Genomic DNA, 113,279 nt, shown 5'->3' with positions numbered 1-113,279 from the left:
CTGGGCGACATGCTGGCCGATAAGCCGCTGGCGAAGATCGACGACATCGAATTTGTCCGCACGGTCGCGGTGGCGCGCATCACCATGCCGCTGAGCATGGTGCGGCTGAGCGCCGGGCGCGAGTCAATGTCCGAGGCGACACAGGCGCTGTGCTTTATGGCCGGCGCGAATTCCATCTTCACCGGCGACAAGCTGCTGACGGCGGCGAACGCGGGCGATGATAAGGACGCGGCGCTGATGGCGAAGCTGGGGCTGCGGGCGATGGTGGCGGAAGAGCCGATGCGGGCTTGCCGGGTTGCGGAGGTTGTGGAGTAACTCATGGGGATGAGAAGTCTGGCAGTTGGGCGTGTGCCGGGTTTGCTCGCAACTGCGCTGCTGTTGGGGCTTGTACCTTCTGCTGCACTTGCCTGTGGTGACCCAACAGATGACTGGTATGAGAGAGTCAGCGATGTTGTTTTCGAGGCGACAGCGCACTGCTCGGTAGAGCGGCGTAGTTGTACCCTGCGGGTCCACCGGATCGTGAAGAATCCGCTCAATCTTCAATTGCGAAGCCGCCCGATCGAGGTCGATTATCAGAATTGGTACGATGACTTTTACGCTACCAACCCAGATGAAATCATCTTTGTTTGCGGGGTGCCGGTGTTCGAACCAGAACAAGAGCGCTTTCGTGCTCGATTTTATGCCAATCTAGACCCACGAACATCCGAATTGATCGTCCGGCGTGCTCGTTTGACAAACCAAAACAGAATTGAGGAAGAGTAACAATCGATGGTCAAAAAAATCCTCATTGCCAACCGTGGCGAAATCGCTGGCCGGGTTATAAAGACCGCGCGGCGCATGGGTATCGCCACCGTCGCGGTCTATTCCGATGAGGATGAGCCCTTTGTGACGTTAGCGACCGAGCAGCCGATGCGGGCGTGCCGGACATTGGAGGCGGCGGCGTGATAGCCGCCGCTGCCGCGCTATTGGGTGCCAGCCTGGTCGTGTTCTTGCGGTCGGCGGGGATATTCGGGAACGGAGGTATCCGCCCCCGCCTGATCGCAGCGACAGCTCTCTGGGTGGTCGCCGCTGGTGCCTGCTGGCTGGCTCTGCAACAGCAAGGCTTCGATGCGGCGAGGGCGGGCCTTTTCACCTTCGGCTGGGCGCAATTGGGCTACGGGCTGTTGTTCGGTGTGCTCGCCTTTCTGACTTTCCCCCTCTATGTCTTCATCACGAGCAAGCTGGGCGGCACGCCTCCTTCGACCGACACATTGGCGACCATCGCCTCGGCGTCCTTGCCCCAGAGGCTGTTCCTGCTGTGCACTGCCGCAGGTGCGGAAGAACTGATCTTCCGCTTCGCTGCAATCGGCGGGCTCATGGCGGCTGGCGTCAATCACGGCGCTGCCGTAGCGATCCCCCTTGTCGTGTTCGTCCTTGCACATCGTGCATCGTGGGGATTGGCGCATCTGGCTTTCGTCACCGTCGTCGGCATGCTGATGACAGCCGCGTTTCTGTCAGGCGGGCTGTGGGCTGCCGTTCTCGCGCACTTCATCGTCGATGCGCCCCTTATGTTGGCAGGAAAAGCAGTATCTGCCCGCGGCAACGGCAGACAGGTTGTGGAAACTGGAAAAGAATGATGTTCAAGAAAATCCTCATCGCCAACCGTGGTGAAATCGCTTGTCGGGTGATCAAGACGGCGCGGCGGATGGGCATTGCCACCGTCGCGGTCTATTCCGACGCCGACGCGCGTGCTCCGTTCGTAAAGATGGCTGATGAAGCGGTGCATATCGGGGCGTCTCCGGCGGCGCAGTCCTACCTGGTGGCCGAGAAGATCATCGAGGCGTGCAAGGCGACGGGCGCGGAGGCGGTGCATCCGGGCTACGGTTTCCTGTCCGAGCGCACCTCCTTTGCCGAGGCGCTGGCGGCGGAGGGGATTGCGTTCATCGGGCCGCCGGTCGGTGCGATTGCGGCGATGGGCGACAAGATCGAGTCCAAGAAGCTGGCCAAGGCGGCTGGGGTCAACGTCGTTCCGGGCTTCGTCGGCGAAATCGAGGATACCGAGCATGCGGTGCGCATTTCCGACGAGATCGGCTATCCGGTGATGATGAAGGCCAGCGCCGGCGGCGGTGGCAAGGGGATGCGGCTGGCCTATTCGGAAGCCGATGTCCGCGAGGGGTTCGAGGCGGTCAAGCGCGAGGGGCTGAACTCGTTCGGCGACGACCGCGTATTCATCGAGAAGTTCATCCTCAATCCCCGCCACATCGAAATCCAGATCCTCGGCGACCAGCACGGCACCATCCTCTACCTCAACGAGCGCGAATGCAGCATCCAGCGCCGCCACCAGAAGGTGGTGGAGGAAGCGCCATCGCCGTTCGTCACGCCCAAGATGAGGAAGGCCATGGGCGAGCAGTGCGTCGCGCTGGCGCGGGCGGTGGGCTATTACAGCGCGGGCACGGTCGAGCTGATTGTCTCGGGCGCCGACCCGAGCGGCGAGAGCTTTTACTTCCTCGAAATGAACACCCGCCTGCAGGTCGAGCACCCGGTGACCGAGGCGATCACCGGCATCGATCTGGTCGAGCAGATGATCCGCGTTGCCGCCGGCGAGAAGCTCGGCTTCACGCAGGACGATATCGGCATCGACGGATGGGCAATCGAGAACCGCGTCTATGCCGAAGATCCCTATCGCGGCTTCCTGCCCTCGACCGGGCGACTGGTGCGCTATCAGCCGCCGGTCGAGGGCTGGACCGACGATGGCAGCGCCAACGGGCGGCGCGGTGTCGATGGCGTGCGCGTCGATGACGGCGTCTATGAGGGCGGCGAGGTCAGCATTTTCTATGACCCGATGATCGCCAAGCTGGTGACCTGGGGGCCAACCAGAGACGACGCAGCGGACAAGCAGATCGCCGCGCTCGATGCCTTCGAGATCGAGGGGCTGGGCCACAACATCGATTTTGTCAGCGCGATCATGCAGCACCCGCGTTTCCGCTCGGGCGAACTGACGACGGGGTTCATTGCCGAGGAATATCCCGATGGCTTTACCGGCGCGCCCGCGTCACCGGAGCTGCTGCGCAATCTTGCCGCCATCGCCGGCTTTGCCTCGGCGGCAGAGGCGGATCGGGCGCGGCGGGTCGACGGGCAGCTCGGCAAGCGGCTGCACCCGCCCGCCGAATGGGCAGTGACGATCGGCGGGGCGACCCATCTGGTCGAGCTCGACGAGGACGAGATTGCCGTGGACGGCGAACCGCTCGACCTGGCGATGGAATATACGCCGGGTGACCGGCTGATCGAGGCCGAGGTGGATGGTGCGCCGCTGACCGTGCGCATCGCGCGCACCCGCAGCGGCTTCATGCTCACCGCGCGCGGGGCCAGCCACAAGGCGACGTGCCTGCCAGCGCATGTCGCGCCGCTCGCCGGCCACATGATCGAGAAGATTCCGCCCGATCTCTCCCGCTATCTGATCTGTCCGATGCCGGGGCTGCTGGTGGCGCTGCACGTCGGTGTCGGCGACAAGGTCGAGGCGGGTCAGCCGCTCGCCGTGGTCGAGGCGATGAAGATGGAGAATATCCTGCGCGCCGGCAAAAGCGGCGTGGTCAAGTCGGTCAACGCCGCGCAGGGCGAGAGCCTAGCGGTGGATGCCATCATCCTTGAAATGGAATGAGCGCGGTCAGGGATAGCTGACGGTCTTCGGTACCGCCGGAATCTCGATCCGCTCCGCATCGTCGCCGGGCACGACCGGGAAGCGGTGCGCATTCCAGTCCTCGCGCGCCTGCACGATCCGATCCCGGCTGGAGCTGACGAAGTTCCACCAGACGTGGCGCCGGGTGGTAAAGGCTTCTCCGCCGAGCAGCATGACGATGGCCCCATCCTCGCTCGCCAGCGTGGCGGCGTGGCCGGGCTTGAGGATGTGCAGCAATTGTGGTGCGAGTGGCTGGCCGTCGAGCGTGGCGCTGCCGCCGACGACGATCAGCGCGCGCTCGTCCGCCCCGGCGTCGATGGGGACGCTGCTGCCGCAGCCCAGCCGGATGTCGGCGTAGATGGTCGCGGCCTGCTGGGTCGTCGGTGCGGTCGCGCCCCACAGGCTGCCCATGATCACGCGGGCTTCGACGCCGCCGTCGCCGATCACCGGCAGATCGCCAGCCCCGACATGCTCGAAAGCCGGGGCAATTTCCTCCTTGCCGTCGGGCAGGGCGAGCCAGGTCTGCATGCCGTAGATGCGGCCCATGTGGCTGCCCGCCGCGCGCTGGCGCTCGGCCAGCGGCGAACGCTCGGAGTGGACGATGCCGCTGCCCGCCGTCATCAGATTGACCGCGCCTGGTTCGATCACCGCCACGGTGCCGAGGCTGTCGCGGTGGCCAATGGCGCCATCGAACAGATAGGTGACGGTCGACAGATTGATGTGCGGGTGCGGGCGCACGTCCATGCCCGTACCCAGATCGAATTGCGCCGGACCGAAGGCGTCGACGAAAATGAACGGGCCAACCATCGTCCGTCCGCGCGAGGGCAGGGTGCGACGGACTTCGAAGGCGCCGATGTCATGGCTGGATGGCGCGACGGTCTCGAGAATCGGGCCGGGCGCGCTCATTCGCCCGGCGCCTTCGCCTTGATGGCGAGCGCATGGATCGAGTCGCGCAGCAACGCGCCGAGGGCATGATTGACCATGCGCTGCCGCTCCACGCGCGATTTGCCTGCAAAAGCCTGCGCGACGATGGTCACGTTGAAATGCGACTCCCCGCTGCCGTCGTCTCCGGCATGGCCGTGGTGGCTGGCGCTGTCGTTGCTGACCAGCAGCTGGTCGGGCGACAGCGCGGCGGCGAGACGCTGGTTTATCTGTGTTTCGACGGGACCCATGCTGCATCTTTCTGCACTGGCCGCCTTGCAACCGGGGAGGCGGGTTTCCTAAATGTGCTAGGGAAAGGACGCTCCGGCGACAATCCCGTTTCAGCGACGGGCGGAGCTATCACGGCATTTGGCAGACCGATATTCCCCCCGCTTTCACGGCCGCGTGCCCGGCGACCGGCCCTGCGCGATCGCCGGCTGCCCGGAGACCGGCGAATTTCGCGCGCCCGGCGACCGTCGGCCGGGTTTCGACGGGCCGGGCGACTGGCGCTGGCTGTGCCTGGAGCATGTGCGCGAGTTCAACGCGCGCTATAATTTCTTCGACGGCATGAGCGCCGACGAAATTGCCGACGCGCAGGCGCCCTATGGCGGCTGGGAGCGGGAGACTCGCGCCTTCTCCTCGGTAGGGGCGGACGCACCGCCGAAATGGTCGGACTTCAGGGACCCGATGGATGCGATCGGCGCCCGCTATCGCAAGGTGCGTGCGGCGGCCGAGGATCGGGCGCAGGGGATAAGCGCGGAGATGCGATCGGCATATCGCGTGCTCGGGCTGACGCCGGGCGCCGACCTCATGGCGGTGCGCCGTGCCTATTCGACGCTGGTGCGCCGCTACCATCCGGATCGCAACGGCGGGGATCGCAGCCATGAAAAGCAGCTTCAGGCGGTCGTCGAGGCCTATCAGCTTGTCCGCAAGCAGGCCGCCCACCGATCGTGAGCGCACCGGCGATGCCGGGGATGTGATTTGCGCTTTTCGTCGCCGATGCTTTGCGGCATGGGGCTGCTTCACGTTAACGGAAAGCCGCCCATGTCCGATCTCCCCAATAGCCAGCCCGACAGTCGCAATGCCACGGTGCTCGCCGCGCCCGACAAGACTGTCGATGTGCGGGAAACGTTCGGGATCGATATCGACATGTCGGTGCCCGCCTTCAGCGAGGCGGATGAACGCGTGCCCGATTTCGACCCCGCCTATGTCTTCGATCCGGACACCACGCTGGCGATCCTCGCGGGCTTTGCCCACAACCGCCGGGTGATGGTGCAGGGCTATCACGGCACCGGCAAGTCGACGCACATCGAACAGGTCGCGGCGCGGCTGAGCTGGCCGTGCGTGCGCATCAACCTCGACAGCCATGTGTCGCGCATCGATCTGGTCGGGCGCGACGCCATCGTGCTGCGCGACGGCAAACAGGTGACCGAGTTCCGCGAAGGGCTGTTGCCGTGGGCGCTGCAAACGCCGACCGCGCTGGTGTTCGATGAATATGACGCGGGCCGGCCCGACGTGATGTTCGTGATCCAGCGGGTGCTCGAAGCCGACGGCAAGCTGACCCTGCTCGACCAGAATCGCGTCATCCGCGCCAACCCCTGGTTCCGGCTGTTCGCCACTGCCAACACCGTCGGCCTGGGCGACACCACCGGCCTCTATCATGGTACCCAGCAGATCAACCAGGGGCAGATGGACCGCTGGAACATCGTGGTTACGCTGAACTACCTGCCGGCGGAGACCGAGGCGCGCATCGTGCTGGCGAAGTCCGGCGAATATGACGATCCCAAGGGCAAGGCCATGGTGGAAAACATGGTCAAGGTGGCGGAATTGACCCGTTCCGGCTTCATGAACGGCGATATCTCGACCGTGATGAGTCCGCGCACCGTGATCAGCTGGGCGCAGAATACGACCATCTTCAAGGACGTCGGTTTCGCCTTCCGCCTTTCGTTCCTCAACAAGTGCGACGAGAATGAGCGGATGCTGGTTGCCGAATATTATCAGCGGGTGTTCGGCAAGGATTTGCCCGAGAGCGTGGTCGGCACATCCTGACCATAGTTGGCGGATAATTAACCGGTTCATTGCTAGCACCTGGGCGTCAGACCGCTCGGGACCGCAAGAATGACCAGATACCTTGCCATCGTCGTCGTGAATTTCGTGATCGCGTTGCTCATCGCGGTCAACGCCGCCTGGACCATGGCAAGAGGCTATAGCGGGGCTGCCCAGTATCAGCCCGATGCCGGCAGCGTGGCATTGCTGGGCGGTGCTTTGCTGGCCGTTCTCGGTTGCGTTGTGGTCGCCGTCTACATCTGGCGGACGCGCCCGCGCGAGACCGTGCAGCGCATCGTCATCCCCAAGGCAGCGCAGAGCGAAAGGCAGCCGAGAGGCCCGGAACCGGATACGGTGGCCGATGCATCGATGTCTGCCCGGCTGGCGCGCATGACGACAGCAGCGCATGTCGCTCCCGACGAGGAGCCGGAGGCACCTGAGCCCGAGCAGGAGTGGACCGACGAGGCCGCCCTCGAACCAGCCCCCGAACCGGCGATTGCCGGGAGTGACGCCGCGCAAGACGATGGCGCTGCGGCGGAGGAGGATCCGGCACCAGCGGCAGCGTCTCAGCCTGCCATGGACGAAACGCCTGCCATGGACATCGCTCTGCCCACGGACTTTGTGCCGACAGCATCGCTGCCCGCTGAGGCGGCGCCACTGCAGTCGCACAACCCCGAAGTGGACCAGCAGCCCGTCGATTCGCCAGAAAGCCCCATCGCTGCAGCGCATGCTCCGGACAATGTCTGGATGCCTGCCGGGGGCAGAGTGGTGCCGTTGCGGTTTGCCGAACCCGAGCCTGAGACCGAGCCCGAAGCTGATGCCCTGCGCGACTGGCTGTTCGACGATTCGGTGCCGGGGGCGCCGGCGCGCTTGCGTGCCGGATCGGGCTTCCCTTGGGCTGTCGCGGGAATCGACCATATGTGCATCGGCGTCTCCCGGCTGGGCCACCGCCTTGTCGGGACCGATTATCCGGCCGAGGCGGCGGCGTGGCGCCAGGTTGTTTCTTCCTTGCCGCGCCAGCAGCGCCTCGCTGGCGACGATGCCGCTGCCTTTGCCGACTGGATCAACGGCATGATCGACGTCGCGGGCCAGGACGGCGCGGACAGCGTGGTCGATTGCATCCACGAACTGGGTGCGGAAGCCGCGATCGACCCCGCGGTGGCAGCAAGCCTGCCCGCAGAGTTGATCGCCGCGTCGATGCTGCACCAGCCAATGGTACAGACTCGCTTTTTCAAATAGGCGCGTTTCGCTGTCGGCGCATTTGCGCCTTGCGTGCCGCTGACGCCTGCCTAATGCAGGGGCATGGCCAAGGACAATCCTCTCGATGACCTGAAATCCGTCCTGTCCGGTGCAGCGCGTGCGCTGACGGGCGAACCGGAGATCGAGGTCGGGTTCACGGCAGACGCGCCGCACGCGGTGGGCCGCGCTTTCAAGATCGGTTCGCCCTCGCGCGCGCTGCCCGCCGGGCAGGTGGCGATCGCGCGTGGGCAGGCGGATGCGCTGGCGCTGCGCCTCAAGCATCATAATGCCGCAACGCACGGACGACACCGACCCGTCGATGCCACCGCCGCGGCGGTGTTCGATGCGGTGGAGCAGGCGCGCGTCGCCGCTTTGGGCGCGCGGCGTATGGCAGGACTGCACGCCAATCTGTCGGCGGAGACCACCGCGCGGCTCGCCAGCGACCCCATTGCGCGCGCGCGCACAGCGGCAGACGTCCCGATGGCAACCGCGGTCGAATTGCTGGTCAGGGAGCATCTTGCCGCCTTGCCCGCTCCCGAGTCGGCGGTGGCCGGGCTCGCGCTGGTGCGCGAAGGCATCACTGCCAAGGCGGCGGCAGACCTCGATGCGCTTGCCTTGCTGATCGACGATCAGGCAGCGTTTGCCGAACAGACGCGGCAGATGCTGCAGCATCTCGACCTGCTGGCACCGGACAACCCGCTCGAACCGAGCGAGCCGGACGAGGAAGGCGAAAGCAACGCCGAGCAGCCCGACGAACAGCAACAGGACGGCGAAGAGGACCAGTCGGGCGGCGCGGCGGAGACCGAAGCGCGCATGGAGTGGCGCGAGGGCGAAGCCGGAGACACGCAGGACGGCGATGTGGACCTCGAGGCGCTGGACGGCGATGAAGAGGATGAGATGGGCGGGGAGGGCGACGATGCACCGATGCCGACCCGGCCCAATCGCCCGCATCACGACATCCCCGATTTTGCCTACCGCGTCTTCACCGACAAGCATGACGAGACCATCGCCGCGACCGAATTGTGCGATGCCGAGGAACTGGCGCGCCTGCGCGGGTTCCTCGACCAGCAGTTGATCCCGCTGCAATCGGCGGTCACCCGCCTTGCCAACCGCCTGCAGCGCCGCCTGATGGCGCAACAGAACCGGGCGTGGGATTTCGATCAGGATGAGGGCACGCTCGACGCCGCGCGGCTGGCGCGCGTCGTCGCCAACCCGACCCTGTCATTGTCCTACAAGGTGGAGCGGGATACCGAGTTCCGCGATACGGTGGTGACGCTGCTGATCGACAATTCGGGCTCGATGCGCGGCCGGCCGATCAGCATAGCCGCGATCAGCGCCGATATCCTTGCCCGCACGCTCGAGCGGGTGGGCGTCAAGACCGAGATCCTCGGCTTCACCACCCGCACCTGGAAGGGCGGGCAGGCGCGCGAGGACTGGCTCACCGCCGGCCGTCCGCCCAATCCGGGACGCCTCAACGACGTCCGTCACATCGTCTACAAGCCCGCCGACGAACCCTATCGCCGCGCCCGCAACTCGCTCGGCCTGATGATGCGCGAAGGGCTGCTGAAGGAGAATATCGACGGCGAGGCGCTGGTCTGGGCGCACAGCCGCATCATCGGCCGCCCTGAGGACCGCCGCATCCTGATGGTGATCTCCGATGGCTCGCCGGTCGACGATTCCACGCTCAGCGTGAACTCGGGTGGCTATCTCGACCAGCATCTCAGGCAGGTGATCAACTGGATCGAGACCAAATCGCCGGTGGAACTTGTCGCCATCGGCATCGGCCATGACGTGACGCGCTGGTACAGTAAAGCGGTGACGATCATGGATGCCGAGCAGCTGGGCGGCGCGATTATTGATCAACTTGCTGGATTGTTCGACATCCAGAAATAGCAGCCGTGACTCCGACCGCCGCCTTCGCTACACCTCGAGACGCAGGTGGAATCGACGGCCGGGGCACGCAATTCTGGCTCGCGCCAGCCGCACGGGTTGCCCTTGATCATGGCTGCGCCGCAATGACGCGGGCGCGAGTCTAATGCGCGGTAGGGGGAACATATGTCCGGTGCGGGGAAAAAAGCGTCCGATCTGTTCATCGAATGCCTGGAGGCCGAAGGTGTCGAATATATTTTTGGCGTGCCGGGTGAGGAAAATCTCGACTTTCTCGACTCGCTGTCGCGCTCGAAGCAGATCAAGCTGATCCTGACACGGCACGAGCAGGGCGCCGGCTTCATGGCCGCGACCTATGGCCGGCACACCGGCAAGACTGGCGTGTGCATCGCCACGCTGGGGCCGGGCGCGACCAATTTCGTCACGGCAGCCGCCTATGCAACGCTGGGCGGCATGCCGATGATGATGATCACCGGGCAGAAGCCGATCAAGAAATCCAAGCAGGGTCGCTTCCAGATCCTCGATGTGGTGACGATGATGTCGCCCATCACCAAATTCACGCACCAGATGGCGTCATCCGACAATATCCCCAGCCGCGTGCGCGAAGCGATCCGCCTGGCCGAGGAGGAGAAGCCCGGCGCGACGCATATCGAGCTGCCCGAGGATATCGCCGACGAGCATACCGACAGCGTGCCGATTCCGCGCAGCCTCACCCGCCGCCCGAGCGCCGACCCCAAGGCGGTGCGCGCGGCGGTGACGGCGCTCGAAAAGGCCAAGAACCCGATCCTCGTCATCGGCGCGGGCGCCAACCGGACCATGACCAGCAGGATGCTGCTGCAGTTCGTCGAGAAGACCGGCATTCCCTTCCTCACCACCCAGCTCGGCAAGGGCGTCATCGACGAGCGGCACCCGCGTTTCCTCGGCTGCGCCGCACTCTCCGCCGGCGACTTCGTTCACCGCGCGGTCGAGGCGTCGGACTGCATCGTCAACATCGGCCATGACGTGATCGAAAAACCGCCCTTCTTCATGCGCGCTGGCGGGCCGACCGTGATCCACGTCTCGACCAAGACCGCCGAGGTCGACCCGGTCTATTTCCCCGGCATTGAGGTGATCGGCGACATCGCCAACGCCATCTGGCAGATGAAGGAAGACATCGTCCCCAACGTCGACTGGAAATGCGACGACCTGCTGCGCTTCCGCAAGGCCGAGGTCGAGCATACCGAGAGGCTTGCCGCCGACGAACGTTTCCCGATCTTCCCGCCGCATCTGGTGCGCGCCGTGCGCGAGGCGATGCCGAATGACGGCATCATCTGCCTCGACAACGGCGTCTATAAAATCTGGTTCGCACGCGGCTATTGCGCCTACCACCCCAACACTGTGCTGCTCGACAATGCGCTGGCGACGATGGGCGCGGGGCTGCCCAGCGCGATGATGTCCGCCATGCTCTACCCCGAGCGCAAGGTGATGGCGATCTGTGGCGATGGCGGGTTCATGATGAACAGCCAGGAAATGGAAACCGCCGTCCGCCTCGGCCTCAACCTCACCGTCCTGATCCTGCGCGACGATGCCTATGGCATGATCCGCTGGAAACAGGCGAACATGGGCTTCGTCGATTTCGGTCTGACCTATGGCAACCCCGATTTCGTCAAATATGCCGAAAGCTATGGCGCGCACGGGCATCGGGTGGAGAGCGCGGCGCACTTGAAGGAACTGCTCGCCCATTGCCGCGATACGCCGGGTGTGCATCTGATCGACTGTCCGGTGGATTACACCGAGAACGACCAGATTTTGAACAAGGACATCAAGGAGTTGAGCAAGGCGTTGTGAGCAAAGGGTTTCACAAACTTGTCATTCCCGCGAAAGCGGGAATCCAGAGGTGGTCGCAGCGCCACCCCGACAGGCCCACCCCCGACCCCTCCCGCAAGCGGGAGGGGGGAGAAGCGCAATGAAACTTAACGACACCTACCCGCTGTACCTCAATAACAAGGCCGCGCAGCCGAACACCGATCTCAAGGTGACCGACAAGTTCACGGGCGAGGTCGCCTTCCGTACCGCGCTGGCGACGCCCGATGTCATCGACGAGGCGATTGCCGGTGCCGTGCGCGCTGCCGAGCCGATGGCAGAGATGGCGAGTTATGAGCGGCAGGCGGTGCTCGATCATTGCGTGGTCCGCTTCCGCGAGCGGTTCGACGAACTCGCCTATGCGCTGTGCGTCGAGGCGGGCAAGCCGATCAAGGATGCCGAAGGTGAGGTCACCCGGCTGATCGACACCTTCCGCATCGCCGCCGAGGAAGCGACCCGCAACTATGGCGAGGTCCAGCCTCTCGACATCAGTCCTCGCGCCAAGGGCTATATGGGCATGTGGCGCCGCGTACCGATCGGCCCGTGCAGCTTCATTTCGCCGTTCAACTTCCCGCTCAACCTTGCTGCGCACAAGATCGCCCCGGCCATCGCGGTCGGCTGCCCGTTCGTGATGAAGCCGGCGTCGCTGACCCCGCTCGGCGCGATCATCATGGGTGAGGTGCTGGCCGAGACCGACCTGCCCGAGGGCGCGTTCAGCATCCTTCCCGCCAGCCGCAACGGGGCTGACCTGTTCACCACCGACGAGCGGCTGAAACTGCTGAGCTTCACCGGTTCGCCGGGTGTCGGCTGGGATCTCAAGGCCAAGGCGGGCAAGAAGAAGGTGGTGCTCGAACTCGGCGGCAATGCCGCGGTGGTGGTCGACAAGGATGCCGACCTCGATCATGCGCTCGAACGCATCATCTTCGGCGCCTTCTACCAGTCTGGGCAGAGCTGCATCGGGGTGCAGCGGATCATCATCCACGCCGACATCTACGATCGCTTCCGCGACATGCTGGTGGCGAAAACCAAGACGCTGATTGCAGGCGATCCCAAGGACCGCAACACCTTCATCGGCCCGATGATCTCCGAGAAGGAAGCGAGCCGGCTGAAGGGCTGGATCGATGGCGCGGTGGCGGGCGGTGCCACGCTGCTGGTGGGCGGCGGCTGCACCGGCAATATGCTCGAAGCCACGCTGCTCGAAGGCGTGGACCGCAGCGCCGATGCCTATCGCGAGGAAGCCTTCGGCCCGCTCGCCATCCTCTCGAGCTTCACCGAATGGGATGCGGCGCTGGCGGAGGTCAACGACAGCAAGTTCGGCCTGCAGGCGGGCTTGTTCACCAACGACATCCACAAGGTGCTGAAGGCGTGGGACAAGCTCGACGTCGGCGGCGTCTGCGTCAACGATGTGTCGAGCTTCCGCGTCGACAACATGCCCTATGGCGGGGTCAAGGACTCGGGGCTTGGCCGCGAAGGCGTGCGCTTCGCCATGGAAGACATGAGCGAGATCAGGAACCTGCTGATCCGGCGGGCGTAGCCTGACGAGATATAGGTCCTCATTGCGAGCGTAGCGAAGCAATCCAGGGCAGTGGACGTTTGCTCTGGATTGCTTCGCTACGCTCGCAATGACGTTTCAGGGTGAGGCTGTCCTACCCCGTCGCGCGCTCTCGGTTAACCCGCTCGAGCTTGTCGCGCAGCGCCGATACGGTCGCGGCATTGAGCTCGGCGGCAATCGCGGGCTGCACCGCGAGGAAGGCCGTAAGCCGGTCCTTGGCAATGAACCACAGCCGGTTGCGCTCTGCCGCGAGGCGGACGGTGGCGCTGGCGCGGCCTTCGCCGAGCAGGGCCGCTTCGCCGATGAGGTCGCCCGGCCCGAGCCGACCGACGATCGCATCGTCGACCAGCACCGCAGCTACGCCATCCACCAGGAAATGCAGGCTCTCGACCGGCTCGCCTTCGCGGGTGAGGATTTCTCCCGCCCGACCTTCGATGAAATTGCCCTGCGCGATCAGCAGGCTGGCCTGTGCCGGGGTCAGGCGGGAAAGATGGCGCTGGTAAAAGGCCTGCGCATCGTCGCCGTCCAGCCGGTTGCCGCCTGCCATGCGCAGGACGGCCAATCCATTGGCGACCAGCACGATGGCGGCAAGGGCAGGGGCGGCGATACCCGCCGGACGCAGCAGCGCATCGACGATTACCACGGCCGCCGCTAGCGCCAGCCCGACCCGCAGCCAGCGCCCGCCGCTGACTGCAGAGGCGGCAGCGACGAGACCGCCGGCGAGCAGCAGCAGGCCTCCGGTGTCGATCCATGCGGTCATCGGCGCGATCCTCCATCAGGGAAACCTGCGCCAGACTGACGGTGGCTTGGCCAGGCGTCAAGCAGGCCACCCGGCCGCCGCACCGGTCAGAACCGCTTCTGGATGGACAATTCGATGTACCGGCCCTGCGGGTCGAGATAGCCTTGCTGGTAGCGCAGCGGGATGACGCCGCTGTCGTCGCGCACCGTCTGCCGATCATTGAAGATGTTGTCGACCGCCAGCCGGACGCGCATGTTGCGGAACAGCGGATTGTCGCTGATCCGGCTCACGTCGGCAAAGGCGCGCAGGTTGACCGTCATCCGGTCGGAAAAGCGGAGGTCGCTCGCCGTCCCGCCGCCGGCGACCGGGCCGCCAATCACGGTCGAGCCTTGCCGCCAGGTGCCGTTGAGCCGGAAACCGATGCCGTTGTTGAACCAGCCGCCGTCGAACTCGACGCTGTGGCGGGACGACCCGCCATTGCCGCCCGTCGCCGATCCGTTGAGCAGATCCAGCACCGGCACCCCCGTGCGGATCAGAACTTCGTCTTCAAACAACACGGTGTGGTAGGCTGCGACGCTCCAGCGGCCGCCGCCGCCGGGCCCGCCGAACCCGCCCGGACCGCGCGGCCCGAAACCGCCTCCGCCAACGGGCCCGCCACCGGGGCCGCGCCCGGCGCCCGGCGGAGGGCCGCCGCCGCCGCCCGGCCCGCGACCGCCACCGGGAATTGCGAGGCCGCCCGGCCCGCGTTGCGGCTGACCGAAGCTTTTCGAATAGCTGATGCCGCTGCGCAGTTGCCGCCCGGAGGTTGCCTCGAAATTGACCGGGCGCTGATCGACGCTGACGATCTGGCCACTGCCGTCGCGCACCACCCGGCCCGGGAAGGCGGCTTCGATTTCCGGGGTGAGCAGCGGGAAATCGGCGGTGGTGTTGCGGCTGCGCGTGCGGGCATAGCTGGTGGTCAGCAGCAGGTCAGTGTCCGCAATCGGACGCCAGTTGATCTGCGCGCGGAAATCGCGCCGCCGCTCGGCCTGCAAGTCCGGATTGCCGCCGGTGATCACGTCCGCGAGCACGGTTTCGCCGCGGGTGAAGTCAAAGATGGTGCGCAGCGGCGTGGTCAGCGCCGGCGCGCCGAGTTGCGATACGCCCGGCGCATTCTCCTCACCCACCCAGCTGATCACCATGTCGAGCCGTTCGAGCGGTGACCAGTTAAGGCCGATGGTCCAGCTCTTGAGCAGGCGAAAATCGCTGACATCGCGCAGCGCGTAGCGGGCGTTGAGCGCAAGATCGCCGACCGGTGCCAGCACGTCCTCTCTGCGGCTGGCGATAGGCAGGTCGAGCGTGGCGCTGCCGGTCCATGCCGTGCGCCCCAGGTCGGTTTCGACGATGCTGGCGCCGCGCTGGCTGACGCTCTCGAAGTCGATATTGCGCCAGCCGGCCTGCAGCGAGCTGCGGATCGGCCCGGCGGGGAGATCGAACAGGCTGCCCGACAGCACGGCATCGGCATCCGCGGTGTTGGAGAGGGAGCGGGTGCGGTCGACCAAGAGCGGGCCGCCCGCAGGATCGTCCCGCTCGCTCGCTACGCGCGCTTCGGCCCGGTCGTAATTGCCGGTCAGCGTCCAGCGCCAGCGGCCGAGGCGGCCGTTGCTGCTGGCACCGGCGTGGAAGGTGTTGCTGTCGGAATCGGCCTGCAGCGGTTCGCCCGGGTTCAGCGCCTGCGGCCCTTGCAGGCTCAGCGTCTGCGAGAGATCGTAGCGCAGGTTGAGCGAGGCATCGATGGTCGAGGTCAATGGCCGCGCGATCGTGCCGTCGACGCTGAAGCTGTCGCTGCCGCCGAGCAGCGTGCGCAGCGCGCCTTCGCTGGCGATGCCGCTCGCCTGGATTATGTCCCGCTCCGCCTCGGTCAGCGGCGTTGCCCGGTTGTATTCGGCGTTGATGTTGATGCGGCCGTCACCGGAAATGCGGAACACGCCGGCCTCGACTTCCTGCGACCAGCGGCCGCCGTCGGTCACCGTGCCGCCTTCCAGCTCGACGGTGATGGCGTTGAACTGCCTTTTGAGGATGAAGTTGATAACGCGCTGATCGGCCGAATAGCCGTAATCGAGCGCGACTTCGGGCGGGAAGATTTCCAGCCGCTCGATCGCCTCGGGCGGCAGGTTGCGGATCTCGCCGAAGCCGGACACGCGCCGGCCGTTGACGAGCACCACCGGCGGGCCGCTGCCGCGCCCGCGCCCCGAGCCGGTCTGGGCCGAGAGCGCCGTGACCAGATCGCCGATGTTGCTCGCGCCGTACGCTGCCACCGCTTGGGCATCGAGGATTTCATCGGCAGGAATATCGGAGATGACCGAATTGTGGCTGCGCGTGGCTGTGACGATGATGTCGCCCGAACTGTCCTCGCCTTCCTCGCCACCTTCCGCGGCGGCGGCGTCCGGTGCTTCGACCGGCTGTTCGGCGTCGAGCATGGTCCGCTCGCTGGCGAGTGCAGCGGGAGCGACCGTACTGCAGGCGATGCCCGACAGGAGCAGGGCGGGGAGGGAGAGACGAGGCATGGGGGGAGCGCCTTTTGGTTATGAACTGTGCGTCCTTGGACTGCGGGTGACAGCCTGTGACGGTCTATTGTCGCAAAAATATGGTGCAGCGACCGTGATTTGGTCTCAACGCCAAGTGGGATTGCTGCGCAAGAAAACAATCCTGTTTTGTGTGATCGATGAGGCCGTGAACTCATAAATTGCACGTTCGAGGTTCGAGGCCATTTTGTTCAGGGCGAGGCGGCAAGGCGCAGGGATAGTGGTTCTATCTCCAGCCTTGCCAACGCAGCCATGGACAAAATGGGTCGAACCCCTGCGGGGCGGTGAAATGGCTTCGATCTCGGCTCCACGCGGCCTTGCAGGTGGAACCACCACCCGCAGCGGCCGCCTGAACCCGATATGTTCAGCTACGCTGGCCTTCGGCTCCGCCATTTCACCGCCTCGATCGTGCAATTTATGAGTTCACGGCCTAATTGGGGCTAGGCAAAAGCCACAAAGGGGGCCATTGCGCGACCCCCTGAGACATGAACGCAAAGTGAAAGGAACGTCGCGTGGCCGCGAACTGGGCCCCCGATAGCTGGAAACAGGCCGATGCACGGCAGATGCCGCATTGGCCGGACGCCGATGCGCTGGCGCGCGTCGAGGGCGAGCTCGCCAACTTCCCGCCGCTGGTGTTTGCAGGGGAAGCACGCAACCTGACCGCCGAGCTGGGCAAGGTCGCCGCAGGCCGCGCCTTCCTGTTGCAGGGCGGCGACTGCGCCGAGAGCTTTGCCGAATTCCACCCCAACAATATCCGCGATACCTTCCGCGTCATCCTGCAGATGGCCGTGGTGCTGACCTTCGCCTCCAAGCTGCCGGTGATAAAGGTCGGGCGCATGGCCGGGCAGTTTGCCAAGCCGCGCTCGGCAGACATGGAGACGGTCGGCGGGGTAGAGCTGCCCAGCTACCGTGGCGACATCATCAACGACATCGCCTTCACCCCCGAAGGCCGCGTGCCCGATCCCAGCCGGATGATCCGCGCCTATTCGCAGTCGGCGGCAACGCTCAACCTGCTGCGCGCCTTTTCCTCGGGCGGCTATGCCAACCTGCAACAGGTCCACGCCTGGACGCATGATTTCATGGGCCGCAGCCCATGGGCGGCGCAATATCGCGATGTCGCCAACCGCATCGGCGAGGCGCTCGACTTCATGGCCGCCTGCGGCATCGACGCCGACAGCGTGCCGCAGCTCAAGACCGCGAGCTTTTACACCAGCCATGAGGCGCTGCTGCTGCCCTATGAGCAGGCGCTGACCCGGCAGGACAGCCTGACCGGCGACTGGTACGACACCAGCGCGCACATGCTGTGGATCGGCGACCGCACCCGCTTCGAAGGGTCGGCGCATGTCGAATATCTGCGCGGCGTCGGCAACCCGCTGGGTATGAAGATCGGCCCGAGCACCGAGCCGGACAGCCTGCTGCGCCTGCTCGACACGCTCAACCCCGCGCGCACGCCGGGCCGGATGACGCTGATCAGCCGCTTCGGCTATGACAAGATCGAGAGCGGCCTGCCGCGCCTCGTCGCCGCGGTCGAGCGGGAAGGGCATCCGGTGGTGTGGTCATGCGACCCGATGCACGGCAATGTCATCAAGACCGACAATGGCTACAAGACGCGGCCGTTCGAGCGCATCCTCGCCGAAGTGCGCGGCTTCTTCGCCGTCCATCGCGCGGCCGGCACGCACGCCGGCGGCATCCATATCGAGATGACTGGCCAGAATGTCACCGAATGCACCGGCGGCGCGGTGGACGTGACGCAGATGGATCTGGCGGATCGTTATCACACGCACTGCGACCCGCGATTGAATGCGGCGCAGAGCATCGAGCTGGCGTTTCTGCTGGCGGAGATGCTGAATCAGGAAATGCAGGAGCGGCGGAGGGCGGCGGCTTAGCAATAATCCCTCTCCCGCATGCGGGAGAGGGAAAGACGCCGGAGGCGGCGAGGGTGAGGGTGTGTCAGGGCACCGCTGCTCTCGTTACACACCCTCACCTTGGAGCTTCGCGCCTGTCCCTCTCCCGCACAGCAGGAGAGGGGTGTGGCCTATCCACCTTCACTAATTGAACTATCATGTCATTCCCGCGAAAGCGGGAATCTAGAGCGGTACAGCACGGCTTTTGCCGTTCCTGGATTCCCGCTTTCGCGGGAATGACAAACATCACCAGCTTGCTCTATGATGGCGTCCGATGCAGAAATTTGACCCCGATGTTCACGACGACAATCCGCCGATGGATGCCGCGTTCATGTCTAAAATGCAGCCATCCCGGCGCGGCCGCCCGAAATCGGATGCGCCAAAGGTCGAAGTGAAGATCAGGCTCTACGCCAAGACCGTTGAGCATCTGCGAGGCAGCGGCCCCGGCTGGCCAACGCGCGTCAATGCCGCTTTGGGCGATCTTGTGGCTAATGGTCGGATTTGAAGCAAATGGCCCCTGCCGATCGCTACCACACCCACTGCGACCCGCGTTTAAATGCGGCGGGGAGCATCGAGCTGGCGTTTCTGCTGGCGGAGATGCTGAATCAGAAGATGCAGGAGCGGCGACGGGCGGCGGCGTAGCGGGATGCGACCCAGTTGGGGTCGTTAAGCGCGACTATATATCTGCAAATCTGACGATGTCGCAATGACAAGCGATTTGCCGGTTGGAGAAAAGCCGTATGCTGTCAATGATGAAGCTAGCGGCCGCATTTTGAACAATGCTGGCTCCGTCGCAGAAGAGTTCCACAACATCGTCTGACCCGGAGGGCACAAAAAAAGCTCTTCTTGTGGCCACGATAGTGGATGCAGCTCGATGAGCCAGCCGTCCTCAGTGGTGCGGGGTAAACCGCCCCCGTAGATTCCGGCCATACGTATATGCTGCCCGTCCAACGGGCTTATGCCTTCGGCTTCTAGAGACCCACAATCGGGGTAATACTCAACTTCATCTCTTCCGATTTTACAGCCAGTGGCGCAGTCAACAACGCCGCGTCCGCTCGTTGAAATAACCAAAAGTAGGTCGGAATTCGGCGCAAACCCAATATGCTCGAGGCCCCCGATAGCGACCATCGCCAATTCACACCATGGCCCCAAAGCTGTGGCCGGCGCAAGCCCGTCCAAATAGCGAAATCGATCTTTTAGATGATCAGGAACGACGCCTTTGCCGTTTGGTTTCGGTCTTTTGAACATTGCCTCTTTGTATAGAAACTTTGTTCGCCTTCCACCCATAAACAGCCGCATTTTGGCTGCTCAATGCGCCCCCACACTCCCGAACATCAGCGCCCGCAGCCCAGTCCGCTCGAACGGCTTCCACGCCCCCTCGCGCTGCGCCAGCCGATCCGCAATCGCCACCATCACTGACGGATTGACGCCCAAGCCGCAGTGGCTGGCGAGGACTTCGATATTTTCGGTCTGGCCGCCGCCCTTTTGCACCGATCCGCGCCAGGCGACGATGCCGTCGGTCTTGGTCAGGATCGAAGTGGTCGGCACCGGCGGCGCGGTTTCTAGGTCGCGGTAGCGGCCTTCGCGCACGGGCTCGGGTTCCTTGCCGTTGAGATATTCGAACAGCCGGCTGGCGTTGGTGGCGCTGCGGTCATTGCTGATCGGGCTGCCGAGCGAGATGACGAGGCGGACATTGTCCGGCTGCACCTTGGCGATCTCCCGCGCGAAGACGCCGCCCAGGCTCCAGCCGACGATCGAGACCTTGCGCCCGGCCTTGTCGGCGATGCGCTTGAGCACATCGTTCATCTCGCGCTCGCGCATACTGTCGATGCGGACGTTGCGGCCGAGGCCCCAGCCGTGCGTTTCATAACCCAGATCGTCGAGCAGACCGCGCATCGGCTTGGTCGAGGTGTCACCGGCCATGAAGCCGGGCAGCACCAGCACCGGGTGGCCGTCACCCTTGGGCAAGCGCCCGAGCAGGCCGCGCAGCGCGTAGAAGGAGCCAAGCTCGAAGATCGCGCGCCCTTCGGCCAGCATCAGCAGGCGGTGCGGCGGGGCGAGGCGGGATGCGGTGGCAGTGGTCATAGGGACAATGGTCCTTGCGTGGCACTATGGCACGGGGTGAACGAACCGGCGCTCAGGCCTGTTCCAGCTTCTTCTTTCGCGGTGTCGCTTTGCGTTTCGCGGGCGCCGCGGTTTTGGTGACAGGCGCAGCAGCAGCGGCAGCATGTGCCGCCATCAACGCGTCGAAACTGTCCTGGATGCACTGCGCGTAAAATTCGGGATCGGGCATCAGCTTGCGGTCGGCGGTGAAGCCGACGGTCGCCTGCGTGCAATAGCTCTGCACGACATGGCCGATGCCCATGCCGTCGGTCAGGCACAGCAAACCCTGCATGTGCAAGAGCTTGGCTCCCGCCGAATAGATCGGCACCGGCGGGCCGGGGACGTTGGTGACGACGGTGTTCATCACCGGCTTCATCACATCGGCGATGCCCAGGCTGGTGTAGAGCCGCGCGCCCAAGGCCATGAACAGGGCAGGGGAGACCTTGCTCATCTCTGTCATCTGCCGCGCGCCGATCGCCTCGGTCATCGCCTTGGACTTGCCGGTCTGGGCATGGACATAGCGCAGCCGCTCCGCCGGATCGGCGATATGGCTGCCGAGCGGCACCAGCATCGCCGACACCTGATTGCCCATGCTGTTCTTCTCGCCCTCCGAGCGGACGGAGATGGGGGCCATCGCCGTCATGCTTTCGGCGGGCAGGTCGTTCTTGGCCGACAGATATTGCCGCAGCGCCCCGCCGATGATGGCGAGAAACACGTCATTGACCTTGGCACCGGGCGACAGGTCGCGCAGCGCCTTGATGTCCTTGAGGTCGAAGGCGCGGCCCTCGACCACGCGGTTCGGCGACAGCTTGGTGTTGAAGCGGGTGCGCGGCGTCTGCACTGCGGGGTCGAGATCGAAATCGCGGTTGGCAAGGCCCTTCACCGCGCGGAACAGCCCCGGCATCGCCTTGCGCGCGACGTCGATCTGGCGGATGGGGTTGAGCCAGGCGTTGGCATAGCCCTTGAGGAACAGGCCGAGCGGGTTGGGGGGCGCATCGGCGCGCCATGTATCCGGCCCCGGCGGCGGCGGCTCGTCCGGCGTCAGCGTGTGCAGCGCCTCCATCAGGTCGATGCCGCTCATCCCGTCGATCGCGGCATGGTGCACCTTGGTGACCATCGCGAAACAGCCCTTGGGCACGCCGGGGATGTTATCCAGCCCCTCGACCACGGTGAATTCCCATGGGGGACGGGTGAGGTCGAGCGGGCGGGCGAAGATGCGCGCGGCCTGGATGCACAATTGCCGCCAGTCGCCGGGCTTGGGCAGCGCGACATGGCGGACATGATATTCGAGGTCGAATTCCGGGTCCTCGATCCAATAGGGGTAGTCGATGGAGAGCGGTACCTTCACCAGCCGCTGCCGCATCGTCTTGGAGAGCTTCATCCGGCTCTCATAGAAGGCGAGAATATCCTTGAAGCGGACGAAACCGCCGGGAGCGGTGGAGGGATCGTAGATCAGCAGAGAGCCGATATGCATCGGCGAGTTGCGTGTTTCCATCGCAACAAAGGATGCGTCCATCCCCTGGAGCTGTTCCATGCCTGCTCTCCCCTCGCGAGCCGCTCGATCATGCGCGCGGCTTCTGCCAGAGGGGAAGGTTAGCAGGGATTAAGGGGATGGCAAGGCGGCTGGTCCTCCCCGGAACGGGGAGGGGGACCACGAAGTGGTGGAGGGGCAGCTGGGTGTTCGGTGACATAAGGCAAAGACGCGCCAGCCCATCCACCATCCTTCGGATGGTCCCCCTCCCCCGTTGGGGGAGGAACGGCTGCTTACTTCCCCGTCCAGTTGCCCGGCCGCTTCTCGACGAACGCCGCCATGCCTTCCTTCTGGTCCGCCGTGCCGAACAGGCCATGGAACAGGCGGCGTTCGAAGGTCACGCCCTGCTGCAGCGTGGTTTCGAACGCGGCATTGACCATTTCCTTGGCGGCGAGCGCGGCGAGCGGGGCCATGCCGGCAATCGCCTCCGCGGCCTTGATCGCTTCTGCAACCAGATCTGCCGCAGGTACGACGCGGGCGACGAGGCCGCTGCTTTCGGCCTCTGCGGCATCCATCATCCGCCCGGTCAGGCACATGTCCATCGCCTTGGCTTTGCCCACCGCGCGCGTCAGCCGCTGCGAGCCGCCCATGCCGGGGGTGACCGCCAGCTTGATCTCGGGTTGGCCGAACTTGGCGCTGTCGGCGGCGATGATGAAATCGGCCATCATCGCCAACTCGCACCCGCCGCCCAGCGCATAGCCCGCCACCGCCGCGATCCACGGCTTGCGGGTGGCGGTGATGCGGTCGTAGCCGGCGAAAAAGTTGCTGCCATACATGTCGGCGAAGGACTGGCTCGACATCTCCTTGATGTCTGCACCCGCGGCAAAGGCCTTTTCGGAGCCGGTCAGCACCAGGCAGCGCTGGCTGGCGTCTGCGTCATAGGCAGCGAAAGCGGCGATCAGATCGGCCAAAACTTGGCTGTTGAGCGCATTGAGCGCCTGCGGCCGGTTGAGCGTCACCAGCGTGACCGCGCCACGCGTTTCGGCGAGGATGGTTTCGTAGGTCATGGTTCAATTCCTCCGTCGCCCCGGGCTTGACCCGGGGCCGCTATCGATGCTGCGCTACGCTGCCAGCGGCCCCGGCTCAAGGCCGGGGTGACGGTCAGGGTAGCGGCGTCCACTCCTCATCGGCAGGCAAGGGCGCGAAAATGCTGTCGATCAGGGCATCGGTAACGCGTTCCGGCGTCGCCGGGTCCCACTGCGGGGCGTTATCCTTGTCGACGATCACCGCGCGCACCCCTTCTGCGAAATCGGGGCGGGTGAGAACGCGGGCGCCGATGCGATACTCCATCGCCATGTTCGCGGCGAAATCGGCGCAGTGCAGGCTGTCAGCCAATTGGCGCAACGCGACTTTGCATGTCTGCGGCGATTTGGTGGCGAGCGTTGCCAGCGTAGCTTGCGCCCAGTCGCCATCGTCGGCGGCGAGACTGGCGAGAATGTCCTCATAGCGATCGCTGGCGAAATGGCGGGCGATGGCATCGGCGTGGGCGGTCAGCTTCGGCTCGGGTGCGCCTGTCGAGAGGGCATCGAGCACCGCGCCGGGCTCTTCACCGGCAGCGATGCGGTCCTTGGCGTCGGCAAGGCTGTCGCTGCCGAGATAATGCGTCGCCAGCCCGGCCCACAGGCACTCGGCCCCGTCGAGCCGCGCCCCGGTCAGCGCCAGATATTGGCCCAGCCGTCCTTCCAACTGGGACAGATACCAGCCGCCGCCGACATCGGGGAACAGGCCGATCCCGGTCTCCGGCATCGCCAGCCGCGTATTCTCGGTTGCCACGCGGAACAGTGCCGGCTGCGAAATTCCGACCCCGCCGCCCATGGTGATGCCATCCATGAAGGCGATCACCGGCTTGGGATAGGTGAAGAGCAGGTGGTTGAGCCGATATTCGTCGTGAAAGAATTTCCGGCCTGACGCGCCGTTGTCGGTAAGCGCGCTGTTGCGCAGGAAGGCGATATCGCCGCCCGCGCAGAAACCACGGGAGAGTTTGGGATCGCCATCAGGCGCGGCCGCATGATCGATGATCACTGCATCCACTGCGTCATCGTCGCGCCACGCAAGCAGCGGTGCGGTCATGGCTTGGACCATGTCGAGCGTCAGCGCGTGAATAGCCTTGGGGCGGTTGAGGCTGATGCGGGCAGCGGTGCCGGTGGTGGAGGTGAGGATTTCGCTCATCGCAATTCGCCTTTTTGCGCTTCGATAAAATCCCAGCGGTTGCCATATTTGTCGGCCAGCACCACGATCCTCCCGTACGCTTCGATACGCTCTTCCTCGAGAACGGCGATGCCCCTCGACCTGAGTTGACTCACGTCGGCGTCAAAGGACGAGCTGCGGAGAAAGAAAGCAACACGTCCACCCGCCTGGCACCCGATCACCGCTCGCTGGCGATCATCCGCCGCCTCGGCCAACCGCAATCGCATGCCTCCACTGACGCCAACTTCGACCCAGCGATGGCCGGACTCATGACGATCATTGGTAACCAGAGAAAAGCCCCAGTCGTCGATGTAATGTCCGATGGCGTCTTCCATGTCGGGAACGACCAGCGTAACCATGAACAGCTCGGTGGTGGTCACTGCCGCAGCAAATCCCGCCCGACGATCATCCGCATCACCTGGTTGGTGCCTTCCAAAATCGAATGCACCCGCAAATCGCGCCAGAACCGCTCGATCGGATAGTCCTTGAGATAGCCGTAACCGCCGAACAATTGCAGCGCGTCATTGACGATCTTGCTGCCATTGTCGGTCGCCAACCGCTTGGCCATCGCCGAAAAACGCGACTTGTCCGGTGCATTTGCATTGACCTTGGCCGCCGCCAGATAAAGCAGCGCGCGCGCCGCCTCGAGGTCGGTCGCCATGTCGGCGAGCATGAACTGGGTGTTCTGGAAATCGGCGACGGGCTGGCCGAACTGCTGGCGTTCCTTGGTGTAGGCGATCGCCTCATCAAGGCAGCGCTGCGCCCCGCCGAGCGAGCAGGCGCCGATGTTGAGCCGCCCGCCATCGAGGCCCGCCATGGCAAAACGGAAACCATCGCCCTCCGCGCCGACGCGGTTGGCAACCGGCACGCGGCAATCCTCGAAAATCACCTGCGCGGTCGGGCTGGCGTTCCAGCCCAGCTTCTTCTCGGGCGCGCCGAAAGAGAGGCCAGGCGTGCCCTTTTCGACCACCAGGCAGCTGATGCCCTTGGACTTTTCCTCTGACGTGCGCACCATCACCACATAGATGTCGTTGACGCCCGCGCCCGAAATGAACTGCTTGGTGCCGTTCAGCACATAATGGTCGCCGTCCAGCCGCGCGCTGGTCTTGAGCGCAGCGGCGTCCGAACCCGATCCCGGCTCGGTCAGGCAATAGCTGGCGATTTTCTCCATGCCGACAAGATCGGGGAGGAATCGCGCCTTTAGGTCCGCGCTACCGAACCGGTCGATCATCCACGCAGCCATATTGTGGATGGAAATATAGGCGGAGGTGGCCGGGCAGCCATAGGCCATCGCCTCCATGATCAGCGCCGCATCCAGCCGGCCTAGCCCGATGCCACCACTCTCTTCCGAGACGTAAATGGCGCCGAACCCCAGCTCGCCGGCGGCCTTCCACACATCCACCGGATAGTGCGACTCCTCGTCCCATTGCGCGGCAAAGGGGGTGATGCGGTCGGCCGTAAACTTGCGGGCCATATCCTGAATGGCAAGCTGATCTTCGGTGAGTGCGAACTGATCGGTCATTCAAACCTCAAACTAATCGTCATTGCGAGCGTAGCGCGGCAATCCAGGGCGGTTTACGCGACTCTGGATTGCCGCGCTACGCTCGCAATGACGCGTGGCAATGTCATCGGAAAACCACCGTCCGCGCACCATTGAGCAGCACCCGCCGTTCCGCGATCCAGCCGACAGCGCGCGCCAGCACTTGTGCCTCTATGTCGCGGCCGATGGCGATCAGCTGTTCGGCGCTGGCGCGATGGTCGACCCGTTCGGCCGCCTGCTCGATGATCGGTCCTTCATCGAGGTCGCCGGTCACGAAATGGGCGGTGGCGCCGATCAGCTTGACGCCGCGGGCATGCGCCTGGTGGTAGGGCTTGGCGCCCTTGAAGCTGGGCAGGAAGCTGTGGTGGATGTTGATGCATCGGCCCGCCAGCGCTGCCACTGTGGTTTCGGAAAGGATCTGCATGTAGCGCGCCAGCACCAGCAGTTCCGCGCCGCAGCGCTCGAACAGCGCGAGCAGCTCGGCCTCCTGCGCCGCCTTTGTCTCGCGCGTCACCGGCAGATGGAAATAGGGCAGGCCGTGCCATTCGGTCATGGTGCGCAGCGTTTCATGGTTGGAAACGACCCCGGCGATGTCCACCGGCAGGCTGCCGATCGACCAGCGATGCAGCAGGTCGTTGAGGCAATGCGACGTGTTGGAAACCGCGATCAGGATGCGCGGACGGTCGACCGAGCTGGTCAGGCTCCAGTCGAAGCCGAAATGCGTCGCGATGGGCGCGAAGCGCTCGATCAGTCCGCTGGTGTCGTCGATGAAACGCGGTCCGCCGCGCTTGAACACCAGCCGCATGAAGAAACGGCCCGATTCCAGATCGGCATATTGCTGGCTGTCGAGGATGAACCCGTCGCACTCGGCCAGCGCCCCGGTCACCGCGGCGACGATGCCGACCTGGTCGGTGCAGGTGAATGTCAGGGTGTAAGCGGTATCGGCTTGCATCGGCTGTGCCCTAGGGTCAGGACCCATTAAATGCGCGTTCGAGGTTCGAGGCCATTTTGTTCAGGGCTAGGAGGCAAGTGGCAGGAATATGTCGATATTTCAACGCTTGCCGACGCGGCCATGGACAAAATGGGTCGAACCCCTGCGGGGCGGCGAAATGGCTTCGATCTCGGGCCCACGCGGCCTTGCGGGTGGAACCACCACCCGCGGCGGCCGCCTGAACCCGACATCTTCGCCATTTCGCAGCCTCGAACGCGCATTTGATGGGTTCTGACCCTAGCAAGCCGTCGGCCAAGAGCAATAGGTGAGCAAGGCGCGAAGGGTTTGCCGATGTGCAACGTTTGGCCATCATATCGTGGCCGGCGCGATGTAAGGGGATATACAGACTGAATGACGGGGCAGCCGTCCATACAGCCGCAATCGTCTGACGATGACGCCATGATGGCGCGCGTCGCCGCACGCGATGCGTCGGCGTTCCGGGCCATCGTCGATGGCCATGCGCCCCGCGTCCATGCGCTTGCCTGGCGGATGACCGGGGATGCGACGGCGGCGGAGGATATCGCGCAGGAGGCAATGATGCGGCTGTGGAGCCATGCCGATCGCTGGCAGCCTGGCGGAGCCGGCATCGCCGCGTGGCTGCGGCGCGTCACCACCAATCTGGTGTTCGACCGCAGCCGCCGGTCCCGCTTCCTGTCGGGCGAGGCACCCCCTGACCGCACCGACGAGGCGCCGCTGGCCGACGAGCAGATGGCCGCAGACCAGTTGCGCAGCGCGGCCCGTGCGGCGGTGATGGCACTGCCGGACCGGCAGCGCGCTGCGATAGTGCTGACCTATTATGAGGAACTGCCCAACGCCGATGCTGCCGAGCTGCTCGGTCTGCACATCAAGGCCTTCGAATCATTGCTGCTGCGTGCCCGCACCGCGCTCAAGCAGCGCTGCGCCGCCCTTACGGACTTGCCATCATGACCAACCGTCCCGATCCCGACCTCGATCGCCTGCTCGCCGCATGGACGGCACCGTCCTTGCCCGCAGGTTTTGCCGAGCGGCTGGAGCAGCGCCTGGCTGCGGCCGATGCACGCACAACACTTCCCCCGGCGTCCCCGCCCCGCCATCGCCCGCGTCGCTGGGGCTCGCCCATGCGCCTCGGCGGGGCTGCTGTCGGCATCGCACTGATGGCCGCCTCTGCGACCGCAGGCGTTTTCGGCAATGTCGGCGTGACCATCCCGGTCTGGCAGCGCACAGTGGAGCGCGCGACCGGGCTGCAACTGGCCGAACGCGCGCCGCCCCGGCGTGTCGCTGCTGCGCCGTCTGGTGCGTCTCGGCCAGCCGCTGCTCCGGACGCATCTGAGCCGGCACCTTCGCTGCGGGAGATCGTTGCCGACGGCAAAATCGAAACCCGCGAGGAACTGGACGCCGCCGCCGCCGCACTCGACGAGCAGGCGAGGCTGCGGCGGGCTCTGGCACGGGAGCGTCGCAACCAGCGGATCGATGCCGCGATCGCCGCACGCCGCGACGCGGGATTGCCCGTCCCCAGCGACGCGCAGCTCGATCGCATGCGCGCGGCGCGCGAAGCGCGGATCGATCGCCGCGAACAGGCCATCGACCGGCGCCGCGAGGCGGTTCGTCAAGAGGCGCAGCGGCGTATCGACAGCGGCGAGACGATCACCTTGCCGCCCCCCGCCGCCGGGCCGGAAACCCGCGCCGAGCGGCGTGAGCGCCTGCGCCAGTGGCGCGTGCAGCGCCTGCAGGAACGGCGCGTCCAGCCGGACGGAAACCAGCCGCAGGCAGCGGGCGAGGCCGAGCCGTCACCGGCCACCGATCAATGAAAATTTGCAAACGCCGCGAAGGGTAGCGGCAGCACGGGCGTTTTTCCGATTGTCTCTGGCGCGCCATGCCGCGGCCAGGACCTGGACAAGACAAGGAGATGCCCGATGCGCTCGCTTTCCCTTCCCCTGTTTGCCGTCATCCTTGCCTGCGCCGGCACCGTCGCCGCGCATGCGCAGACCCGCACCGCCGAAGGGCCGCGCGGTACCGTCAGCCAGACCGTCACCCGCGGCGACGGCAGCCGCACAGTCGAGACCAGCGCGACCCGTGCGCGGGACGGCGCAACCGCGAACTCCAGCCGCACCCGCAGCCGCACCGAGACCGGATCGACCTTGTCGGTCGACCAGACCGGCTTCGGCGGACGCAGCCGTAGCCTCGATGCCGAGCGCGTGTGTACCGACAACGGCTCGACGGCGACCGGCCGCTACACCAGCCGCAGCGGAGAGACTTATGGCCTGTCCGGGGTGCGCCAGCGTACCGACACCGGTGCGACCGTCGAACAGCGGGTGACGGACAGCGCCGGCAGCACCGTATTCAGCCGCTCGGTCGCGCGCAGCCGCAGCGACGGCCAGGTCAGCCGTTCGGTCCAGACCTCGCGCCGCGAAGGTACCCGTCGCCCACCTCGCGCCAACCCGCGCCGCCGCTGATCGTCTTTTCCGGCACCGGCGAGCCGCCCCGCCCGCCGGTACGGGAAAACCGTCGGCACCGCTCTGTTGGCTGACGGTGACCTGGCGGGAGCGCGCACCCTTGCCCCCAAGGCGCCGGCGCGCTCCCGCTCTTCACCATACCGATATTTGAAAAAGGCATTGGTCCCGCGTCGCTGCGCTGGTAGCAGCATGGTCACAAGATTTCGAACCATGATGGGAGAGATGCCATGAGCGACCTGCCGACCGACGGCCTTGCGCTGTTTTCCACCGCCACCGCCGACGGCAAGATCCGCGTCAGCCTGGAGCCGCAGCAGCTTGCGCCGCTCGCAGATGACGAACTGCTGGTGCGGATCGAGGCAACGCCGATCAATCCGTCCGACCTCGGCCTGCTGTTCGGCCCCGCTGACATTTCGACCGCGCGTCGCGATGGCGATCATGCCCTGCTGATCGACATAACCGAGCGCTTCCAGCGTGCCGTCGCAGCTCGCACCGGGCAGCCGATGCCGGTCGGCAACGAAGGGGCCGGCACGGTGGTCGCCGCTGGTGCGTCCGATGCCGCGCAGGCGCTGGTCGGGCGCGTCATCGCCACCTTCGGCGGTGCCATGTACCGCAGCTATCGCGTGGTGCGCGTTTCCGATGCGCTGGTCCTGCCCGAAGGGTCTACGGCACGCGAAGGCGCGTCGCTGACCGTCAATCCGCTCACCGCGCTGGCGATGGTCGGCACCATGCGGCGCGAAGGCTATTCGGCGCTGGTGCACACCGCCGCCGCCTCCAACCTTGGCCAGATGCTGGTGCGGCTGTGCCAGGCCGAGGGCATCGGCCTGGTCAACATCGTCCGCTCCCAGGCGCAGGTCGATCTGCTCAAGGGGCTCGGCGCCGAACATGTCGTCGACAGCTCGCAGCCCGATTTCTTCGACCGCCTGGTCGATGCGCTGGTGGCGACCGGTGCGACGCTGGCCTTCGACGCCATCGGCGGCGGCAAGCTTGCCGGCCAGATCCTCACCGCCATGGAAGCCGCTGCGGCGCGCACCGGCGCAGGCTTCTCTGTCTATGGATCGACGGTGTGGAAGCAGGTCTACATCTACGGCGGGCTCGACATGGGACCGACGGAGTTCAACCGCAGCTTCGGCCTCTACTGGGGCATCAGCGGCTTCCTGCTGACGCCCTATCTGATGAAGGTCGGTGTCGAAGAAGTGGGCAAGATGCGTGCCCGCGTCATCGCCGACCGGGGCACGGTGTTCGCCAGCAACTACACCAGCGAAGTGTCGCTGACCGGCATGCTCGATCCGGAAACGGCCAAGGCCTATCAGGCCAAGGCCACCGGCAGCAAATATCTGCTGAATCCCTCGCTGTGAGCGTCGCCCCGGACCTGATCCGGGGCCGCTAGCAGGTCACACTATGCTGCCAGCGGCCCCGGCTCGGAGGCCGGGGCGACGAAAGGATGTTCGATGCAATCGCTCTTCGATCTCAGCGGCAAGACCGCGATCATCACCGGGTCGACCCGCGGCATCGGCAAGGCGATTGCCGAGCATTATGCGCTGCACGGCGCCAATGTCGTAATCTCGTCGCGCACTGCCGAGGCGTGCGACGCGGTGGCAGCCGAAATCAACGCCCGCGACGGCGGCCGCGCCATCGCGCTCCCCGCCAGCATATCCTCCAAAGCCTCGCTTGAGGAGATGGTCGGCAAGGCGCGGGAGGCGTTCGGTCCCATCGACATCCTTGTCGCCAACGCCGCGTCCAACCCCTATTACGGCCCGGCCGGCGGCATCAGCGACGAACAATATCGCAAGATTCTCGACAACAATATCCTGTCGAACCACTGGCTGGCGCAGATGGTGCTGCCCGACATGATCGCCCGCAAGGATGGCGCGATCATCATTGTCAGCTCTATCGGCGGACTGAAGGGCTCCGAAACCATCGGCGCCTATTGCGTGTCCAAGGCCGCCGACATGCAGATCGCGCGCAACTATGCGGTCGAATATGGCCGACACAACATCCGCACCAACTGCATCGCGCCGGGCCTGATCCGCACCGATTTCGCCAAGGCGCTGTGGGACAATCCGGCCGCGGAGGAACGGTTCAACACCCAGCACCCGATGCGCCGCATGGGTGTGTCGGAGGATCTGGCGGGTGCCGCGCTGCTGCTCGGCAGCCGGGCGGGGGCCTATATCAACGGCCAGACCATCGTGGTGGACGGCGGATCGACGATCTCGGGGTAGCCGTCATTGCGAGCGCAGCGAAGCAATCCAGAGCGGTTTGGGCCGACCCTGGATTGCTTCGCTGCGCTCGCAATGACGACCTACGCTTTCGGCGCCCGATAGCGGATCAGTCCCTCCTGCGCGACGCTCGCCACCAGCCGTCCGTCGCGTGTGAAGAAGCGGCCGCGGTTGAAACCGCGCGCGCGGCCCGCCCACGGGCTGTCCATGGCATAGAGCAGCCAGTCATCGGCGCGGAAGTCGTCGTGGAACCAGACGGCATGATCGAGGCTCGCCGTCATCATGCCCGGCGTGGTCCAGTTGACCGCGTGTGGCAGCACGCAGGTGCCCAGCAGCATCATGTCAGACGCATAGGCCAGGATGGCGCGGTGCAGGTTGGCATCGTCGCCGATCGGCGCGCCGAGCCGCAGCCAGCAGTGGGTAATCGGCTGCTGCGCCACCGGTTTCGCCATCGACCGTCGCTCGACCGGGCGGACTTCGATGGGGCGCATGCGCTGGAAATGGGTCAGCAGCCGCGCGGTCTTGGGGTCCGCCTCCTGCTCGATCCGCTCGCGCTCGGTCAGCAGCGCCTCGGGCTCGGGCACGTTGGGCATCGGTTCCTGATGCTCGAAACCGGCTTCCAGCTTGTGGAATGACGCGGTCATGGTCAGGATCGGCCGCTCCGATTGGGTGGCGATAATGCGCCGGGTCGAGAAACTGCCGCCGTCGAAGTCGGTCCGCACCTGATAGCCGATTTCTTGCGATTCATCGCCCGCGCGCATGAAATAGCAATGCAACGAATGCAGCAGCTTGGCCGGATCGACCGTCTGCATCGCCGCGATCAGCCCCTGCGCGATAACCTGCCCGCCGAACACGCGGCCGACGCCGCCGGGCTGGCGTGAGCCAGTGAAGGCGAGGTCGCCATCGGCCTTGAGGTCGAGCAGGCGCAGCAGTTGCTCGACGCGTCCTTCGATGGTTTCGGCTGGCTGTTCCTCGGTCATGCCTATCCCTCCTGATCGCACCGCCGCGCCTATCGCGTCCTACCGCCAATCACCATACTGCGATTAAGAATTTTCTCGCATCCTGCCGAACTTTGGCGCTACACTGCGCGGACAATAATTGAAGCCCCGGATACAGGGGCACGGTGGAGAGGCAAGGATGGCAGATGGCAACCCGGCTGTAGCCGGGCACGATGGCGTGGTGTGGCCCGTCATGGGTCTCAAGCAGATCGAAACCTTGCTGTGTGCGCCGGGCGCCCGCTTCGAAATGGAGACGCTGCCGATCCGCGGGGTGCCGACCCGCGTCTGGAAGAATGCGCCGCCGCACCTGGTCGCTCTGCTGGCGCATGGGCGCACGCATGGCGACCGGCTGTTCTGCATCTATGAGGATCAGCGGGTAAGCTATGAAGGCTTTTTCCGCGCCACCGCAACTTTGGCCGCGGAATTTTCAAGGCGCGGCATTGCCAAGGGGGACCGGATTGCGCTGGCGATGCGCAATCTGCCTGAATGGCCGGTGGTATTCTTTGCCGCGGCGGCGTGCGGCGCCATCGTCGTGCCGCTCAATGCCTGGTGGACCGGTGCCGAGCTCGAATATGCGCTTGCCGATTCCGGGTGCCGGCTGATGGTCTGCGATGGCGAGCGCTACGACCGGATCGCGCCGCATCTCGCCGCGCTGCCGCAACTGGCCGACATCCTTGTGACCGGCGGTCGGGACGGACAGGGCGAGCCGCTGGCCGCGATCATCGGCGATCCCAACAACTGGGCACAATTGCCCGAATGCGCCTTGCCGCAGGTCCCTGTCGCGTCGGACGACGATGCGACGATCTTCTACACCAGCGGCACGACTGGCCACCCCAAGGGCGCGCTGGGCACGCATCGCAACTTGATGACCAACATCATGTCGACGGCCTATGTCGGCGCGCGCACCGTGCTGCGGCGCGGGGAACCGATACCCGAGCCGCAGCCGCGGACCATGCTGACGGTCATCCCGCTGTTCCATGTCACCGCGTGCAGCGCCGCGCTGATGGGCCTGATCGCCGGTGGCTCGACCATGGTGCTGATGCGCAAATGGGATGTGGTGCAGGCGATGCAGTTGATCGAGAAGGAAAAGATCAACGCAACCGGCGGCGTGCCGACCATCGCCTGGCAGCTCATCGAGCACCCTGATCGCGACAAATATGATCTCTCCAGCCTCGAGGCTGTCTCTTATGGCGGCGCACCCTCCGCACCGGAGCTGGTGCGCCGCATCCAGTCCGATCTGAAGGCGATGCCCGGCAACGGCTGGGGCATGACCGAGACGATGGCCACGGTGACGTCGCACTCGGCGGAAGACTATCTGCACCGGCCGGACAGTTGCGGGCCGCCGCTGCCCGTTGCCGATCTCAAGATCATGGATGTCGACGGTGAGACCGAATTGCCCGTTGGCGCGGTCGGGGAATTGTGGGCGCGCGGCCCGATGATCGTGAAAGGCTATTGGAACAAGCCTGAAGCCACAGCCCAGACCTTCATCGACGGATGGGTGCGCACCGGCGATCTCGCCAAGCTCGACGAGGAAGGCTTCTGCTTCATCGTCGATCGCGCCAAGGACATCATCATCCGCGGCGGCGAAAATATCTATTCGTCGGAAGTCGAGAATATTCTCTACGACCATCCGGCGGTGACCGACGCGGCGCTGGTCGGCATCCCCCATCGCACGCTGGGCGAGGAGCCGGCTGCGGTGGTCCATCTCGCCCCGGGCATGAGCGCCAGCGCAGAGGAACTGCAGGCATGGGTGCGTGAACGGCTCGCGGCCTTCAAGGTGCCGGTTCGGATCGTGTTCTGCACCGAGACGCTGCCGCGCAATGCCAATGGCAAGATATTGAAGCGCGATCTCAAGGCGTTGTTCGACTGATGGCGAGCACGCTCGACGAAACAGGGGCGTCGGGCCGCGAGACACGGCGCTTCCAGGAAAAGAAGGCGCTGGTGCTCGATGCCGCATCGGCGCTGATCAACGAGAAAGGGGCGGCCGGCATGACGCTCGCCGCGGTGGCGGAGGCCGTCGGTCTCAACACCGCCAGCGTCACTTATTATTTCAAGCGGCGCGACGATCTCGCCGTTGCCTGCTACCATCGCGCGCTCGAACGCATCGAGGAGATGGTGGATATCGCGGCGGCGGAACCTGATGCGCGCGCCCGCGTTCGCCGCTATCTCGATCTCAATATCGATCTGCTGCGGCAGGTGCGGGCAGGGGAGGCGCGGCCGATTACCGTCCTTTCCGACATCCGCACCATGGACGATCCGGTGCGCGTCGGCCTGTCCGACCGATACCGCACCATCATGCGGCGGGTGCGCGGGTTCTTCGGGCCGGACAGCGACGCCGCGACCAAGAACCGCCACGTCGCCCGCGCGCATCTGCTGCTGGAAAATGTCTATTGGCTGCCAGCCTGGCTCAACCGCTATTCCAGCCACGATTTTCCCCGAGTGCTGGCACGAATGATGGAGATTTTGGAGCATGGGCTGGTGCCGACCAAAGCATCGGTGCAGCCAATGCACATTCTCGACGTCACCGCGGCCGCCGATCAGGCCGGGGCGGCGCAGCAGCGGTTCCTGCAAGCCGCCACCCGGCTGATCAACGAGCGCGGCTATCGCGGAGCGTCTGTCGAGCGCATCGCCTCTGAACTCAACGTCACCAAGGGCAGCTTCTACCACCATCTCGAGGCCAAGGACGATCTCGTTCTGGCCTGCTTCCGGCGCAGTTTCGAGACGGTGACACGGGCGCAACGTCAGGCCGACGTCGCAGGCGGCGATCATCTCCGGCGGTTGATGACGAGTTTCGCGACCCTGCTCGACGTCCAGTTTTCGGAACGCGGCCCATTGTTGCGCACAACGGCGCTGCAGGCGCTGCCGACCGAGTTCCGCGAAGGTGTCATCGACAGCAGCAACCGCATGGCCCGCCGCTTCGCCGGCACGATCATCGACGGCATCAGCGAAGGCTCGATCCGTGCGGTCGATCCGCTGATCGCCTCGCAAATGCTGATGCCTGCGATCAACTCTGCCTATGAGCTGCGCAAATGGGCGGCGGGCATGGACGCCGGCGAAGCCATCCGGGTTTACGCGTCGACACTGGCAACCGGGTTGTTTGATAGCTAAGCACATCTCCCCTTGCGGGCGAGGTGCATTCAATCTTCCACCATCGCCACCGCCCGTATCCATCCCGCGCTCGCCCGTTCGATCTTCACCGGAAAGCAGCAGAAGGTGAAGCCGGTGGCCGGCACTGCGTCCAGATTGGTCAGCTTTTCGATCTGGTAATAGGGCCTGATCCGCCCGGCCTTATGCCCTTCCCAGATGATCGAGGGATCGCGCGTCTCGGCCCAGCGGCGGGCAGTATGGCTGAACGGTGCGTCCCAGCTCCAGGCATCGGTGCCCACCACTTTCACGCCGCGCCCGGTCAGGTACAGCGTCGCTTCCGCCCCCATGCCGCAGCCCTGATCGGTGAAATTGTCGGTCCCATAGACTGCGCCCGATTTGACCAGCACGATGTCGAGCGGCTGCAGGTCGTGGCCGATCCGCGCCAGCTCGGCCTCAACCTCGGCCGCGCTGACCAGCGAGCCGTGCGGCTTATGGCTGAAATCGAGCTTCACGCCCGGCCGCATGAACAGGTCGAGCGGCGCCTCGTCGATGCTGGGAGCAGGGCAGGCGCCTTCGTCGGTGGTCGAATGATAATGCCAAGGCGCATCCATGTGAGTGCCATTGTGCGTGCTCAACGTCAGACTTTCGACGGCCCAGCCTTCACCGTCGGGCAGGTCGTCGCGGGTCAGTCCCGGGAAGAACATCGCGATCTGTTCCCAGGTGCTGTCGTGCGTCATGTACTGGACCTGCGGCCGCATGACCGGCGGATCGGAGATGACGCTGCTGGTGATGGGAATGCTGAGATCGATGAAGCGCATGCCCGTGATGCTGCTGCAATTTCCTGTCGATGTCGAGTGGCTGCACCGCGCCGCGCCCGCTCGACACGGCACGGTAATTTTCATACGCAAGGCAAAATGATATTGGGGATCAGAGCCAGATGACAGAAGCCGCCGCACCGGGCGCAACCACGCAACCGGAACCGACTCCTGCCGACATCCGCATGGTCATTGGCGCATCCGCGCTGGGCACCGTGTTCGAATGGTATGACTTCTTCATCTATGGCATATTGGCGGCGCTGCTCGGCGCGCTGTTCTTCCCGGCTGACAATCCCACCGCGGCTACGCTTGCCAGCCTTGCGACCTTCGGGGCGGGTTTCGGCGTGCGCCCGCTCGGCGCGCTGCTGTTCGGCTATTTCGGCGACAAGATCGGCCGGAAATACACCTTCCTTGTCACCATCACGCTGATGGGGGCGGCGACGGCGCTGATCGGCGTGCTGCCGACCTATGCCGCTGCCGGCATCGTCGCGCCGGCGCTGCTCGTGCTGCTGCGCCTGCTGCAGGGTCTGGCGCTCGGCGGCGAATATGGCGGTGCGGCCATCTATGTCGCGGAGCATGCGCCGCCCGGAAAACGCGGCCAGTACACCAGCTGGATCCAGGTATCGGTGGTCGGCGGTTTCCTGCTCGCGGTGATCATGGTGCTGGTCTGCCATATGGCGTTGACCGACGAGCAGTTCAGGAGCTGGGGCTGGCGCATCCCCTTCCTCGCCAGCACGATCATGCTTGCCATCTCCATCTACATCCGTCTGCAATTGTCCGAGAGCCCGGTGTTCAAGGCGATGAAGGAGGCGGGCACCACCTCCAAGAACCCGATCGCCGATTCCCTGCGCGAACCCGGCAATTTCGGGCGGGTTGCCGTCGCGCTGTTCGGCGTCGCGGCTGGTCTCACGGTCATCTATTACACCAGCCAGTTCGGCACGCTCTACTTCCTCCAGGGCACGGCGCGGGTAAGCGAGACCGAAGCGCTGCTCTACATGGCGGTCGGCGCCTTGCTGGCGGCACCGCTTTACGTCGGCTTCGGCTGGCTGTCCGACCGCATCGGGCGCAAGAAGCTGCTGCTTGCCGGTTATGCGCTCGCCATGCTGCTGGTGTTCCCGCTGTTCCACATGATGGCGGACGGTGCCAATCCTGCGCTCGCGCGCGCCACTGCGGCCTCGCCGGTGCGGATCGAGCTGCCCGCGTGCGATTACAGTGTGTTCGGCAAGCCCGAGACCGAGTGCCAGAAGGCGCTCGCCTTCCTGACCAAGCGCGGCATCAGCTACACCAAGGTCGATGCCGAGGCGGTGACCTTGCGCGTCGGCACCACCAGCGTCGCCGGCTTCGACGAGGCGGCCTATCTCGCCGCGCTCACGGCATCGGGCTATCCCGACAAGGCCGATCCCGCCGAGAAGCAGAGCTGGAAGATCATCCTCGCCATCGCCATCATGGTGGCGCTTTCGGCGATGACCTACGGCCAGGTCGCCGCGATTCTGGTCGAGATGTTCCCGGCGCGCATCCGCTACACTTCCATGTCCGTGCCCTATCATATCGGCACCGGCTATTTCGGCGGCTTCCTGCCGTTCATTTCGCAATATATCGTCGTGTCGACCGGCAATGCCTATTCGGGGCTGTGGTACACCGTGGCGGTGGTGGGCATGGCGTTCGTCGTCAGCGCGATCTGGTTGCCGGAGACCTACCGCAAGGAGCTTGAATAGCGCCGGGGCGCGGGGCAGGGGGCGGTGATGACCCACTATAGTCCGCCGCTGCGCCTTGCCCTCTCGACCGACGCGCTCGTCGCCAACTGGCGCTGGCTTGCGGCGCGCAGCGGGCCGGCGGCGTGCGGTGCGGCCGTCAAGGCCAACGGCTATGGGCTCGGCGCGCGCGAGGTGGTGAGCCGGTTGCGGGCCGTCGGCTGCGACGATTTCTTCGTTGCGACCTGGGCCGAGGCCGCCGAGCTCGCCGATGTCATCGGCACCGCGTCCTTGTCGGTGCTGCACGGTCTGCGAGAGGCCGATCTCGACCTTGCCGCGACCCTGCCTGCCCGGCCTGTCCTCAATTCGTTACAGCAGGTCGCGCGCTGGCGGGCGGTGGGCGGCGGTGTGTGCGACGTCATGGTCGACACCGGCATGAACCGCCTCGGCCTGACGCCACAGGAGGCGCTGTCCGGCGCGCTCGAGGGGCTGGCGATCGACACGCTGATGAGCCACCTCGCCTGCGCTGACGAAGATGTGCCGATGAACGCGGCGCAGCTTGCAACCTTCCGCAACGTCGCCGCATCGGTTCCGGCACGGCGCCTCAGCCTCGCCAACAGTGCCGGCATATGCCTGGGCAGCGACTATGCATTCGGGCTGACCCGGCCTGGGTTGGCACTATACGGCGGCATTCCCCGCGCAGAAGCAACCGGTGGCATCCGGCAGGTCGTGGTCCCGCAGGCCGAAATCCTGCAGCTGCGCACCGTCCCAAGCGGCCAGAGCGTCGGCTATGCCGCCAGCTGGGCGGCCGAGCGGGATACGCGTGTCGCCATCGTCAATCTTGGCTATGCCGACGGTTATCTGCGCAGCTTTTCGGGCCGCGGCTCCGCGCATGTGGGCGGACAGCAGTTGCCGGTCATCGGCCGCGTATCGATGGATCTGATCGCCCTGGCTGTTCCGGATGGTGTCGACGCCAGCGAAGGGGACTGGGTCGCCATCGATTATGACCTCGCTACCGCAGCCGCGACCAGCGGGCTCTCGGCCTATGAGCTGCTGACTGGGCTGGGCAACCGCTACCAGCGGATCTGGAATTAGTCTCTGGCCGGGTCGCTCTGCGGCGGTGTCTGATCGCTCTCTCATCTGCGAAAATGAAAAGGGCCGCTCCCGGATGGGGAGCGGCCCTTTTCATTGTCTATGCGTCAGGCCTCAGAAGCCGAACCGCGCGCTGACAGCGAAGCGGCGACCAAGCAGGTCGTTGTAGCTCGCGGGCAGCAGCTCGCCGAAGTACTTCTGACCTTGACGGTTGAACAGGTTCGTTACCGAGAAGGTCAGACGGAAATCGTCGGTCGGATCGATGAAGAAACCGCCGCTCACGACGACATAATCGTCGAGCTTGTCGATTTCGCGCGCATCGAAACCCTGACCTGGCTGACCCACCTGACGGTTGAGCCTGCTAAACAGCTGCTCACCGGTATAGGTGATCGTTGTGGTGAAACCGAAATTCTCGTTGGAGTAGCGGAACCGCACTTGGCCGGAGAATTCCGGATCGCCGATGGCGCCATCGCTGCGCGTCGGCGCGACGCCGGTGATGTCGACCAGTCGACGACGAACATAGAGCAGGTCGCCAGCCACCGTGAATGTCCCGTCCGCAACCGGGAAATCGTAGTTCAGCGTACCCTGGATACCGCGGAACCTGATCTGGTTGCCGTTCACGAAACCGCTGCGGACAGCCGGGTTCTGGGTGTCGCCAACGACGCGGCCATTTGGACCGTAATTGATCTGCGAGCAGAAGCTGTTGCCGTTGCGCGGATCCGCCGTGTTGAAGTTCGGGTTGTCGAAACAGCCCGAAGCAATCTGAGCGACCGAGAGGTTCGCAATCGGGTCGTTCAGCGTGATGCTGATATAGTCGGCGGTCAGCGAGAAACGCGGCAAGAAGCGAGGACGGATGATGACGCCATAGCTGAAGCTGTCAGCCTGCTCGTTGTTGAGGTTGGGGTTACCACCCGACTGTGCGGGCACGCTGGCCGTGGACGCCGGATCCGGCACGCTGAAGTCCGTGCCAGGGAACGCAGCGATGAACGCGGCGCAGTTTGCTGCACGGATCGCTGGTGCCGGGCCCAGGTTGCGCTGGGCAGGCTGACAAAGGTCAGGCACGAATGCGAAGGTGTTGACCACCGGGAGGAACAATTCGGTGATCGCCGGCGCGCGGAAAGAGCGTGTGATGTTGCCGCGGAACTCGATGTCCTCGATCGGCGCAAAATTGCCTCCGAACGTGTAAGACCAGAAGCCGCCATTGACGGTGTTGTCCGTGTAGCGTCCGCGCGCGGTAACCGACGCATTGTGCACAAACGGGATGTCCGTTTCCGGCGTGGCTAAAGGAACAACGAGTTCACCAAAGACTTCGTCAAGGTTATACTCGCCAGCCAGTGCCGTGATGGCAACCGAGCGGCCACGGCCGGCCTGCTGGAAATCGCTGGGCGTAAAGCTGGCTGACTCGTCGCGGTGCTCGTAACCCAAGTTGAACCCGATCGGTCCGGCCCAAAGATCGAACAAAACGCCACCGATGTTGGCGTTGAATACCGTCTGCTCCTGCTCGCTGACCGTCACGAAATCTTCGATGATGTAATCACGTGCGGCCTGCGACGCCCGTCCCTCGCCGAACACATCGAGCGGCACGCAATTCGGATCGGCAATCGGCGTGCCGCCAGGCGCTGCGAAACCAGTCAGGGCACTTCCCACCAGCCGCGTCGGAGACGTGGTACATACAATCTGGCCAGCGGCATTGCGCGTGACATTGACGGCGTTGATGAAGTTCTGCGCGTTCAGGTCCTGCCCGAAATCGCGGCTGCGGGTGTTGCCGTGCGTGATGTATGTTTCGAACTTCAATTCGCGACCGAACGCCTCGAACTCGGTCCGCAGCCCACCGACGACGTTGTAAAGGCGGGTCTTGTTGTAGCCGGTAAGGTCGGCGTAATCGTCCGATGCACGCGAGATCGAGAACGTTGTGACGCCGCGTGACACGAGCTCGTTGCGGGCCTGCGCAGTCAGGAACGGGTTGTCGACCGAGAAGGTCAGGGCACCGCTCAATCCACCGAACAGCGAGCTGTTGAACGTCGGCTGCTGCGTCAGTTCGTCTGCGCGCGACCGGAAATAGGTGCCTTCAAAGAACAATTCGACGTTATCGACGACTTCATAGTTGATGAAGGCATTACCCGTGAAACGATTGAGATCGGAGGTGATCTGGGTGAAGTCCGAGAACACGAAGCCGTCGCCGCCAGAACCTGACGTACCCGGGAACACGATGCCCTGATTGAAAGGTACGAGGTTGCCGTTGGTGTCGAACTGCAAGCCGTTCCGCGTCCGCACGCCGAAGGGCACTGCGGGGTTGAGCGGGTTGGTTCCGGCACCGGTCAGGTTGGTGCCGGTGATCAGTCCGCCCCGGGTCAGGAACGGGATGTTGACGGCGCGGATCAAGACGGTGCCCGGATTGCCATCCGAAGTGCTGTTGTTGAATCCGAAGCCGGTATTCAGACGGCCGTCATTGGTGTTGTCGACGCCTGGAAAGCGCAAGGTTCCGTTCTGCGCGGTGGAGGGGTTGGTCGCACCACCAATCCGCCGACGCAAAAACTCGCGCGAATTAAATTCGGCGCCGTCGAGTTCGTCGTACGAGAATGCAAGGGTGATGTTCAGCCGGTCTTCCAGAAAGGAATGCCCGACGATACCGGAGAAGTTATAGTTGGCGTTATCGCCCTGCTCCGTAACGCCTGCCTGAACAGAAAATTCCGCGCCCTCGAAACGCGTGCGCAGGAACGTGTTCACGACGCCGGAAATGGCATCCGAACCATAAACCGGCGCACCGCCGACGCTCAGGGTATCGATGCGATCGGTCAGGATGCTTGGCAGGACGTTGAGGTCGACCTGCGTTCCAGCCCCGGCATTGGTGAAGATGGTGGCGACGTTGGAGCTGACAAAGCGCCGGCCATTGACCAGCGTCAGGGTCCGGTTCGAACCAAGGCCATAGCTGTTGACGAAATTGACGCCCTGTCCGAACCCTTGACCGCCCTGGGGCGTAACGCTCCCGCGGAAGTTCGGCAGTTCGTTAAGCGCATCGGCGACGTTCGTGAAGTTGCGCTCGCGAAGTTGGCGATTGTCGAGCGTCGTGATGGGCTCGATCGACTCAAGATTTGGCAGCCGGATACGCGAGCCAGTGACAAAAATGTCTTCGCCTGAATCGCGACTTTCCTGTGCATCGCATACGGAATTGTCGTTTTCATCGACGCAATCGTCTGCCGGCGCCGTGTCCTGTGCCATTGCCGGCATGGCCGACGCGATCGCTAACGCAAAAAATGTGGTGCTGACCAGAAGGCTGCTTTTACGCATGGGGGGTCTCCGCTTTTGCCCGTCTCGGTTGATCCGGCGGGCGGTTAATCGGAGGTTCAACCGCATGCGCGTGGCCATCGCAACCGTTGAGCATCCGTTTTGTGCCCGACGTGGCAATTTTGTGTCGTCAGTGTTGCAGTTCGGCAACGTGGTTCCTTGCGCCAGGCCTTGGGCTTGAGAGCCGCCGAAATTTTATAACGGCTGGGCGGCGTTCTACCGCCCTAATGTTGTTTCAGCCAGCGTAGCAGCGGCAGATGCAGCGTCTCCACCGCGCGGCTGCCGACGATCATTCCTACATGTCCGGCATGGCATTCGCGCGTGCGAATCGCATCGGGGGCGGTGGTCACCGGGACGATCCGGTCATTGCTCGCGGTGAAATGCAGCGCCGGGCAGGCGAGCGACGCCGGATCGATGCGCCGCCCGACGATGCACCATGCTCCGGCGCCGGGCCGGTCCTGCTGCATCATATGCTCGAAAATGTCCTGTGCCGCAGCCCGCGTCAGCGGCGCACCGCCATTGGCCCAGTCTTCGACCGTCGCGAATGCCGCGACCGAGGGATCGTCGACCGGGCGCGCCGACAGCGCCGCGAACTTGGCGACGGTGCGGTGCTGGTCGAGGCTCCAGAAAGCGGTTTGCAGCAGCTCGATCGGTGCCAGCCCCATCGCTTCGACCGACGGTCTATGCCGATCCCAGAGCGCACCGAGACTGGTCCGGGCATCGTTAGGGTAGCCCGTGAACCGCCATGGTGCCGCCATCAGGGTAAGCGATCGTGGCGGTGCAGCTATTGCATGGGCGAGCGCGATCGTGCCGCCCAGACAATAGCCGACCAGATGCACCGGCGCGCCGACCGCGGCAATCAGCGGTGCCAGCAAGTCGGTGACATGGGCACCGATGTCCTCATCGGCATTGACGGGCGTCGGCCTGCCCCAGTCGACCAGCAGGGCGTGAAAGCCGCCGTCGGCGATGCGCGAGAGCAATGAGCGCTGCGGATCGATGTCGAGCACCTCAGAACCGTTGATCAGCGATGGCACCAGGACGACCGGAGGGCCGTCGCCGCCGCCGTCGAGCAGGCGCGCGCGCCCCGCCGTGGCTACAACTGTCCGGGCGGCGCGCTCGGCGCGCGGCGCTGCGGCATAGACGGAAAGGCCTGCCAGAGCATCGGCCGCCATCGCCGGATCGGTGCGGGCAATGTCGCCCACCATCTGCAGGAACAGCGGCAGTGGCCGCGGTGTCCGGGCATGGCCGCCGTGTTGCAGTGCACTATGCTTTGCTGCTACCTGTGGCTCAGCCGACATTGGCAGGTTCAGCAGGCAAAGCAGCTATCATGGCCAGCAAGACGCATTCTCCCCGTGGTGCTGCAGCTTCGGCTGACAGCATAGTCACGATCAAGAAATACGCCAACCGTCGCCTCTATGACACCAGCCGCTCTTCCTACATCACGCTCGACGATCTGGCGTCGATGGTCAGGGCAGGGCAGGAGTTCCGCGTCGTCGATGCCAAGAGCGACGAGGATCTGACCCATCAGGTGCTGACGCAGATCATCATGGAGGCCGAGCAGAAGGGACAGACCATGCTGCCGGTCAGTTTTCTGCGCCAATTGATCACGCTCTATGGCGATTCCATGCAGTCGCTGGTGCCGGGCTATCTCGAAGCGTCGATGGACAGTTTCCGCACCAACCAGCAGAAATTCCGCAGCGCGATCGAAGGCGCGCTGGCCGGCAATCCGCTTGCCGAAATCGCCAAGCGCAACATGGCCATGTTCGAAGCCGCCACCGCCGCCTTCCGCCCCGCGCCGTCGACGGCCAAGGAAGACGAGATCGCCGCATTGAAGGCCGAACTGGCTGCGCTGAAAGCGGAAATGCGCAAGCGCGACTGAGCTTTGGGCAGCCTTTCGGGCAATGTGGTTGACCTTTCATTTGCCATCGTCCCGTAGCGTTCATTAAGTCCCGCTATCTATTGTCGGGCCAATTGCACGACAGGGACCGCTGCGATGCTGGACATTCTGACGTTTGATCTGGACGATATGGGTGCCGGGGGCGCAAAGCTCTTGGCCATCCTCGCCGTTGTACTGGTTGCCATCTTGGTCGTCATGCTGCGCGACCTGTTCCTCTGGTTCGAAGCACTCGGCCAGCAGGAGGACGAAGCGGCGGAAAGCGATGCGGTGGTCGAGGATAGTGCCGATCTGCCGGACAGCGCGGCGTCTTCCGCCGTCGAACCGGCCAAACCCTTTGTCGATCGCCGCAACCCGGCCAATCCGGTCACTGGCTTCGGTCGGCGCAAGGGCGATGTCGAGATGGCGCCGAGGCAGCACGCGGCCTGAAACCAGGGCGGCTTGAGGCGGCGCTTGCCGCCGCCCGTCCGGCTCGGCTAGGGGCGGCGGCATGACGATCAAGCACGCCCTCTCCACATCCCGCGCCGCCGACTTTGCCGGCTGGTATCAGGAAGTCATCGCCGCCGCCGACATGGCCGAGGAATCGGGCGTGCGCGGCTGCATGGTCATCCGCCCGTGGGGCTATGGAATCTGGGAGCGGATCCAGCGCCTGATGGACGACCGCATCAAGGCGGCCGGTGTCGATAACTGCTATTTCCCGCTGTTCATCCCCTTGAGCTATTTTGCCAAGGAGGCCGAGCATGTCGACGGTTTTGCCAAGGAAATGGCGGTCGTCACGCACCACCGGCTGATCGCGGACGGCAAGGGCGGGCTGATGCCCGATCCCGACGCGCGGCTGGAAGAGCCGCTGATCGTGCGCCCCACCTCTGAAACCGTGATCGGTGCGGCAATGGCGCGCTGGGTGCAAAGCTGGCGCGATCTGCCTCTGATGGTAAACCAGTGGGCCAATGTCGTGCGCTGGGAAATGCGCACCCGCATGTTCCTGCGCACCAGCGAATTCCTCTGGCAGGAGGGCCATACCGCCCACGCCACCCGCGAACATGCGATGGACGAGACGCTGCGCGCGCTCGAAATGTATCGCGAATTTGCCGAAACCGTGCTGGCAATGCCGGTCGTTGCCGGCGAAAAGCCAGAACATGAGCGTTTCCCTGGCGCCACTGCGACCTACAGCATCGAAGCGATGATGCAGGATGGCAAGGCGCTGCAGGCCGGCACCTCGCACTATCTGGGCACCAGTTTCGCCGAGGCGGCGGGCATCCGCTACCAGACCAGCGAGGGCGGCCATGCGCTCGCCCACACCACGAGCTGGGGCACCTCGACCCGCATGGTCGGCGGGGTCATCATGACGCATGGCGACGACGATGGCCTGCGCGTGCCCCCTGCAATCGCACCGCACCAGATCGTCATCATCCCCATGCTGCGGGAGGATGAGGGAGATGCTGCCATCCTCGACTATTGCCGCAGCCTCGCGGCCGAGCTTGGCGCACAGAGCGCGCTCGGCGAGCGCATCCGCGTGCATCTCGACAAGCGCCCCGGCAAGAGCGGTCCCAAGCGCTGGGAGTGGCTCAAGAAAGGCGCGCCCATTGTCGTCGAGATCGGCGGGCGCGACGTCGCCGCCGGCAAGCTCGCGGCAATCACCCGTACCCGCCTCTATCGCGAGGACGGCAAGCTCGACACCGATTTCCCGGAGCGCGCGGACTTCGTCGCCTCGGCCAGCGCCGCGCTCGAGGGAATCCAGGCGCAATTGTTTGCCGAAGCCAAGACAAGGCTGGACGCCAACATCCGCCGCGACCTTGGCGATTGGGACAGCATTGCCGCCTATTTCACCGACACCGACGTTCCCGGATGGGTAGAGATCGGCTGGTCGCGCCCGACCGGGGCCGCGCTCGATGCTGTGGTCGAACGGGTCAAGGCACTGAAGCTGACCATGCGCAACGTGCCGCTTGGCAGCAGCGCGCCCGATGGCCTATGCCCGCTCACCGGCGGACCCGCGGTCGAAAGGATATTGATCGGCCGCGCTTACTGACGCGACAGCGCGTTACAGGCCGAGGCCGCGCAGGCTGGTCTGGTCGAACTTCAGGCGGAAGGTCGCATAAACGCCCGAGCGGCTGAACCGGTTTTCCTCGAAATCGCGATCGCGGAAACCGGCGAAATTGTATCCGACGACCAGGTTGGCGTTCTCGAACGGAACGACCACGATCTGCGGGCCGCCGCTCCACGCGGTGGTGCGCGCATCGGTGCCGACACGCACATTGCCCGAGACACCGACGCCGACATGCGCGCTGAGGTCAAAGCGGAAGTCGCCGCCGACCACCGCCGACCAGCCTTTGACATCGTCCTCGCCGAACCGGTCCGACGTGTGGCGCACGCCGACGAACAGCGCATGCTCGCCGGCCTCGTACCAGCGCGGGGTGCTGTCATCCTGGTCGACCGGTGTATAATTGATGGTGAGGCTGTTGATGATGCGGCGAGAACGGGCATCGCCAGTGATGCCCAGCGCAGGGCCGCCTATCGGGCCGGGCTGGCCGGCAATGGCATTGTCGACGGCATCGTAGCGCAGTTCGAGCTTGTCGAGGATGCTCCAGCGGCTGTGAGCCGGGCGGTGCGCCCAGCTGATTTCGGCCGACACTGTTTCGGTCGAGGCTGCGACATCGCTGTCGGCGCGGGTCCAGGTCAAGAGACCGCCGAAGGCGCGACCGTCGCCGATGCGGCGGATGCCACCGAGCGTGATGCCGGTGCGATCCGCAATCTCGCCATCGCGATATTCGGCGCGGCCGCTGATCGACCAGTCTTCGTTGCGCCATGTCGCGCCTGCCGTCACCGCGGTGAAATCCTCGGTGATCGAATCATAGCCGTCGAGCAGCCCGCCCGAAGCCACCGGCTGTGCCGGATCGAGGATGTCGGTGGCGGAGATGCCGCCCAGCGTCTTCTGCCCGTCGATGGTCGCATCGATGGTCAGATTCTCGCTGATCTGGAAGCTCTGGGTCAGGCCATAGGCGGCGAAGCTGCGCGGGCCGAACTCGCCGAGATTCTGCTGGTTGCCGCTCAGCACGACGCGTCCACCGTCCCACGGCCTGACATCGAAACCCAGCCGTGCGGTACGCGCATCGACCGTGCCGCCATCGGCAATCTCGTAGGTGCCAACCAGGCCGACCGACTGGCTCAGCGCATAGCGCGCGCCGAAGCGGTGGCGCGCCGGGAAGTCGACGCTGGCGTCGTCTCCGCCGAGCGCGAACTCGGTCTGGGCGTCCAGCTCCAGCTTCTGGTTGAACAGGCGCTGTGTGGCGCCGAGCTGGACCAGCGTAGACCGGTTGCTGGTGCCATCGCCCAGATCGTCGTCGGCATAGGTCAGGCCGGCGCGCAGCGTGGTGTCGAGCGTGCGCCATTCGGCCTGCAGCCGCCCAGCCCGCCGCCGCGCATCGCGATCAACATAATCTTCCTGCCAGGCGCTGGCGAGCAGCGAGATGTCGCGGCCGAGTTTCAACCGGCCATCGAAGCCGAAGCGCCGGCTGCCGGCCCCCGCGCCGGTCAGTTGGCCGACGCCGAAGCCCGCATCACGTTCCCGTGCATAGGCGAGCAGGTCGAAGTTGGCGCCATGGTGCTCGACCTCCACCAGCCAGGCGCTGGCCATGCCAGGGTCGGCCGCCGCTGCGCTCGCAGGATCGCTGTCGCTGGCCGCATATTCCGCGCGCACCTCGGTCGAGGCGTCGGGGCGATAGCGCACGTCGACACCGCCGAGGTTGGTGCGCAGGCTGTCGGTCTCGTCATGGATGCCGGTCAGGCCGATGCGCAGGCTCTCGTCATCGTTGCGCCAGCTCGCCCGAGCACCGCCATTGGTAACGCGCTGGCCGACGCCGTCGACCTCGTAATCGGCGACGATGAATTGCGGATTGAGGCTCTCGTCACGGCTCAGGATCGGTTCACGGAAGCGAAGCGTTCCGGCGAAATAGTCGATGTCATAGTCGATGTGGCGGGTCAGCACGCGGCTGTCGATGACGATGTTCGAGCGCAGCCGGTCGCGCACCTCGATGGTGACGCGCTCGGAATTGGCGAGGATGTCCCGCGCGCCAAGCTGGTAGGGGCCGCTCAGGCCGTTGCCCTGCAGCTCGTCGCGCCGATAGCGGTAGGGTGTGTCGGCCACGAACGCGGTAGCGGCCAGGTTCTCGCCCCGATATTCGGCCTTCACACCGTTCATCGCGCGCTGGTACCGCGCCAGTTCCGGCTCGTTGATGCCGGTCTCGAAATCGCCGAACAGCGCATAGAATTGCGGCCGTTCAAGGCGCAGATAAAGGTTGCGCACTGACGCCGCGTCGAAGCCGCGGTCGGCGCGGTCGGCGTAGATGGTGTAATAGGCGCGCGGATCGATGACACCGCCGAAGCGCGATTCATCCTGCTCGCGGTCGCTGTCGTAAGACAGGGTCATCAGCCACTGGCCGAGGATCCGGCCCTTTGCGTAGAGCGCGATCCGGCCGTCGATATTCTCACTGTCCAGCGTTTCGGCAACCGGCTCCATGCGGTCGTCGAGCGTGTTGAAGCCAGCCGTGCCGGCAGCAAAGCCGACCACGGTCCACGGCCGTTCGCCGGGATTCAGCCACACGTCGAGCTGCTGGTTGCGGACGACATCATCGTCCCGGAAGGTAAAATCGATCCGTGCCGAACCGGATGCCGTGGTCGGTTCCAGTTCGATATAGGCCAGGCCATCGTCGCCTTCGACCCGCCAGGTGGTGCGGACCTGCTCCAGCCCCGACAATTGCCGCGCCTGTTCGGCATCGACCGACTGGGCGGCCCGGTGCGGCGGCGCGACCGAGAAATCGCCGACCACGCCATGCTTGATCGGACGGCCGTCGCGGTCGGTCAGCCGTACCGCGATCACCGGGCGATTGAGACCGTCGGCGAGCAGCAGCGACTGGTCGCGCACCAGTTCCGCGCGCAGCGCGCCACCCGAATAATGGACGGTGCGGCTCAGTTCCTCGACCAGCGCGCCGCTAGCGTCACGCACACGCGCCACGAAGCGGTTGTCGCGTGGCAACAGCTCGATGCCGCGCCAGCTCGAAATCTGGAAGCTGCGATCCGGCGATGTCGTGGCACCATCTGCGTTCAGCGAGTCGACAGCGCGGCCGTTGAGCAGCAGCTCTACCGTCTGGCCCGGCAGATGCTTGATGGCGATGCGGATCGACGGCGCTCGGGGATTGTGGTTTTCCTCAGGGAACACCCAGCCGATGCCCGCCGTCTGGCCGGCAAAGAAATCGGCGTCGCCGCCGGCATGCGTGCTGTCATCGACCACGGTCGGACGCGCCGGCGCCTCGACGCGCGGCACCTGGGTCATCTCCGCTTCGATAGGTGCCTCTTCAGAAGCGATTGAAACTGCATGAAAATCCGCACGCTTCAGCTCACCGCCACGGCCTTCGACGAAGCGGGAGATCGCGCTGCCGGCGCTGCGGCCATTGCGCGCGCAGTCGACCGGGGTCTGCGAGGAGGGCAGGGTGGAGGGATCGATCTGCACGACGCTGAGACCGGGCCGGACGCCCTCGAAATGGTAGCGCCCGTCGCTGTCCGTTACCGTGAAACTGCCGTCCTGCAGCATCACGCGCACCCCGGCGATACCTTCCGCCGTGTCCGGATCGACGCTGCAGCCGCCGGTGGTGACCCGGCCGATGATGACGATGCGATCGCCCAGCGTATCGCGCCGGATGCGCACATTGGCATCGGCGACATTGCTGACCGTGCCGCGATTGTCGCGTGCGGAAGCGATGTTGTTGGCATCGCCCGGCCGCGCATCGGTGCGGACCTCGCCGATATAGGTCAGCACGCCGCTGCCGCCACCGGGCAGCGCGGGCAGGGTGACCGTGAAACGCCGCCCGCCGGCGTCGGTCTGGGCAGTGATGGCGGTGCCATTATATCTTATCGTTCCGGGCCTCAGCCGGACTGCGGCGGGCAGATCGTCGGTCACGACAATCGGCCCGGTCGGCCTTCGCGCGTCGCTGTTCAGCACGTCGATCCGGTACTGCAGCGCCTCGCCCGGCAGGGCGATGGTGGTACTGGCCTGCTTGCGCAGTTGCAGGCCGGCCCCGGGCCGGTCGATGGGGATGTCGACGCGCACCGGTTCCGGGGTCGATAGCGTGAATATCTGCCCGTAACTGGCGCCGAACACGGTGTAGGGCGCGCCATTGTCGGGGCGGCGGAACCCTGCAAGCTCGGCTGCCGTGGCCAGCGACGCCCAGCTATAGGGGCTCGGCGGCTCGACCAGCAGTCGATACCGGCCCGGCGCGACGAACGGGAAGCGGTAGTCGCCAGGCGGGAAGGAATAGGTCGCGCCGCTGGCATCGGTGACCGTGGAGCCGGTGATCAAGCTGTTGGGGAAGGCCGACGTCCCGTCATCGCCGAAAACCTGCGCCGGCTGGCCGGTATCGGCGTTGATCAAGGTCACCCGGACGCCGCCGACGGGCTGGCCGTCGCCGCTGTCGAAGACGATTCCGAAGGGATCGACCAGAAAACTGACCGTCGCGCTCGCCAGTTCCTCGCTCGAACCGTCGCGGCTGAGCGTCAGGCGGATCGCTTCGCCGGCATCGACGGACAAGCGACAATCGAGGCTGACCGGCGCCGGTGGCGTGCGGATGGTGGCAATATAGCCCACGAAAAATCCGCTGTCGGGCGCATCTTCGCGCAGACGCACGCGCTCCAGGTCGCCATTGGCGGTGCGGATGACGACTTCAAAGCTGTCCCGGGTCAGCGGATCGCGATTATCCGCGGCGGAGCGAACGCCGAAGGCGACCGACTGTCCGGCGGAAAACTGGCTGGCGGGGACCAGCGACACCGGCGATGGCCCGGTGGAAACGGCCGGGCCGCCGGGGTCGCTCGACGCAACCGGCCCGATGACACCGCAGCCGCTGCCGTCGATGCGGGACGGAATGCCGCTACCCAGCGGCTCGATGCGATAGATTTCAGCCTGGATCGGACCGGGAGGCGCGGTGACGCGCACGTCGACCTGGTTGGATCGCTGGCGGATGGGCCCGGATGGGCTGGTCCAGTCGATGGTCGCTATGTTGCTCACCACGCGCGCATGCCCCGGGGACCCGAAAAGGGTCGCCGCCGCGGCAAGCGAAGCGAAAGTGAGGGAGCGCCACAAGGACATGGTTAATTCGGTCAGACACCAAAGGGCCGAATTGCCTGACGCTGGTCCACGTCGGCAAATCGGCCCCTAGGAGATCAGTTGACGGTGGCGCGGAAGACGAGCGTGCGCGTATCGCCCGCGGCCACAGTGGTGATCGTGCCCGACACGGTCCCCGACGCGAAGCTGCCGCCCGCCGAACCATCGGCGTTGCAGGTCAGACCGGTCACGGTGCCGTTGAGGCGGATCGAGCTCGCGACATAGGTCAATGTTGCCGGCAGGATATCGCTGACGGCGATATTGTTGGCCGCAGCGCCGCCCGAGGCGTTGCTCACGGCGATGCAATATTCGACCGTCGCACCAGGGATCAGCTTGGGATTGGTCGTGCCGTTGACCGGATCGCTGATCACGGTGCTGCGCTTGTCGAGCGTCAGCGTCGCGGTGACGACGGTGTAATCGTCATCGTCGCTGTGCGCTGCGTCGCGCAAGGCATCGGCGACACCGGCGGCATCGGCGAACACCGTATCCATGCCGGCAGTGTTGGCGCCGGTGGTCTGAGTCAGCGCTGCGCCCTGCGTGCCGCTGGCACCGGCTTCGCGGCCGGTTGCGGTCAGGCGGACGTTGGCGACGTCGTTGGTGGCGCGGCTCAGCGGCACGTTGGCCACGGCAAACACCGTCACGCTGGCGTCGGCAGCCACTTCGTCGAGGAAGGTGACTGCGACGTCGGTGCCGGCGTCATAGCTGTTGTTGCCGTTGGTGTCGCGATAGAGCGTCAGCGCGGTGACATCGAAATTGTCGGTGCCGCCGTGCGACGCCGTTCCGCCCGTGGTCTGGGTGGCCGTCAACAGGAAGTCGAGCGGCGCGTTCGAGGTGTTGGTGACCGTGAAGGTGGTCACGGCCGCCGACTGGCCAGGCACGACAACGGTCGTGGCATTGCCGAGCTCGGCGACGGTCAGGTCGATGCGACGGTCGACGACGAACACGTCGCTGTCGTTGATCGACGGCTGAGCCACGCCACCAACCTGGTAGTTGATGGTCGCGGTGTTGGTGATGGAGGATCCGGCAGTCGTGCCCGCTGCCATCGCCGGTGCGGAACCGACAATGGCAATGGCCAACAGGCTGCCCGACCCGAGATGCAACAGCTTACTGGTCATTGCTGTATCCTTTTTGGGTGCAGGGGTGCGACCCGGCACCGCCGGGTGACGTAAGTCCGCGATATCAATGGGTTATCGAACGATGCCGCGGAACATCAGTCGTCCGGCTTCTCCGGCCGGGATCGGCTGGGCAAAGGCCCAGCGAATATGGGTCACGTCGCTCGCCTGCGCGGGGCGCTGGCTGCCGTCGGCTTCGCGGATGGTGAGCGATGCGAGCCGCCCCCAGTTGCGACCGCCATCGACCGACACTTCGGCGCGCTCGTCGCCGGCTGCCTGGAAGGCGACCGCTTCGGGCAACGGGTTGGTCACGACGAAGTCGGTCGCCGGCTGCGCGCCATTGTTCCGGTAGCGTAACACGAACACCAGCTTGTCGCCCGGGACGACCGTGGTCGGCTCCTCCAGCGTGGTCTGGGTGCGGCCGTTGGCATCGGTGGTGCTGCGCTCGACCAGCACGTCGCTGACGAGCGAGACGGCATTGCCGCTCTGGGCAGCGGCCGGCGCGGCGATCAACGCGGCGATGAGCAAGGCGAAACGATAGATCATGGTCCGATCCTTCAGTTGATGGTCACCTGGAACGTCACGGTGCGGGTTTGCCCGCCTGCGACCGTTCCGAGCGCAACGGAAATGCTGTTCGATGCGAAGCGACCGGCGTCGGCATCGCTGGCGTCGGTAAGGGTGCTGCCGCCCAGCGTGATCGAGCCCGGCACATAGGTGGTGCCGGCCGGGATGGCGTCGTTGATCGCAAGGTTGGGCAGGCTGCCCGACCCGGAGGTCGTCGCGACGATCTGGTAGGTGATGGTCGATCCCGGCACGGCATTGCTGCCCCCGAACGGATCGACGACCGTCGCCGACTTGACCAGCGAAACGGTGGCCGCGGCCACCTGGAAATAGCCATCGTCGGTGCCGTCGGCGCCGGTGGTGCCGACAACGGCATCGCCACCGCCTTCGCCCTGGCCAGCAAAGGTCGTGCCGGGCGCGCCGGTGCCGGTCACGGCAGCAGCCGTCAGGCGGATGCCGCCGCGATCGCCGTCGGAAAGACCGCCAGGCGTGTTGGCGACGACAAAGACGGTGATCGTCTGGTCGGGATTGAGGACAGGGTTGCCGGCGCCGGCGACATAGACGGTGTCGATTCCCGGCTCATAGACGCCATCGCCATCGTCGATGACGATCGACACCGAGGTCGGGTCATAATCGTCGCCGCCGAGGGTGTTGACGGTGGAGAGCAGGAACGCTTCCTGGCCGTTGCCGGTGTTGGTGACCGTAAAGGTCAGCGCCCCGCCGGTCGCGCCGGGCGTGGTCGGCACGTCGGCACCATTGTCCCACGCCACGACGGTGTCGAGCAGTTCGTCGACGGTCAGGCTGTTGAGATTCGAGTTGACCTGGACCGGCGTGCCGCCTTCGTCATAGGTGGCCGTCGCCGTGTTATCGATGACCGTGCCGGCACGTGTGCCGGTCGCTTGGGCCGTCGAAGCCACGGAAAAAGCGGCCATCAGGGCTATGGCTGCAGTCGCGGTGCGCGCGTTGAAACGGCGCGCGCCGGTGTTGTAATCGGTTGGCATAGCTGGTCCTCTTGCCATCTGGTGGCATTGGCTATGCCGAAAAAAGACAAACGACCGGTTAATGGCGGATGCATTGGCGGCGTGACGTCAGCACCTTCTCCTGTCATAACCCGGCGGTTATGACGTCATCTCCTCCGGCACTTCCCCCCACGCCGCCGCCACCCAATCCGCTGACCCTGGGTTATATCCGCATGGCGGCCTATGCGGTGGTGACCGCCGTCGCGCTCGGCACACCGTTTGCGCTTCAGGCCGGCGCCGAATTCTTCCTGCCGATCACCGCTGCGATCGTCATTGCCATAGCGCTGGTGCCGGCGCTCGAATGGCTCGAGCGGCGCGGCGTGCCGTCGGGCCTTGCCGCGCTGGCCTGTGTCCTTGCCTTCCTTCTGCTCATCAACGGCGGACTGGCGCTGATCGTGGTGCCAGCGAGCGGCTGGTTCGTGCGGCTGCCCGAGAGCCTGCCGCGCATTCAGGCCAATCTGGCGCCGCTGATCGATTTCTACGCCAGCCTGCAGCGCTATGTGGATGAAGCCTTGACGGCATTTGCGGACAATACCGCCGCGCAGATGCAGCAGGTCGCCGTTCAGACGCCGACGTCATTGCTCGACTATCTGACCGGGTCTGCCCCTGCGGCGGCAATCCAGACGCTGTTTGCCATCCTGCTGATCTATTTCTTCCTCGCCGGCTGGACGCGCCTGCGCGGCCGCACCATCCGCAGCCGGGGCAGCTTCGACGATGCGATGAACACCGCGCGCGTCATCCAGAATGTGGTCGACGCCACTTCGGCCTATCTGTCGACCATCGTCTTCATCAATGCGATGCTGGGCCTCTCGGTCGCGCTGCTGCTGTGGGCGCTCGGCATGCCGTCTCCCTTCATGTGGGGCGGCATCGTCACGCTGTGCAACTTCATTCCCTATGTTGGGCCGATCGTCGCGGCCGGGCTGCTCGGCATCGGCGGGCTGATGACCTTCGATTCGGTGGGCCTCGCGCTCTTGCCGGCGATGATCCAGATCGGGCTGCACACGGTGGAGGCCAATATCGTCACGCCGCTGGTGCTGGGGCGCCGGCTCACCATCAATCCCATGCTGATCCTGATATCGTTGAGCTTCTGGGGCTGGGTATGGGGAACGCCTGGCGCACTGCTTGCGGTGCCGATCCTGATCATCGCGCAGACCCTGTTCCTCTCCTTCCGCGGCGAGCGGCCGGAGTGGGCACCGCCGGTTTCGCGGGTCGAACCGGGCGAAGAAGAAAATGTTGCGAATGCCGGCGCGAGCGGTTGACTTGTCCGTCGCTCGCGCATAATCGCGCCGCTCCACACCGAACGCGGGTGTAGCTCAGTTGGTTAGAGCGCCGGCCTGTCACGCCGGAGGTCGCGGGTTCGAGCCCCGTCACTCGCGCCATTTCCTGCCCGTCCGGCGCAGGAAATCAGCGCCACCGCCCGGTTTCCATCCACAGCAGTATCGGCCGCAGCGGCAGGATCCACACGATTCCGGCAACGGCATAGACCAGGATCGCGGCCAGCGTCGGCAGCGGGCTCATCCATTCGATGACCGTCACCACCAATGCCGCCCACACGGCAATGATCAGCAGGATCAGGCCTGCGCCCGCCGGCTTGCGCCAGCTAGGGTCGGGTTGCGGTTCGATCACGGTAGGATCCACTCCTGTTCGGTCAGTATCGCATCGAGCGGAATGTCCCACTCGGCGACCGGTACCTCGTCGATTTCCTGCACCGACCAGGCAATGCCCAGCCGGTAGGCGTCGGGCAGCCGGGCCAGCGCGCGGTCGTAATAGCCGCCGCCCTGACCGAGTCGGTGCCCCCGCCGGTCGAACGCCAGCAGCGGCACGATGACCAGCGCAGGCTCGGCCTCGGCACAATGGCCGCGCGGCTGGATGACACCATAGGGGCCTTCTTCCCAGTCGGCATGGGCCAACGGTAACAGGAAGCGCATCAGCCCGGCGCCTTCGACGCGGGGGTAGCAGAGCTGGCCGCCCTGGGCGCGGATCAGCGTCTCGAGCGGCGCGGGGTCGATTTCCGAGCCGATCGGTCGATAGGAGGCAATCGTGCCGCCGAGACGGGCGTGCAGCGCCTCCGGCGGAACCACCGGGGCCGTGCACTGCGCCGCATAGGCCGCGCGGGTGCGCCGCAAGGCATCGCGAATCTGGGGCTTGCTGCCGCTCATTGCCGGCAATCCAGGTCATAGGCTGGGTGACGGGACCGCATTGGCCGGTGGCTGGAATATCCTCTGACGCCAGTAACGTCAGGTGGGGACCATATACGTCGGGCCAGGACCCGGGCAGGGACAGCCCCCATGGATGATTTTATCGCCTCAGGGATTTTCGCTAAGCCTCGCACCAGGCAGTACCCGTCGAGGCACAAGCTAAGCATTGTCACCCGCTTTCTCAACCCCTCGCGAGGGCGGTGGCGAGCGTCTCTATCCGTGCCGCAAGCGCGTCGATTTTGTCGGCAAGCGCGGCATCGTCGCCGCTGGAGTCGGGCAGCTTGTCGGCCAGGAACAGCGCCGCGAACAGCAATTGCCGGCTTTCGCTGAGTCCGCCGACCGATCCGCGCGCGGCGCGCACCTCGGCATCGACCAGGCCGCCGAGCCGCTGCAGATGCGCCTCCTCGCCGTCGGCGCAGGTGACCATATAGCTGTGGCCGCCGATGCTGAGCTGCACCTCAGCCATGCCGGACGGCGATCATGCGGTCGAGCTCGTCGATCACCGCGCGCACCTCGGCCCGCAATTCCTCGTCTCTGGGCGCGGCTACGTCACGGTCATGCTGCGTGCCGATGCCGCTTTCCAGCGCCGCGACGGCACGTTCCAGACGCTCGATCGATTGCACTAGACGCGGGTCGGCCATGCGCCGGACATAGCCTTTGCGTTGCGTCGCTGTAAACCATCGGCCGGCACGCAGGCGAAACCGCTGCGGTTGACGCTTGGGGCAGGGGACAGCAAAGGGGCGTCGCGCCGAATCGGAAGCCGGAACCTGCTCCGGCACCGTTGGCCGAAGGCGCGTCACGCAAGGGAAACAGCATGTCCGTCGATGACCGTCGCCTCGCCAATGCCATCCGTGCGCTGGCGATGGATGGGGTGCAGGCGGCCAACAGCGGCCACCCCGGCATGCCGATGGGCATGGCCGATGTCGCGACCGTGCTGTTCCGCGATTATCTGAAGTTCGACGCCGCCGCCCCGCACTGGCCGGACCGCGACCGCTTCGTGCTGTCGGCGGGCCATGGATCGATGCTGATCTACGCGCTGCTGCACCTCTCCGGCTATGCGCACCCGACGCTCGACGACCTTCGCAACTTCCGTCAACTTGGCAGTCCATGTGCCGGACATCCCGAGAATTTCGAACTGGCGGGTGTCGAGACGACGACCGGTCCGCTGGGGCAGGGGCTTGCCACTGCCGTCGGCATGGCGCTGGCCGAGCGGCATCTCAATGCGGTGCATGGCGACGATCTGGTCGACCACCGCACGTTCGTGATCGCAGGCGATGGCTGCCTGATGGAAGGTATCAACCACGAAGCGGTCGGGCTTGCCGGGCATCTTGGCCTCGGTCGGCTGATCGTGCTGTGGGATGACAATCGCATCACCATCGATGGCGCGACATCGCTGTCGACCAGCGAGGACATCGCGGCGCGCCATGCGGCCGCCGGATGGCATACCGTGGCCTGCGACGGGCATGACGTGGCCGACATCCGCCGCGCCATCGATGCGGCGATTGCAGATCCGCGGCCCAGCCTCGTCGCCTGCCGCACTGTCATCGGTTATGGCGCTCCCAACAAGCAGGGCACGTCGGCCACGCACGGTTCGCCGCTCGGCGCCGACGAGGTCGCTGCCGCCCGCACCGAGCTGGGCTGGGACCATGCGCCGTTCGAGCTGCCCGGCGATATCGTTGCCGAATGGCGCGCCATCGGCGCCCGCGGCGCGATCGCGCATCACGCATGGTCGGCCCGGCTGGCGGCGAGCGGCAAGGATGGCGCGCTGTTCGGCGCGCCGGTGCTCGACGTGGCCGGCAATCCGGCGTGGCAGGCCTACAAGGCCGGGCTTGCCAGCGATGGCCCGAAGATGGCGACCCGCAAGGCCTCCGAAAAGGCGCTGGGTGCGCTCACCGAGCAGTTCGTGCCGCTGGTCGGCGGTTCGGCCGACCTGACCGGCTCCAACAACACCAAAACGTCCGCGACCCGGCCGATCAGCCGAGAGGATTATGCCGGGCGCTATGTCTATTACGGCATCCGCGAATTCGGCATGGCGGCGGCGATGAACGGCATGGCGCTGCACGGCGGCGTGGTGCCCTATGGCGGCACCTTCCTGGTCTTTGCCGACTATTGCCGGGCTGCGATCCGCCTCTCCGCATTGCAGCAGGCGCGCGTCGTCTATGTGATGACGCACGACAGCATCGGCCTTGGTGAGGACGGGCCGACGCACCAGCCGATCGAGCATCTGCAGAGCCTCAGGGCGATGCCGGGGCTCGACGTCTATCGCCCCGCCGATGCGCTCGAGACCGCCGAATGCTGGGAACTGGCGCTCGAGCAGGCCGCCGGTCCTTCGCTGCTGGCGCTGACCCGGCAGGATCTGCCGGCGCTGCGCGACGATGCATCGGACAATCTGTGCGCGCGCGGCGCCTATCGCCTGCGCGGCGCGACCGCTGCCCGCAAGGTGGTGCTGATCGCGACGGGATCCGAAGTCGCGATTGCCGTCGGCGTGGCAGAGGCGCTGGAAGGGCAGGGGATCGGCGCTGACGTCGTCTCCATGCCCTGTACCAGCCGCTTCGACCGCCAGGATGCCGACTATCGGGCCACGCTGCTGGGTACGCCCGATCTGCTGCGCGTCACAATAGAGGCCGGCACGACCTTTGGCTGGGAGCGCTACGCCGGGCTCGACGGCCTGCGCATCGGCATCGACAGCTTCGGCGCGTCCGCACCGATTGCCGCGCTCTACGACCATTTCGGACTGACCGTTGACAAGATCGTCCCGCAAATCGTTCAGAAACTGTCCCAACCCACGGAGTAAAGTCATGGCCGTCAAGGTAGCCATCAACGGATTCGGCCGCATCGGCCGCCTCGTCGCCCGCGCCATCCTCGAGCGCCCCGATTGCGGGTTGGATCTGGTCGCGATCAACGATCTGGCCGACGCCAAGGCCAACGCCCTGCTGTTCAAGCGCGACAGCGTGCACGGTGCCTTTCCCGGCGAGGTCAGCACCGATGGCGACACGATGATCGTCAACGGCAAGCGCATCCGCGTCACCAAGGAGCGCGATCCCGCCAATCTGCCGCACGCCGAGATGGGCATCGACATCGCGCTCGAGTGCACCGGCTTCTTCACCGACCGCGATTCCGCCGGCAAGCACATCACAGCCGGTGCCAAGCGTGTGCTGGTGTCCGCCCCGGCCAAGGGCGTCGATCTGACGGTCGTCTATGGCGTCAACCACGACAAGCTGACCGGCGATCACACCATCGTGTCGAACGCAAGCTGCACCACCAACTGCCTGGCGCCGGTCGCCAAGGTGCTGAACGATGCGCTGGGCATCGAGCGTGGCCTGATGACGACGGTCCACGCCTATACCAACGACCAGAAGATCCTCGACCAGATCCACAGCGATCCGCGCCGCTCGCGCGCGGCCGCGATGTCGATGATCCCGACCACCACCGGCGCCGCGCGCGCGGTGGGCGAGGTGCTGCCCGAGCTCAAGGGCAAGCTCGACGGTTCGGCGATCCGCGTGCCGACGCCCAACGTCAGCCTGGTCGACCTGACCTTCACCCCCAAGCGCGACACCAGCAAGGAAGAGGTCAACGCGCTGCTCAAGGCCGCTGCTGAAGGCGCGTTCAAGGGCGTGCTCGCCTTTTCCGACGAGCCGCTGGTGTCGATCGACTACAACCATTGCCCGGCGAGCTCGACCATCGACAGCCTGGAAACCGCGGTGATCGACGGCAAGCTGGTGCGCGTCGTCAGCTGGTACGACAATGAGTGGGGCTTCTCCAACCGCATGGTCGACACCGCCGGCGTGATGGCAGGGCTGATCTAGGCAAGGGCGTCGCTGGCCGCCAGACATGGGCGGCGCGGTGCGATGAGGGGAACAAGGAACCGCTATGAGCTTCAAGACCCTCGACGACATCGGCGATGTCCATGGCCAGCGTGTGCTGGTCCGCGTCGATCTCAACGTGCCGATGCAGGATGGCGCGGTCAGCGACGCCACCCGCCTTGCGGCGATGGCGCCGACGGTGCTCGAACTCGCCGACAAGGGCGCGATCGTGCTGCTGCTGTCGCATTTCGGCCGTCCCAAGGGCGCAAAGAATCCGGCGATGTCGCTGAGCCTGGTCATCGACGCAGTCGCCGACACGCTCGGCCGCAGCGTGATGTTCATCTCCGATTGTGTCGGCGAAGGCGCGAAGGCCGGGCTGACGGTGCTGGCGCCGGGGGACATCGCGGTGCTGGAGAACACCCGTTTCCATGCCGGAGAGGAAAAGAACGACCCGGCACTGGTCGCCGCGATGGCCGAAATCGGCGACATCTATGTCAATGATGCCTTTTCCGCCGCGCACCGCGCGCATGCCTCGACCGAAGGGCTGGCGCATGTGCTGCCGGCCTTTGCCGGCCGGGCGATGGAGGCCGAACTGAAGGCGCTGGAACGCGCGCTCGGCAGCCCCGAACGCCCGGTTGCTGCCGTGGTCGGCGGGGCCAAGGTGTCAAGCAAGATCGACGTGCTGCGCCATCTGGTCGGCCGGGTCGATCATCTGATCATCGGCGGCGGCATGGCCAACACCTTCCTCGCGGCGCGTGGCATCGACGTTGGCAAGTCGTTGTGCGAGCATGATCTTGCCGGAACCGCGGAGGACATATTGTCGGCGGCCGACGCGGCGAACTGCACCGTGCACTTGCCATACGATGTCGTCGTCGCCACCGAATTCGGTGCCAATCCGCCGAGCTTGCGCACCTCCAATGTGCATGAAGTGGCGGCCGACGAGATGATTCTCGATGTCGGCCCGGCCGCGACAGAGGCGTTGGCCGATGTCCTCAAGACATGCCGCACACTGGTGTGGAACGGCCCGCTCGGTGCGTTCGAAACGCCGCCCTTCGATGCCGCCACCGTCGCGCTGGCGCGCACCGCCGGGGCGCTGACGCGCGAAGGCTCGCTGGTGTCGGTCGCTGGCGGCGGCGATACGGTGGCCGCACTCAACCACGCGGGCGTGGCCGGCGATTTCAGCTTTGTGTCGACCGCCGGCGGCGCCTTCCTCGAATGGATGGAAGGTAAGGACCTGCCCGGTGTTGCCGCTCTGCTGCGATAACAGCTTTTTCATGCCCGCTTGCTAATAGGCGGGCATGGCGACCCGCGTTTTCCTGACTGTCGATACCGAGCTGGCCTGGCGACACCATGTCGCCGGCCATGCGCCGGAGGAAATCTACCGCCGGTCGATCGAACCGGCCGGCGTCGGCCTGAGCTGGCAACTGGCGCGTCTGAACGAGCATGGCCTCAAGGCCTGCTTCTTCGTCGATCCCGCACCGGCTCATGTCTACGGCCTGGAGCTGATCGAGCGGATCGTCTCGACCATCGTCGGGGCGGGGCAGGATGTGCAGCTCCACCTGCACCCGGGCTGGTATGGCGCCAGTGCCACCCGTCGGGCACAGGCCGCACCCGGCAATCTCATCGATTATGGCGCCGATGAACAGGGCACTCTGCTGGCGCAAGCCAAGGCACTGCTCATGGCCGCCGGCGCACCGGCGCCGCGCGCTTTTCGCGCCGGCAGCTATGCCGCCGATGACGCCACACTCGCGGCTCTGGCTCGGATCGGCATCCGCCACGACAGCAGCTTCAACGCCGCCTGGCCCGATGTCAGCCGCATCGGTGCCCCGCCGCGCAGCCTGGCGCCGCTGCGCCATCAGGGCATGAACCTGTTCCCGGTCGGCTTTCTCGAAGACCGAGGCCAGACCGCGCGCACGCTGCAGATTTGCGCGCTCAGCGCGGAGGAAATGGCCGCTGCCCTGACGCACGCCGCCGCCAACGATCATGCGCTGGTCACCATCGTCAGCCACAGTTTCGAGCTGGCGACCCGCTCGGGGCTGCGTCGCAACGGCGGGCATGTCCGCCGTTTCGAGTGGCTGTGCCGCCATCTCGCCGACCACCGCGACACGCTGCCCACCATCGATTCCGCCGCGCTCGACGCCATTCCGCTGGACCGGGCCGACGAGCCGCTTGCTTACCAGCCGCAGCGCTGGCTGCGTCGTCAGGGCGAACAGTTGTGGATCAACGAGATGATCGAATCGCGGCGCGGCGCGGTCGCCGCCGCTGCGGCTGCCGCAAGCATGGCCGCGGGTATCGAGGCGCTTTGACCGCGTAGCTCCGGGTCACGTACCAGGGCGGAGAGGCGCCCCCGCGCTGCCCACCTGCCAAAACCGGCGAAACAGCCGTTGCCCGAAACGTACCTCGCCGCTAACGGCGCATCACATACGTATGCGTAACCCCCGGAGTTTCAGATGACCGCGCTTTCCACCTTCGCCGAAATGCACGCCAAAATCGCCGCAGGGCAAGGCTTTATCGCAGCGCTCGACCAGTCCGGCGGCTCCACGCCCAAGGCGCTGAAGGGTTATGGCATAGAGGCCGATGCCTTCTCGACCGACGAGGAGATGTTCGCGCTGATCCACGCCATGCGCAGCCGCATCATCACCTCGCCCTGCTTCACCGGGGACAAGGTGATCGGCGCGATTCTGTTCGAGCGCACCATGGACGGCGAGGTCGACGGCAAGCCGACGCCCGCCGCGCTGCTGGAGCGCGGCATCGTCCCCTTCATCAAGATCGACAAGGGTCTGGAGGACGAGGCCAACGGCGTCCAGCTGATGAAACCGATGCCCGATCTCGATGCGCTGCTTACCAAGGCCAAGGCGCTGAACGTGTTCGGTACCAAGGAACGTTCGGTCATCAATTCCGCCAACCGCGACGGCATCGCTGCCGTGGTCCGGCAGCAGTTCGCCGTCGGCGCGCAGGTGCTGGCGCACGGGATGATGCCGATCATCGAGCCTGAGGTGAATATCAAGTCCGCCACCCGCGCCGATTGCGACTCCATGCTGCTCGAGGAGATTCTCGCCAACCTCGACGAGCTGCCGGAGGGTCAGCAGGTGATGCTGAAGCTGTCTCTGCCCGTCGTTCCGGGCACATTCGATCCGCTGGTCGATCATCCCAAGGTGCTGCGCGTGGTGGCGCTGTCGGGTGGTTTCAATCGCCCCGATGCCTGTGCCGAGCTGGCCAGGAACCGCGGCATCATCGCCAGCTTCAGCCGCGCATTGCTCGAGGATCTCCGCCACCAGATGAGCGATGAGGCGTTCGACGCGGCACTCGGTTCGGCTATCGACGCCATCCATGGGGCCTCGGTCCGCAAGGCCTGACCATCGCGGCTGTTCATTGCCGGTCTGCAACAGTAGAGTCAGGCAGTGACGCGGTCGGTGCCGCGTTTCTGTCTGGAGCGCGGGCGCATGATACGGTTTGGAACGATTTTTGTGGTGGCGGGACTATTGTCGGCGGCACCCGCTGCCGCGCAAACGGCCAGCGACGGCAAGCAGGCCGCAGTCGAGAACGCGACAATTGCCGAGGCCAGCCGCCAGTCGGAGGCGTTCGGCCAATGGCTGCTCGGCGTCAACCAGGCAGTGTCGCCGGCGCTTGAGTCGGTGCGGGAATTGCAAGGGGCTTGGGGACAGACCATGTCCAGCCCCAATGTCCGTGCCGCTGCCGCCAGCTTCATGGGCGTGATCGATCGCACACGGGCAGACATCGCCCGGTCGCGCACCGCGGTCGAGGGTATCGCAACGCCCGCTTTCAACGCGATCGACCTGCCGGCCGACTTGCAGCCGACCGCCGTAAAGCAGCAGATGCTGACCATGCTGACACAGATCGACGCGACCGTGGCTGGCTTCCCCGCGCTGCTCGATGCCATGCTCGCCAACGACGAGGCGGCAGGGCGGACGGCTGCGGCCAATCTGTTCCGCTCGGCTGCGGCATTGTATGACAGTCAGCGGCTGTTTGCCCGCGCGGCGCTGGCGACATCGCAGCCGGACACCAGCGATTACCACGCGGCGCGGTTCGAGGTGCTGTTCTTCGAGGCTGGCGGGCGCATGATCGACACCGCTAGCCGCCTCGTCGCCGGCCGCACCGACCCCGCCTTGCCGGCGGATTTGCTGCGCTACGCCGATCAGATCGATGCGATTGCCGAGGAGGCGACCGTCACCGCACGCGCGGCGAAGCAGGCCGCCGAAGCGGACGCGGCAACAGCAGGCGGGCAGCGCCCGATCCTGTTCGAACGCGCCCAGCGCATCGAGGCGCTGTCGATCGAGAATATCGGTATCTGGCGGCGCTACTCGGCCGCGCTGCGGACCGGTGCCAACCAGATGGCCAACGGGCAGGTGACGTTCAATCGGCTGCAGCCCATCATCCAGATCATCACCCCGACCCGCGCCGCGCTCGACGACGTCGGGATGCGGCAGATAGAGATACTGGCGGGCAATCGCTGATCTTTGCCTGATGCACGGCCATCGCGGATGCCATGCATCCGATCGCGGCCAGCGTCCCCCATCCATCCGTGATTGCACTTCGCAGCGTCGCGCCTATCGGCTAGAGCCACGCCATGAACGATCTCAACCATGACGACGATGGCGATGCCCTTGCGCTCGACCCCGATTTTGCTGCCCGCTTCGGTGGCCAGGCCCGACCCCCCTGCCAGCTTTACCTGATTTCGCCGCTCGAAGTCGGCGGTGCCTTTCCCGATCGGCTGGCGGAGGCGGTCGCCAGCGGGCAGGTCGCGGCCTTCCAGTTTCGCGTCAAGGGCGTCGATCAGCATCAGGCGGCGCGCCTCGCCGCGCCGCTGCAGGCGATCTGCGCCGCGCATGACGTCGCCTTCATCGTCAATGACGATATGGCGCTGGCCAAACGGATTGCCGCCGATGGCGTGCATCTGGGACAGGGCGATGGCGACCCGCGCGAGGCGCGGCAGTTGCTCGGCCCGGATGCCCAGATCGGCGTGACCTGCCATGCCAGCCGCCATCTGGCGATGGACGCGGGGGAGGCGGGTGCAGACTATGTCGCCTTCGGTGCCTATTTCCCGACCACCACCAAGCAGGTCGAGCATCGTGCCGATCCGGCCCTGCTCGGCTGGTGGACCACCGTTTCGGAAATTCCGTGCGTCGCGATCGGCGGAATCACCCCCGACAATTGCGCGCCGCTGGTGGCGGCCGGAGCGGATTTCTTGGCGGTTTCGGCTGCGGTCTGGACCCATCCGCAAGGACCGGCGGCCGCAGTGACGGCCCTTGCAAAGGCCATGGCTGGCACCGCCCGGGCCTGAACCCGGCCGCCAGCGTACACGGCCTAGCCCCGGTCGCGGGCGGCGGGCTGCTCCCACAGCGGGTGGGCGTGGGTGCCGGAGAGATAATCCTCGACGAATTCCTCGGTGCTGGGCTCGCCCGCGTCGCGCGCAGCCGGGGGAGGCTGCCGGAACGTCATGGCGCCGAACAGGCCCGCCGCGGGGGCGGCCTTGCGCGCTGTCGGCTCGATGGTTGCTGTCCTGCTCATGGTTCTCAACTTATGACTATCGGATGCCCGCGTCTTGGACCGAAGCGACATCCATGCCGCGTGAGCGCTGTCACGGCGATGAACGGCTCGTCGCAAATCGCGCTCCGGCATGCCAATCTTGCCTTTGGCGTGCCGCTTCGCTAAGCGCCCGCCTCCGGTGCCGGTCAGACTGGCGCCTCGGCTCTTTTCCCCTGTCAACCCCGGCGCAGCGCGCCCATCCAAGGTGCAATTCCCATGAAGATCAGCGGCGTGGACATCCGTCCCGGCAACATCCTCGAATATGAAGGCGGCATCTGGAAGGTCGCGAAGATCCAGCACACCCAGCCGGGCAAGGGCGGCGCCTTCATGCAGGTCGAAATGAAGAATCTGGTCGATGGTCGCAAGACCAACGTCCGTTTCCGCAGCGCCGACACGGTCGAAAAGGTCCGCCTCGACACCAAGGATTTCCAGTATCTCTATGCCGAGGGCGAGGATCTCGTCTTCATGGACAAGGACAGCTACGAGCAGATCACCCTGCCGCGCGACCTGCTGGGCGATGCCGCCGACTTCCTGCAGGACGGCATGGATGTCGTGCTCGAACTGTGGGACGAGCGCCCGATCTCGGTCGAGCTGCCCGAATTTGCCGAAGCAACCATCGTCGAGGCCGACGCCGTGGTGAAGGGTCAGACCGCGTCGTCCAGCTACAAGCCTGCCAAGCTCGACAATGGCGTGCGCGTGATGGTGCCGCCGCACATCGAAAGCGGCACCCGCATCGTCGTCAACGTCTACGACCGCGAATATGTGAGGCGCGCGGACTGAAATACCCTCTCCCCGCCGGGGAGAGTACCAGGGGGAGGGGCAGTCTCTCTACTCAAGACCAATGGCCGGAGGATCAGGACTGCCCCTCTCCCCGGCCCTCTCCCCAGCGGGGAGAGGGAGACAATATCATGGCCGCACAATCCGGCGTCATCACCGTCATGGAACGCGCCGCGCGCAAGGCGGGCAACAAGCTGCGCCGCGATTTCGGCGAGGTCGAGCATCTGCAGGTGTCCCGCAAGGGGCCGGCCGATTTCGTCAGCCGCGCCGACAAGGCGGCCGAGGCAACGCTGTTCGAGGAATTGCAGCGCGCCCGCCCCGACTGGGGCTTCCTGATGGAAGAGGGCGGCGTTGTCGAAGGTGCACCGGGCAAGCCGCGCTGGGTGGTCGATCCGCTCGATGGCACCAGCAACTTCCTGCACGGCATCCCCCATTTCGCCATTTCGATCGCCGTGCAGGATGCGCGGCCCGACGGCGGCTGGGGGGACATCGTCGCCGGTCTTGTCTATCAGCCGGTCACCGACGAAAGCTTCTGGGCCGAGCGGGGCAGGGGGGCATGGCGCCATGACCAACGCCTGCGCGTGTCCGCCCGTCGCGACCTTGCCGATGCGCTGATCGCCACCGGTATCCCCTATTTCGGCCATGGCGACATGGGCCAGTGGACCCGCATCTTCGGCGCGGTAGCCCCCGAAGTCGCCGGCATCCGCCGATTCGGCGCCGCCGCGCTCGATCTTGCCTGGGTCGCTGCCGGCCGTTTCGACGGTTTCTGGGAATCGGACCTGTCGCCGTGGGATGTCGCTGCGGGCATGCTGCTGGTCAAGGAAGCGGGCGGTTTCGTCACCGACTTCCGCGGTGGCGAGCGCAGCCTCGAACGCAGCGAGTTTCTCGCCGCCAACGACGGGCTGCACAGCAAGCTGCACAAGCTGGTTGCGGGGGCGCTGCGCAACGCCTGACGTTACGGAATCGAGCGGCGTACGCCGCGCGATTGCAAACGCTTCGCAGCGCAGCAAAAAGGCGGTTGCGAGCCTTGCGACTGCGGATTTTCGGGCCTAGAAGCGCCCCGTTCGGTGCCTCTCCCGGCACCTTTGAGCCAAGAGAGAAGCCCGCGTGGTCGACCTGTCGCAATATGCCCCGATCCTGCTGTTCCTGTTTGTGGCAGTCGGGATTTCGACACTGTTCGTGTTCCTGCCGATGGGTGTCTCGCGCCTGACCGGCAGCCACAAGCCGGACACCAACAAGCTCACCGAATATGAATGTGGCTTCCCCGCGTTCGAGGACAGTCGCGGCCAGTTCGACGTGCGTTTCTATCTTGTTGCTATTCTTTTCATCATTTTCGATCTCGAAGCCGCCTTCCTCTTCCCTTGGGCGGTCAGCTTGGAGGAAATCGGCTGGGCAGGCTGGGCGACGATGATGGTCTTCCTCGGCGAACTGGTCCTTGGGCTGGTCTATGCGTGGAAGAAGGGCGCTCTGGATTGGGAATGAGCAGCATGGCCACCTCTCCTTCGATCATCCTGCCGCAGGGCGCACAGATTCCCGCCGACGGCACCGGCCCCGACGAGGCCTTTTTCCGCGATCTCTCGTCGGAGGTCGACGACAAGGGCTTCCTCGTCACCAGCACCGAGGACCTGTTCAACTGGGCGCGCACCGGCAGCCTGTGGTGGATGACCTTTGGCCTCGCCTGCTGCGCGGTCGAGATGATCCATGTGAACATGCCGCGCTACGACATGGAGCGCTTCGGCGTCGCCCCGCGCGCGTCCCCGCGTCAGTCGGACGTGATGATCGTTGCCGGCACGCTGTGCAACAAGATGGCCCCGGCGCTGCGCCGCGTTTATGACCAGATGTCCGAGCCGAAATATGTGATTTCGATGGGCAGCTGCGCCAATGGCGGCGGCTATTATCACTATAGCTACAGCGTCGTGCGTGGCTGCGATCGCATCGTGCCGGTCGATATCTACGTCCCCGGCTGCCCGCCGACCGCCGAGGCGTTGCTCTACGGCGTGATGCAGTTGCAGCGGAAGATCCGCCGCACCGGGACGGTGGAGCGCTGAGATGGCCTCTCCTGCCCCCCTCGTCCGCAATCCCGAAGGACTGCTCGATACGCTCCGGGCCGCGCTCGGCAGCGTGGTCGTCGACAGTGCCGATCTGGTCGGCGAACTCAGCATCACCGTGGCGCGTGACAGCGTCGCCGATGTTCTGAAGACGCTGCGCGACGATCACCAGTATCAGCAGCTGATGGAAATCGCCGGCGTCGATTACCCCGACCGGCCTGAGCGGTTCGAGGTGGTCTACCACCTGCTCAGCGTCACCAAGAACCACCGCCTGCGCATCCGCGTCTGCACGGACGAGGCGACGCCGGTGCCGACCGTCACCACCGTCTATCCGAGCGCCGGCTGGCTCGAACGCGAAGTGTTCGACATGTATGGCGTGATCTTCGCCGGGCACCCGGACCTGCGTCGCATCCTCACCGACTATGGCTTTGCCGGCCATCCCTTCCGCAAGGATTTCCCGCTGACCGGCTATGTCGAGCTGCGCTATTCGGAAGCCGAGAAGCGGGTGGTCTATGAGCCCGTCTCCCTCGCGCAGGATTTCCGCAGCTTCGATTTCATGAGCCCGTGGGAAGGCGCCGACTATATTCTGCCCGGCGACGAGAAGGTCGGCGGGCAGGGCGAGGCCAAGGGCGCGCCGACGCCCGCGACCGCCGATCAGTTCAAGAAGTCGGACGAAGCCAAAGCCGCCCCGCCGCCGCCGACCCCCAAGACCACCGAAAACAAGGGGCAGACCGGCGCCGGCGAGCCCGCCTCGACCGAGGCCGCCAAGCCCAAGGCGCGCAAACCGCGTGCGGCCAAGGCCGATCCGGCCGCAACGCCGGCGGCTGAGAAGAAACCCCGCGCCCCGCGCAAGCCGAAGACGGAGGGCTAAGCCATGGCTGAAACCTACGATATCCCCACCGGCTATGCCGAGCTGACCCCCGACGACGCCAACACGGCGGGCGATCGCGAGATCACCAACTACACGATCAACTTCGGCCCGCAGCATCCTGCCGCGCACGGCGTGCTGCGCATGGTGATGGAGCTCGACGGCGAAATCATCGAGCGGATCGATCCGCACGTCGGCCTGCTCCACCGCGGCACCGAAAAGCTGATCGAGTACAAGACCTACCTGCAGGCGCTGCCCTATTTCGACCGGCTCGACTATTGCTCTCCCCTGGGCATGGAGCACAGCTATGTGCTCGCCATCGAAAAGCTGCTCGATCTCGAGGTGCCGCTGCGCGCCCAATACTTACGCGTGCTGTTCGCCGAGTTGACCCGCATCTGCAACCATATGCTCAACATCGGCAGCCACGTCATGGACGTCGGCGCGATGACCCCCAACCTGTGGGTGTTCGAATTGCGCGAGGACTGCCTCAACTTCTTCGAACGCGCCAGCGGCGCCCGCATGCACAGCGCATATTTCCGCCCCGGCGGCGTGCATCAGGATGTGCCGCTCAAACTGCTGACTGACATCGGCGAATGGTGCGAGACGCGCCTGCCCAAGCTGTTCGGCGACGCGATGAGCCTGGTCATCGACAACCGCATTTTCAAGCAGCGCAATGTCGATATCGCCACCGTCAGCAAGCAAGACGCGCTCGCATGGGGCTTCTCCGGCCCGATGATCCGCGGCTCCGGCATCGCCTGGGATCTGCGCAGGTCGCAGCCCTATGACGTCTATGACCGGATGCAGTTCGAGATCCCGGTCGGCACGCGCGGCGATTGCTATGACCGTTTCATGGTCCGCGTCGAGGAAGTCTACCAGTCGGCGCGCATCATCAAGCAGTGCCTCAACGAGATGCCCGAAGGCCCGATCGCCAGCCTCGACCGCAAGGTGGTGCCGCCCAAGCGCGGTGAGATGAAGATGTCGATGGAGGCGCTGATCCATCACTTCAAACTCTACACCGAAGGCTTCCACGTCCCCGCCGGCGAAGTCTATGTCGCGACCGAAAGCCCCAAGGGCGAATTCGGCGTCTATCTGGTGTCGGACGGCTCGAACAAACCCTACCGCTGCAAGATCCGCCCGACCGCGTTCAGCCACCTGCAGGCGATGGATTTCATGTCACGCGGGCACATGCTGGCGGACGCGACCGCGATTCTGGGCGCGATGGATATCGTGTTCGGGGAGTGCGACCGGTGATTGCTTTGCTTACCCGATATAATTGGTCATTGCCTAGAGCGCTTACATTGCTTGCGCTGGTAGGAATGCTTGCCGCAACCAAGTTCGGTTTGTTGCCAGAAGGCGGCTGGCTAAACGACATTGCCATGGTGGGCATCACGATCATTTCGATCATGAATCTATGGCTCATGCGGCATCTTCTCAGCGCGGGAAATCCGGGAAAGCACCATGGCTGACATAACCCTCCCCGACGAAGCCGAAACCCGCGCGCGCTGGGGCGCTTTTGCGTGGACGGCGGAGAATGCCGCGCAGGCAGAACGCATCATCGCCCGCTATCCCGCCGGCCGTCAGCGCTCGGCGATCATGCCGCTGCTCGACCTTGCCCAGCGGCAGGTGGGGGCGGAGACACAGACCCAAGGGTGGCTGCCGGTGCCGGTGATCGAATATGTCGCGGCCCAGCTCGACATGCCCTACATCCGCGCGCTCGAGGTCGCGACCTTCTACACCATGTACAATATGGTGCCGGTCGGCCGCTATCATGTGCAGGTGTGCGGGACGACGCCGTGCATGCTGCGCGGGTCGGACGATGTCATGGCCGCCTGCAAGAACAAGGGTTTGGTCAAAGGCAAGACCACGCCCGACGGCCTGTTCACTCTGACCGAGGTCGAATGCATGGGCAATTGCGCCTCCGCGCCGATGGTCCAGATCAACGACGACAATTACGAAGACCTAGATTACGACCGCACCATCGCCATCCTCGACGCGCTGGCCGCGGGCGAAACGCCCAAGACCGGCACGCAGGAGCCGGGCCGGCATACGGTCGAACCGCTCGGTGCGCCGACCAATCTGGCGGCGATGGTCAGCGAAAATCACGATTATCGGGGGGAGTGGTGATGAACTTTTCCCATTCCGTCATTGCGAGCATCGCGAAGCAATCCAGGGCGGCGCTGCGCAACACTGGATTGCTTCGCTGCGCTCGCAATGACGTGGAGAGAGCAGCATGAGCCTCGCTGACAAAGACCGCATTTTCACCAACGTTTACGGCTATCAGGACTGGGGCCTGAAAGCCGCGCAGGCGCGTGGCGACTGGGACAATACTGCCGCCCTCATGCAGCGTGGGCAGGACCAGATCATCGAGGATATCAAGGCATCGGGCCTGCGCGGGCGCGGCGGGGCAGGGTTCCCCACCGGCCTCAAGTGGAGCTTCATGCCCAAGGCGCCGACGCCAGAGCGCCCCAGCTTCCTCGTCATCAACGCCGACGAATCCGAGCCGGGCAGTTGCAAGGACCGCGAAATCATCCGCCACGATCCGCACAAGCTGATCGAAGGCGCGCTGATAGCCGGTTTCGCGATGCGCGCACGCGCCGCCTATATCTACATCCGCGGCGAATATATCCGGGAGGCGGAGACATTGTTCGCCGCTGTGCAGCAGGCCTATGACGCCGGCCTGCTGGGCAAGAATGCTGCCAAGTCGGGCTATGATTTCGACGTCTTCGTCCATCGCGGCGCGGGTGCCTATATCTGCGGTGAAGAAACCGCGATGATCGAAAGCCTGGAAGGCAAGAAGGGCCAGCCGCGGCTCAAGCCGCCGTTCCCGGCAGGTGCTGGCCTGTACGGCTGCCCGACCACGGTCAACAATGTCGAGAGCATTGCTGTGGTGCCCACCATATTGCGGCGTGGCAGCACCTGGTTCTCCAGCTTCGGGCGGGAGAATAACAAGGGCACCAAGCTGTTCCAGATCAGCGGCCATGTCGAAAAGCCGTGCGTGGTCGAGGAGGAGATGAGCATCTCTTTCCGCGAGCTGATCGAGCGGCATTGCGGCGGCATCCGTGGCGGCTGGGACAATCTGCTCGCGGTTATCCCCGGCGGCTCCTCGGTGCCGCTGGTTCCCGCCGAGCAGATCATTGATGCGCCGATGGATTTCGACGGGCTGAAAGCGGTCGGCTCCGGCCTCGGCACCGCGGCGATCATCGTCATGGACAAATCCACCGACATCGTCCGCGCGATCAGCCGCATCAGCTATTTCTACAAGCATGAAAGCTGCGGCCAGTGCACCCCCTGCCGTGAGGGGACGGGCTGGATGTGGCGCGTGATGGAGCGGCTGCGCACCGGCGACGCCGATATTTCCGAGATCGATCTGCTCCAGCAGGTCACCAAGCAGGTTGAAGGCCACACCATCTGCGCGCTGGGCGACGCCGCTGCCTGGCCAATCCAAGGGCTGATCAGGCATTTCCGCCCCGAACTCGAACGCCGCATCGTTGCGCGCAAGGGCGATGGCCCCGCGATGCTGGAGGCGGCGGAGTGAGGCTTGCCGCCGCCTTGATTGCGGTTGCGTGTCTCGCATCGTTGGATGCGGCTCCGACGCGTGCCCAGTTCAGCGTCGAAGACCGCGTTGCCTCTGAGCGGGACGCCTTGCGTGTCGCCGATGATTTCGGCGCGTGCGTTGTAAGCCAGTTCCGTGCAACGGCCCGCCGGATCGTGACCGAGCCCGTCGCTCATGATCGCCTGTTCGAGGATTTCCGCACGGAGATCAACGGACGGTGCGTGAACGAAAGCGACGTGTCCGGGCCTCCGTCGCAGATGTGGTTCCCCTACCCGACGGTTCATGCGGTCCTGGCTGACAATCTGATCAAGCGGGACTTCCGCCGCGGCGGCCCCGCCGACCTTTCTGCGGCTCCGGCAATCCAGCCGATCGACGAGCCGGTGCTCCCCGACGTTCTGGCGATGGCAGATATGAATGCGGATCAACGTGCCGCCGTCGTCGCCGAACACGCCAGCCACGACGCATGGCAGGTGTTGCAGCGCGTCGGCATATGTACCGCTAGGAGAGCGCCCGAAGCGGTGCGTCAGCTTGCCCTGACGCGCATCGGCTCTGACGAGGAGCGCGTTGCGCTGCGGATGCTGTCCCCTGAAATCGGCGGGTGCGTGCCAACCGGCGCCACCGTCCGCTTGCGTCCGGTCGAGGTCCGTTGGGCCTCGGTGCTGGGCTACTATCGACTTGCTGCGGCGATGAATATGGGCGCGAACAGCGCCGAAGGATCAGAATAATGCCTAAACTCACCGTAGACGGCATCGAAGTAGAAGTCCTCGCTGGCGCCACCGTGCTTCAGGCGTGCGAGGCTGCGGGCAAGGAAATTCCGCGCTTCTGCTATCATGAGCGCCTGTCCATCGCCGGCAACTGCCGCATGTGCCTGGTCGAGGTGTCCCCCGGCCCGCCCAAGCCGCAGGCGTCGTGCGCGCTGCCCGCCGCCGACAATCAGGTGATCCGCACCGACACGCCGATGGTCAAGCACGCCCGCGAAGGCGTGATGGAATTCCTGCTGATCAACCACCCGCTCGATTGCCCGATCTGCGACCAAGGCGGCGAGTGCGACCTGCAGGACCAGTCCATCGCCTATGGCAAGGGCCACAGCCGCTACGACGAGAACAAGCGCGCGGTGACCGAGAAATATATGGGCCCCATCGTCAAGACGGTGATGACCCGCTGCATCCACTGCACCCGCTGCGTCCGCTTTGCCGAGGAAGTCGCCGGGGTCGAGAGCATCGGCGCGCTCTATCGCGGCGAGAATATGCAGATCACCTCCTATCTCGAAGAAGCTGTGAACAGCGAGCTTTCGGGCAATGTCGTCGATCTCTGCCCGGTCGGCGCGCTCACCGCCAAGCCCTATGCCTTCGAGGCGCGCCCATGGGAGCTGAGCAAGACCCCGGGCATCGACGTGATGGACGCGGTCGGCACCAACATCCGCATCGACGCGCGCGGGCGGCAGGTGCTGCGCGTGCTCCCGCGCATCAATGATGACGTCAACGAGGAATGGGCGCACGACAAGACCCGCCACCATATCGACGGCTTGATGGCCCGCCGCCTCGACCGCCCGTGGGTGCGCCGCGACGGCAAGCTGCAACCGGCGACCTGGGGCGAAGCCTTCGAGGCAATCCGCGCCATCGACGCTGGTCCCTCGGTCGCTGCCATTGCGGGCGATCTGGTCGATTGCGAGACGATGTTCGCCGCCAAGGCGCTGGTCAATGCGCTCGGCTCGACCATGCTGGAGGGCCGCCAGACCGGCCTCAGTTATGATGTCTCCAGCCTGTCGGCGGTCAATTTCAACACCGGCATCGCCCGTGCGGAAGAGGCCGACGTCATCCTCCTCGTCGGCACCAACCTGCGCTGGGAAGCGCCGCTGATCAACACCCGCATCCGCAAGGCGGTGTGGCGGCGCAAGGCGCGAGTCTTCGCTATCGGGCCAGAGGTCGACCTGACCTATCGCGCCGAATGGCTGGGCGATGACGCTGCGCTGCTCGCCAACTTGCCCAAGGCGGTGACCGAAGCCTTTGCCAAAGCCGAACGCCCGATGGTCATCGTCGGCGGCGGCGCGCTCGCCGTCCCCGGCGCACAGGGCGCGGCGCAGGCGCTGGTCGAGAGGCTGGGCCTGGTCAAGGACGGCTGGAACGGCTTCAACATCGTCCACATGGCTGCCGCCCGCATGGGCGGGCTGATGCTTGGCTATGCCCAGCCCGGCGGCATCGCCGACATTGTCGCGGCACAACCCAAGCTGGCCTTCTTCCTCGGTGCCGACGAGGTCGATTTCACCAAGTTCGACAGCAGCTTCAAGGTGTTCGTCGGCCATCACGGCGACAAGGGCGCGGCTGCTGCCGACGTCATCCTCCCCGCCGCCGCCTGGCCCGAAAAGCCGGGAACCTATGTGAATACCGAGGGCAGGGTGCAGATGTCCGAACGCGCCACCTTCCCGCCCGGAGACGCGCGCGAGGACTGGAGCATCTTCCGCGCCCTCGCCGACGTGCTCGGCGTCACCTTGGGCTTCGACAGCTTTGCGCAGGTCCGCGCCGCAATGATCGCCGCCGTCCCCGCGTTCGGGCGCGAGAGCGAGATCGCCGACTATGGCTGGAGCCTTCCGATACTCGACGCCAAACCGTCGGGCCCCATCCCCAGCCCGGTCAAGGATTTCTACCTGACCAACGCCATTGCCCGCGCCAGCGAGACGATGCAGCGCTGCTCCGCGGAGCTGGTGCATGGGCAGAGCTTTGCAGAGGCTGCGGAATGACCGCCTATCTCCAATCCACCTTCCTCGGCGTTGAGCTCGGTTGGTTTGTCGCCACCCTCGCGCTCATCCTCATGATCGCTCTGCCGGTCATGGCCGCCGTCGCCATGATCATCTATGCCGACCGCAAGATCTGGGCGGCGATGGCGCTGCGGCGCGGGCCCAACGTCATCGGCCCGTGGGGCCTCCTCCAGTCCTTTGCCGACGGGCTCAAGGTCTTCCTTCAGGAAACCATCATCCCGTCGAGCGCCAACAAGGGGCTGTTCCTGCTCGCGCCGATCATCACCTTCACGGTCGCGCTGATGGCCTGGGCGGTGATCCCGTTCAATTCGGGCGCGGTGCTGGCGGATATCAATATCGGCCTGCTCTACATCCTCGCGATCAGCTCATTGGGCGTCTATGGCGTCATCATCTCGGGCTGGGCCTCCAACTCCAAATATCCATTCTTCTCCGCGCTGCGCGCCGCCGCGCAGATGATCAGCTATGAAGTGTCGATCGGCTTCGTACTGATCTCAGTCGTGCTGATGGCCGACAGCTTCAACCTGCAGACCATCATCCGCGAACAGACCGGACATATCCTAGGGCTGTTCAACGGCTTCGGCTTCAACCCGCTGCTGTTCCCGATGGCGGTGGTGTTCCTCATCTCGTCGATGGCCGAAACCGCGCGCGCGCCTTTCGACCTGACCGAGGCGGAGAGCGAGCTCGTCGCCGGTTACCAGACCGAATATAGCTCGATGGCCTTCGCTCTGTTCTGGCTGGGCGAATATGCCAATGTCATCCTGATGTGCGCGCTGAACGCCATCCTGTTCTGGGGCGGCTGGCTGCCGCCGATCGACTGGGCGCCGCTGTATGTCGTCCCCGGCTGGGCATGGCTGTTCCTCAAGATCTGGATTTTCTTCTTCATCTTCAGCTGGGTCAAGGCCACCGTCCCGCGCTACCGCTACGACCAGTTGATGCGTCTGGGCTGGAAAGTGTTCCTGCCGCTGTCGCTGTTCTGGGTGTTCCTGGTCAGCGGCTTCCTCATGCTGACGAGGTATGGGTGATGCGTTATTTCGCTGGATTCTTGGCTTTTGTGATCTTGCCCCTAACGACGGTAAGCGCACAATCTGAGCAATCGGAGACGGGCACTCCGGCCAAACTGATAAATTGCGAACTCGGTCGACCATCGGCGGCTTCGTTTTACATGCGATCTGCGGGACCAGTGCACCCATTTTCGTTGTTGGTTGGCCCTCATGAAGTGGGTCAGCGAACAGATCAGGTGCGCTTTTTCGATCCAGCTAACTTTTTGTCAGGCGCGTCACTTCAAAACGCAGTCATCGAAAACAATGGCGACGTTATCGTTGCCGAGACCGATCGGGCCGCGCCTGTGCGCTTTAAGTTGATCGTAATCGTCGGCAGCGGTCAAGGCGCGTTAGCTCGGTACGGCGAGGGCGCACAAAGCGGTCAGTTGGCCATACAATTTGTAGGGCCTTGCTCGATCAATGAGTCGGCCAATGCTGCCGAGTTGTTCGAAGAAATGAGTAACCCTCAATGACCCTCTCCCAAACCATCAAAGCCTTCACCCTGTGGGAATTCGTCAAGGCGCATGCCCTGACGCTGCGTTATTTCTTCAAGCCCAAGGCGACGCTCAACTATCCGTTCGAGAAGAACCCGCTGTCCCCGCGCTTCCGCGGCGAACATGCGCTGCGCCGCTATCCCAATGGCGAGGAACGCTGCATCGCCTGCAAGCTGTGCGAGGCGGTGTGCCCGGCGCAGGCGATCACCATCGAGGCAGAACCCCGCGAGGACGGCAGCCGCCGCACCACGCGCTACGACATCGACATGACCAAGTGCATCTATTGCGGCTTCTGTCAGGAAGCCTGCCCGGTCGACGCCATCGTCGAAGGCCCCAATTTCGAATTCGCCACGGAAACGCGCGAGGAATTGCTCTACGACAAGGCCAAGCTGATCGCCAACGGTGACAAATGGGAACGCGCCATCGCCGCGAACCTTGCCGCCGATGCGCCGTATCGGTAGGGGCGCGGGCGACATGATTCAGAGCATCGAACAGCAGGTCCTCCCCGGCACGGGGAGGGGGACCAGCGAAGCTGGTGGAGGGGCACGCGGTTATCCGGTGACCTCCCGAAACCCCGCGCTTGCCCCTCTGCCATCCTGTGGATGGTCCACCTCCCCGCGCCGGGGAGGAGCTGGGCAATGATCCAGACCATCGCCTTCTACCTGTTCGCGAGCATCCTGATCGCATCGGGCGCGCTGACCATCCTGTCGCGCAACCCGGTGCACAGCGTGCTGTGGCTCATCCTCGCCTTTTTCAACGCCGCCGGGCTGATGCTGATCCTAGGCGCGGAGTTCATCGCAGCGCTGCTCGTCATCGTCTATGTCGGTGCGGTCGCGGTGCTGTTCCTGTTCGTGGTGATGATGCTCGACATCGATTTTGCCGAGATGCGCGCGGGTTTCGTGCGCTATCTGCCGTTCGGCGCGCTGATCGCGGTGGTGCTCGCCGCCGAGCTGATCTTCGCGCTGGGCGCTTGGCAAGCCGGCTCGATCCAGCTGGCGCAGCGGATCGCCCCGGCCGATCCTACCATCAGCAACATCCAGGCGATCGGTGAGCTGCTCTACACCCGCTACATCTTCCTGTTCGAAGCCGCGGGCATCATCCTGCTCGTCGCGATGATCGGCGCGATCGTGCTGACCAACCGTCCGCGTAGCGGCGTGCGCCGTCAGAATGTCGACGCTCAGAACGCCCGCCGCCCGCAGGATGCAACGCGGCTCGTCGATGCGCCGGTGGGTGAGGGGGTAACGCTATGATCGTCGGCATCCAGGTCCTCCCCGGAACGGGGAGGGGGACCATCCGCAGGATGGTGGAGGGGCAGCGTTTTGCCGCTCATTCCGTGACAGGCCCCAGCCCCTCCACCACTTCGTGGTCCCCCTCCCCGTGCCGGGGAGGACCGGCAGCATGATCGGTCTCGCCCATTACCTGACCGTCGCCGCGATCCTGTTCGTGCTCGGCGTGCTCGGCATCTTCATCAACCGCAAGAATATCATCATCATCCTGATGGCGATCGAGCTGATCTTGCTGTCGGTGAACATCAATCTGGTCGCGTTCAGCGCCTATCTCGGCGATCTGGCGGGACAGGTGTTCGCGATGTTCGTGCTGACGGTGGCAGCGGGTGAGGCCGCGATCGGTCTTGCCATTCTCGTCATCTATTTCCGCGGTCGCGGCACCATCGCCGTCGATGACGCCAACCGGATGAGGGGCTGATCCGGACATGATTACCGCAATCGTCTTCCTGCCCCTGCTGGCAGCGATCATTGCCGGGCTCGGCGGTCGCTGGCTCGGTAATGTCCCCAGCAAGGTCATCACCACCGGCGCGCTGTTCATCTCCTGCGCCTTGAGCTGGCCGATCTTTCTGGGTTTCCTATCGGGCGATCTGACCGCCAGCGTCACTCCGGTGTTGACCTGGGTGCAGTCGGGCGACCTCAGTTTCGACTGGTCCCTGCGTGTCGACACGCTGACCGCGGTCATGCTGGTGGTGATCACCAGCGTCTCCGCGCTCGTCCACCTCTACAGCTGGGGCTATATGGCCGAAGACCCCAGCCAGCCGCGCTTCTTCGCTTATCTCTCGCTGTTCACCTTCGCCATGCTGATGCTGGTGACCGCCGACAATATCGTCCAGATGTTCTTCGGCTGGGAAGGCGTCGGCCTCGCTTCCTATCTGCTGATTGGCTTCTGGTACCACAAGCCATCCGCCAACGCCGCCGCGATCAAGGCGTTCGTCGTCAACCGCGTCGGCGACCTCGGCTTCATGCTCGGCATCTTCGCGCTGTTTCTGGTCTTCGGGACGGTCTCGATCCCGGAAATTCTCGACGCAGCGCCCGGCATGGCCGGCTCCAGCATCACCTTCCTTTCGATGCGGCTCGACACGCTGACCATCGTCTGCCTGCTGCTGTTCATCGGCGCGATGGGCAAGTCCGCCCAGCTCGGCCTGCACACCTGGCTGCCTGACGCGATGGAGGGGCCGACCCCGGTGTCGGCGCTGATCCACGCCGCAACCATGGTCACCGCCGGCGTGTTCATGGTCTGCCGCCTGTCGCCGCTGTTCGAAGCCGCGCCGATGGCGCTCGGCTTCGTCACCTTCATCGGTGCCGCGACCTGCCTGTTCGCCGCCACCATCGCGCTGACCCAGCACGACATCAAGCGGGTCATCGCCTATTCGACCTGCAGCCAGCTCGGCTACATGTTCTTTGCCGCGGGCGTCGGCGCCTATGGCGCGGCGATGTTCCACCTGTTCACCCACGCCTTCTTCAAGGCGCTGCTGTTCCTCGGCGCGGGCAGCGTGATCCACGCGATGCACCATGAGCAGGACATGCGCTATTATGGCGGCCTGCGCAAAAGCATCCCGCTGACCTATGCGGCGATGATGATCGGCACGCTGGCGATCACCGGTGTCGGCCTCATCCAGATGGGCCCCGTCCCGGCGCTGGGTTTTGCCGGTTTCTTCTCAAAGGACATCATCCTCGAATCCGCCTTCGCCAGCGGGCCCTACGGGCAGATCGCCTTTGTCGTCGGCTCCTTCACCGCGCTGCTCACCAGCTTCTACAGCTGGCGGCTCATCTTCCTGACTTTCCACGGAAAACCGCGTTGGGAGCAGTCCGAGCACATCCAGCATGCGGTGCATCATGACCATGATCATCATGCGCATGACGGGCACGATATGCGTGATGATGGCGACGTTCATCACGGCGACGGCACGCTTGGCTACCACCCGCACGAAAGCCCGTGGCCGATGCTGGTGCCGCTGGCGCTGCTGTCTATCGGGGCCGTGCTCGCCGGACAGATTTTCCACCACGCCTTCGTCGACGCAGAGCATGGCGCGCACTTCTGGGCCGGCAGCCTCGCCTTCGACGCGCATCTGATGCACGCCGCGCATGAGGTGCCCTTGCTGGTCAAGCTGACGCCAGCCATCGTCATGCTGCTCGGCCTCGCCATCGCCTGGCAGAACTATATCCGCGATCCAGGCGCGCCTGCGCGGATCGTTGCCACCGTGCCCGATCTGCACCGCTTCCTGCAGCGCAAATGGTATATCGACGAGCTGTACGACCTGCTGTTCGTCCGCCCGTCGCTCGCGCTCGGCCGCATCTTCTGGCATCGCGGCGACGAGCAGACCATCGACCGCTTCGGCCCCAATGGCGCTGCGGCGGCTGTGGCGGGCGGCAGTGTGCTGACCGGTCGCCTGCAGTCCGGCTTCCTCTATTCCTATGCCTTCGTCATGCTGCTCGGCCTCGCCGCGCTGGTGACCTGGGCGATGGCGACCTTCGCATGAACCAGCTTGGCTTTCCCATTCTCACCCTGATGCTGCTGCTGCCGACAGCGGCCGCCGCCCTGTGCCTGTTCCTCAGTGCCAACGCCGCGCGCTGGACGGCTTTGCTCACTTCGCTGGTGCTGCTGGCGCTCGGCATCGTGCTGTGGGCCAATTTCGACGTCGGCGGCGCGCAGTGGCAGTTCACCGAGCGTCTGCCTGTTGTGGGCTGGTTCAACTGGTCGCTGGGTATCGACGGCATCGCGCTGATGCTGATCATGCTCTCGGTTTTCCTGATGCCGATCTGCATCGGCGCTAGCTGGAACACGATCACCGACCGCGTCGGCCTCTACATGGCCTGCTTCCTGTTCATGGAAGCGCTGATGATCGGCGTGTTCGTGGCGCAGGATCTGATCCTGTTTTACATCTTCTTCGAAGCCGGCCTGATCCCGATGTACCTCATCATCGGCATCTGGGGCGGCGCCAACCGCATCTACGCCAGCTATAAATTCTTCCTCTACACGCTGCTCGGCTCGCTGCTGATGCTGGTGGCGATGATCTGGATGATCGCGACCAGCGGCACCGCCGATATCCCGACGCTGATGGTGACGGATTTCGCCCCGGCGGCGCAGACCTGGCTATGGCTGGCCTTCTTCGCCAGCTTTGCCGTGAAGATGCCGATGTGGCCGCTGCACACGTGGTTGCCCGACGCGCATGTGCAGGCACCGACCGCAGGCTCGGTAATCCTCGCCGGGGTGCTGCTGAAGCTGGGTGGGTATGGTTTCATCCGTTTCAGCCTGCCGATGTTCCCCGATGCGTCCGCGCAGCTTGCCTGGCTGGTCTTCGCCCTGTCGATGGTCGCGGTGGTCTACACCAGTCTCGTCGCGCTGGTGCAAAGCGACATGAAGAAGCTGATCGCCTATTCCTCGGTCGCGCACATGGCGATCGTCACCGCCGGCTTGTTCGCGATGAACCAGCAGGGCCTCGAAGGCGCGATGATCGTCATGCTCAGCCACGGCCTCGTCTCTGGCGCGCTGTTCCTGTGCGTTGGCGTCATCTATGACCGTTTGCACACCCGGGAAATCGCGCGCTACGGTGGCCTGTCCAACAACATGCCCGGCTATGCGCTGCTGTTCCTGCTGTTCACTATGGCCTCGATCGGCCTGCCGGGGACCAGCGGTTTCGTCGGCGAATTCCTGAGCCTGCTCGGGGTCTATGCCGCATCGAGCTGGGTCGCCTTCATCTGCACCACGGGCATTATCCTTGGCGCCGGCTACATGCTGTGGCTATATCGTCGCATCGCCTTCGGCCAGGCTGCCGGCGAGGATACCGCCAGTCTGCCGGATCTGAGCCGTCGCGAATGGGCCTTGCTCGCCCCGCTGGCGGCGGTGGTGCTGTGGATGGGTGTCTATCCGGAACCGTTCATCGCCCCGATGCGCGCCGACGTGACCACGCTGGTCGCGCGGCTCGCGGAGTCCCGTCCGGCTGGTGACGCCATGCTGACCGCGGGCAACGCCACCGCTGCCCACAGCCCTGCAACCGCCCACGGGGCAGGGGAGGCCCACTGATGTCTGCCACCGAATTTCTTCTCATCGCCCCGGAGCTGGTGCTCACGGTCGGCGGATTGCTGCTGTTGATGATCGCCGCTTTCGCCGGCGATCGCCAGGCCGCTCTGGTCAATGCGCTGGCGGCTGTCGTGCTGGCCGGCGCGATCATCGCTGTCGCTTCGCTCACCGGCGTGCGCGATAGCGCCTTCTTCGGCACGGTCCGCGTCGATGCCTTCGGCTCCTTCGCCAAGTATCTCATCTATGGCGCGGCGATTGTCGCGCTGCTGATGGCGCCGCGTTTCTTTGCGGCGCAGGGCTATCGCGCCGAATATCCGGTGCTGATCGTGTTCGCATCGATGGGCATGGGCATCATGGTGAGTGCGCACGACCTGCTGGGCCTGTATCTCGGGCTCGAGCTCAACAGTCTCGCTGCCTATGTGCTCGCCAGCTTCATGCGCACTGACGCGCGATCAAGCGAGGCGGGGCTCAAATATTTCGTTCTCGGCGCCCTCGCATCGGGCATGCTGCTCTATGGCCTGTCGCTGCTCTACGGCTTCAGCGGCACGCTTGCCTATCGTGGCATCGCTCTCGCCTTTCTCGACGTCAGCAACATCGGCCTGCTGATCGGCCTCGTCTTCACGCTGGTCGGCATCGCCTTCAAAATCAGCGCGGTGCCGTTCCACATGTGGACGCCCGACGTCTATGAAGGTGCTCCCACGCCGGTGACGGCCTTTTTCGCCAGCGCACCGAAGGTCGCGGCGATGGCGATGCTGGTGCGCCTGTGCGTGGAAGCGATGCCCGGCGCGGACAGTGCCTGGCAGCAGATCATCACCTTCATGGCGATTGCCTCGATGCTGCTCGGCGCCGTGGGGGCGATCGGCCAGCGCAACATCAAGCGACTGCTCGCCTACTCCTCCATCGCCAATGTCGGCTTCATCCTGATCGGCCTGGCTGCGGGGTCGATACAGGGCGTTTCGGCGGTGCTCTTCTACCTCGTCGTCTATGTCGTGATGACGCTGGGCAGCTTCCTGGCGGTACTGCAACTGCGCACCGCGGATGGCGAAATGGTCGAGGACATGGCGGCGCTTTCCGGCCTGTGGAAAACGCGGCCCGGGCTTGCTGCGGCCATTGCCATCTTCATGTTCAGTCTGGCCGGCATTCCGCCGCTGTTCGGTTTCTGGCCCAAGCTGCTGGTGTTCCAGGCGGCAATTTCTGCCGGACTGGTGCCGCTGGTGGTGATCGGCGCAATCGCCTCTGCCATCAGCGCCTTCTATTATCTGCGCGTGATCAAGGTGATGATGTTCGATCCGCCCTCGGACGTCACCTTCCCAGTACATGGCGGCATTGCCGAGCGGGGCCTGATCGCGGTATCCGCAGGCTATGTCAGCGTCATCGGCTTCCTTGCCATTGTGCCGCTCAGTGCAGTGACTTCGGCCGCAGCAGGATCGCTGCTCTGAACATCGCGTTCGTCGCCGAAACAGGCTCGACCAATGCCGATCTGCTCGCGCGCATATCCGCTGGCGAGCAGACTGACGGGCAATGGCTGGTCGCAGAGCGGCAGACCGCCGGGCGCGGCCGTCTTGGTCGGCAATGGACCAGCCCGAAGGGCAATTTCCACGGGTCGGCCGGGCTTGCTCTGCGTCCGGGCGACCCGCCCGCGCCGACGCTGGCGCTCGTCGCCGGCGTGGCCTTGCACGACGCGCTGATCGACGCCAGTCGCGGTACGGTCCGTCCGGTCATCAAATGGCCCAATGATCTGCTGGTGGGGCAGGCGAAGCTAGCCGGAATCCTGCTGGAGCGCAGCGGAGAGCAGATCGTCGTCGGCATCGGCGTCAATCTGACCTATGCGCCCGAGATTGCCGGACGCGAGACAGTCGCGCTGGCGGCGCTCGGTCCGCTCGTCCCTCCGCCGGCTTTTGCGGAGATACTCGCCGCAGCGCTGGCGCGGGAGGTGGATCGCTGGCGCAGCAACGGCTTGGCGCCGCTGATCGCGCGCTGGATGGAGCGCGCGCATCCGCAAGGCACGATGCTGACCATGACCGAGGGCGGCGATGCCGGGCTGACCGGAGCATTTGCCGGTCTAGACCCCAGTGGTGCCCTGCGGCTGCGCCTCGATAACGGCAGCTTGCATCTCGTCACCGCAGGCGAAGTGCGCTACGCGCTGTAAAAGCTTCTCGGAGACAGACATGCTTCTCGCCGTCGATGCGGGCAATACCAATATCAAGTTCGCGCTGGTCAATGCCGATGGCAGCCCGCGCACGCGCTGGCGCATTGCCACCGATGCGCGCCGGACGGCCGATGAATATGCCGTCTGGCTGATCCGTCTGATCGAGCTCGAAGGCTTGAAGCGTGAGGATGTGACCGCGGTCGCCATCTCCACGGTGGTGCCGCGCGCGCTCTACAATCTGCAGGCACTGGCCACCAAATATTTCGGCGTCGAAGCCCTGGTCGCCGGCCGCGCCCCGCTCGATTATGGCATCGCGCTCGACGTCGATGAGCCGCATGCCGTCGGTGCGGATCGCGCCTGCAATGCCATCGCCGCCCATGCCGCGCATGAAGGGGACCTGATCGTCATCAGTTTCGGCACGGCCACCACCATCGACCATGTCGACTATCGCGGCGCCTACAAGGGCGGCATCATCGCCCCAGGCCTGAACCTCTCGCTCGATGCCCTGGTCGCAGCGGCGGCCAAGCTGCCGCGCATCGCTATCGAAGCGCCGGGCAGTGACAGCGTCATCGGGCGCACGACCGAAAGCCAGATGCTGATCGGCATCTATTGGGGCTATGTCGCGATGGTCGAAGGACTGATCGCGCGCATGCGCACGCAGATCGGTCGCCCGGTCAAGGTTGTCGCCACGGGCGGCCTCGCCATATTGTTTGCCGAGCAGGAGGGCCTGTTCGACGCTGTCGACCCCGATCTTGCCCTCAAGGGCCTCTCTCTACTGTGGCGGCGCAACGCCGCGTGACCTGCCTGTTTTCCTTTAGAAAGACATCATGACCAAACCTGGCAAGGAACTTCTTTTCGTCTCGCTCGGCGGTTCGGCCGAAATAGGCATGAACCTCAATCTCTATGGCTGCGATGGCAAATGGCTGATCGTCGACATGGGGGTCACCTTCGGCAACGCAGATTACCCCGGCATCGACATCATCATGCCCGATACCGCGTTCATCGAGGAGCGGTCGAAGGACCTGGTCGGCATATTGCTGACCCACGCGCATGAGGATCATATCGGCGCGGTCGCCTATCTTGCCGCCGATCTCGGCGTCACCGTCTATGCCAACAAATTCACCGCCGGGCTCGTCGCACGCAAGCTTGCCGAGGAGAAGCTGGAGCGTGAGGTCAAGCTCAAGATCGTCGACAATCAGGCCAGTTTCGCGCTTGGCCCGTTCGGCATCCGCCTGATTCCGCTGGCGCATTCCATTCCCGATATGTGTGCGGCGGTCATCGACACGCCCTATGGCCGAGTCTTCCACACCGGCGACTGGAAGCTCGATGACGATCCCAAGCTGGGATACCCGCAGGCCGAAGCCTCCGTTCGCCCGGTGGGCGACGAAGGCGTGCTGGCGCTCGTCTGCGATTCGACCAATGTCTTCAATCCTGAACCGTCGGGTAGCGAAGGCAGCGTGGTCGACGGGCTGAAGCAGGTCGTTGGCGAAGCCAAGGGCAGGGTGGTGGTCACCACCTTTGCCAGCAATGCAGGACGGTTGCACACGCTCGGTGAGGTCGCCAAGGCGACCGGCCGTCAGTTGGCCGTGGCCGGTCGCTCGCTCGATCGCATCATCGAGGTGGCGCAGAGCTGCGGCTATCTCAAGGACATGCCCGCGCTGATCGATTGGGACACGGCGATGCGGCTGCCGCGCAACAAGGTGATGATCATCGCCACCGGCGGCCAGGGCGAGCCGCGCGCCGCGCTGGCCCGCATCGCCGAAGGCGGACACCCGATCAAGCTCGAGAGGGGCGATCGCGTCGTCTATTCGTCCAAGCAGATCCCCGGCAACGAGATCGCCATCGGTCGTATCATGAACCAGCTCGCGGAACGCGGCATCGAGACGGTGACCGAGAAGCAGGCGCATATCCACGTCTCGGGCCACCCGGGTCGCCCGGAATTGAAGGCGATGTATGATTGGGTCCGCCCCGATGTGCTGATTCCGGTGCATGGCGAGATGCGCCACATGCTCGAGCAGGCCCGCTTCGGGCGCGAATGCGGCATCCCCAATGCGCTGGTACAGAAGAACGGCCAGCTTGTCCGGCTTGCCCCCGGTGAGCCCGCGATCATCGAAACGGTGCGGTCGGGACGGTTGATTCTGGATGGCGACATGATCGTTCCGGCGGACGGCGGGGTCATCAACGAACGCCGCCGCCTCAGCCAGACCGGCCATGTCGTCGTGGCCGTGCACGGCAAGGATGCGGATGTCGTGGCGCGCGGCCTTCCGATCGAGCCCGAGGATATGGACAAGTTCGTCGAAGAAGCGTCCGGGGCTGCAGCACGCGCCGCAGGCGAACCCGCTGCTACCGACGACAAACGCCGCGAGGCCATCCGCCTTGCCGTCCGCCGTGCCGCCACCGACTGGACGGGCAAGAAGCCGCTGGTCGATGTGCTGCTGTTCGACAGGTGACCTGAAATGTACTGGACCTCGGCTCTCGCCATCTATTTCATCATTTGGTTCTTCTGCCTGTTCCTGGTGCTGCCGTTCCACGCGCGTCGCGGCGCCGAAAGCGAGGGCGTTACTGTGCCGGGGGAAGACAACGGCGCGCCCCCGCGCTTCAATGCGGGACGGGCGGCCCTGCAGGTGACGCTGCTTTCAGCGCTGGTCTTTGGCCTATATTACGGCAACTACACGCAGGGCTGGATCACGCGCGACAGCTTCACTTTCCTGCCGCAACCGCCAGACCGGTAAGCGCCCGCAGGCGCTAGCGCAGAATGACCGGCATCGGCCAGCCGTGCGCGCTGTCGACTTCTGCTTCGACGCCGAACAGCGTCTGGATCCAAGCCGGCGAAATCACCTCGGTCGGCGGACCATCGACCAGCACGCGCCCCTGCTTCATCCCGACGATGCGATCGGCAAAGCGCGCGGCAAGCGCCAGGTCGTGCAATACCACGACCAGGGCTTTTCCGGCATCGGCTTGCGCGCGCAGCAGGCGCATGATGCCCAGCCGGTGTCGTGGGTCGAGCGCTGCGACGGGCTCGTCTGCAATCACCAGGCCGCTTTCGCCGACCAACGTCCGCGCAAGGTGGACACGGCCGAGCTCGCCACCCGAAAGATGCGCCATGCTGCGTTCGGCCAACTCGGTCAGATCGCAGGCCTGCATCGCCTGCTCGAGCGCAGCCGCGTCGGCGGGGCTGAGCCGCTCGGGCAAGCCGCCATGCGCAAAGCGACCGATGGCGACGGCGTTCCGTACCTTGACCGGCCAGGCGAGCGGCATGGCTTGCGGCAGCCAGCCGATCGCCCGCGCGCGCACGCGCGAGGTCATGGCCATGACGTCATGCCCGTCCACCGTCACGACGCCTGCCGATGGGCGCACATAGCCGGCGATCGCGCGCAACAGGCTCGATTTGCCCGCGCCATTTTCACCGACGATGGCCACCAGCTCGCCACCACGGGCGTCGAGCGACACTGTGTCGACAAGCCGCTTGGGGCCGGCGTTAACGGTCAGCGATCGGACGATCAGCTCAGCCATTGCGCACCGTCCCCAGTCGCAGCGCAATGATGACGAACAGGGGCGCACCGATGAGGGCGGCAAGCGTGCCGAGATGCAGCTCATTCCCCCATGGAAACAGACGGATAAAGATATCTGCTGTAACCAGCAGGCAAGCGCCTGCCAATGCCGCAGGCAGCATGGCCCGACCGGGATCGTGACCGACAGCACCGCGCACCATGTGCGGCGCGACCAGGCCGACAAAACCGATCATCCCGGCGAGAGCGACCGCGCCACCGGTGGCGAGGCCAGTGCCCAGAATGACGAGCATCCGGCTGCGCTTCAGATCGACGCCCAGGCCATGCGCGACTTCCTCCCCGAAACCGAGCGCACTCAGCGCGCTGCGCGCAAGCAGCAGCACCGCCAGCCCGCTGCCGATGAAAGGCAGGGCAAGGGCGATATCGGCCCAGTCGCGGTTGGCCACCGAGCCGGCGGTCCAATTGATGAGATCGGACAGTGAGAAGGGGTTGGGCGCCAGATTGACGAACAACGCCATCACCGCCCCTGCCAGAGATGACAACGCGACACCCACAAGGATCAGCGTTGCGACGCCGCGCAGGCGCAGGCTCGCTCCGGCGATCAGCGCGGTTGCGCCGAGCGCGCCCGCCAGCGATGCGAGTGGCACCACCCATGGCCAGACGGTCGCCAACCCGAAATAGATGGCTCCTGTTGCGGTCGTCGCTGCCGATGCGCTGACCCCCATCACTCCCGGCTCTGCGAGCGGGTTACGCAGCAGACCCTGCATCGCCGCACCGCTCGCGCCCAGCGCAAGCCCCGCCAGCGCTGCCGCCAACGTGCGTGGCAGGCGGACTTCGTAAAGGATGGTTGCCGCCATGACGTCATTGCCGGATAGCCCGTTCAACAGCGCTTGCGGGCCAAGTGCGACTGGGCCGATAGCCGTTGCAGCAAGCATGGCCAGCAGCAGCACGCTGCAGAGCGCGATGGTTGCCCGATCCGGCCTCATGACGGGCGCCGTCCATTGGCGATGCGCTCAGCAGCGCGGCCGACCAGCCAGTTGCCACAAGACAATTCGCTCCCCGGCACGGTGACCGTCGGTACCCCCGCCAGACGATCGCGCAAGGCGGCATGGGCGGACGAGGCCCACCGGTCCTGCTGATGGGCGGTCGTTTCGAAGAAGCCGCGCACCACCAGATCGGGAGGCTGAACCACCAGACGCTCCACCGGCAGGCGGTGCCAGCCGGGGCGCTGCTCATAGGACAGATAGGCTGCGGCCGCGAACAACTCGCTGATCATCGATCCCGGTCCGGTAGTGACGTCGCCCGGGGTCATGTAGAGCGCGCTGCCGCCGGCACCCTGCCGACGTGCCCGTGCCAATGCCTCCGCCAGAGCTTCACGCCGCCGTGACGCCATCGTCTGAGCGCCGAGCGCTTCGCCCGCTGCCGCCATGACGTCATCAACGTCGGCCAAGGTCGCGGCATAGGGCAGGGTGAAGACGGGCACACCCGCCGCCTCCATCGCCTCCGCAAACCGGCCGCCGCCGCCATAGCTGCGCACCACCAGCGTGGGGCGCAACGCCAGCACGCGCTCTACTTCAGGCCGGACGCGCGGAAGGCCGGCTGAGCGCGGCAGGGAAAATCCGGGATCGCTCGCGACATCGATCGATACGGCAGCAATGCGATCACGTTCGACCAGCCCCAGCACCATCTGATCAGCGCAATAATCAATGCTGACGATGCGGTCGGCCTGGGTCTGCGGGGCAACGGGAACGCAACCCGCAAGCAGCAACGCTGCAAGCAATGACAGGGCCCTGCCGCCACCACGGCGTCGGCGCCGCACCCAGCGACCCGTCCCGGCCGTTTTGGGCTGTTGCGCGTCGACCGCGGTGGCGGCGAAGTCCGTCATGATGTCAGAACTGCCCTCTAACGCCGGCATAGACCGACCGGCCATAGGTCGAAAAGCCGTTGACGACCCGGTATCCTGCGTCGAAAAGATTATCGACGCGACCATAGAGTTCGACGCCGTCGGCCAACGGCAGGCTCGCGCGCAGGCCGACCAGCTGGTAGCCGTCCAGCCGTCGGCTGTTGAAGGCATTATCGAAGCTGTCACCCACCAGCAGCAAGCTCGCACCGACGCTCAGGCGCCACAGCGTCTGCCAATCGGCGGTCAGGCTGGCGAGGTGTTCCGGCCGCAGGGCGAGGCGGTTGCCGAAATTTGCCCCGGGCGAACGGTTGATGGCATCGGTCAGCGTATAGCTGGCCTGGATGTCGACCCGGTCGGTCGGGCGCAGCGCCAGCGCCGCCTCGATACCCTCGGTGTTTACGCGATCGATGTTCTCAGACCGGAAAGTGACGGTGGAAAAGGCGATAAGATCGGTGCTTCTCCGGTTGAAATAGGTGACGGCAATCTGTGCGCGTCGGTCGAGCAGAAACTGTTCTACACCGACATCGAAATTACGCGCCGTCTCCGGGCGGAGCGCTGGATTGCCGAATGGCGGCTGCCCCTCGCTCAGCGTTGGCGCGCGAAACCCCTCGGCATATGTCGCGCGCAGCACCGTCATGCCGCCATTCGGCGTGTAGGCCGCGTTGCCGCCAAGCGTCGTTTGCCCGCCATAATCGCTATAATCATCGTGCCTGACGCCGCCCGTCAACGTCAGTCCTGCAATCGGCCGGACGATCGCCTGGAAGAAACCGCTGGTCACGTGATTGCGCGCCACATCCGGGTCTGCACCCTCGAACGAGGTCGAGGCGAATGTGCGCTCATGCTCGATGCCACCGACCAGCGTGATCGTCTCGTTCAACGCGAACTGGCTGTGAATCTCATACCGATCGACGGCAGCTTCAATGTCGAAGTTATTGAAGCTGAAGAGAACCGGATCGGTGCCGATCCGCTGGAGATCGGTGCGCGCATAGGAAATGCGATTGCGCCAACGTCCGCCCGCCAGATCGATATTTGCGCCGATGTAGCCCAAGAATTGCCGGTTGTCGGAAACCGGCAAGGCATTGGCGCCAATGCCGAAGGGCGAATCATATTCGACCCGGCCATCATTGTAATAGCCACGGAAATCGAGCGCGACGCCGGGGGCGAGATTGATCTTCAGCCTGCCGTTTGCCGACCAATTGCGATAGCCATCGCGTTCGCTGCCGCCCACCAGCGACGAAATGCCGTCACTGCGATAATAGCCGCCGCCCAAACTGCCTTCGAAAGCACCGGTGGTGCCCGAAAGATTGACGCTCGACCGCACCGTGTCCGCATAGCCGTAGTCCGCACTGCCCTGGACGACTAGCGCTTCGGTCGGCGCCAACGACTGGATGTTGATGACGCCGCCGATTGCCTGGCTGCCCCAGATCACCGAATTCGGCCCGCGCAACAGTTCGACCCGGCCGATGTTGCCCGTCAGCAACGCGCCGAAGTCGAAAGCGCCATTCGGGCTCGACGGGTCGTTGATGCGGACGCCATCGATGAGCACCAGTGTCTGCGAGCTGTTGCCACCACGGATGAAAGCGCTCGTCTGGCTGCCCACCGGCCCCCGCTGGGCGATGCGCACCCCTGGCAGCGTCTGCAAGGCATCGGCGATCGTGGCGACCTGTAGCGTCTCCAGCCGGTCGCGATCCACCACTGCAACCGCTTGGCCGGTCTCCTCGCGGTTCTGCTCGAAACCGCTGGCGGTGACGACAATGTCCCCGTCAGTGCGCTCTGCCAGGGCCGGGGCGGCAGGCACGACAGACAATGCAGCCACGGCTGCGCTCAGTTTGCGGAAATTCACCTGTAGATTCCTTTCATAACGACCACACTCAGCCGTCATGAGAGGACTTGTCCCCGCTCGCATCGGTACACCCCGCCCGCGCGAATAACGGCAACGCAGGGCAGGTCTCCTGGCTTGCCGGGTCACCATCTCCGTGCTGGCCTTCCCAAAGTCCGATCCGGATGGACCATCGCATCAGTGGCACGTCATGCACGGTGACTCGCCGGTCACAGTTGCGGGGGCAGCGCCGGATCCACACCGGCTTCCCTTTTCGTCCCCGGCTAAGGGGAACCTTGCGTTACATACCTGCAGATATCGACATAGGCCGTTCGCCGCAAGCCACATGACCCGCTCGGCGAGCGAGACACGCTTGTCGGCTTTTCCCTGTTGACTTTCGCTGCCCGTTAGCGCTTCGCGGCTGTTGCGCTGTTTACGGGGTACCGATGCTCTACGATGTCGAAGTAATTGCGGCGATCCTGTTGGTGATCAGTGGTTTACTGCTGATCGGACGGGTCTGGTGGAGCCGCAACCAAAAGCGCGAGCCCGAACGGATCCGCATCGCGCTCCCTGAAGAAGCCAAGCTCGACGAGAGCAACGCGCCGCCGGCCTGAGGGCCTCAAGGAAAAACGGTTCTGGTGGAAACAGACGCTTGGCGGACAGGGTGGGATTCGAACCCACGGTGAGCTTCCACCCACGGCGGTTTTCAAGACCGCTGCCTTAAACCACTCGGCCACCTGTCCGCGCGTCTTGCGCTGCGCATAGCCGCAGCCTGTCCGCCCTGCCAAGCAGCAAGTTGTGCAAATCCTCTTCCGTGTCAGAGGCAAAGCTGGCAGGAACGGGTCATGGCCATGCTCGATATGTTTCGCTCCACGACCAGCCGGCTTGCTTCGGCGGCACTCGGGTTGCTGGTTGCCGCAAGCACGGCAACTGCGCAGCCCGCTGGCGAATCGCGCAGTTTCGATGCTTACTTGTCCGATCTTTGGCCACAGGCCGAGGCAATGGGGATCAGCCGCGCGACATTCGACCGTGTCATTCCGACATTGACGTTCAATCCGCGCGTCGTTCAGCTCGACCGCAACCAGCGCGATGAGGTGCGGGTGGATCCCAACGCCCCCATTTCGCCGTTTGCGCCCTATCGTGCGCGCCACGTCGATGCCAACCGCATTGCCGGCGGCCGGGCCGTCTATGCCCGCGAGCGGATACATCTGGCCGAAATCGAACGGGCGACGGGAGTGCCGCCCGGGGTGGTTCTCGGCATCTATGGCCATGAGACCAACTATGGCCAGATTACCGGCAATTTCGATCTGCTGCGATCGCTGGCCACGCTGGCCTATGATGGACGCCGCCGCAGCTTGTTCGAGGGCGAATTTCTTGCCGCGCTGAAGATGGTCGAGCAAGGTGCGCCGCCCGAGGCGCTGCGTGGCAGCTGGGCAGGGGCCTTCGGGCATCCGCAGTTTCTGCCGTCGGTGTATCTGCGACTGGCGCGGGATGGCGATGGCGACGGTGTCTCGGCGATCTGGAACAATCAGGCCGATGCGCTGGCGTCGATCGCCCATTATCTGCAGGTCGCAGGCTACAAGCGTGGCGAACATTGGGGCTACGCTGTCAGTGTGCCGGACGGCTTGTCGCGAGCGTCAATCGCGTCGACGACCGTATCGCCACGTTGTCCACGGGTTTTCCAACGGCACAGCCGTTTTCTGACGGCGTCGGAGTGGCGCGCGCGGGGGCTGGTGTTTCAGGGGCAGCAACCGGCAGAGGATGCGCTGCTCAGCCTGATCGAGCCGGATGGCCCGGGACAGACGGCTTATTTGCTGTCGGGCAGCTATCGCGCCATTCTCGATTACAATTGTTCGAACTTCTATGCTTTGTCGGTGGGGCTGCTGGCTGATGAGATTACCAATTAGATCGGCAGGCGCAGCGCTATGCCTGGCGGCGCTCAGCGGATGTGTCGGCGGTGGAGGGCAGGGCGATGCCCCTGTCAGCAGGCCACAGCCGCCAGCACAGAGCGCGGTCAGCGACACACCGGTGCGGATTGGCGCACCCTATCAGATTGGCGGGCGCACCTATACGCCGGTCGACCAGACGGACTATGACGAAGTCGGCTATGCCAGCTGGTATGGCAGCGAGCTGGGCGGACAGCCGACCGCCAATGGCGAGGCATTTGCGCCTGCCGCGGTTTCTGCGGCGCATCGCACGCTGCCCTTGCCGAGCTATGTCGAGGTGACACGGCTCGACACCGGCCGGACGATCCTGGTGCGCATCAACGACCGGGGCCCGGCCGACCCCAACCGCCTGATCGATTTGTCGGCAGGCGCTGCAGAGCAATTGGGTATTACCGACGTCGGCATGGTCCAGGTGCGCGTGCGCCGGACCAATCCGGTCGAAAGCGAGCGGCTGGCGCTGCGGCAAGGGGTGGCAGTGCCAGCGCGGCTGGACACGCCGGACTCCTTGCTCGAAATCTTGCGTGAGCGGGCGGCGCGGCTGCCGCGCCCCGCTGCGTGGCGACCCCCGGCAGCACCGCAGCCGGCCACCGCGCCTGCACGTCCGGCAAGCACGGATGCGGGGTTCGTGGTGCAGGTCGGCGCCTACGGCAGCCGGGCGCGAGCCGAAGAAGTCGCGCGCCGCACAGGCGCGAATGTGGTGCAGGCCGGCTCCGTCTATCGTGTGCGCTACGCCCCCTTCGCGACCGAGGCCGAGGCACGCGCCGCCATTGCGCGGGCGGCAGCGGCCGGTCAGCCCGGAGCCGTGATCATCCGCGAACCATGAGTGCGTCCGCCCCCGGCCGGTTCATCACGCTCGAGGGCGGCGAAGGCGTTGGCAAGTCGACCCAGCTTGGCGCGCTTTCCGCCGCTTTGCGTACGCGTGGGCTAGACGTGCTCGAAACACGCGAACCGGGGGGCAGCCCCGGCGCCGAGGCGATCCGCGAACTTCTGCTGCATCGCCAAGACACCAATTGGGCGCCGCGCGCGGAGGCGCTGCTGTTCGCTGCCGCAAGATCGGACCATATCCGCTTGCGCATCGCGCCGGCGCTGGCGCGCGGCCAATGGGTGTTGTGCGACCGTTTCATCGACTCCACCCGAGCCTATCAGGGCGGCACCGACGGCTTGACCGACGCCGACATATTGGCGCTGCACGCCATTGGCAGTGGAGGATTGATGCCGGATCGTACCTTGCTGCTGGCTCTTCCCGCCGACGTGCGGCGACAACGGCGCGAGGAGCGCCGTCTGGGCTGGGCCGACCGGTTCGAGGAACGACCGATCGCCTATCATGAGGCGGTCGCCGCCGCCTTCGACCGCCTTGCCGAAGCCGACCCCGTACGTATCCGCCGGGTCGATGCGTCCGGTGCGCCCGACGCTGTCACCGCGCGCCTGTTAAACGAATTGCAGGATCTGCTGCCGTGACCCCGCTGCACGGGCAGGATCAACAGGAACGTGACTTCCTGGAGGCCTATGCATCGGGCAGAGCGGCGCATGCCTGGCTGCTGGCGGGCCCAAAGGGCATCGGCAAGGCCGGCTTTGCCCGTCGCGCAGCCCGGTGGGTCGTTGCGCATGGCGACGCGGCGGCAGCGCATGCCGCGAGCCTGGAGGTTGCCGATGGTCACCCTGCCATTCCGCTGATCGATAATGGTGCGCACCCCGAGTTTTTGTGGGTCAAGCGGGACATTGCGCCTTCCAAAGCGAAAAAGGCCGATGCTGCCGAACCGGCCGAAGAGGACCTGGCCCGCAACATCACCGTCGATCAGGTGCGCGCGCTGTTAGGACGGATGCGCACCTTGCCCGCGGTGTCGGCGCGCCGTGCCGTCGTGATCGACAGCATCGACGATCTCGAGCGCGGTGCGGCCAATGCCTTGCTCAAGACACTCGAGGAGCCGCCGGGGCACACGCTGTTTCTGCTGATCAGCCACAATCCGGGGCGGTTGCTGCCGACCATCCGATCCCGTTGCCGCATAATGCGATTCTCGCCGCTCGACGATGCTGCCATGCGCGCCACTCTTTTGGCGCAGCGGCCCCATCTCGCGCCCGATGCGCTGGCCGCGCTGGTGGCGCTGGGCGAGGGCAGCCCGGGCAGGGCACTGGGCTATGCGGCGATAGACGGCTTCGATTCGCTGAGCGCGCAATTACAGGCCATCGCCACAAGCGGCGATCGGGATAATCGGATGCGGACCGATCTGGCGCGGCAGTTCGCCACCACCAGCGCTCGACCGAGATTCGAACCGATGCTGGCACAGGCGCTCGCGTTGGCCGCGGATGCGGCTCGCAGCGGCGGCGAGCGCGGGCAAGAGGCGCTGCGCATCCGCAGCCGCCTGCTCGAAACTGCAGGGACTGCGATCAGGATGTCCGAAGATCTGTCGACCGTTGCCTTTGCGATTGGCAACTGCCTGGCGGCGCTGGCGCCAGCAGGCGCACCGCATCGCTGAACGCTAGGCAATCGGCAGGCCGCCCGCTAAAGCCGCGCCATGTCCGAACCCTTCTATATCACCACCGCGATCAGCTATCCCAACGGCCGTCCCCACATCGGCCATGCTTATGAAGCCATCGCTGCCGACGCCATCGCACGATTTCAGCGGTTGCAGGGCAGGGATGTGCGATTCCAGACCGGTACCGACGAGCATGGCCTGAAAATGGCGCAGAAGGCGCGCGAACTCGGTGTTACTCCGCGCGAACTTGCCGATGAAATGTCCGGCTATTTCGCGGCGATGTGCGAGACGCTCAACATTTCGCATGACCGCTTCATCCGGACGACGGAAGCCGGCCACCACGCCGCCAGCCAGGCGATATGGACTGCGATGGCCGAGCGTGGCGACTTGTATCTCGACCGCTATGAGGGCTGGTATTCGGTGCGCGACGAGGCCTTCTACGACGAGAAGGAGCTGGTGGGCGAGGGTGACCAGCGCCTGTCTCCGCAGGGGACGCCCGTTGAGTGGACCGTTGAAGAAAGCTGGTTCTTCCGCCTTTCCGCCTACCAGCAGCCTCTGCTGGATCATATCGCGGCCAACCCGGACTTCATCCAGCCAGACAGCCGGCGCAACGAGGTGCTGCGGTTCATCGAGGGGGGCCTCAATGATTTGTCCGTGTCACGCACCAGTTTCGACTGGGGTGTCGCCGTGCCCGACAGCCCCGGCCATGTCATGTATGTGTGGCTGGACGCGCTGACCTGCTATATTTCAGGGCTCGGCTATCCTGAGCGGGACGGCGACTTTGCGCGCTACTGGCCTGCAGATGTGCAGCTGATCGGCAAGGATATCGTGCGGTTTCACACCGTGTACTGGCCGGCCTTCCTGATGAGCGCCGGCCTGCCGCTGCCGCGTACGGTGTTCGGCCACGGCTTTCTGCTGCACAAGGGCGAGAAGATGTCAAAGTCTCTCGGCAATGTGGTTGATCCAATTGAGTTAGCTTCCTATTTTGGTGTCGACCAGTTGCGTTATTTTCTGCTGCGCGAGGTCAGCTTCGGCCAGGACGGCAGCTATAGCGAAGATGCGATCGTTACCCGCTGCAACGCCGATCTCGCCAACAGCTTCGGCAATCTGGCGCAGCGTACGCTCAGCCAGATTTTCAAGAACTGCAACGGCTACCTTCCAGCAATTCATGGCCATACGCCTGAGGACGAGGCGCTGTTCGCAGCGGTGGGCGCTGCTGTCCATAGCGACATGCCGGCCGCCTATCAGCGCCTTGCGCTGTCACAAGCGGTGGAGGCGTGGATGAGCGCGGTTTTTGCGTGCAACGCCTATGTCGATGCACAAGCGCCGTGGGGGCTAAAGAAGACTGACCCCGAGCGAATGGAGACCGTGCTGGCGACCCTCTACATCTGCATCGCGCAGCTCGCAGTGGCAATTTCCCCGGTCATACCGGCGAGCGCCGCGGCGCTGCTCGACCAGATGGGTATCGATCCAGCACTGCGCGATTTTCGTGGAATTGCCAGCCATTGGTACTCGCCGTTGGCGGAGAGCGATTTCCAGCTTGCCCAGCCAAAGGGACTGTTCCCGCGGCTAGACCCGGTGGATGCGGGCTGATGTTTGTCGATAGCCACTGCCATCTCAATTATAAGGGGCTCGTCGAGGAGCAGGACGCTGTCGTGGCGCGCGCCCGCGCGGCTGGTGTCGGCCCGATGCTCAACATCTCGACACGCGCTAGCGAGTGGGATGCCGTGGTAGCCACTGCGGACGCGCATGAGCATATCTGGGCCAGCATCGGCATCCATCCGCACGAGGCGGATACGCATGCGGAGGTAGACACAGAGCGCCTGCTAGGGCGGGTCGGCCATCCGCGGGTGGTCGCCATCGGCGAGACTGGCCTCGACTATTATTACGACAAGTCCGACCGGGATCGCCAGCGGCGCAGCTTCAGGAGCCATCTCGCTGCGTGCCGGGCCAGCGGCCTGCCGGTAATCGTCCACACCCGTGAAGCGGAGGAAGATACGGCTGAGATCCTGGCAGACGAGATGGGGAAGGGCGCCTATGGGGGCGTCATCCATTGCTTTACCGCCAGCCAGCGTTTTGCCGAGCAAGCGCTCGAGCTCGGCCTGTACATCTCCCTCTCCGGGATTGTGACGTTCAAGAATGCAAGTGAGCTGCAGGCCACGGCTGCGACCATTCCGGAGGACCGGCTGCTCATCGAGACCGACAGCCCGTTCCTCGCGCCGGTCCCGCACCGCGGCAAGACCTGCGAGCCGGCCTATGTTGCAGACACCGCACGGTTTCTCGCGCACCTGCGCGGGGTTAGCGTCGAGCATCTGGCGGCGACAACCACCGCCAATTTCCACCGACTGTTTACCAAGACGATCAGCGAAGCATGACGTCATGAAGGCACGTCTGCTTGGCTCAGGTACCTCGTCGGGCGTGCCGAGGCTTGGCGTCGATGGCCCGGACTGGGGCAATTGCGATCCCGGCGAGCCAAAGAACCGACGCACGCGCGCCTCCTTGCTGGTCGAGAGCGCGACCACCCGCATACTGGTCGATACGTCGCCAGATATGCGACAGCAGCTATTGGACGCTGGCGCGCCGCGGATCGACGCGGTGCTGTGGACGCATGAGCATGCGGATCATGTGCACGGCATCGACGATCTCCGTCAGATCTTTCAGGCGCAGGGCAGGCCGGTGCCTTGCCACGCCAGGCCGGAGGCATGGCGCCGCCTGACGAACCGTTTTTCCTACGCCTGGCAGGGCAATGGCGGGTATTCGGCGCTGCTCGCCGGCGGACCGATCAACGGGCCGATGACGATCGGGGACATAAGGATAGACTTTACCGACATGCCGCATGGCGGGATCACAAGCGCGGGTTTCCGCTTTTCATGCGGCGACAAGTCGGTTGGCTATGCAACTGATTTTCAGCGCTTTACACCGCAGATGACCATCCTGTTCCGCGATCTCGACATTTTCGTGATCGATGCGCTGCGACGTCGCCCGCACCCGACCCACCCTCATCTGGCTTTAACCCTCGATGCGCTTGCGCAGGTCAAGCCCAAGCGTGCGGTGCTGATGCATATGGACAGCAGCATGGACTACGCCACATTGTCTGCCGAGCTGCCCGCCGGCGTCGAGGCCGGCTATGACGGCATGGAGATAATCGCCTGATGTCCGGTGACGATGGGGTCACGCTGCTGTGGGGCATCGGTTCACTGGTCTTGGTGGGCAGCGCGCTGCTGGCCCATCGGCTGCCCTTTGGCAGAATGGTCAAATATGCCTTAGCATGGATCGCCATATTTGCCCTGCTCTACGGTCTGGTTTTGTTCCGCGGCGATTTTGCCGAAATCGCGGCACGAGCGCGTGCTGACCTGGGCTTTGGTCATCCGGCCACGGTCCAGGGGAGCGCTACGATCGTACGCCGTGCCGCTGACGGGCATTATTGGGTGACAGCGGATGTGGGCGGAAAATCGGTTGATTTTCTGATAGATACCGGCGCAACCGTGACGACGTTGACGGCGGAGACAGCGCAGCGACTGGGGGTTACCGTCGACCGGAGCGGCTTGCCTCAGATCGTCGACACCGCAAACGGGCCGATCGAAACCTGGTCAGGTCGGATCGACGACATCACGGTCGGCAGCATCAGCATGGCGTCACTGGAGGTGCAGGTGTCGGATGTGCCGGACTCGGTCAACTTGCTGGGCATGAACTGGCTCAGCGCTTTGCGTCTATGGCGAGTGGAAGGACGGGAAATGGTCCTCGAGCCATGAGGGCGAGCTGCGTTGGAACCATCACGATGTCAGACTGTAATTTAACATAATATATATTATCGAACTAACGGAGCCACGGATGCCGCTTACGCCCCCGCCACCGCCCTTCTCGTTGGCGACCTTGCGCCAGATCCTGCGCGATCTGCGTGATCCGGTCAACGGCTGCCCGTGGGATCGCGAGCAAGACTTTGCCAGCATCGCGCCTTACACGATCGAGGAAGCCTATGAGGTGGCGGATGCGATCGAGCGCAACGACATGCCGGCGCTTGCGGACGAACTTGGCGACCTGCTGCTCCAGGTCGTCTATCATAGCCAGATGGCCGCCGAAGCTGGCGCGTTCGACATGGACGCGGTTGTTTCGGCGATCTGCGCGAAAATGATCCGCCGCCACCCGCACGTCTATGGCGATGCTGCCGAACGCAGTGCGGAACAGCAGACCGGCGCCTGGGAAGCCATGAAAGCGCTCGAGCGACAGGCGGCAGAGGACAAGAGCGCGCTCGCCGGCATCGCCCGTACGCTCCCGGCCATGGCGCAGGCTGAGAAGTTGCAGAAGCGCGCTGCACGGGTCGGCTTCGATTGGCCTGACCCCAGCGGTTCCCGCGCCAAGATTGTCGAAGAGCTTGCGGAATGCGACGCGGCGACATCCCACGAAGAACGCCACCACGAGATCGGCGACCTGCTCTTTTCCGTCGTCAATCTCGCGCGGCATCTCGCCATCGATCCGGAAGCGGCGCTGCGCGATGCCAACCGGCGGTTCGAAACCCGTTTTCGCGCGATGGAGACCGCCAGCGCCGAGCCGTTGTCAACCCTCGACATCGACGCCCTCGAAGCCTTGTGGGCCGAGGCAAAGAGGCTCAGTTTATAGCCTCAACACATTAATATAGAAGAAATTTCTTAGTTTTGGCCTTGGCCGATTTCTGTCGCTTCCCCGATCATCCGGTTCAGCCGCGCATTGGCAATGGCCGAGAGAGCGACGGCAAACACGGGTCGAAGCGGATCGCTGTCATCGATCGATAGCACCCGGCCATGCGCGTGCAGCCAGGCGGCAAGTGCACTGTCGGCAATGGGTACAGCGATTTGCCGCTCGACTGATTGCCCGCCCAGCAATTGCTCGATGCGCCGCAGCAGCGCCTCCGTGCCCTCGCCTGTCAACGCCGAAACGCACGAAGCCCCTTCCCTGTCGGCGGTGGCCTGCACATCTGCGCGCGCCTCTGCATCCAGCGTGTCGATCTTGTTCCAGACCTCCAGCCACGGGACAATGCGGTTGTTCGGTCCCTGCTCGGCAAGCGGGCCCACCCCAAGTCCGGCGAGAACATCGAGCACGTCGCTGCGCTGCGCCTCGCTCTCCTCGTGGCCGATGTCGCGGACGTGCAGCAGCAGGTCCGCGTTGGCGACCTCTTCAAGGGTTGCCCGAAAGGCGGCGACCAGCTCGGTCGGCAGATCGGAGACGAACCCGACGGTATCGGAGAGAATGACCTTGCCGGCGCCGCCGAGCATCACCGCGCGCATCGTCGGGTCCAATGTGGCGAACAGCATGTCTTCGGCCACCACGTCGGCGTGCGACAGGCGGTTGAACAACGTCGATTTGCCGGCGTTGGTATAGCCGACCAGTGCCACCACCGGCCAGGGGGCACGACTGCGCCTTTCGCGATGCAGCGCGCGTGTGCGCCGCACATCTTCCAGCTGCCGGCGAATGCGCGCCATACGGTCGCGGATCATTCGTCGGTCGGCCTCGATCTGCGTTTCCCCCGGGCCGCCCAAGAAGCCGAAGCCACCGCGCTGCCGCTCAAGGTGAGTCCAGCTCCGCACAAGACGGCCCTGCTGATAGTCCAGATGGGCGAGTTCGACCTGCAACCGTCCTTCGGCCGTGGCTGCCCGCTCCCCAAAAATCTCAAGGATCAGCGCCGTACGATCGATGACCTTGGCCTTGAACCCCTGTTCGAGGTTGCGTTGTTGCACCGCGGTCAACGCGGAATCGACGATCACCAGTTCGACCGACTGATCTTCCACCATGTGACCGATGATCTCGACCAACCCCTTGCCGATCAGCGTCGAGGGGTTGGATGTGCGGAGCGCAGCGAAGCGTTGGCCGACCACATCAAGGCCGATGGCCAGCGCCAGACCTTTAGCCTCTTCCAGCCGCCCTGCCCTGTCCCGACGGCGCGCCGGAGCGCCGCGAGCCAAGGGCAATTCCGGCAGCAGGATCAGGCAGCGCGCACCGCGCGCCACTTCCACCCGGTCAGCAGCAAAGCTCAATCTTCGATGGCCTCGCCGTCCTCGTCATGGGTCAGCAGGTTGATCGGCCCTGACGGCTGCACGGTCGAAATCGCATGCTTGTAAACCAGCTGGGCCGATCGATCGCGTTCCAGCACCACGCAGAACAGGTCATAAGCGGCGATTTCACCCTGCAGCATCACGCCGTTGACAAGGAACATCGTCACCGGCTGGCTGGAGCGCTGGCAGGCGGAAAGAAACACCTCCTGCAAAAGCTTGCTGCGTCCGCCGGCATCGACGAAAGCTTCCCGCATCGCGGCGCTGTCGAACCCCGGTCCAGGCATGATCGTGGAAATCGCGTGTTTGTAGACCAATTGCGACTGGCCGTCGCGTCGCAGCAGCACAGAAAAATTGTCGAACCAGGTGATGATGCCCTGCAACTTTACACCCTTCACCAGAAACATGGTGACCGGCGATTTGGATTTGCGCAGCTGGTTGAGGAAGACGTCCTGGAGATTGTTCGCTTTTGCGCTCATTTTTTGTCTCCTGTTATTGGCGCGGCTGGAGTAGCCGCGCTTGGTGCCGCTGCGCTTGGCGCATGTCGGTGCGCGCACGATAGCATGCAACGGCGAGAGCGCAATCGCTGGGCAGCGCGGCGGTTCCCGCCGTCCTTTCGAGGGACGGCGCGCACACGGCTACCGCCTACTACTCGCTTCGGTCGTCGGTAAGCCCCAGCAGCTTGAGCTTGCGGTGCAGCGCCGAGCGCTCCATCCCGATGAAGCTGGCGGTGCGCGACACATTCCCCGAAAATCTGCGGATCTGTACCCGAAGATATTCGCGTTCGAAAGCTTCGCGCGCCTCACGCAGCGAGCCAGCCATGAGCAGTGCAGTGCCCGATTGCATCCGCTGATCCTGTCCGATGATTTCCGGAGGCAGCATGTCGAGTTCGATTGACGCCAGCCGGTCATGGGGTGCCAGGATCATCACCCGCTCGAGCACATTGCGCAGCTGGCGGACATTGCCCGGCCAGCCATAGGCCTGCAGCGCTACCATCGCTTCGGGCGAGATGCCCGGGGTCGGCAGGCGCCTTTCCAGAGCGAGCCGCTCCAGGAAATAGTCTGCCAGCACGGCGATGTCCGCGCGCCGCTCGGCCAGCGGAGGGAGCATCAGCGGCACCACATTCAGGCGGTAGAACAGGTCTTCGCGGAAACGGCCGTTTGCCATCTCCTGTTCGAGCGGTCGGGCACTCGAGGAAACGATGCGCACATCGACATGGACATGCCGCGACCCGCCGACGCGCAGAAAGCTCTGCTCGGTCAGGACGCGCAAGATTTTGCCCTGCGTCGTCAGTGGCATGTCCGACACTTCGTCGAGGAACAAGGTCCCCCCATGTGCCCGTTCGAGCAGGCCGGGCACCACGGTGCCGTCCTCGCGCTCCTGCCCGAACAATTCGGCCTCCACCGTGTCGGGGGCCATCGTCGCCGCGGCCACCACGACGAAGGGAGCCTGAGCCCGTCCGCTCCAATTGTGCAGCAATCGGGCCGCAACTTCCTTGCCCACGCCCGGCGGGCCGCTGATCAGGACTCGGCTGCCGGTGGATGCGACGCGTTTCAGCGTTGCGCGCACGTTGTTGATCGCCGGGGTGACGCCATGCAGTTCGTCGCTCTGGCCGAGTTGTGCCTTGAGCTCGCGATTTTCCTGACGCAGCCGCTGGGTTTCGGTGGCGCGCTCCACCAGCAGCAGCAACCGCTCGGCCTCGAACGGCTTTTCGATGAAGTCGATGGCCCCGCGCCTGATCGCGGCGACGGCAGTGTCCAGCGTGCCGTGGCCCGAGATGACGATGACCGGAATGCTGGGATCGCGCCGCTTGATCTCTTCCAGAAGTTCGAGGCCGTCGAGCCGCGATCCCTCGAGCCACACGTCGAGCAGCACCAGCGAGGGCCGCCGTGCGCTGATTTCGGCGAGCGCATCGTCGCTGTTGGCCGATGCCCTCGCCGAATAGCCCTCATCTTCCATAACGCCTGCGACCAGGCTGCGAATGTCGGGCTCGTCGTCGACGATCAGGATATCGAGCGCCATGCTTCAGTCCTTTCCGGCCAACTGCCGCGCAGCGGCTGCCGCTTCTTCTTTCCCCGGTTGCTCCGCGAGCCGTTCGGGGTCGAGCGTGATGGTGACGATAGTGCCTCCGCCCGGAGCATCGGCAAGTTCGAGAGTTCCGGCATGTTCCTCGACGATGCGCTTGACGATGGCCAGACCGAGACCGGTGCCGCCCTCGCGCATGGTCACATAGGGCTCCATGATTGCTCCCCGTTCCGCAGGCAGACCCACTCCGTTATCGGCAATCCTGACTGCAATGCGGCCGTCTTCGGTTCCAATACTCGCAACAATGCGCCCCTTCTCCCTGGCGCCGCGACCGATTGCTTCGATGGCGTTCTTGAGGATGTTGGTGAACGCCTGAGCCAGCAGGCGGCGATCACAGACGATCAGTGGCGGCGGGTCCAGCACGTCCAGTTCGAAGACGATATCCTGATGTGCGACTTCGTGCAGGAAGATCGATTGTTTGAGGACATCGACCAGACTGTCTGTGCGGAAGCTCGGCCGCGGCATGCGTGCGAAATTGGAAAATTCGTCGACCATCCGCCTGAGATCGCCCACCTGACGAACGATGGTGTCGGTCAACTGGGCAAAGACCGGGGCGCCATCGCCCTGCGTCTTGCCGAAGCGACGCTGCAGGCGCTCTGCCGCGAGCTGTATCGGCGTCAGCGGGTTCTTGATTTCATGTGCGACACGCCGCGCGACATCGGCCCAGGCAGCGCGACGCTGATCGTTGAGCTGCTGGGTGATGTCCTCGAACGTCAGCACCGATCCGCCCTCGTCATGCGCGCATTTGACCGCCCAGGTGCGCTGTTCCCCGCCAACCTGCAGCGAAAGGATCGGGTCCGCTCCGTCCGTGGCGTGATCGGCCATCCAGCCGGCCAGCGTTGGGGCCACATCGGTGAGAGACTTGCCGAGGACATCGTCCATGTCCCTGCCCAGCATGCGCAGCGCGGCCGCATTGATGAGACGCACATCGCCCGCGCTGTCGATCGCGACCACCCCGGATGCGACGCTGGATAGCACCGCCGCTATCAATGCCCGGCTTTCCTCCGACTCTGCGTTGGCGGAGAGGAGGTCGCGCGTCTGCTCGCCGAGCCGCTCGGTCATCTGGTTGAAGGCACTGCCCAGTGCCGCAATTTCGTCCTGGTCGCCCTTGGGCAGGCGCACCCGCGCCTCCAGATTGCCCTGCGAGACGCGCCTTGCGGCCACCACCAGCTCGTCGATGGGGGAAACGATGCGGTCTGCAGCCAGGATAGCCACACCGACGACGAGGCCTACGACGATCAGCGCGCCGAAATAGAGCGTGAGCACGAACCGAAATTGGAGGTCGCGTGAACGTGCGAACAGTTGTTCATAGTCCGCGAACACCGACCGTGCCCGCCTGACCGAATCGAGACCCAATACGCCGATACCGCGCGATGCATACAGGTAGAGCCGCCGCTCAGGCAACAGGCTCACCACCGCTTCGACGCCGTCGCGGGTTTCCCTGACCACCGATTGCTCACCTGCCTGCAGCCGGCGTATACTGTCTGGAGACACCAGGTTGGCAATAGCGCGATTGTCGGGGTCGATCAGTGCGATTGTGCGGGTTACGCCGTCATTGCCGATCTCGACGATGGCGGACTGGCTCAATTGGCGGACGACGACCTGCTGAACATAGAAGTTGTCGAAATCCCTGCCCCCGATATCACTGTCGACCAGGCTGGCGCGCAAGTCAGTAGCCATCGCGATGGTGTTGGCGCCGACGTCCTGCTTCTGGCTGTCGAGATAATTCTGGGCCACGCCGACCGCATTTTCGAACATGCCGCGCGACCGTTCGGAGAACCAGAAGTCCATCCCCGACTGGAACAGGAAGGATGCAAAGACGACGACGATCAATGTCGGCGCCGCTGCCGTGACCGAGAAAATGGCCACCAGTCGCGTGTGCAGCCGTGCCTCGCCGCCGCCGCGATTGCGCGCCCGGCGCCGCGCGATGCGGCGACCGAGCAGCACCAGCAGGGCCATTGCCGGCAGAAGATTGATGACCAACAGAGACGAGAGGAGCAACGGCGAGAGCAGGCCGCCACCGGCCAGCGTTGGCAGCAGCAGCGCCGTGCCGCTGACGGTCACGACGAGGCAGAGTAGGACGACCGGCTCGAACATGCCGCGCAGCCGAGCGCGCAAAGCGACTGAGGCGGGGTCCGGAGTTATACTGCCAAGGGAGCCCGCATCTGCCATTGTTGCAGAATTACATCATTCCTGTTGCGCTGCAAGCACAGTTGTGCAGATCACTCGTCGCGGCTGCTGCGTTTGAGGCGAAGCGTGTTGCGGTTGATGCCCAGCCGAGCCGCGGCGCGTAGCTGATTGCCTCCGGTGTCGGCGAGGACAGCATCGAACATCGCCTGTTCGACCCGCCCGACCAGATCTGCATGGAGTGTCCCAGCCTCGGCAGCGGCGCGCCCGGCATCGGTTGCGAGCCACCCCAGCACGGCCCGTTCGAGCAGCGATTCCGGTGACAGTGCCTTGTCGCCTTCGGGCACTGTAGTACCGCTCGGAAGGACGCGCGCGACATCGACCCGGTCGATTTGACCGCCCGGCGTCAGCAGCGCCAGACGCTGGATGACATTGCCCAGTTCACGGACATTGCCGGGCCAGGCATAGGCTTCCAGCATGGCGACCGCTGCGTTGGAAAGGGTCTTGTCCCCTAGACCTGCTGACGCGGCCTGCTTGAGGAAGTGGCGGGCGAGCAGGCCGATGTCGCTGGCACGTTCCCTGAGCGGCGGGAGCATCAGCGGGATGACGTTGAGACGATAGTAGAGATCCTCGCGGAAGCGGCCGTCGCTCACCAGCACGCTCAAATCCTGGTTGGTGGCGGCGAGGATGCGGACATCGGCGCGGGCAAGGCGGGCGGAGCCGACCGGGGAGAATTCGCCGGTCTGCAGCACGCGCAGCAGGCGGGTTTGCGCTTCGATCGGCATATCGCCGATCTCGTCGAGGAACAAGGTGCCGCCCTCCGCCTGCTCGAACCGGCCGCTGGTGCGCGCCACCGCGCCGGTGAAGGCGCCGCGTTCGTGGCCGAACAGCTCGGATTCGATCAGCTCGCGCGGGATGGCGGCCATGTTGACTGCGACGAAGGGCTTGAGCTTGCGCCGGCTGCTGGCGTGGATGGCCTGCGCGACCAGTTCCTTGCCAGTACCGGATTCGCCGAGGATCAGTACCGAGAGGTCGGTGGGCGCGACTTTGGCGAGGGTGCGGTAGACGAGCTGCATCTCCGGCGCGCGGCCGATGATGGGCACCGAGGAACTATCCCCCTCGGCCGAGACGGCGGCAGGGTCCGATGCGTTGCCTTTTTGCAGGGCGGCGCGGATCGAGGCGGTGAGTTCGTCGAGATCGAAGGGTTTGGGGAGGTAATCGAAGGCGCCACATTCGGACGCGGAGACGGCGGTATCGAGGGTGTTCTGGGCGGAGAGGACGATGAAAGGGGGAGCATCCAGACGATCCTGACCTATGTCACCGATGCTCGTCAGTCCGTTTCCGTCAGGTAGTATCACATCCGTAACGATTACGCCGTAGCGGTGCAGCGCCATGGCGCGGTCCCGGTCCGCCAGGGTTTCGACGCAGTCGACGGCGAGCCCTTCCGCCTCCAGCGCGACGCGGATGACGGTGGCGATGGCGGTGTCGTCCTCGACCAGCAGGATCGGAGCGTGGCCCTTGCTCATGCGCCCTCCCCCTCCCCAGCCCGCGCCAGCGCCAGGTTCAGGCGGAAGCGGGTCCAGCCATTCTTGCGGTCATGCTGGACGACTCCGCCCATGTCGCGCACCAGCTTGTCGACCAGAGCCAGCCCCAATCCCTGCCCGTCGCGCTTGCCGGAAACGAAGGGATCGAACAGCACGTCGCTGAGATGTTCGGGCACGCCCGGGCCATTGTCGGCGACGATGATCTCCACCGGCAGCGGCTGCTGCCCCTTGCCGTCGCCCGCGTCCCACGACAGGCCGTGGCGATAGGCGGTGGTCAGCCGCACGGTCAGATCGCGTTTATCCTCAGAGGCTTCACAGGCATTCTTGATAAGATTCAGCAATATCTGCACCAGCGAATCGTGGTTGGCGAGCACGCGCGGCAGCGAGGGATCGAACTCCTCGATAAAGCGCACGCCCGAGGCAAAGCCCTGCGCCGCGATGCCGCGCGCCTGACCGATGGCGGGATAGATGTTGATCGAGGTGCGCGGCGGCGGCTCGTTGCGGGTAAAGCTCTGCATGCCGTCGATCAGCCCGGCGATGCGATCCACCTCCCCGCAGATCAGACGGGAAAGCGCGGCGGCGCTGGTCGAGCCACCCTTGCCCAGCAATTGCGCTGCGCCGCGAATGCCCGACAGCGGATTCTTGATCTCATGCGCCAGCATCGCCGCCATGGCGCCGGCCGAGCGCGCGGCGGAGCCGGGGCGGCGGAACGGCATGCGCCCGGTGGCGGGGACGGGGTGGAGGGCCAGCACGCGCCACGCGCCATCCTTGCCGATGGGGCCGAGCGCGATGTCGGCATGGAGCGGCGCCTGCTTGGCCACGCGCAGCTCCACCGCATAGGCCCAGGCGCTGGTTTCCGGCTGCGCCAGCATCCGCGCGAGGCCCCCCGGCGTGCCCAGTTCCATGACGGAGACCAGATCGCGATCGACCAGGCTGGCGCGCCCGGCGTTGAACAGCGCCTCCGCCGCCTGATTGGCATCGACCACCTTGCCCTCCCCCGAGACCAGCAGCGTCGGCACCGGATGCGACTGGAAGGCCGCGCCGAGGCTGGAGAGGGTGGCGTCGGCGGGTGGTGACGTCATGCCGCCAGTCGCGTCAGATGCGGTTCGTAAAAGCGCGCCAGCGCGTCGAGCACCGCCTGCGCATCGCCCAACTGGTTGACCATGTTGCGGAATTCCGCCGAGCCATGGATGCCGCGGGTGTACCAGCCGAGATGCTTGCGGGCGATGGGCACCGCGGTCTGCGGGCCATAATGCTCCATCATCGCGCGATAATGTTCGACGATCAGCGCATATTGCTCGTCGATGCCGGGGTCGGGGATGGTGCGGTCCTGCTGGAGCGCAGCCATCACCTGCCCCAGCAGCCACGGCCGGCCATAGGCGCCGCGCCCGATCATCACCCCGTCCGCCCCGCTCTGGTCGAGCGCGGTGTGCGCGTCCGCCACCGAGCAGATATCGCCGTTGACGATGACCGGCAGCGACACGGCGGCTTTCACCTTGGCGACGAAGCCCCAGTCGGCGGAGCCCTTGTACATCTGGTTGCGGGTGCGGCCGTGGACGGTGATCAGCTTAGCGCCCAGATCCTCCGCGATATGCGCGAGTTCGGGGGCGTTGAGGCTGTCATGGCACCAGCCCATGCGCATCTTGACCGTGACCGGAACGTCGACCGCCTTGACCGTCGCCTCGATGAGGCGCGCGGCGAGCGGCAGATCGCGCATCAGCGCGGAGCCGGCATCGCCATTGACCACCTTCTTGACCGGGCAGCCCATGTTGATGTCGATGATCGCCGCGCCGCGATCGGCATTGAGCTTGGCCGCCTCGGCCATCTCGTGCGGATCGCAGCCGGCGAGCTGCATCGACACCGGCTCCTCCAGCGGATGCCAGGCGGCCTTTTGCAGCGACTGCCGCGTCTCCCGGATCATCGCCGCGCTGGCGATCATCTCGGTGACGTTGAGGCCGGAGCCATAGCGGCGCACCAGCGTGCGGAACGGCATGTCGGTCACCCCGGTCATCGGCGCGAGGATGACGGGCGTATCGATGGTGATCGGGCCGACGTGGATGGGGTGGAGACGGGGCATGGCAGGCGCTGTGCCAGAAAATCAGGCAGATGGGTAGGGGGGTAGCGGATGCACGGTGTGAGATGGAAAGTTTAAGCCTAAATATAAGTTTATCAGCAGGTATCAGTTCTTACGGGGTTGTCGCTTCCTCCACGCCAGTGAAGCCGAGAGCAGACAGTCAGGTTTGGACGCCGCGACTAACCGCTGCCACCTTTCTCCTGACGATGCCAACTGGGCTGGTCGGAGCAGTTTATCCAAACCCGAAATCGGCCACTCCGCGTCCGATGGTCAACCTGAACTCAGCTTAGATCTTCAAATCAAAAATCCGAAGGTTATTTGCTCATTGTTGCGAGCGAGGACAGGCCACGATCCATCTTGGCAAATCCGTCAATCAAGTCCGCAGGCCAAGTCGCTAAAGTCGAGGAAGAAATCGTGTTGTTGGCAGCCACCACCGAGCTGTGCGCGGCCTCACCTCGGTAGGTTGCGAGTTGGGCTATGCGGGATTTGAAAGTAGCTCCAACCAAATCGAGATCAAATCCAAGCGCCGTCAAAAGCTTGAATTGATACTTCAGGGCCGCCCCGTGGTTTTGTTGAACGGTGTTTTTATAACGCTGGTAGCCGATGTTTAGCAGCTTCATATACCCAGTTCGGTTTTGAGTGATCGTCTTCCTCGTCGCCATGATACCGAAACCGCTAGTTCCGAAAACTGCCAGCATTTTATCCAAATCAGTCGTCTGTTTTGGCGCATCTATGAAAGGAAAAACGCATAGGTGCCTAGCCACCCTTCCAAAATCGCCACCACTATCAAAGGCTGATTTAGCATCGTCTGCAACTTTTAACGCCCGCCTTTCCAAGAAGTGTTCACATTCTGCATGTAACAGAATGACGAACGCTGCCATCTTATCAGCATCCTGATTTGACGGTGTGGTACCCGCCGCTGGTTGCGGTGGTAGCATATGCGTCAGACTTGTCAGTCTCGCCCTTAGAGCAATATAATCAGGTGTGTATGCGCGCGGCATGACGGTGTTTCAGGCTAAAGATTGCGAGCCAATGGAAACTCACCGACGACGCCGCCGATGACATCTCTCAGAGCGTCACCCCAGTCGTGAAAACGCTGACTGGTAGCTTTGGCTGTCTTCGTCGATGTCTGGAGAGCCTGCAAAAATTTCACGCTATCATCACAGAGTGCCTCAAACGCGGCACGAATGGCTAACTTCTTGTTATCATCGATTGCGGCACGGACGGCGGGATCGGCAAAATAATAGGCCATTATATCGATAACGGCGCGGTTAGGACTCCGTTGATATTTTCCATCCTGTCGGGACTTGAATGCGTTGTCGCCGAAGATGGCTCTTGTTAGAGACATGCCTTCCTCAAACTGTATCCAGTCGTCTTCCAACTGGTCCAGCAGGGCGTCGAAATTTTTCGAAAGATTTTGGGAAGTTTCATTCAAAAACTTCTTCATGTTGCCCTCATAATTGTCAGCAAACCTTTTGAAGCCCAGAAATCTAGTTGCAACTTCCATATCGCGCATACGGAAGTCCGGCACCTGTTTGAAGACGGATGCCATTGCGGCGGATTGCGCGGTCTTATCGTCTAGCCAGTCCATGAACTTGCCAGGGTAGAGAGCTCTGCGAAGCTCTTGCGGAGACAGTGTTACGCTATTCTGGTTTAACCTCAAGAATAGCAGGTAGAGCAGGCTATCGGATCTCCAATTCTTGATTACAACCGTTCGCACCGTGTGATTTTGGAACGCATCCACAGAAGATTCCATTGCCGGGTCTGCTTGCAGATCATCGTAAGTCTTGCCATTGAGGTCCTCGCGATAATCACATCCGCTCAGGCGCAAAGGCACCTGATCGTCCAAACAATACCGCGCCAGTGAGTTGATACGCTGCTTACCATCGATAACAGCGAAAACCCCGGGACGCATCTCAGCCAGTACGATCTGGGGGACCGGCAGCCGCATGAACAGGCTTTCCATGAACCGAGACATCTTTGCCTCGTCCCAGGCAACTCGTCGTTGGTAATTCGGCTGCAAATCGATCTTGCGCTTGCGTAACAGATCAACGAGGACGCTTATCGTCCAGTCGGTGGGCGCAACAACCAGCCGCTGAATATCGTCCGCGACCAAGCCCAGATCGTCTTCGGTGATCTCGCCGTATTGGAGGGCTACATCGGGACCGATATCTTCGCCTTCGTTACCGGACATCACTTCACCTAACAAAAAAAGATATGTTCCATATGGCCGACGCGAGTTCGGATTAGCAAGGGCCTCGACCACATATCCGCAGTGTCGCTGTCTCTTGCGCTGCAGACGCGGCGCGCCCCCACTCCTGACCCCTCCCCACGAGGGGGAGGGTGAATGGTGCCCGCTTCCCTCCCTCGCCCCATGCCGCTAGACGCGCGGGCATGAGTATGCAGCCGCCTTTCCATGCCCTGATCGTCGCTGCCGGGCGGGGAGAGCGCGCCGGGTTGGACTTGCCCAAGCAGTTTGCCGATCTGGGCGGGCGGGCGGTGCTGCGGTGGAGTGCGGAGGCGTTTGCCCGCCATCCCGCTTGCGCCTCGCTGACCGTGGTGGTGGCGCCCGAGGACGAGGCGCGCGGGCTGGCGGCGGCGGCGCTGGACGGGCTGGGTGCGGTGCTGGTCGATGGGGGCAAGGAGCGGCAGCAGTCGGTGGCGGCGGGGCTTGCCAGCCTGGATGATCGCGCCGCGCTGGTGCTGGTGCATGATGCGGCGCGGCCGGGGCTGGATGCGGGGGTGATCGACCGGTTGCTGGCGACCTTTGGCGATGCGGAGGTTGCGGGCGCGGTGCCGGTGCTGGCGGTGGCGGATACGCTGGTGCGCGGTGGTGACCGCTTGGGCGAGACTATCGACCGCAGCGGGCTGGTGCGGGTGCAGACGCCGCAGGCGTTCCGGCTGGCTGCGCTGCGCGCTGCGCTGGCGGCGTGGGACAAGGGGCCGGCGACCGACGAGACGCAGGTGGTGCGCGCCGCCGGCGGGCGGGTGGCGCTGGTGCCGGGCAGCCGCGCGCTCGACAAGATCACCCAGCCGGGCGATCTGGAGTTCATGGCGGGGGTGTTGGGGGTTGCCGATGGATCGGGTGTCGATGGTGGGGCCGATGCCCTCACCGCTGCGACTAGGCTCGCCTTCGGCTCACTTAGTCTCGCTCCTCTCCCGCAGGCGGGAGAGGGCAATATGGTG

The 113,279-nt window shown here is 64.8% G+C and carries 104 protein-coding genes, 2 tRNA genes, 2 pseudogenes and 1 riboswitch (2 of these 109 only partly in view); of the genes and pseudogenes, 69 read left to right on the top strand and 39 right to left on the bottom strand.

From position 1 onward, the window contains the following. The 5 genes and pseudogenes from bioB to AC0QC4_RS09545 form a co-directional block, all read left to right on the top strand. Positions 1 to 315 carry the 3' portion of a biotin synthase BioB gene (gene bioB, locus AC0QC4_RS09565; RefSeq protein WP_483659664.1) on the top strand. 696 nt of this gene lie to the left of the window's left edge, so the window shows 315 of its 1,011 coding nt (coding positions 697-1,011); its start codon lies beyond the left edge, outside the window; its stop codon occupies positions 313 to 315. A 9-nt stretch (positions 316 to 324) separates the two neighbouring features. Then, entirely contained in the window at positions 325 to 762 is a 438-nt protein-coding gene (locus AC0QC4_RS09560; RefSeq protein WP_483659663.1) for a hypothetical protein, read from the top strand. A gap of 6 nt (positions 763 to 768) precedes the next feature. Then, a pseudogene (locus AC0QC4_RS09555) lies at positions 769 to 876 on the top strand (biotin carboxylase N-terminal domain-containing protein); the annotation flags it as partial. A 65-nt stretch (positions 877 to 941) separates the two neighbouring features. Continuing rightward, complete coding sequence (locus AC0QC4_RS09550; protein ID WP_483659662.1) at positions 942 to 1,616, top strand: CPBP family intramembrane glutamic endopeptidase; 675 nt, start codon at positions 942 to 944, stop codon at positions 1,614 to 1,616. Next, positions 1,613 to 3,637, top strand: a complete 2,025-nt coding sequence (locus tag AC0QC4_RS09545; protein ID WP_483659661.1) for an ATP-binding protein — start codon at positions 1,613 to 1,615, stop codon at positions 3,635 to 3,637. Before AC0QC4_RS09550 ends, AC0QC4_RS09545 begins: the two co-directional genes overlap by 4 nt. Positions 3,638 to 3,643: 6 nt before the next feature. Here AC0QC4_RS09545 and AC0QC4_RS09540 read toward each other — a convergent pair whose 3' ends face one another. Beyond that, positions 3,644 to 4,561, bottom strand: coding sequence for a pirin family protein (locus AC0QC4_RS09540; protein WP_483659660.1), 918 nt, complete (start codon positions 4,559 to 4,561; stop codon positions 3,644 to 3,646). Next, positions 4,558 to 4,827, bottom strand: a complete 270-nt coding sequence (locus AC0QC4_RS09535) for a BolA family protein (RefSeq protein WP_483659659.1) — start codon at positions 4,825 to 4,827, stop codon at positions 4,558 to 4,560. Before AC0QC4_RS09535 ends, AC0QC4_RS09540 begins: the two co-directional genes overlap by 4 nt. 154 nt (positions 4,828 to 4,981) lie before the next feature. Here AC0QC4_RS09535 and AC0QC4_RS09530 point away from each other — a divergent pair, with 154 nt between their 5' ends. The 6 genes from AC0QC4_RS09530 (at position 4,982) to AC0QC4_RS09505 (ending at position 13,124) form a co-directional block, all read left to right on the top strand. Beyond that, the gene (locus AC0QC4_RS09530) at positions 4,982 to 5,530 is read left to right on the top strand and encodes a J domain-containing protein (protein WP_483659658.1); all 549 of its coding nucleotides are present in this window, start codon (positions 4,982 to 4,984) and stop codon (positions 5,528 to 5,530) included. Between the two features lie 90 nt (positions 5,531 to 5,620). Further along, positions 5,621 to 6,625 (top strand): cobaltochelatase subunit CobS, encoded by a 1,005-nt coding sequence (gene cobS, locus AC0QC4_RS09525; protein ID WP_483659657.1) that lies wholly within the window; start codon positions 5,621 to 5,623, stop codon positions 6,623 to 6,625. Between the two features lie 69 nt (positions 6,626 to 6,694). Beyond that, positions 6,695 to 7,861 (top strand): hypothetical protein, encoded by a 1,167-nt coding sequence (locus tag AC0QC4_RS09520; RefSeq protein ID WP_483659656.1) that lies wholly within the window; start codon positions 6,695 to 6,697, stop codon positions 7,859 to 7,861. A gap of 63 nt (positions 7,862 to 7,924) precedes the next feature. Beyond that, positions 7,925 to 9,754, top strand: coding sequence for a cobaltochelatase subunit CobT (gene cobT, locus AC0QC4_RS09515; protein WP_483659655.1), 1,830 nt, complete (start codon positions 7,925 to 7,927; stop codon positions 9,752 to 9,754). A gap of 162 nt (positions 9,755 to 9,916) precedes the next feature. Further along, entirely contained in the window at positions 9,917 to 11,575 is a 1,659-nt protein-coding gene (locus AC0QC4_RS09510; protein WP_483659654.1) for an acetolactate synthase large subunit, read from the top strand. A gap of 118 nt (positions 11,576 to 11,693) precedes the next feature. Beyond that, a complete protein-coding gene (locus AC0QC4_RS09505) occupies positions 11,694 to 13,124 on the top strand; it encodes an aldehyde dehydrogenase family protein (protein ID WP_483659653.1) in 1,431 nt (476 codons plus the stop codon). A gap of 112 nt (positions 13,125 to 13,236) precedes the next feature. Here AC0QC4_RS09505 and AC0QC4_RS09500 read toward each other — a convergent pair whose 3' ends face one another. Beyond that, positions 13,237 to 13,902, bottom strand: coding sequence for a cyclic nucleotide-binding domain-containing protein (locus tag AC0QC4_RS09500; RefSeq protein WP_483659652.1), 666 nt, complete (start codon positions 13,900 to 13,902; stop codon positions 13,237 to 13,239). An 86-nt stretch (positions 13,903 to 13,988) separates the two neighbouring features. Next, positions 13,989 to 16,427 carry a TonB-dependent receptor gene (locus tag AC0QC4_RS09495; protein ID WP_483659651.1) on the bottom strand — a complete coding sequence of 813 codons (2,439 nt, stop codon included), beginning with the start codon at positions 16,425 to 16,427 and terminating at the stop codon, positions 13,989 to 13,991. Positions 16,428 to 16,957: 530 nt separating this feature from the next. On the opposite strand from AC0QC4_RS09495, the gene AC0QC4_RS09490 reads away from it, so the two are divergent. The 3 genes and pseudogenes from AC0QC4_RS09490 to AC0QC4_RS09480 all read left to right on the top strand — a co-directional run. Continuing rightward, positions 16,958 to 18,331 (top strand): class II 3-deoxy-7-phosphoheptulonate synthase, encoded by a 1,374-nt coding sequence (locus tag AC0QC4_RS09490; RefSeq protein WP_483659650.1) that lies wholly within the window; start codon positions 16,958 to 16,960, stop codon positions 18,329 to 18,331. A 292-nt stretch (positions 18,332 to 18,623) separates the two neighbouring features. Next, positions 18,624 to 18,854, top strand: a complete 231-nt coding sequence (locus AC0QC4_RS09485) for a BrnA antitoxin family protein (RefSeq protein WP_483659649.1) — start codon at positions 18,624 to 18,626, stop codon at positions 18,852 to 18,854. 11 nt (positions 18,855 to 18,865) lie between these two features. Further along, positions 18,866 to 18,991, top strand: a pseudogene (locus tag AC0QC4_RS09480) (3-deoxy-7-phosphoheptulonate synthase); the annotation flags it as partial. A 24-nt stretch (positions 18,992 to 19,015) separates the two neighbouring features. On the opposite strand, the gene AC0QC4_RS09475 reads toward AC0QC4_RS09480, so the two are convergent. The 8 genes from AC0QC4_RS09475 to purU all read right to left on the bottom strand — a co-directional run bounded on the left by AC0QC4_RS09475 (position 19,016) and on the right by purU (position 26,662). Then, on the bottom strand, positions 19,016 to 19,648 hold the full coding sequence (locus tag AC0QC4_RS09475; protein WP_483659648.1) for a hypothetical protein: 633 nt from the start codon (positions 19,646 to 19,648) through the stop codon (positions 19,016 to 19,018). Between the two features lie 9 nt (positions 19,649 to 19,657). Further along, positions 19,658 to 20,434: an esterase/lipase family protein gene (locus AC0QC4_RS09470; RefSeq protein ID WP_483659647.1), complete on the bottom strand. Its 777-nt coding sequence runs from the start codon at positions 20,432 to 20,434 to the stop codon at positions 19,658 to 19,660. A gap of 52 nt (positions 20,435 to 20,486) precedes the next feature. Further along, the gene (locus AC0QC4_RS09465) at positions 20,487 to 21,986 is read right to left on the bottom strand and encodes a WS/DGAT/MGAT family O-acyltransferase (RefSeq protein ID WP_483659646.1); all 1,500 of its coding nucleotides are present in this window, start codon (positions 21,984 to 21,986) and stop codon (positions 20,487 to 20,489) included. 230 nt (positions 21,987 to 22,216) lie between these two features. Continuing rightward, positions 22,217 to 22,990, bottom strand: coding sequence for an enoyl-CoA hydratase (locus AC0QC4_RS09460; RefSeq protein WP_483659645.1), 774 nt, complete (start codon positions 22,988 to 22,990; stop codon positions 22,217 to 22,219). Positions 22,991 to 23,084: 94 nt separating this feature from the next. Next, positions 23,085 to 24,152, bottom strand: a complete 1,068-nt coding sequence (locus tag AC0QC4_RS09455) for an enoyl-CoA hydratase/isomerase family protein (protein WP_483659644.1) — start codon at positions 24,150 to 24,152, stop codon at positions 23,085 to 23,087. Beyond that, positions 24,149 to 24,550, bottom strand: coding sequence for a VOC family protein (locus tag AC0QC4_RS09450; protein WP_483659643.1), 402 nt, complete (start codon positions 24,548 to 24,550; stop codon positions 24,149 to 24,151). The genes AC0QC4_RS09455 and AC0QC4_RS09450 overlap by 4 nt, the downstream gene beginning before the upstream one ends. Further along, complete coding sequence (locus tag AC0QC4_RS09445) at positions 24,547 to 25,692, bottom strand: acyl-CoA dehydrogenase family protein (RefSeq protein ID WP_483659642.1); 1,146 nt, start codon at positions 25,690 to 25,692, stop codon at positions 24,547 to 24,549. The genes AC0QC4_RS09450 and AC0QC4_RS09445 overlap by 4 nt, the downstream gene beginning before the upstream one ends. Positions 25,693 to 25,795: 103 nt before the next feature. After that, complete coding sequence (gene purU / locus AC0QC4_RS09440) at positions 25,796 to 26,662, bottom strand: formyltetrahydrofolate deformylase (RefSeq protein WP_483659641.1); 867 nt, start codon at positions 26,660 to 26,662, stop codon at positions 25,796 to 25,798. 390 nt (positions 26,663 to 27,052) lie between these two features. Here purU and AC0QC4_RS09435 point away from each other — a divergent pair, with 390 nt between their 5' ends. The 5 genes from AC0QC4_RS09435 to AC0QC4_RS09415 all read left to right on the top strand — a co-directional run bounded on the left by AC0QC4_RS09435 (position 27,053) and on the right by AC0QC4_RS09415 (position 31,352). Further along, the gene (locus AC0QC4_RS09435; protein WP_483659640.1) at positions 27,053 to 27,628 is read left to right on the top strand and encodes a sigma-70 family RNA polymerase sigma factor; all 576 of its coding nucleotides are present in this window, start codon (positions 27,053 to 27,055) and stop codon (positions 27,626 to 27,628) included. Next, positions 27,625 to 28,488: a hypothetical protein gene (locus AC0QC4_RS09430; RefSeq protein ID WP_483659639.1), complete on the top strand. Its 864-nt coding sequence runs from the start codon at positions 27,625 to 27,627 to the stop codon at positions 28,486 to 28,488. The genes AC0QC4_RS09435 and AC0QC4_RS09430 overlap by 4 nt, the downstream gene beginning before the upstream one ends. 105 nt (positions 28,489 to 28,593) lie before the next feature. Continuing rightward, positions 28,594 to 29,133: a hypothetical protein gene (locus AC0QC4_RS09425; RefSeq protein WP_483659638.1), complete on the top strand. Its 540-nt coding sequence runs from the start codon at positions 28,594 to 28,596 to the stop codon at positions 29,131 to 29,133. 227 nt (positions 29,134 to 29,360) lie between these two features. Beyond that, entirely contained in the window at positions 29,361 to 30,488 is a 1,128-nt protein-coding gene (locus tag AC0QC4_RS09420; RefSeq protein WP_483659637.1) for a zinc-binding dehydrogenase, read from the top strand. Positions 30,489 to 30,581: 93 nt separating this feature from the next. Continuing rightward, positions 30,582 to 31,352 (top strand): SDR family NAD(P)-dependent oxidoreductase, encoded by a 771-nt coding sequence (locus AC0QC4_RS09415; RefSeq protein ID WP_483659636.1) that lies wholly within the window; start codon positions 30,582 to 30,584, stop codon positions 31,350 to 31,352. 80 nt (positions 31,353 to 31,432) lie between these two features. Here AC0QC4_RS09415 and AC0QC4_RS09410 read toward each other — a convergent pair whose 3' ends face one another. After that, positions 31,433 to 32,329: an acyl-CoA thioesterase gene (locus AC0QC4_RS09410; RefSeq protein ID WP_483659635.1), complete on the bottom strand. Its 897-nt coding sequence runs from the start codon at positions 32,327 to 32,329 to the stop codon at positions 31,433 to 31,435. 157 nt (positions 32,330 to 32,486) lie between these two features. Here AC0QC4_RS09410 and AC0QC4_RS09405 point away from each other — a divergent pair, with 157 nt between their 5' ends. Both AC0QC4_RS09405 and AC0QC4_RS09400 read left to right on the top strand, forming a co-directional pair. Next, positions 32,487 to 34,217: a class I adenylate-forming enzyme family protein gene (locus tag AC0QC4_RS09405; RefSeq protein WP_483659634.1), complete on the top strand. Its 1,731-nt coding sequence runs from the start codon at positions 32,487 to 32,489 to the stop codon at positions 34,215 to 34,217. Beyond that, positions 34,217 to 35,455, top strand: coding sequence for a TetR/AcrR family transcriptional regulator (locus AC0QC4_RS09400; protein WP_483659633.1), 1,239 nt, complete (start codon positions 34,217 to 34,219; stop codon positions 35,453 to 35,455). Before AC0QC4_RS09405 ends, AC0QC4_RS09400 begins: the two co-directional genes overlap by 1 nt. 29 nt (positions 35,456 to 35,484) lie before the next feature. On the opposite strand, the gene AC0QC4_RS09395 is transcribed toward AC0QC4_RS09400, so the two are convergent. Further along, positions 35,485 to 36,252: a cyclase family protein gene (locus tag AC0QC4_RS09395; RefSeq protein WP_483659632.1), complete on the bottom strand. Its 768-nt coding sequence runs from the start codon at positions 36,250 to 36,252 to the stop codon at positions 35,485 to 35,487. 119 nt (positions 36,253 to 36,371) lie between these two features. On the opposite strand from AC0QC4_RS09395, the gene AC0QC4_RS09390 reads away from it, so the two are divergent. Next, complete coding sequence (locus AC0QC4_RS09390; protein ID WP_483659631.1) at positions 36,372 to 37,964, top strand: MFS transporter; 1,593 nt, start codon at positions 36,372 to 36,374, stop codon at positions 37,962 to 37,964. A gap of 27 nt (positions 37,965 to 37,991) precedes the next feature. Further along, positions 37,992 to 39,035 carry an alanine racemase gene (alr, locus tag AC0QC4_RS09385; protein WP_483659630.1) on the top strand — a complete coding sequence of 348 codons (1,044 nt, stop codon included), beginning with the start codon at positions 37,992 to 37,994 and terminating at the stop codon, positions 39,033 to 39,035. A gap of 111 nt (positions 39,036 to 39,146) precedes the next feature. On the opposite strand, the gene AC0QC4_RS09380 is transcribed toward alr, so the two are convergent. Further along, on the bottom strand, positions 39,147 to 42,320 hold the full coding sequence (locus AC0QC4_RS09380; protein ID WP_483659629.1) for a TonB-dependent receptor domain-containing protein: 3,174 nt from the start codon (positions 42,318 to 42,320) through the stop codon (positions 39,147 to 39,149). Positions 42,321 to 42,541: 221 nt separating this feature from the next. Next, positions 42,542 to 43,615, bottom strand: coding sequence for an alpha/beta fold hydrolase (locus tag AC0QC4_RS09375; protein WP_483659628.1), 1,074 nt, complete (start codon positions 43,613 to 43,615; stop codon positions 42,542 to 42,544). A 29-nt stretch (positions 43,616 to 43,644) separates the two neighbouring features. Between AC0QC4_RS09375 and phaR the strand changes: the two genes are divergently transcribed. From phaR to AC0QC4_RS09360, 3 genes are all read left to right on the top strand, one after another. Continuing rightward, on the top strand, positions 43,645 to 44,196 hold the full coding sequence (phaR, locus tag AC0QC4_RS09370; protein WP_483659627.1) for a polyhydroxyalkanoate synthesis repressor PhaR: 552 nt from the start codon (positions 43,645 to 43,647) through the stop codon (positions 44,194 to 44,196). 114 nt (positions 44,197 to 44,310) lie between these two features. Then, positions 44,311 to 44,640: a hypothetical protein gene (locus tag AC0QC4_RS09365; RefSeq protein ID WP_483659626.1), complete on the top strand. Its 330-nt coding sequence runs from the start codon at positions 44,311 to 44,313 to the stop codon at positions 44,638 to 44,640. Positions 44,641 to 44,701: 61 nt separating this feature from the next. Then, the gene (locus AC0QC4_RS09360; protein WP_483659625.1) at positions 44,702 to 46,237 is read left to right on the top strand and encodes an aminoacyl--tRNA ligase-related protein; all 1,536 of its coding nucleotides are present in this window, start codon (positions 44,702 to 44,704) and stop codon (positions 46,235 to 46,237) included. 12 nt (positions 46,238 to 46,249) lie between these two features. Here the strand turns inward: AC0QC4_RS09360 and AC0QC4_RS09355 are convergent, their stop codons facing one another. The 4 genes from AC0QC4_RS09355 to AC0QC4_RS09340 form a co-directional block, all read right to left on the bottom strand. After that, entirely contained in the window at positions 46,250 to 51,265 is a 5,016-nt protein-coding gene (locus AC0QC4_RS09355; RefSeq protein ID WP_483659624.1) for a hypothetical protein, read from the bottom strand. 152 nt (positions 51,266 to 51,417) lie between these two features. Further along, positions 51,418 to 52,473 carry a hypothetical protein gene (locus AC0QC4_RS09350; RefSeq protein WP_483659623.1) on the bottom strand — a complete coding sequence of 352 codons (1,056 nt, stop codon included), beginning with the start codon at positions 52,471 to 52,473 and terminating at the stop codon, positions 51,418 to 51,420. Positions 52,474 to 52,545: 72 nt separating this feature from the next. Next, a complete protein-coding gene (locus AC0QC4_RS09345) occupies positions 52,546 to 53,016 on the bottom strand; it encodes a hypothetical protein (protein ID WP_483659622.1) in 471 nt (156 codons plus the stop codon). A gap of 11 nt (positions 53,017 to 53,027) precedes the next feature. After that, complete coding sequence (locus AC0QC4_RS09340) at positions 53,028 to 54,032, bottom strand: hypothetical protein (protein ID WP_483659621.1); 1,005 nt, start codon at positions 54,030 to 54,032, stop codon at positions 53,028 to 53,030. Positions 54,033 to 54,223: 191 nt separating this feature from the next. Between AC0QC4_RS09340 and AC0QC4_RS09335 the strand changes: the two genes are divergently transcribed. Both AC0QC4_RS09335 and AC0QC4_RS09330 read left to right on the top strand, forming a co-directional pair. After that, the gene (locus AC0QC4_RS09335; RefSeq protein ID WP_483659896.1) at positions 54,224 to 55,309 is read left to right on the top strand and encodes an AI-2E family transporter; all 1,086 of its coding nucleotides are present in this window, start codon (positions 54,224 to 54,226) and stop codon (positions 55,307 to 55,309) included. Between the two features lie 43 nt (positions 55,310 to 55,352). Next, positions 55,353 to 55,429 (top strand) — tRNA-Asp (locus AC0QC4_RS09330). Positions 55,430 to 55,454: 25 nt separating this feature from the next. Here the strand turns inward: AC0QC4_RS09330 and AC0QC4_RS09325 are convergent. From AC0QC4_RS09325 to AC0QC4_RS09310, 4 genes are all read right to left on the bottom strand, one after another. Beyond that, positions 55,455 to 55,676, bottom strand: coding sequence for a DUF2842 domain-containing protein (locus AC0QC4_RS09325; RefSeq protein WP_483659620.1), 222 nt, complete (start codon positions 55,674 to 55,676; stop codon positions 55,455 to 55,457). After that, a complete protein-coding gene (locus AC0QC4_RS09320) occupies positions 55,673 to 56,209 on the bottom strand; it encodes a 5-formyltetrahydrofolate cyclo-ligase (protein ID WP_483659619.1) in 537 nt (178 codons plus the stop codon). Before AC0QC4_RS09320 ends, AC0QC4_RS09325 begins: the two co-directional genes overlap by 4 nt. A gap of 220 nt (positions 56,210 to 56,429) precedes the next feature. Beyond that, a complete protein-coding gene (locus AC0QC4_RS09315; protein ID WP_483659618.1) occupies positions 56,430 to 56,714 on the bottom strand; it encodes a cell division protein ZapA in 285 nt (94 codons plus the stop codon). After that, on the bottom strand, positions 56,707 to 56,889 hold the full coding sequence (locus tag AC0QC4_RS09310; protein ID WP_483659617.1) for a hypothetical protein: 183 nt from the start codon (positions 56,887 to 56,889) through the stop codon (positions 56,707 to 56,709). The genes AC0QC4_RS09315 and AC0QC4_RS09310 overlap by 8 nt, the downstream gene beginning before the upstream one ends. 173 nt (positions 56,890 to 57,062) lie before the next feature. On the opposite strand from AC0QC4_RS09310, the gene tkt reads away from it, so the two are divergent. The 7 genes from tkt to thiE all read left to right on the top strand — a co-directional run bounded on the left by tkt (position 57,063) and on the right by thiE (position 65,353). Next, entirely contained in the window at positions 57,063 to 59,042 is a 1,980-nt protein-coding gene (tkt, locus tag AC0QC4_RS09305) for a transketolase (RefSeq protein ID WP_483659616.1), read from the top strand. A 4-nt stretch (positions 59,043 to 59,046) separates the two neighbouring features. Continuing rightward, entirely contained in the window at positions 59,047 to 60,054 is a 1,008-nt protein-coding gene (gene gap, locus AC0QC4_RS09300; RefSeq protein WP_483659615.1) for a type I glyceraldehyde-3-phosphate dehydrogenase, read from the top strand. A 64-nt stretch (positions 60,055 to 60,118) separates the two neighbouring features. Then, positions 60,119 to 61,315: a phosphoglycerate kinase gene (locus AC0QC4_RS09295; protein WP_483659614.1), complete on the top strand. Its 1,197-nt coding sequence runs from the start codon at positions 60,119 to 60,121 to the stop codon at positions 61,313 to 61,315. Positions 61,316 to 61,349: 34 nt separating this feature from the next. Next, on the top strand, positions 61,350 to 62,357 hold the full coding sequence (locus tag AC0QC4_RS09290) for a polysaccharide deacetylase family protein (protein WP_483659613.1): 1,008 nt from the start codon (positions 61,350 to 61,352) through the stop codon (positions 62,355 to 62,357). A 144-nt stretch (positions 62,358 to 62,501) separates the two neighbouring features. Continuing rightward, on the top strand, positions 62,502 to 63,407 hold the full coding sequence (locus tag AC0QC4_RS09285; protein WP_483659612.1) for a fructose bisphosphate aldolase: 906 nt from the start codon (positions 62,502 to 62,504) through the stop codon (positions 63,405 to 63,407). 87 nt (positions 63,408 to 63,494) lie between these two features. Beyond that, positions 63,495 to 64,526, top strand: a complete 1,032-nt coding sequence (locus AC0QC4_RS09280; protein WP_483659611.1) for a hypothetical protein — start codon at positions 63,495 to 63,497, stop codon at positions 64,524 to 64,526. Positions 64,527 to 64,639: 113 nt separating this feature from the next. Beyond that, the gene (thiE, locus tag AC0QC4_RS09275; RefSeq protein ID WP_483659610.1) at positions 64,640 to 65,353 is read left to right on the top strand and encodes a thiamine phosphate synthase; all 714 of its coding nucleotides are present in this window, start codon (positions 64,640 to 64,642) and stop codon (positions 65,351 to 65,353) included. Positions 65,354 to 65,376: 23 nt separating this feature from the next. Here the strand turns inward: thiE and AC0QC4_RS09270 are convergent, their stop codons facing one another. Then, positions 65,377 to 65,580: a hypothetical protein gene (locus tag AC0QC4_RS09270; RefSeq protein WP_483659609.1), complete on the bottom strand. Its 204-nt coding sequence runs from the start codon at positions 65,578 to 65,580 to the stop codon at positions 65,377 to 65,379. Between the two features lie 234 nt (positions 65,581 to 65,814). On the opposite strand from AC0QC4_RS09270, the gene efp reads away from it, so the two are divergent. From efp to AC0QC4_RS09155, 23 genes are all read left to right on the top strand, one after another. Then, positions 65,815 to 66,378, top strand: a complete 564-nt coding sequence (efp, locus tag AC0QC4_RS09265) for an elongation factor P (protein WP_483659608.1) — start codon at positions 65,815 to 65,817, stop codon at positions 66,376 to 66,378. A gap of 128 nt (positions 66,379 to 66,506) precedes the next feature. Next, positions 66,507 to 67,328: an inositol monophosphatase family protein gene (locus tag AC0QC4_RS09260; RefSeq protein ID WP_483659607.1), complete on the top strand. Its 822-nt coding sequence runs from the start codon at positions 66,507 to 66,509 to the stop codon at positions 67,326 to 67,328. 154 nt (positions 67,329 to 67,482) lie between these two features. Further along, positions 67,483 to 67,857, top strand: a complete 375-nt coding sequence (locus tag AC0QC4_RS09255; protein WP_483659606.1) for an NADH-quinone oxidoreductase subunit A — start codon at positions 67,483 to 67,485, stop codon at positions 67,855 to 67,857. 5 nt (positions 67,858 to 67,862) lie between these two features. Continuing rightward, positions 67,863 to 68,423 carry a NuoB/complex I 20 kDa subunit family protein gene (locus AC0QC4_RS09250; RefSeq protein WP_483659605.1) on the top strand — a complete coding sequence of 187 codons (561 nt, stop codon included), beginning with the start codon at positions 67,863 to 67,865 and terminating at the stop codon, positions 68,421 to 68,423. Between the two features lies 1 nt (position 68,424). Then, complete coding sequence (locus tag AC0QC4_RS09245) at positions 68,425 to 69,294, top strand: NADH-quinone oxidoreductase subunit C (RefSeq protein WP_483659604.1); 870 nt, start codon at positions 68,425 to 68,427, stop codon at positions 69,292 to 69,294. A gap of 3 nt (positions 69,295 to 69,297) precedes the next feature. Next, a complete protein-coding gene (locus AC0QC4_RS09240; protein WP_483659603.1) occupies positions 69,298 to 70,542 on the top strand; it encodes an NADH-quinone oxidoreductase subunit D in 1,245 nt (414 codons plus the stop codon). A 65-nt stretch (positions 70,543 to 70,607) separates the two neighbouring features. Continuing rightward, the gene (locus tag AC0QC4_RS09235; RefSeq protein ID WP_483659602.1) at positions 70,608 to 70,757 is read left to right on the top strand and encodes a hypothetical protein; all 150 of its coding nucleotides are present in this window, start codon (positions 70,608 to 70,610) and stop codon (positions 70,755 to 70,757) included. Then, a complete protein-coding gene (locus tag AC0QC4_RS09230) occupies positions 70,750 to 71,415 on the top strand; it encodes a complex I 24 kDa subunit family protein (RefSeq protein WP_483659601.1) in 666 nt (221 codons plus the stop codon). Before AC0QC4_RS09235 ends, AC0QC4_RS09230 begins: the two co-directional genes overlap by 8 nt. 106 nt (positions 71,416 to 71,521) lie before the next feature. Further along, on the top strand, positions 71,522 to 72,826 hold the full coding sequence (gene nuoF / locus AC0QC4_RS09225; protein ID WP_483659600.1) for an NADH-quinone oxidoreductase subunit NuoF: 1,305 nt from the start codon (positions 71,522 to 71,524) through the stop codon (positions 72,824 to 72,826). Next, positions 72,823 to 73,569, top strand: coding sequence for a hypothetical protein (locus AC0QC4_RS09220; protein WP_483659598.1), 747 nt, complete (start codon positions 72,823 to 72,825; stop codon positions 73,567 to 73,569). Before nuoF ends, AC0QC4_RS09220 begins: the two co-directional genes overlap by 4 nt. Next, positions 73,569 to 75,581, top strand: a complete 2,013-nt coding sequence (gene nuoG, locus AC0QC4_RS09215) for an NADH-quinone oxidoreductase subunit NuoG (RefSeq protein WP_483659597.1) — start codon at positions 73,569 to 73,571, stop codon at positions 75,579 to 75,581. Before AC0QC4_RS09220 ends, nuoG begins: the two co-directional genes overlap by 1 nt. Next, positions 75,578 to 76,621, top strand: a complete 1,044-nt coding sequence (gene nuoH, locus AC0QC4_RS09210) for an NADH-quinone oxidoreductase subunit NuoH (protein ID WP_483659596.1) — start codon at positions 75,578 to 75,580, stop codon at positions 76,619 to 76,621. The genes nuoG and nuoH overlap by 4 nt, the downstream gene beginning before the upstream one ends. Then, entirely contained in the window at positions 76,621 to 77,112 is a 492-nt protein-coding gene (locus AC0QC4_RS09205) for a hypothetical protein (protein ID WP_483659594.1), read from the top strand. Before nuoH ends, AC0QC4_RS09205 begins: the two co-directional genes overlap by 1 nt. Next, positions 77,109 to 77,594 carry an NADH-quinone oxidoreductase subunit NuoI gene (gene nuoI / locus AC0QC4_RS09200; RefSeq protein WP_483659593.1) on the top strand — a complete coding sequence of 162 codons (486 nt, stop codon included), beginning with the start codon at positions 77,109 to 77,111 and terminating at the stop codon, positions 77,592 to 77,594. Before AC0QC4_RS09205 ends, nuoI begins: the two co-directional genes overlap by 4 nt. Before the next feature lie 177 nt (positions 77,595 to 77,771). Further along, a complete protein-coding gene (locus AC0QC4_RS09195) occupies positions 77,772 to 78,383 on the top strand; it encodes an NADH-quinone oxidoreductase subunit J (protein WP_483659592.1) in 612 nt (203 codons plus the stop codon). 148 nt (positions 78,384 to 78,531) lie between these two features. Then, positions 78,532 to 78,837 (top strand): NADH-quinone oxidoreductase subunit NuoK, encoded by a 306-nt coding sequence (gene nuoK, locus AC0QC4_RS09190; protein WP_483659591.1) that lies wholly within the window; start codon positions 78,532 to 78,534, stop codon positions 78,835 to 78,837. A gap of 7 nt (positions 78,838 to 78,844) precedes the next feature. Then, a complete protein-coding gene (nuoL, locus tag AC0QC4_RS09185) occupies positions 78,845 to 80,899 on the top strand; it encodes an NADH-quinone oxidoreductase subunit L (protein WP_483659590.1) in 2,055 nt (684 codons plus the stop codon). Beyond that, positions 80,896 to 82,443 (top strand): NADH-quinone oxidoreductase subunit M, encoded by a 1,548-nt coding sequence (locus tag AC0QC4_RS09180; protein ID WP_483659589.1) that lies wholly within the window; start codon positions 80,896 to 80,898, stop codon positions 82,441 to 82,443. The genes nuoL and AC0QC4_RS09180 overlap by 4 nt, the downstream gene beginning before the upstream one ends. Then, on the top strand, positions 82,443 to 83,879 hold the full coding sequence (gene nuoN, locus AC0QC4_RS09175; RefSeq protein WP_483659588.1) for an NADH-quinone oxidoreductase subunit NuoN: 1,437 nt from the start codon (positions 82,443 to 82,445) through the stop codon (positions 83,877 to 83,879). The genes AC0QC4_RS09180 and nuoN overlap by 1 nt, the downstream gene beginning before the upstream one ends. Beyond that, positions 83,792 to 84,589, top strand: coding sequence for a biotin--[acetyl-CoA-carboxylase] ligase (locus AC0QC4_RS09170; protein WP_483659895.1), 798 nt, complete (start codon positions 83,792 to 83,794; stop codon positions 84,587 to 84,589). The genes nuoN and AC0QC4_RS09170 overlap by 88 nt, the downstream gene beginning before the upstream one ends. A gap of 19 nt (positions 84,590 to 84,608) precedes the next feature. Further along, on the top strand, positions 84,609 to 85,388 hold the full coding sequence (locus AC0QC4_RS09165; RefSeq protein WP_483659587.1) for a type III pantothenate kinase: 780 nt from the start codon (positions 84,609 to 84,611) through the stop codon (positions 85,386 to 85,388). 28 nt (positions 85,389 to 85,416) lie between these two features. Then, positions 85,417 to 87,039 carry a ribonuclease J gene (locus AC0QC4_RS09160; protein ID WP_483659586.1) on the top strand — a complete coding sequence of 541 codons (1,623 nt, stop codon included), beginning with the start codon at positions 85,417 to 85,419 and terminating at the stop codon, positions 87,037 to 87,039. A 6-nt stretch (positions 87,040 to 87,045) separates the two neighbouring features. Further along, entirely contained in the window at positions 87,046 to 87,321 is a 276-nt protein-coding gene (locus AC0QC4_RS09155) for a DUF1467 family protein (protein WP_483659584.1), read from the top strand. A gap of 13 nt (positions 87,322 to 87,334) precedes the next feature. Here the strand turns inward: AC0QC4_RS09155 and AC0QC4_RS09150 are convergent, their stop codons facing one another. Genes AC0QC4_RS09150 through AC0QC4_RS09135 form a run of 4 tightly spaced genes read right to left on the bottom strand, consistent with a single transcriptional unit; the run spans position 87,335 to position 91,844 of the window. Further along, positions 87,335 to 88,102 (bottom strand): ABC transporter ATP-binding protein, encoded by a 768-nt coding sequence (locus AC0QC4_RS09150; RefSeq protein WP_483659582.1) that lies wholly within the window; start codon positions 88,100 to 88,102, stop codon positions 87,335 to 87,337. Continuing rightward, positions 88,095 to 89,084: a FecCD family ABC transporter permease gene (locus tag AC0QC4_RS09145; protein ID WP_483659580.1), complete on the bottom strand. Its 990-nt coding sequence runs from the start codon at positions 89,082 to 89,084 to the stop codon at positions 88,095 to 88,097. The genes AC0QC4_RS09150 and AC0QC4_RS09145 overlap by 8 nt, the downstream gene beginning before the upstream one ends. Further along, entirely contained in the window at positions 89,081 to 89,983 is a 903-nt protein-coding gene (locus tag AC0QC4_RS09140) for an ABC transporter substrate-binding protein (protein ID WP_483659578.1), read from the bottom strand. Before AC0QC4_RS09140 ends, AC0QC4_RS09145 begins: the two co-directional genes overlap by 4 nt. A gap of 4 nt (positions 89,984 to 89,987) precedes the next feature. Then, entirely contained in the window at positions 89,988 to 91,844 is a 1,857-nt protein-coding gene (locus AC0QC4_RS09135) for a TonB-dependent receptor plug domain-containing protein (protein WP_483659576.1), read from the bottom strand. Positions 91,845 to 91,926: 82 nt separating this feature from the next. Beyond that, positions 91,927 to 92,134, bottom strand: a riboswitch (cobalamin riboswitch). A 132-nt stretch (positions 92,135 to 92,266) separates the two neighbouring features. On the opposite strand from AC0QC4_RS09135, the gene AC0QC4_RS09130 reads away from it, so the two are divergent. Beyond that, on the top strand, positions 92,267 to 92,434 hold the full coding sequence (locus AC0QC4_RS09130; RefSeq protein ID WP_483659574.1) for a hypothetical protein: 168 nt from the start codon (positions 92,267 to 92,269) through the stop codon (positions 92,432 to 92,434). 39 nt (positions 92,435 to 92,473) lie between these two features. On the opposite strand, the gene AC0QC4_RS09125 is transcribed toward AC0QC4_RS09130, so the two are convergent. Continuing rightward, a tRNA-Ser gene (locus tag AC0QC4_RS09125) sits at positions 92,474 to 92,563 on the bottom strand. A gap of 108 nt (positions 92,564 to 92,671) precedes the next feature. Between AC0QC4_RS09125 and AC0QC4_RS09120 the strand changes: the two genes are divergently transcribed. From AC0QC4_RS09120 to mazG, 9 genes are all read left to right on the top strand, one after another. Further along, positions 92,672 to 93,727 carry a lytic murein transglycosylase gene (locus AC0QC4_RS09120; protein WP_483659894.1) on the top strand — a complete coding sequence of 352 codons (1,056 nt, stop codon included), beginning with the start codon at positions 92,672 to 92,674 and terminating at the stop codon, positions 93,725 to 93,727. Next, positions 93,711 to 94,589 (top strand): septal ring lytic transglycosylase RlpA family protein, encoded by an 879-nt coding sequence (locus AC0QC4_RS09115; protein ID WP_483659572.1) that lies wholly within the window; start codon positions 93,711 to 93,713, stop codon positions 94,587 to 94,589. The genes AC0QC4_RS09120 and AC0QC4_RS09115 overlap by 17 nt, the downstream gene beginning before the upstream one ends. Next, positions 94,586 to 95,224: a dTMP kinase gene (tmk, locus tag AC0QC4_RS09110; RefSeq protein WP_483659570.1), complete on the top strand. Its 639-nt coding sequence runs from the start codon at positions 94,586 to 94,588 to the stop codon at positions 95,222 to 95,224. Before AC0QC4_RS09115 ends, tmk begins: the two co-directional genes overlap by 4 nt. Further along, positions 95,221 to 96,240: a DNA polymerase III subunit delta' gene (locus AC0QC4_RS09105; RefSeq protein ID WP_483659568.1), complete on the top strand. Its 1,020-nt coding sequence runs from the start codon at positions 95,221 to 95,223 to the stop codon at positions 96,238 to 96,240. The genes tmk and AC0QC4_RS09105 overlap by 4 nt, the downstream gene beginning before the upstream one ends. 39 nt (positions 96,241 to 96,279) lie before the next feature. Further along, entirely contained in the window at positions 96,280 to 97,833 is a 1,554-nt protein-coding gene (metG, locus tag AC0QC4_RS09100) for a methionine--tRNA ligase (RefSeq protein ID WP_483659566.1), read from the top strand. Next, positions 97,833 to 98,615 carry a TatD family hydrolase gene (locus AC0QC4_RS09095; RefSeq protein WP_483659564.1) on the top strand — a complete coding sequence of 261 codons (783 nt, stop codon included), beginning with the start codon at positions 97,833 to 97,835 and terminating at the stop codon, positions 98,613 to 98,615. The genes metG and AC0QC4_RS09095 overlap by 1 nt, the downstream gene beginning before the upstream one ends. Before the next feature lie 4 nt (positions 98,616 to 98,619). Then, on the top strand, positions 98,620 to 99,393 hold the full coding sequence (locus tag AC0QC4_RS09090) for an MBL fold metallo-hydrolase (RefSeq protein WP_483659562.1): 774 nt from the start codon (positions 98,620 to 98,622) through the stop codon (positions 99,391 to 99,393). After that, a complete protein-coding gene (locus AC0QC4_RS09085) occupies positions 99,393 to 99,992 on the top strand; it encodes a retropepsin-like aspartic protease family protein (RefSeq protein WP_483659560.1) in 600 nt (199 codons plus the stop codon). Before AC0QC4_RS09090 ends, AC0QC4_RS09085 begins: the two co-directional genes overlap by 1 nt. 79 nt (positions 99,993 to 100,071) lie before the next feature. After that, positions 100,072 to 100,857 carry a nucleoside triphosphate pyrophosphohydrolase gene (mazG, locus tag AC0QC4_RS09080; protein WP_483659558.1) on the top strand — a complete coding sequence of 262 codons (786 nt, stop codon included), beginning with the start codon at positions 100,072 to 100,074 and terminating at the stop codon, positions 100,855 to 100,857. 29 nt (positions 100,858 to 100,886) lie between these two features. On the opposite strand, the gene hflX is transcribed toward mazG, so the two are convergent. The 9 genes from hflX to AC0QC4_RS09035 all read right to left on the bottom strand — a co-directional run bounded on the left by hflX (position 100,887) and on the right by AC0QC4_RS09035 (position 112,287). Then, positions 100,887 to 102,248: a GTPase HflX gene (gene hflX / locus AC0QC4_RS09075; protein ID WP_483659556.1), complete on the bottom strand. Its 1,362-nt coding sequence runs from the start codon at positions 102,246 to 102,248 to the stop codon at positions 100,887 to 100,889. Continuing rightward, positions 102,245 to 102,820, bottom strand: a complete 576-nt coding sequence (hfq, locus tag AC0QC4_RS09070) for an RNA chaperone Hfq (protein WP_483659554.1) — start codon at positions 102,818 to 102,820, stop codon at positions 102,245 to 102,247. The genes hflX and hfq overlap by 4 nt, the downstream gene beginning before the upstream one ends. A 91-nt stretch (positions 102,821 to 102,911) precedes the next feature. Further along, on the bottom strand, positions 102,912 to 104,285 hold the full coding sequence (ntrX, locus tag AC0QC4_RS09065) for a nitrogen assimilation response regulator NtrX (protein ID WP_483659552.1): 1,374 nt from the start codon (positions 104,283 to 104,285) through the stop codon (positions 102,912 to 102,914). 3 nt (positions 104,286 to 104,288) lie between these two features. Further along, positions 104,289 to 106,445, bottom strand: coding sequence for a sensor histidine kinase NtrY-like (locus AC0QC4_RS09060; RefSeq protein ID WP_483659550.1), 2,157 nt, complete (start codon positions 106,443 to 106,445; stop codon positions 104,289 to 104,291). Positions 106,446 to 106,570: 125 nt separating this feature from the next. After that, positions 106,571 to 108,001 (bottom strand): sigma-54-dependent transcriptional regulator, encoded by a 1,431-nt coding sequence (locus AC0QC4_RS09055; protein ID WP_483659548.1) that lies wholly within the window; start codon positions 107,999 to 108,001, stop codon positions 106,571 to 106,573. Further along, positions 107,998 to 109,101 (bottom strand): two-component system sensor histidine kinase NtrB, encoded by a 1,104-nt coding sequence (locus tag AC0QC4_RS09050; RefSeq protein ID WP_483659546.1) that lies wholly within the window; start codon positions 109,099 to 109,101, stop codon positions 107,998 to 108,000. Before AC0QC4_RS09050 ends, AC0QC4_RS09055 begins: the two co-directional genes overlap by 4 nt. Next, positions 109,098 to 110,096: a tRNA dihydrouridine synthase DusB gene (gene dusB / locus AC0QC4_RS09045; protein WP_483659544.1), complete on the bottom strand. Its 999-nt coding sequence runs from the start codon at positions 110,094 to 110,096 to the stop codon at positions 109,098 to 109,100. Before dusB ends, AC0QC4_RS09050 begins: the two co-directional genes overlap by 4 nt. 311 nt (positions 110,097 to 110,407) lie before the next feature. After that, complete coding sequence (locus AC0QC4_RS09040) at positions 110,408 to 110,974, bottom strand: hypothetical protein (protein ID WP_483659542.1); 567 nt, start codon at positions 110,972 to 110,974, stop codon at positions 110,408 to 110,410. Positions 110,975 to 111,108: 134 nt separating this feature from the next. Further along, positions 111,109 to 112,287 (bottom strand): DUF262 domain-containing protein, encoded by a 1,179-nt coding sequence (locus tag AC0QC4_RS09035; RefSeq protein WP_483659540.1) that lies wholly within the window; start codon positions 112,285 to 112,287, stop codon positions 111,109 to 111,111. 200 nt (positions 112,288 to 112,487) lie between these two features. On the opposite strand from AC0QC4_RS09035, the gene ispF reads away from it, so the two are divergent. Next, positions 112,488 to 113,279 carry the 5' portion of a 2-C-methyl-D-erythritol 2,4-cyclodiphosphate synthase gene (ispF, locus tag AC0QC4_RS09030; protein ID WP_483659538.1) on the top strand. Its footprint extends 501 nt past the window's final position, so the window shows 792 of its 1,293 coding nt (coding positions 1-792); its start codon is at positions 112,488 to 112,490; the stop codon falls past the right edge of the window.

The sequence above is a fragment of the Sphingomonas sp. jy18 genome (assembly GCF_056931895.1).
Note: the sequence above shows the minus strand (reverse complement) of the source record. Positions and strands in the feature narration are given on the sequence as shown.

Coding starts and splice junctions, on each gene's coding strand:
- AC0QC4_RS09560 (WP_483659663.1), top strand. CDS start 325: ATGAGAAGTCTGGCAGTTGGGCGTGTGCCGGGTTTGCTCGCAACTGCG.
- AC0QC4_RS09545 (WP_483659661.1), top strand. CDS start 1,613: ATGATGTTCAAGAAAATCCTCATCGCCAACCGTGGTGAAATCGCTTGT.
- AC0QC4_RS09540 (WP_483659660.1), bottom strand. CDS start 4,561: ATGAGCGCGCCCGGCCCGATTCTCGAGACCGTCGCGCCATCCAGCCAT.
- AC0QC4_RS09535 (WP_483659659.1), bottom strand. CDS start 4,827: ATGGGTCCCGTCGAAACACAGATAAACCAGCGTCTCGCCGCCGCGCTG.
- cobS (WP_483659657.1), top strand. CDS start 5,621: ATGTCCGATCTCCCCAATAGCCAGCCCGACAGTCGCAATGCCACGGTG.
- AC0QC4_RS09520 (WP_483659656.1), top strand. CDS start 6,695: ATGACCAGATACCTTGCCATCGTCGTCGTGAATTTCGTGATCGCGTTG.
- cobT (WP_483659655.1), top strand. CDS start 7,925: ATGGCCAAGGACAATCCTCTCGATGACCTGAAATCCGTCCTGTCCGGT.
- AC0QC4_RS09510 (WP_483659654.1), top strand. CDS start 9,917: ATGTCCGGTGCGGGGAAAAAAGCGTCCGATCTGTTCATCGAATGCCTG.
- AC0QC4_RS09505 (WP_483659653.1), top strand. CDS start 11,694: ATGAAACTTAACGACACCTACCCGCTGTACCTCAATAACAAGGCCGCG.
- AC0QC4_RS09500 (WP_483659652.1), bottom strand. CDS start 13,902: ATGACCGCATGGATCGACACCGGAGGCCTGCTGCTGCTCGCCGGCGGT.
- AC0QC4_RS09495 (WP_483659651.1), bottom strand. CDS start 16,427: ATGCCTCGTCTCTCCCTCCCCGCCCTGCTCCTGTCGGGCATCGCCTGC.
- AC0QC4_RS09485 (WP_483659649.1), top strand. CDS start 18,624: ATGCAGAAATTTGACCCCGATGTTCACGACGACAATCCGCCGATGGAT.
- AC0QC4_RS09475 (WP_483659648.1), bottom strand. CDS start 19,648: ATGCGGCTGTTTATGGGTGGAAGGCGAACAAAGTTTCTATACAAAGAG.
- AC0QC4_RS09470 (WP_483659647.1), bottom strand. CDS start 20,434: ATGACCACTGCCACCGCATCCCGCCTCGCCCCGCCGCACCGCCTGCTG.
- AC0QC4_RS09465 (WP_483659646.1), bottom strand. CDS start 21,986: ATGGAACAGCTCCAGGGGATGGACGCATCCTTTGTTGCGATGGAAACA.
- AC0QC4_RS09460 (WP_483659645.1), bottom strand. CDS start 22,990: ATGACCTACGAAACCATCCTCGCCGAAACGCGTGGCGCGGTCACGCTG.
- AC0QC4_RS09455 (WP_483659644.1), bottom strand. CDS start 24,152: ATGAGCGAAATCCTCACCTCCACCACCGGCACCGCTGCCCGCATCAGC.
- AC0QC4_RS09445 (WP_483659642.1), bottom strand. CDS start 25,692: ATGACCGATCAGTTCGCACTCACCGAAGATCAGCTTGCCATTCAGGAT.
- purU (WP_483659641.1), bottom strand. CDS start 26,662: ATGCAAGCCGATACCGCTTACACCCTGACATTCACCTGCACCGACCAG.
- AC0QC4_RS09435 (WP_483659640.1), top strand. CDS start 27,053: ATGACGGGGCAGCCGTCCATACAGCCGCAATCGTCTGACGATGACGCC.
- AC0QC4_RS09430 (WP_483659639.1), top strand. CDS start 27,625: ATGACCAACCGTCCCGATCCCGACCTCGATCGCCTGCTCGCCGCATGG.
- AC0QC4_RS09425 (WP_483659638.1), top strand. CDS start 28,594: ATGCGCTCGCTTTCCCTTCCCCTGTTTGCCGTCATCCTTGCCTGCGCC.
- AC0QC4_RS09420 (WP_483659637.1), top strand. CDS start 29,361: ATGAGCGACCTGCCGACCGACGGCCTTGCGCTGTTTTCCACCGCCACC.
- AC0QC4_RS09415 (WP_483659636.1), top strand. CDS start 30,582: ATGCAATCGCTCTTCGATCTCAGCGGCAAGACCGCGATCATCACCGGG.
- AC0QC4_RS09410 (WP_483659635.1), bottom strand. CDS start 32,329: ATGACCGAGGAACAGCCAGCCGAAACCATCGAAGGACGCGTCGAGCAA.
- AC0QC4_RS09405 (WP_483659634.1), top strand. CDS start 32,487: ATGGCAGATGGCAACCCGGCTGTAGCCGGGCACGATGGCGTGGTGTGG.
- AC0QC4_RS09400 (WP_483659633.1), top strand. CDS start 34,217: ATGGCGAGCACGCTCGACGAAACAGGGGCGTCGGGCCGCGAGACACGG.
- AC0QC4_RS09395 (WP_483659632.1), bottom strand. CDS start 36,252: ATGCGCTTCATCGATCTCAGCATTCCCATCACCAGCAGCGTCATCTCC.
- AC0QC4_RS09390 (WP_483659631.1), top strand. CDS start 36,372: ATGACAGAAGCCGCCGCACCGGGCGCAACCACGCAACCGGAACCGACT.
- alr (WP_483659630.1), top strand. CDS start 37,992: ATGACCCACTATAGTCCGCCGCTGCGCCTTGCCCTCTCGACCGACGCG.
- AC0QC4_RS09380 (WP_483659629.1), bottom strand. CDS start 42,320: ATGCGTAAAAGCAGCCTTCTGGTCAGCACCACATTTTTTGCGTTAGCG.
- AC0QC4_RS09375 (WP_483659628.1), bottom strand. CDS start 43,615: ATGTCGGCTGAGCCACAGGTAGCAGCAAAGCATAGTGCACTGCAACAC.
- phaR (WP_483659627.1), top strand. CDS start 43,645: ATGGCCAGCAAGACGCATTCTCCCCGTGGTGCTGCAGCTTCGGCTGAC.
- AC0QC4_RS09365 (WP_483659626.1), top strand. CDS start 44,311: ATGCTGGACATTCTGACGTTTGATCTGGACGATATGGGTGCCGGGGGC.
- AC0QC4_RS09360 (WP_483659625.1), top strand. CDS start 44,702: ATGACGATCAAGCACGCCCTCTCCACATCCCGCGCCGCCGACTTTGCC.
- AC0QC4_RS09350 (WP_483659623.1), bottom strand. CDS start 52,473: ATGACCAGTAAGCTGTTGCATCTCGGGTCGGGCAGCCTGTTGGCCATT.
- AC0QC4_RS09345 (WP_483659622.1), bottom strand. CDS start 53,016: ATGATCTATCGTTTCGCCTTGCTCATCGCCGCGTTGATCGCCGCGCCG.
- AC0QC4_RS09340 (WP_483659621.1), bottom strand. CDS start 54,032: ATGCCAACCGATTACAACACCGGCGCGCGCCGTTTCAACGCGCGCACC.
- AC0QC4_RS09335 (WP_483659896.1), top strand. CDS start 54,224: ATGGCGGCCTATGCGGTGGTGACCGCCGTCGCGCTCGGCACACCGTTT.
- AC0QC4_RS09320 (WP_483659619.1), bottom strand. CDS start 56,209: ATGAGCGGCAGCAAGCCCCAGATTCGCGATGCCTTGCGGCGCACCCGC.
- AC0QC4_RS09315 (WP_483659618.1), bottom strand. CDS start 56,714: ATGGCTGAGGTGCAGCTCAGCATCGGCGGCCACAGCTATATGGTCACC.
- AC0QC4_RS09310 (WP_483659617.1), bottom strand. CDS start 56,889: ATGGCCGACCCGCGTCTAGTGCAATCGATCGAGCGTCTGGAACGTGCC.
- tkt (WP_483659616.1), top strand. CDS start 57,063: ATGTCCGTCGATGACCGTCGCCTCGCCAATGCCATCCGTGCGCTGGCG.
- gap (WP_483659615.1), top strand. CDS start 59,047: ATGGCCGTCAAGGTAGCCATCAACGGATTCGGCCGCATCGGCCGCCTC.
- AC0QC4_RS09295 (WP_483659614.1), top strand. CDS start 60,119: ATGAGCTTCAAGACCCTCGACGACATCGGCGATGTCCATGGCCAGCGT.
- AC0QC4_RS09290 (WP_483659613.1), top strand. CDS start 61,350: ATGGCGACCCGCGTTTTCCTGACTGTCGATACCGAGCTGGCCTGGCGA.
- AC0QC4_RS09285 (WP_483659612.1), top strand. CDS start 62,502: ATGACCGCGCTTTCCACCTTCGCCGAAATGCACGCCAAAATCGCCGCA.
- AC0QC4_RS09280 (WP_483659611.1), top strand. CDS start 63,495: ATGATACGGTTTGGAACGATTTTTGTGGTGGCGGGACTATTGTCGGCG.
- thiE (WP_483659610.1), top strand. CDS start 64,640: ATGAACGATCTCAACCATGACGACGATGGCGATGCCCTTGCGCTCGAC.
- AC0QC4_RS09270 (WP_483659609.1), bottom strand. CDS start 65,580: ATGAGCAGGACAGCAACCATCGAGCCGACAGCGCGCAAGGCCGCCCCC.
- efp (WP_483659608.1), top strand. CDS start 65,815: ATGAAGATCAGCGGCGTGGACATCCGTCCCGGCAACATCCTCGAATAT.
- AC0QC4_RS09260 (WP_483659607.1), top strand. CDS start 66,507: ATGGCCGCACAATCCGGCGTCATCACCGTCATGGAACGCGCCGCGCGC.
- AC0QC4_RS09250 (WP_483659605.1), top strand. CDS start 67,863: ATGGCCACCTCTCCTTCGATCATCCTGCCGCAGGGCGCACAGATTCCC.
- AC0QC4_RS09245 (WP_483659604.1), top strand. CDS start 68,425: ATGGCCTCTCCTGCCCCCCTCGTCCGCAATCCCGAAGGACTGCTCGAT.
- AC0QC4_RS09240 (WP_483659603.1), top strand. CDS start 69,298: ATGGCTGAAACCTACGATATCCCCACCGGCTATGCCGAGCTGACCCCC.
- AC0QC4_RS09235 (WP_483659602.1), top strand. CDS start 70,608: ATGCTTGCCGCAACCAAGTTCGGTTTGTTGCCAGAAGGCGGCTGGCTA.
- AC0QC4_RS09230 (WP_483659601.1), top strand. CDS start 70,750: ATGGCTGACATAACCCTCCCCGACGAAGCCGAAACCCGCGCGCGCTGG.
- nuoF (WP_483659600.1), top strand. CDS start 71,522: ATGAGCCTCGCTGACAAAGACCGCATTTTCACCAACGTTTACGGCTAT.
- nuoG (WP_483659597.1), top strand. CDS start 73,569: ATGCCTAAACTCACCGTAGACGGCATCGAAGTAGAAGTCCTCGCTGGC.
- nuoH (WP_483659596.1), top strand. CDS start 75,578: ATGACCGCCTATCTCCAATCCACCTTCCTCGGCGTTGAGCTCGGTTGG.
- AC0QC4_RS09205 (WP_483659594.1), top strand. CDS start 76,621: ATGCGTTATTTCGCTGGATTCTTGGCTTTTGTGATCTTGCCCCTAACG.
- nuoI (WP_483659593.1), top strand. CDS start 77,109: ATGACCCTCTCCCAAACCATCAAAGCCTTCACCCTGTGGGAATTCGTC.
- AC0QC4_RS09195 (WP_483659592.1), top strand. CDS start 77,772: ATGATCCAGACCATCGCCTTCTACCTGTTCGCGAGCATCCTGATCGCA.
- nuoK (WP_483659591.1), top strand. CDS start 78,532: ATGATCGGTCTCGCCCATTACCTGACCGTCGCCGCGATCCTGTTCGTG.
- nuoL (WP_483659590.1), top strand. CDS start 78,845: ATGATTACCGCAATCGTCTTCCTGCCCCTGCTGGCAGCGATCATTGCC.
- AC0QC4_RS09180 (WP_483659589.1), top strand. CDS start 80,896: ATGAACCAGCTTGGCTTTCCCATTCTCACCCTGATGCTGCTGCTGCCG.
- nuoN (WP_483659588.1), top strand. CDS start 82,443: ATGTCTGCCACCGAATTTCTTCTCATCGCCCCGGAGCTGGTGCTCACG.
- AC0QC4_RS09165 (WP_483659587.1), top strand. CDS start 84,609: ATGCTTCTCGCCGTCGATGCGGGCAATACCAATATCAAGTTCGCGCTG.
- AC0QC4_RS09160 (WP_483659586.1), top strand. CDS start 85,417: ATGACCAAACCTGGCAAGGAACTTCTTTTCGTCTCGCTCGGCGGTTCG.
- AC0QC4_RS09155 (WP_483659584.1), top strand. CDS start 87,046: ATGTACTGGACCTCGGCTCTCGCCATCTATTTCATCATTTGGTTCTTC.
- AC0QC4_RS09150 (WP_483659582.1), bottom strand. CDS start 88,102: ATGGCTGAGCTGATCGTCCGATCGCTGACCGTTAACGCCGGCCCCAAG.
- AC0QC4_RS09145 (WP_483659580.1), bottom strand. CDS start 89,084: ATGAGGCCGGATCGGGCAACCATCGCGCTCTGCAGCGTGCTGCTGCTG.
- AC0QC4_RS09140 (WP_483659578.1), bottom strand. CDS start 89,983: ATGACGGACTTCGCCGCCACCGCGGTCGACGCGCAACAGCCCAAAACG.
- AC0QC4_RS09130 (WP_483659574.1), top strand. CDS start 92,267: ATGCTCTACGATGTCGAAGTAATTGCGGCGATCCTGTTGGTGATCAGT.
- AC0QC4_RS09120 (WP_483659894.1), top strand. CDS start 92,672: ATGCTCGATATGTTTCGCTCCACGACCAGCCGGCTTGCTTCGGCGGCA.
- AC0QC4_RS09115 (WP_483659572.1), top strand. CDS start 93,711: ATGAGATTACCAATTAGATCGGCAGGCGCAGCGCTATGCCTGGCGGCG.
- tmk (WP_483659570.1), top strand. CDS start 94,586: ATGAGTGCGTCCGCCCCCGGCCGGTTCATCACGCTCGAGGGCGGCGAA.
- metG (WP_483659566.1), top strand. CDS start 96,280: ATGTCCGAACCCTTCTATATCACCACCGCGATCAGCTATCCCAACGGC.
- AC0QC4_RS09095 (WP_483659564.1), top strand. CDS start 97,833: ATGTTTGTCGATAGCCACTGCCATCTCAATTATAAGGGGCTCGTCGAG.
- AC0QC4_RS09090 (WP_483659562.1), top strand. CDS start 98,620: ATGAAGGCACGTCTGCTTGGCTCAGGTACCTCGTCGGGCGTGCCGAGG.
- AC0QC4_RS09085 (WP_483659560.1), top strand. CDS start 99,393: ATGTCCGGTGACGATGGGGTCACGCTGCTGTGGGGCATCGGTTCACTG.
- mazG (WP_483659558.1), top strand. CDS start 100,072: ATGCCGCTTACGCCCCCGCCACCGCCCTTCTCGTTGGCGACCTTGCGC.
- ntrX (WP_483659552.1), bottom strand. CDS start 104,285: ATGGCGCTCGATATCCTGATCGTCGACGACGAGCCCGACATTCGCAGC.
- AC0QC4_RS09060 (WP_483659550.1), bottom strand. CDS start 106,445: ATGTTCGAGCCGGTCGTCCTACTCTGCCTCGTCGTGACCGTCAGCGGC.
- AC0QC4_RS09055 (WP_483659548.1), bottom strand. CDS start 108,001: ATGAGCAAGGGCCACGCTCCGATCCTGCTGGTCGAGGACGACACCGCC.
- AC0QC4_RS09050 (WP_483659546.1), bottom strand. CDS start 109,101: ATGACGTCACCACCCGCCGACGCCACCCTCTCCAGCCTCGGCGCGGCC.
- dusB (WP_483659544.1), bottom strand. CDS start 110,096: ATGCCCCGTCTCCACCCCATCCACGTCGGCCCGATCACCATCGATACG.
- AC0QC4_RS09040 (WP_483659542.1), bottom strand. CDS start 110,974: ATGGCAGCGTTCGTCATTCTGTTACATGCAGAATGTGAACACTTCTTG.
- AC0QC4_RS09035 (WP_483659540.1), bottom strand. CDS start 112,287: ATGTCCGGTAACGAAGGCGAAGATATCGGTCCCGATGTAGCCCTCCAA.